This is a genomic window from Qipengyuania qiaonensis, from assembly GCF_019711515.1.
Classification (GTDB): domain Bacteria; phylum Pseudomonadota; class Alphaproteobacteria; order Sphingomonadales; family Sphingomonadaceae; genus Qipengyuania; species Qipengyuania qiaonensis.
Genome location: NZ_JAIGNO010000010.1, coordinates 1 through 99,686, shown reverse-complemented (window position 1 = coordinate 99,686; position 99,686 = coordinate 1). Strand labels below are relative to the sequence as shown.

The 99,686-nt window shown below is 61.3% G+C and carries 85 protein-coding genes and 1 tRNA gene; 33 read left to right on the top strand and 53 right to left on the bottom strand.

Annotation, left to right across the window (positions count from 1 at the left end; all coding sequences use genetic code 11):
* Positions 1-235: 235 nt before the first annotated feature.
* Positions 236-1,180, top strand: a complete 945-nt coding sequence (locus K3174_RS13730) for an alpha/beta hydrolase family protein (protein ID WP_221559520.1) — start codon at positions 236-238, stop codon at positions 1,178-1,180.
* 20 nt (positions 1,181-1,200) lie between these two features.
* Here the strand turns inward: K3174_RS13730 and K3174_RS13725 are convergent, their stop codons facing one another.
* Positions 1,201-1,701 (bottom strand): TetR/AcrR family transcriptional regulator, encoded by a 501-nt coding sequence (locus K3174_RS13725; RefSeq protein WP_221559518.1) that lies wholly within the window; start codon positions 1,699-1,701, stop codon positions 1,201-1,203.
* A 377-nt stretch (positions 1,702-2,078) separates the two neighbouring features.
* Positions 2,079-2,969, bottom strand: coding sequence for a LysR family transcriptional regulator (locus K3174_RS13720; protein WP_221559516.1), 891 nt, complete (start codon positions 2,967-2,969; stop codon positions 2,079-2,081).
* 96 nt (positions 2,970-3,065) lie between these two features.
* On the opposite strand from K3174_RS13720, the gene K3174_RS13715 reads away from it, so the two are divergent.
* The 3 genes from K3174_RS13715 to K3174_RS17020 all read left to right on the top strand — a co-directional run bounded on the left by K3174_RS13715 (position 3,066) and on the right by K3174_RS17020 (position 4,966).
* Entirely contained in the window at positions 3,066-4,187 is a 1,122-nt protein-coding gene (locus K3174_RS13715; RefSeq protein ID WP_221559514.1) for an aldo/keto reductase, read from the top strand.
* A gap of 66 nt (positions 4,188-4,253) precedes the next feature.
* Complete coding sequence (locus tag K3174_RS13710) at positions 4,254-4,625, top strand: hypothetical protein (RefSeq protein ID WP_221559512.1); 372 nt, start codon at positions 4,254-4,256, stop codon at positions 4,623-4,625.
* 218 nt (positions 4,626-4,843) lie between these two features.
* Positions 4,844-4,966 carry a hypothetical protein gene (locus K3174_RS17020; protein WP_282099722.1) on the top strand — a complete coding sequence of 41 codons (123 nt, stop codon included), beginning with the start codon at positions 4,844-4,846 and terminating at the stop codon, positions 4,964-4,966.
* A gap of 4 nt (positions 4,967-4,970) precedes the next feature.
* Here the strand turns inward: K3174_RS17020 and K3174_RS13705 are convergent, their stop codons facing one another.
* Positions 4,971-6,980: a TonB-dependent receptor gene (locus tag K3174_RS13705; RefSeq protein ID WP_221559510.1), complete on the bottom strand. Its 2,010-nt coding sequence runs from the start codon at positions 6,978-6,980 to the stop codon at positions 4,971-4,973.
* Positions 6,981-7,088: 108 nt separating this feature from the next.
* On the opposite strand from K3174_RS13705, the gene acs reads away from it, so the two are divergent.
* The 4 genes from acs to K3174_RS13685 all read left to right on the top strand — a co-directional run bounded on the left by acs (position 7,089) and on the right by K3174_RS13685 (position 11,609).
* Complete coding sequence (acs, locus tag K3174_RS13700; protein WP_221559508.1) at positions 7,089-9,038, top strand: acetate--CoA ligase; 1,950 nt, start codon at positions 7,089-7,091, stop codon at positions 9,036-9,038.
* 65 nt (positions 9,039-9,103) lie between these two features.
* The gene (locus K3174_RS13695; protein ID WP_221559506.1) at positions 9,104-10,303 is read left to right on the top strand and encodes a GGDEF domain-containing protein; all 1,200 of its coding nucleotides are present in this window, start codon (positions 9,104-9,106) and stop codon (positions 10,301-10,303) included.
* 39 nt (positions 10,304-10,342) lie between these two features.
* The gene (locus K3174_RS13690; protein ID WP_221559504.1) at positions 10,343-10,816 is read left to right on the top strand and encodes a low molecular weight protein-tyrosine-phosphatase; all 474 of its coding nucleotides are present in this window, start codon (positions 10,343-10,345) and stop codon (positions 10,814-10,816) included.
* A complete protein-coding gene (locus K3174_RS13685; protein ID WP_221559502.1) occupies positions 10,803-11,609 on the top strand; it encodes a fructosamine kinase family protein in 807 nt (268 codons plus the stop codon). Before K3174_RS13690 ends, K3174_RS13685 begins: the two co-directional genes overlap by 14 nt.
* Here the strand turns inward: K3174_RS13685 and recG are convergent.
* The gene (recG, locus tag K3174_RS13680) at positions 11,606-13,669 is read right to left on the bottom strand and encodes an ATP-dependent DNA helicase RecG (RefSeq protein WP_221559500.1); all 2,064 of its coding nucleotides are present in this window, start codon (positions 13,667-13,669) and stop codon (positions 11,606-11,608) included. The two genes, K3174_RS13685 and recG, sit on opposite strands and share 4 nt — an antisense overlap.
* 163 nt (positions 13,670-13,832) lie before the next feature.
* Between recG and K3174_RS13675 the strand changes: the two genes are divergently transcribed.
* Positions 13,833-14,111: an FAD assembly factor SdhE gene (locus K3174_RS13675; RefSeq protein ID WP_221559498.1), complete on the top strand. Its 279-nt coding sequence runs from the start codon at positions 13,833-13,835 to the stop codon at positions 14,109-14,111.
* Between the two features lie 116 nt (positions 14,112-14,227).
* Positions 14,228-17,719, top strand: coding sequence for a transcription-repair coupling factor (mfd, locus tag K3174_RS13670; RefSeq protein ID WP_221559495.1), 3,492 nt, complete (start codon positions 14,228-14,230; stop codon positions 17,717-17,719).
* 2 nt (positions 17,720-17,721) lie between these two features.
* Here the strand turns inward: mfd and K3174_RS13665 are convergent, their stop codons facing one another.
* Complete coding sequence (locus K3174_RS13665; protein ID WP_221559493.1) at positions 17,722-19,038, bottom strand: GGDEF domain-containing phosphodiesterase; 1,317 nt, start codon at positions 19,036-19,038, stop codon at positions 17,722-17,724.
* A gap of 131 nt (positions 19,039-19,169) precedes the next feature.
* Here K3174_RS13665 and K3174_RS13660 point away from each other — a divergent pair, with 131 nt between their 5' ends.
* On the top strand, positions 19,170-19,952 hold the full coding sequence (locus K3174_RS13660; protein ID WP_221559491.1) for an NAD kinase: 783 nt from the start codon (positions 19,170-19,172) through the stop codon (positions 19,950-19,952).
* 97 nt (positions 19,953-20,049) lie between these two features.
* A tRNA-Asn gene (locus K3174_RS13655) sits at positions 20,050-20,124 on the top strand.
* A gap of 6 nt (positions 20,125-20,130) precedes the next feature.
* Here the strand turns inward: K3174_RS13655 and K3174_RS13650 are convergent.
* The 3 genes from K3174_RS13650 to K3174_RS13640 all read right to left on the bottom strand — a co-directional run bounded on the left by K3174_RS13650 (position 20,131) and on the right by K3174_RS13640 (position 24,149).
* Positions 20,131-20,871, bottom strand: coding sequence for a sulfite exporter TauE/SafE family protein (locus K3174_RS13650; protein WP_221559490.1), 741 nt, complete (start codon positions 20,869-20,871; stop codon positions 20,131-20,133).
* Between the two features lie 109 nt (positions 20,872-20,980).
* A complete protein-coding gene (gene secA / locus K3174_RS13645) occupies positions 20,981-23,746 on the bottom strand; it encodes a preprotein translocase subunit SecA (RefSeq protein ID WP_221559488.1) in 2,766 nt (921 codons plus the stop codon).
* Between the two features lie 94 nt (positions 23,747-23,840).
* A complete protein-coding gene (locus tag K3174_RS13640) occupies positions 23,841-24,149 on the bottom strand; it encodes a hypothetical protein (RefSeq protein ID WP_221559486.1) in 309 nt (102 codons plus the stop codon).
* A 49-nt stretch (positions 24,150-24,198) separates the two neighbouring features.
* On the opposite strand from K3174_RS13640, the gene argJ reads away from it, so the two are divergent.
* Together argJ and K3174_RS13630 are read left to right on the top strand one after the other, a co-directional pair.
* Complete coding sequence (argJ, locus tag K3174_RS13635) at positions 24,199-25,425, top strand: bifunctional glutamate N-acetyltransferase/amino-acid acetyltransferase ArgJ (RefSeq protein WP_221559484.1); 1,227 nt, start codon at positions 24,199-24,201, stop codon at positions 25,423-25,425.
* Positions 25,422-26,252 carry an inositol monophosphatase family protein gene (locus tag K3174_RS13630; RefSeq protein WP_345719661.1) on the top strand — a complete coding sequence of 277 codons (831 nt, stop codon included), beginning with the start codon at positions 25,422-25,424 and terminating at the stop codon, positions 26,250-26,252. Before argJ ends, K3174_RS13630 begins: the two co-directional genes overlap by 4 nt.
* Here the strand turns inward: K3174_RS13630 and trxA are convergent.
* From trxA to K3174_RS13585, 9 genes are all read right to left on the bottom strand, one after another.
* Complete coding sequence (gene trxA, locus K3174_RS13625; protein WP_221559482.1) at positions 26,219-26,539, bottom strand: thioredoxin; 321 nt, start codon at positions 26,537-26,539, stop codon at positions 26,219-26,221. The two genes, K3174_RS13630 and trxA, sit on opposite strands and share 34 nt — an antisense overlap.
* Before the next feature lie 50 nt (positions 26,540-26,589).
* Positions 26,590-30,069 carry a double-strand break repair helicase AddA gene (gene addA / locus K3174_RS13620; protein WP_221559480.1) on the bottom strand — a complete coding sequence of 1,160 codons (3,480 nt, stop codon included), beginning with the start codon at positions 30,067-30,069 and terminating at the stop codon, positions 26,590-26,592.
* On the bottom strand, positions 30,066-33,074 hold the full coding sequence (gene addB, locus K3174_RS13615) for a double-strand break repair protein AddB (protein WP_345719660.1): 3,009 nt from the start codon (positions 33,072-33,074) through the stop codon (positions 30,066-30,068). The genes addA and addB overlap by 4 nt, the downstream gene beginning before the upstream one ends.
* A complete protein-coding gene (locus K3174_RS13610) occupies positions 33,067-33,762 on the bottom strand; it encodes a nucleotidyltransferase family protein (RefSeq protein ID WP_247712192.1) in 696 nt (231 codons plus the stop codon). Before K3174_RS13610 ends, addB begins: the two co-directional genes overlap by 8 nt.
* A gap of 23 nt (positions 33,763-33,785) precedes the next feature.
* The gene (locus K3174_RS13605; RefSeq protein ID WP_221559474.1) at positions 33,786-34,775 is read right to left on the bottom strand and encodes an aminoglycoside phosphotransferase family protein; all 990 of its coding nucleotides are present in this window, start codon (positions 34,773-34,775) and stop codon (positions 33,786-33,788) included.
* Positions 34,772-35,209, bottom strand: coding sequence for a tRNA (adenosine(37)-N6)-threonylcarbamoyltransferase complex ATPase subunit type 1 TsaE (tsaE, locus tag K3174_RS13600; RefSeq protein ID WP_221559471.1), 438 nt, complete (start codon positions 35,207-35,209; stop codon positions 34,772-34,774). The genes K3174_RS13605 and tsaE overlap by 4 nt, the downstream gene beginning before the upstream one ends.
* A complete protein-coding gene (locus tag K3174_RS13595) occupies positions 35,206-37,551 on the bottom strand; it encodes a sensor histidine kinase (protein ID WP_221559469.1) in 2,346 nt (781 codons plus the stop codon). Before K3174_RS13595 ends, tsaE begins: the two co-directional genes overlap by 4 nt.
* A gap of 83 nt (positions 37,552-37,634) precedes the next feature.
* Entirely contained in the window at positions 37,635-39,041 is a 1,407-nt protein-coding gene (ahcY, locus tag K3174_RS13590; RefSeq protein ID WP_221559467.1) for an adenosylhomocysteinase, read from the bottom strand.
* A 125-nt stretch (positions 39,042-39,166) separates the two neighbouring features.
* The gene (locus K3174_RS13585; RefSeq protein WP_221559465.1) at positions 39,167-39,631 is read right to left on the bottom strand and encodes an S-adenosyl-L-homocysteine hydrolase; all 465 of its coding nucleotides are present in this window, start codon (positions 39,629-39,631) and stop codon (positions 39,167-39,169) included.
* A 176-nt stretch (positions 39,632-39,807) separates the two neighbouring features.
* Here K3174_RS13585 and K3174_RS13580 point away from each other — a divergent pair, with 176 nt between their 5' ends.
* A complete protein-coding gene (locus K3174_RS13580) occupies positions 39,808-40,287 on the top strand; it encodes a peroxiredoxin (RefSeq protein ID WP_221559463.1) in 480 nt (159 codons plus the stop codon).
* Between the two features lie 65 nt (positions 40,288-40,352).
* On the opposite strand, the gene K3174_RS13575 is transcribed toward K3174_RS13580, so the two are convergent.
* Positions 40,353-40,808, bottom strand: a complete 456-nt coding sequence (locus K3174_RS13575) for a hypothetical protein (RefSeq protein WP_221559461.1) — start codon at positions 40,806-40,808, stop codon at positions 40,353-40,355.
* A gap of 123 nt (positions 40,809-40,931) precedes the next feature.
* Between K3174_RS13575 and K3174_RS13570 the strand changes: the two genes are divergently transcribed.
* The 3 genes from K3174_RS13570 (at position 40,932) to K3174_RS13560 (ending at position 44,809) form a co-directional block, all read left to right on the top strand.
* Positions 40,932-41,366, top strand: coding sequence for a DUF2946 family protein (locus K3174_RS13570; protein WP_221559459.1), 435 nt, complete (start codon positions 40,932-40,934; stop codon positions 41,364-41,366).
* A gap of 67 nt (positions 41,367-41,433) precedes the next feature.
* Positions 41,434-43,434, top strand: a complete 2,001-nt coding sequence (locus K3174_RS13565; protein WP_221559457.1) for a TonB-dependent receptor family protein — start codon at positions 41,434-41,436, stop codon at positions 43,432-43,434.
* Between the two features lie 13 nt (positions 43,435-43,447).
* Complete coding sequence (locus K3174_RS13560; RefSeq protein ID WP_221559455.1) at positions 43,448-44,809, top strand: PepSY-associated TM helix domain-containing protein; 1,362 nt, start codon at positions 43,448-43,450, stop codon at positions 44,807-44,809.
* A 137-nt stretch (positions 44,810-44,946) separates the two neighbouring features.
* Here the strand turns inward: K3174_RS13560 and folE are convergent, their stop codons facing one another.
* Both folE and K3174_RS13550 read right to left on the bottom strand, forming a co-directional pair.
* On the bottom strand, positions 44,947-45,558 hold the full coding sequence (gene folE / locus K3174_RS13555) for a GTP cyclohydrolase I FolE (protein ID WP_221559452.1): 612 nt from the start codon (positions 45,556-45,558) through the stop codon (positions 44,947-44,949).
* Entirely contained in the window at positions 45,555-47,096 is a 1,542-nt protein-coding gene (locus K3174_RS13550) for a phospholipase D-like domain-containing protein (RefSeq protein WP_221559450.1), read from the bottom strand. The genes folE and K3174_RS13550 overlap by 4 nt, the downstream gene beginning before the upstream one ends.
* Positions 47,097-47,341: 245 nt before the next feature.
* Here K3174_RS13550 and K3174_RS13545 point away from each other — a divergent pair, with 245 nt between their 5' ends.
* The 4 genes from K3174_RS13545 (at position 47,342) to K3174_RS13530 (ending at position 49,228) form a co-directional block, all read left to right on the top strand.
* Positions 47,342-47,737, top strand: coding sequence for a metallopeptidase family protein (locus K3174_RS13545; RefSeq protein ID WP_221559448.1), 396 nt, complete (start codon positions 47,342-47,344; stop codon positions 47,735-47,737).
* Positions 47,738-48,031: 294 nt separating this feature from the next.
* Positions 48,032-48,484 carry a hypothetical protein gene (locus K3174_RS13540; protein ID WP_221559446.1) on the top strand — a complete coding sequence of 151 codons (453 nt, stop codon included), beginning with the start codon at positions 48,032-48,034 and terminating at the stop codon, positions 48,482-48,484.
* A complete protein-coding gene (locus tag K3174_RS13535) occupies positions 48,481-48,873 on the top strand; it encodes a hypothetical protein (protein WP_221559444.1) in 393 nt (130 codons plus the stop codon). The genes K3174_RS13540 and K3174_RS13535 overlap by 4 nt, the downstream gene beginning before the upstream one ends.
* Positions 48,824-49,228, top strand: a complete 405-nt coding sequence (locus tag K3174_RS13530) for a hypothetical protein (protein ID WP_221559442.1) — start codon at positions 48,824-48,826, stop codon at positions 49,226-49,228. The genes K3174_RS13535 and K3174_RS13530 overlap by 50 nt, the downstream gene beginning before the upstream one ends.
* Before the next feature lie 158 nt (positions 49,229-49,386).
* On the opposite strand, the gene K3174_RS13525 is transcribed toward K3174_RS13530, so the two are convergent.
* From K3174_RS13525 to K3174_RS13500, 6 genes are all read right to left on the bottom strand, one after another.
* A complete protein-coding gene (locus K3174_RS13525; protein WP_221559440.1) occupies positions 49,387-50,775 on the bottom strand; it encodes an efflux transporter outer membrane subunit in 1,389 nt (462 codons plus the stop codon).
* The gene (locus tag K3174_RS13520; RefSeq protein WP_221559439.1) at positions 50,772-53,876 is read right to left on the bottom strand and encodes an efflux RND transporter permease subunit; all 3,105 of its coding nucleotides are present in this window, start codon (positions 53,874-53,876) and stop codon (positions 50,772-50,774) included. Before K3174_RS13520 ends, K3174_RS13525 begins: the two co-directional genes overlap by 4 nt.
* Positions 53,866-54,945 carry an efflux RND transporter periplasmic adaptor subunit gene (locus K3174_RS13515; RefSeq protein WP_221559437.1) on the bottom strand — a complete coding sequence of 360 codons (1,080 nt, stop codon included), beginning with the start codon at positions 54,943-54,945 and terminating at the stop codon, positions 53,866-53,868. Before K3174_RS13515 ends, K3174_RS13520 begins: the two co-directional genes overlap by 11 nt.
* 80 nt (positions 54,946-55,025) lie before the next feature.
* The gene (locus K3174_RS13510; protein WP_221559435.1) at positions 55,026-58,289 is read right to left on the bottom strand and encodes an error-prone DNA polymerase; all 3,264 of its coding nucleotides are present in this window, start codon (positions 58,287-58,289) and stop codon (positions 55,026-55,028) included.
* Complete coding sequence (locus tag K3174_RS13505; RefSeq protein ID WP_247712185.1) at positions 58,289-59,707, bottom strand: Y-family DNA polymerase; 1,419 nt, start codon at positions 59,705-59,707, stop codon at positions 58,289-58,291. Before K3174_RS13505 ends, K3174_RS13510 begins: the two co-directional genes overlap by 1 nt.
* A gap of 37 nt (positions 59,708-59,744) precedes the next feature.
* Positions 59,745-60,572, bottom strand: a complete 828-nt coding sequence (locus tag K3174_RS13500) for an ImuA family protein (RefSeq protein ID WP_221559433.1) — start codon at positions 60,570-60,572, stop codon at positions 59,745-59,747.
* A gap of 61 nt (positions 60,573-60,633) precedes the next feature.
* Between K3174_RS13500 and K3174_RS13495 the strand changes: the two genes are divergently transcribed.
* Positions 60,634-62,022 (top strand): DUF3422 domain-containing protein, encoded by a 1,389-nt coding sequence (locus K3174_RS13495; protein WP_221559431.1) that lies wholly within the window; start codon positions 60,634-60,636, stop codon positions 62,020-62,022.
* Between the two features lie 79 nt (positions 62,023-62,101).
* On the top strand, positions 62,102-62,578 hold the full coding sequence (locus tag K3174_RS13490; RefSeq protein ID WP_221559429.1) for a c-type cytochrome: 477 nt from the start codon (positions 62,102-62,104) through the stop codon (positions 62,576-62,578).
* A 124-nt stretch (positions 62,579-62,702) separates the two neighbouring features.
* Here the strand turns inward: K3174_RS13490 and hemA are convergent, their stop codons facing one another.
* The 14 genes from hemA to bchF are packed head-to-tail and all read right to left on the bottom strand — an operon-like array spanning position 62,703 to position 77,910.
* Positions 62,703-63,923: a 5-aminolevulinate synthase gene (gene hemA, locus K3174_RS13485; protein WP_221559427.1), complete on the bottom strand. Its 1,221-nt coding sequence runs from the start codon at positions 63,921-63,923 to the stop codon at positions 62,703-62,705.
* 2 nt (positions 63,924-63,925) lie between these two features.
* The gene (gene puhE / locus K3174_RS13480; protein WP_221559425.1) at positions 63,926-64,732 is read right to left on the bottom strand and encodes a putative photosynthetic complex assembly protein PuhE; all 807 of its coding nucleotides are present in this window, start codon (positions 64,730-64,732) and stop codon (positions 63,926-63,928) included.
* Positions 64,726-65,814, bottom strand: coding sequence for a magnesium-protoporphyrin IX monomethyl ester (oxidative) cyclase (gene acsF, locus K3174_RS13475; RefSeq protein ID WP_221559423.1), 1,089 nt, complete (start codon positions 65,812-65,814; stop codon positions 64,726-64,728). Before acsF ends, puhE begins: the two co-directional genes overlap by 7 nt.
* Positions 65,811-66,101 (bottom strand): hypothetical protein, encoded by a 291-nt coding sequence (locus K3174_RS13470; RefSeq protein ID WP_425594437.1) that lies wholly within the window; start codon positions 66,099-66,101, stop codon positions 65,811-65,813. The genes acsF and K3174_RS13470 overlap by 4 nt, the downstream gene beginning before the upstream one ends.
* Positions 66,098-66,571, bottom strand: coding sequence for a photosynthetic complex assembly protein PuhC (gene puhC, locus K3174_RS13465; RefSeq protein ID WP_221559421.1), 474 nt, complete (start codon positions 66,569-66,571; stop codon positions 66,098-66,100). Before puhC ends, K3174_RS13470 begins: the two co-directional genes overlap by 4 nt.
* Positions 66,568-67,194 (bottom strand): photosynthetic complex putative assembly protein PuhB, encoded by a 627-nt coding sequence (gene puhB / locus K3174_RS13460; protein ID WP_221559419.1) that lies wholly within the window; start codon positions 67,192-67,194, stop codon positions 66,568-66,570. Before puhB ends, puhC begins: the two co-directional genes overlap by 4 nt.
* Entirely contained in the window at positions 67,191-67,961 is a 771-nt protein-coding gene (gene puhA / locus K3174_RS13455) for a photosynthetic reaction center subunit H (protein ID WP_221559417.1), read from the bottom strand. The genes puhB and puhA overlap by 4 nt, the downstream gene beginning before the upstream one ends.
* 21 nt (positions 67,962-67,982) lie before the next feature.
* A complete protein-coding gene (locus tag K3174_RS13450; protein ID WP_221559415.1) occupies positions 67,983-69,407 on the bottom strand; it encodes a BCD family MFS transporter in 1,425 nt (474 codons plus the stop codon).
* Positions 69,404-70,108 (bottom strand): magnesium protoporphyrin IX methyltransferase, encoded by a 705-nt coding sequence (gene bchM, locus K3174_RS13445; RefSeq protein WP_221559545.1) that lies wholly within the window; start codon positions 70,106-70,108, stop codon positions 69,404-69,406. The genes K3174_RS13450 and bchM overlap by 4 nt, the downstream gene beginning before the upstream one ends.
* A complete protein-coding gene (bchL, locus tag K3174_RS13440) occupies positions 70,108-71,007 on the bottom strand; it encodes a ferredoxin:protochlorophyllide reductase (ATP-dependent) iron-sulfur ATP-binding protein (protein ID WP_221559413.1) in 900 nt (299 codons plus the stop codon). The genes bchM and bchL overlap by 1 nt, the downstream gene beginning before the upstream one ends.
* A 10-nt stretch (positions 71,008-71,017) precedes the next feature.
* On the bottom strand, positions 71,018-74,575 hold the full coding sequence (locus tag K3174_RS13435; protein ID WP_221559404.1) for a magnesium chelatase subunit H: 3,558 nt from the start codon (positions 74,573-74,575) through the stop codon (positions 71,018-71,020).
* Positions 74,565-76,100, bottom strand: a complete 1,536-nt coding sequence (gene bchB, locus K3174_RS13430) for a ferredoxin:protochlorophyllide reductase (ATP-dependent) subunit B (RefSeq protein ID WP_221559402.1) — start codon at positions 76,098-76,100, stop codon at positions 74,565-74,567. Before bchB ends, K3174_RS13435 begins: the two co-directional genes overlap by 11 nt.
* A gap of 2 nt (positions 76,101-76,102) precedes the next feature.
* Positions 76,103-77,383, bottom strand: coding sequence for a ferredoxin:protochlorophyllide reductase (ATP-dependent) subunit N (locus K3174_RS13425; protein WP_221559401.1), 1,281 nt, complete (start codon positions 77,381-77,383; stop codon positions 76,103-76,105).
* Complete coding sequence (gene bchF / locus K3174_RS13420) at positions 77,380-77,910, bottom strand: 2-vinyl bacteriochlorophyllide hydratase (RefSeq protein WP_221559399.1); 531 nt, start codon at positions 77,908-77,910, stop codon at positions 77,380-77,382. Before bchF ends, K3174_RS13425 begins: the two co-directional genes overlap by 4 nt.
* Before the next feature lie 213 nt (positions 77,911-78,123).
* Between bchF and K3174_RS13415 the strand changes: the two genes are divergently transcribed.
* The 7 genes from K3174_RS13415 (at position 78,124) to K3174_RS13385 (ending at position 84,720) form a co-directional block, all read left to right on the top strand.
* Entirely contained in the window at positions 78,124-79,005 is an 882-nt protein-coding gene (locus tag K3174_RS13415; protein ID WP_221559397.1) for a cobalamin B12-binding domain-containing protein, read from the top strand.
* Positions 79,006-79,087: 82 nt separating this feature from the next.
* The gene (ppsR, locus tag K3174_RS13410) at positions 79,088-80,452 is read left to right on the top strand and encodes a transcriptional regulator PpsR (protein WP_345719659.1); all 1,365 of its coding nucleotides are present in this window, start codon (positions 79,088-79,090) and stop codon (positions 80,450-80,452) included.
* Positions 80,453-80,521: 69 nt separating this feature from the next.
* The gene (gene chlG, locus K3174_RS13405; protein ID WP_221559395.1) at positions 80,522-81,424 is read left to right on the top strand and encodes a chlorophyll synthase ChlG; all 903 of its coding nucleotides are present in this window, start codon (positions 80,522-80,524) and stop codon (positions 81,422-81,424) included.
* The gene (locus K3174_RS13400) at positions 81,424-82,743 is read left to right on the top strand and encodes a BCD family MFS transporter (RefSeq protein ID WP_221559394.1); all 1,320 of its coding nucleotides are present in this window, start codon (positions 81,424-81,426) and stop codon (positions 82,741-82,743) included. Before chlG ends, K3174_RS13400 begins: the two co-directional genes overlap by 1 nt.
* Positions 82,740-83,930 (top strand): geranylgeranyl diphosphate reductase, encoded by a 1,191-nt coding sequence (locus K3174_RS13395; protein ID WP_221559392.1) that lies wholly within the window; start codon positions 82,740-82,742, stop codon positions 83,928-83,930. Before K3174_RS13400 ends, K3174_RS13395 begins: the two co-directional genes overlap by 4 nt.
* Positions 83,930-84,412 (top strand): TspO/MBR family protein, encoded by a 483-nt coding sequence (locus K3174_RS13390; protein WP_221559390.1) that lies wholly within the window; start codon positions 83,930-83,932, stop codon positions 84,410-84,412. The genes K3174_RS13395 and K3174_RS13390 overlap by 1 nt, the downstream gene beginning before the upstream one ends.
* The gene (locus K3174_RS13385) at positions 84,412-84,720 is read left to right on the top strand and encodes a hypothetical protein (protein ID WP_221559388.1); all 309 of its coding nucleotides are present in this window, start codon (positions 84,412-84,414) and stop codon (positions 84,718-84,720) included. The genes K3174_RS13390 and K3174_RS13385 overlap by 1 nt, the downstream gene beginning before the upstream one ends.
* A gap of 16 nt (positions 84,721-84,736) precedes the next feature.
* On the opposite strand, the gene pufM is transcribed toward K3174_RS13385, so the two are convergent.
* The 9 genes from pufM to K3174_RS13340 all read right to left on the bottom strand — a co-directional run bounded on the left by pufM (position 84,737) and on the right by K3174_RS13340 (position 93,303).
* Positions 84,737-85,663 (bottom strand): photosynthetic reaction center subunit M, encoded by a 927-nt coding sequence (gene pufM / locus K3174_RS13380; protein ID WP_221559386.1) that lies wholly within the window; start codon positions 85,661-85,663, stop codon positions 84,737-84,739.
* Positions 85,664-85,678: 15 nt separating this feature from the next.
* On the bottom strand, positions 85,679-86,503 hold the full coding sequence (gene pufL, locus K3174_RS13375) for a photosynthetic reaction center subunit L (protein WP_221559384.1): 825 nt from the start codon (positions 86,501-86,503) through the stop codon (positions 85,679-85,681).
* A gap of 103 nt (positions 86,504-86,606) precedes the next feature.
* Positions 86,607-86,792 (bottom strand): light-harvesting antenna LH1, alpha subunit, encoded by a 186-nt coding sequence (gene pufA, locus K3174_RS13370; protein WP_221559382.1) that lies wholly within the window; start codon positions 86,790-86,792, stop codon positions 86,607-86,609.
* A 74-nt stretch (positions 86,793-86,866) separates the two neighbouring features.
* Complete coding sequence (gene pufB / locus K3174_RS13365; protein ID WP_221559380.1) at positions 86,867-87,031, bottom strand: light-harvesting antenna LH1, beta subunit; 165 nt, start codon at positions 87,029-87,031, stop codon at positions 86,867-86,869.
* Positions 87,032-87,148: 117 nt separating this feature from the next.
* On the bottom strand, positions 87,149-88,609 hold the full coding sequence (gene bchZ, locus K3174_RS13360; protein ID WP_221559378.1) for a chlorophyllide a reductase subunit Z: 1,461 nt from the start codon (positions 88,607-88,609) through the stop codon (positions 87,149-87,151).
* Positions 88,606-90,042 (bottom strand): chlorophyllide a reductase subunit Y, encoded by a 1,437-nt coding sequence (gene bchY / locus K3174_RS13355; RefSeq protein WP_221559533.1) that lies wholly within the window; start codon positions 90,040-90,042, stop codon positions 88,606-88,608. The genes bchZ and bchY overlap by 4 nt, the downstream gene beginning before the upstream one ends.
* Positions 90,043-90,132: 90 nt before the next feature.
* The gene (locus K3174_RS13350) at positions 90,133-91,116 is read right to left on the bottom strand and encodes a chlorophyllide a reductase iron protein subunit X (protein WP_221559376.1); all 984 of its coding nucleotides are present in this window, start codon (positions 91,114-91,116) and stop codon (positions 90,133-90,135) included.
* Positions 91,113-92,048 carry a chlorophyll synthesis pathway protein BchC gene (bchC, locus tag K3174_RS13345; RefSeq protein ID WP_221559373.1) on the bottom strand — a complete coding sequence of 312 codons (936 nt, stop codon included), beginning with the start codon at positions 92,046-92,048 and terminating at the stop codon, positions 91,113-91,115. The genes K3174_RS13350 and bchC overlap by 4 nt, the downstream gene beginning before the upstream one ends.
* Before the next feature lie 118 nt (positions 92,049-92,166).
* Positions 92,167-93,303: a methyltransferase gene (locus tag K3174_RS13340; protein WP_247712184.1), complete on the bottom strand. Its 1,137-nt coding sequence runs from the start codon at positions 93,301-93,303 to the stop codon at positions 92,167-92,169.
* Positions 93,304-93,363: 60 nt separating this feature from the next.
* On the opposite strand from K3174_RS13340, the gene crtD reads away from it, so the two are divergent.
* Complete coding sequence (gene crtD, locus K3174_RS13335) at positions 93,364-94,926, top strand: 1-hydroxycarotenoid 3,4-desaturase CrtD (RefSeq protein ID WP_221559371.1); 1,563 nt, start codon at positions 93,364-93,366, stop codon at positions 94,924-94,926.
* A 23-nt stretch (positions 94,927-94,949) separates the two neighbouring features.
* Positions 94,950-95,765, top strand: coding sequence for a hydroxyneurosporene dehydrogenase (locus K3174_RS13330; protein WP_345719658.1), 816 nt, complete (start codon positions 94,950-94,952; stop codon positions 95,763-95,765).
* On the opposite strand, the gene K3174_RS13325 is transcribed toward K3174_RS13330, so the two are convergent.
* Genes K3174_RS13325 through bchI form a run of 4 tightly spaced genes read right to left on the bottom strand, consistent with a single transcriptional unit; the run spans position 95,712 to position 99,483 of the window.
* Positions 95,712-95,903: a hypothetical protein gene (locus tag K3174_RS13325; protein WP_221559370.1), complete on the bottom strand. Its 192-nt coding sequence runs from the start codon at positions 95,901-95,903 to the stop codon at positions 95,712-95,714. The two genes, K3174_RS13330 and K3174_RS13325, sit on opposite strands and share 54 nt — an antisense overlap.
* A gap of 12 nt (positions 95,904-95,915) precedes the next feature.
* Positions 95,916-96,797 carry an alpha/beta fold hydrolase BchO gene (gene bchO, locus K3174_RS13320; protein WP_221559368.1) on the bottom strand — a complete coding sequence of 294 codons (882 nt, stop codon included), beginning with the start codon at positions 96,795-96,797 and terminating at the stop codon, positions 95,916-95,918.
* A complete protein-coding gene (locus K3174_RS13315) occupies positions 96,794-98,485 on the bottom strand; it encodes a magnesium chelatase subunit D (protein WP_221559366.1) in 1,692 nt (563 codons plus the stop codon). Before K3174_RS13315 ends, bchO begins: the two co-directional genes overlap by 4 nt.
* A complete protein-coding gene (bchI, locus tag K3174_RS13310; RefSeq protein ID WP_221559357.1) occupies positions 98,482-99,483 on the bottom strand; it encodes a magnesium chelatase ATPase subunit I in 1,002 nt (333 codons plus the stop codon). The genes K3174_RS13315 and bchI overlap by 4 nt, the downstream gene beginning before the upstream one ends.
* Positions 99,484-99,686: the final 203 nt, after the last annotated feature.

Here is a 99,686-nt window from a genome sequence, read left to right as displayed (position 1 = left end):
GCCAAACGCCGCGCAGCAGGCAAAGCCTCGAAAGCCAGAAAATCACGCTGACAAGGCGGCCTCCACGCCACGCTTACCTTGTAAGCCGTCATTCATCGTAGCTCACAGCGATCATCTCGAAGAGCACGTGAGCAAAAGGCTGTGCCCCACCAGGTAAGATAATCATTGAAAACGGAACAATGTTCCGTATCTACGACTCGGTGCCAAGAATCATCGCTAGGCTTATGGAGAATCAATGCCCGCACACACTACCCCCACCGTCCGCTCGACAGCCATGGACCTCGCGCCTGCGCTGTCCATGGGTCCGCTATCGCTACCGATCGAAGGTCGCGGCGAAGTTCTGACCTACCGCGTCACCGCGCCCGCCGAAGGCGACAGATTGCCCGTCATCCTGTTTTCGCACGGAAATGGCCAGTCGCTCTATACCTACGGTCCACTCGTGAACTACTGGGCATCGAACGGCTTCGTGGTCATCAATCCGACCCATCTCGATTCCCGAATGCTGGCGCTCGCCGGCGACGATCCGCGCCGTTCTCAGCTCTGGCGGCATCGCGAGCAGGACATACTAGCGCTGCTCGACAATTTCGACGCGATCGAGGAAGCGGCGCCATTCATTAAAGGTCGGATCGATCGCAGTCGCATTGCGGTGGCAGGCCATTCCTGGGGCGCACAGACTGCCACCATGTTCCTCGGCGCAACGCATCCCGATCCCGACGATGGCTCGACTGTCTCGCTGCGCGATGCGCGGGTGAAGGCAGGAGTGCTATTCGCGGTGCCTGGCACCGGCGGCGACAATCTAAGTGAATTCGCCGCACAGAATTTCCCGTTTATGCACCCGGACTTCTCCGGTCTCGAGACCCCGACGCTCGTGGTTGCGGGCGACAACGACAACGGCGCGATGACCGTGCGCGGGCCCGAATGGTGGCGCGAGGCCTACGACCTTAGCCCCGGCGCCAAAGCGCTGTTCAAGGTCAAGGGAGGCGAACACTCGCTTGGCGGCATTCCCAACTACGAAGCGCGCGAGACCACCGATGAGGATCCGGCGCGTGTCGCCGCTGTCCAGCAACTGTCGATGGCCTTCCTGCTCAGCGCTTTGTCGTGCTCGGACATCGATTGGAAGACTGCGGTGAGTGATGTTCGCGGTGCTGCGGTCTCACAAGGAACGATCGAAGAAAAATGACGCAGGCGTGCTGCGGGCGATCAGTCGGCCCGCAGCCCGTCGATCAGCACTTCCAGCATTCGTTCGCCAAGCCCCGTATCCTGTGGAGAGACGAGCCGTGCAACGGTCTTGACCAAGTCGTCAGCGGTTAATCCGTCCCGGATCACGCCCGCTTCTCGCGCGGTCTTGAGCAGTCCGTCCAAGGCCGGATAGAACCGGTCCTCAAAATGCCTGGGCAATCCCGCATAGGCCGGATCGCCCGAATGCAGAGCGGCGGAGAAGCCGCGCTTGGTAGCTATGAATGCTGCGAAGCGGCGAAGCCATTCGGCCAGCGCTTCAAAGGGAGAATGGGTTGCGGCAAGGTCCTCTGTTGCGGCCGCGCAAGCGTCGATTTCCTGCCGAAACACCGCCGCAATCAGATCAGCGCGCGTCGGGAAGCGCCGGTAAAGCGTGCCGATGCCCACACCAGCGGCATTCGCAATGCTGCGGTTAGGCACGTCGACTCCTTCGGCGGCGAAAAGCGCGCGTGCGGCGTCAATCACAGCTTCTTCGCTACGTCGTGCGTCAATCCGTAACCGGTTCGCCTGGGCCATCTGCTCGTAAGTCCTTGCGCTATTCTAGCTCACATATTGATGCGGACGAGTAACGTGGACCTGACACAATGCCAACGTGACGTAGTCCGTCTTGCCGCCACAATGCGCATAACGAAGCCATTGCTGTCGCATGGCAGTTGAATTGAGGTAGGACGACGGGGCCTGTGACCGTCCATTCCGAGGGAAGTCCTCCCACAAACGCTGCGGCTGTCCTTTGGCCGGAAACCGAATGTCGGCTCTGCCCGCCGTTTGCATTGAAAGCCCCAGTTCCGCAATCAGCCCAATTTCTGTCAGTGTCACATCGAGCTTTGGCATCGAAGTGACAATCATGACGAACGCATCGCATCCACGAAAGCCGTGAAGGCGGCCGTTGGCTGTCGCTTGCTCGGATAGTATAAGTGGCATGGCGGCAATGATGGTGCAAACCCCTGCATCACTTCCACGAGGGCGCCCGATTGCAGGTGTTCGGCTGCCTGCTGCATCAGCAGGCAGCAAACTCCATAGCCACTTATTGCAGCGTCCCGCATCATTTCGATATCGTTGGTCACGAAGTTGGCCGGCACGGCTTGCTGCTTGCGCTCCCCGTCGCATTCGAATTCCCAGCGGTGGATCGCGCCGGACGTCGCGTGTCGGTAGCTAATGCATTTGTGGGCGGCGAGATCGTTGGGGCTATCCGGGCTTCCATGATGGTCAAGATAGTCGGGCGCAGCTACAAAGACGAGCGTTAGAGGATCGCTGATCCGCACTGAGATCATGTCGGCCTGCAGCGCTTTGTCGTGCCGTACGCCGCAGTCAAAGCGCTCGGCGACGATATCAACCAGGCCGTCGTTTACGGTGAGTTCGATCAATACGTCGGGATTGCCGCGCAGAAATCTGGATAGTTTTGGCATGATCACATAGGCGGCGGCGGGCTTGTGGGTATTGACGCGGATGCGCCCGATTGGCGTGGTGCGGAGGTTTTCCATCTCGCCGAGCACATCCTCGACCGAAGCCAGCGCTGGCTGAAGCCGAGCAAGCAAAATCTGCCCAGCATCGGTTGGGGCAAGCGAGCGGGTGGTACGGTTGAGCAGACGAATATCGAGGCGTGCTTCGAGAGACCGCATGGCATGGCTCAGCGCCGAGGCGGATATACCCAGTCGCTTGGCTGCTCCGGCAAAGCTGCCTGCCTCAACGATTTGCGCAAACGCCGCGAGCCCGGACCAGATATCGCGATCCATTCATGAAATTCCTTCAGCAACCTATTCAATGATCGTGGTCTAATCACTGCACAGCGCCATCTCTAGCTTCTTTGTGAAATACATCGGAGATATTCTATGGACCTCGCTACACTTCGCTCGCTCGGATCGTCAGGTTTGCTTGTCAGCCCCCTTGCACTTGGCACGATGACATTCGGCACACCGCGTTGGGGCATGGACGAGGCAGCTAGCCGGTCCGTCTTCGAGCGTTATGTCGACCTAGGCGGGAATTTCATCGATACGGCTGATGTCTATTCCGGCGGCGCGTCGGAAGAGATGGTCGGAAAATTCGTTAACGAAAGCGGACTGCGCCAACGCCTGGTGCTGGCGACAAAATCCGGCTTCAACACCGGCAACGGTTCGCATGAGGGAGGGCAAGGCAGACGACACATCGAAGCGTCGGTGAACCGCTCGCTCAAGCGGATGCAGACCGACTTTATCGATCTCTACTGGGTTCATGTCTGGGACGGCATCACCCCGGCGCTGGAATTGCTGCAAACGATGTGCGGCCTCGTGGCTAGAGGCAAAATCCGGTACTGGGGCCTGTCGAACAGCCCTGCGTGGTTCGTCGCCCAGCTAGCAACCCTTGCGCATGTGCACGGCCTCCCGGCGCCGATCGGGCTGCAATATTTCTATTCGCTCGTCGAGCGCGGCGTAGAGGATGAGCACGTGTCTCTGGCGAGGGAATTCGGAATGGGCCTGATACCATGGAGCCCGCTCGCCTACGGCCTTCTGACCGGCAAGTATGACCGCTCAACGGTCGAAGCTGGTCCATCGCGCGCTGGCGGTGTTCCCAGCAAGGGGGGCACGGCCGGTAGCAGATCGGCTGATGACAAACGCCTCGACGGCGACAATCCCTTTGGCGACACGCTCTTCACCGATCGTAACTGGCGTATAGTCGATACCGTCAAAAATGTGGCGGAGAAGATCGGCGAAACCCCTGCCCGTGTCGCGCTCGCATGGGTCGCCGGACGTCCCGGCGTTGTATCCACCCTTATGGGGGTCAGCCGTGCGGATCAGGTGACCGACAATGTTGGCGCTCTGCAAATCGCATTGCCGCCAGAAGCAAGAGACGCCCTAGATAGTGAAAGCGGTGAAGGCACGAGGTTCCTATATGGCCTGTTCCAACCGGCAGCGCGCAACCAGATGGTGTTCGGCGGAGCCACAGTGGTCGCTCGATCTGACGAAACGACTGGCTGACGGGGGACACTCAGCTCTCTCCCTCGCATGTAGACGCTCACCTTCTTGACGGACCGTTACTTCGCGATGTTCCAAGTACTGTTCTCCAATTGCGAAATGCCGGCGGATTGTCTCTGCGAGCTTGCCGATATTGATCCAACCTGCCAGCGTGAAATCTGGGTGGCCGCCGTCGAAAACGGTGCCACTGGCGAAGGCGTTACCGGTAACTTCTTGGTGGGAATTTTCTACGACGAAGCTGAAGTTCGCCGTGCACTTGCGGCGCATCTCGACCGATGCCTCGCCAACGCTGCGAGAGTCTCCACCAGATCAGATCCTCCAGCCTCGCTCGAATTTTGGACGCCCACGTCACTGGTGGACACATTTGAGAGGATGTTAGGTGAGAAAGAAGGCCCTGGCCGCGCAGTTTTCCGCACCCAATTTCACCAAGCCTACTCCTGACACTAGACCGGTACACAAAAGCGTAGCACAAACGCCCTTGGGGTTCTCATAAACCGCGAAAAACCGTCACTTTTTTCCGTCGATAAAGTGGGTTCGAATCCTCCCTCCCCGACCATACTCGATTTGCGTCACACCTTCATCGCGCAGCAGGCTTGCATGCGCGATGAAATTAGTGTCACCTCTTGGCTAGGTAACGCCAATCATCCCGGATTATTTTCATGCGCCGCGCCACTATTGCCGCCCTGTTCATCGCCACATTCGTACTCAGTGGGTGCAACACCGTCCGTGGAGTGGGCGACGACCTGAAATCGGTTGCCAACACGGTCGACGACGCGACCTGATACGCTAGAAACCGTAGTGTAGTCCGCCCCACACCGTTCGCGGGGCGCCCAAGTCGATCGAACCACCCTGATTACGCGTGACGATCGTTTCTCCGAGGAGATTTTCTCCACGCAGGATCAGCGCCAGCTTGCCGGTTATCGGGACCCTGGCGAAAGCATCGAGCGTGGTGGCGGACGGCAGAACGTCTGTTTCCAGGTCGTCTTCGAACTGCGCACCGATATAGCGCAGCGTGGTGGACAGGAGCCAGTTCCGCGCTGGCCGATAAGAAAGCGTCGCGCCGCCGATAAAGCGCGGGGTCTGCGAAGGGCGCTTTCCATCGAGCATCGCCGCCAGCCCGGAACCCCGAGCTTCGGCATCGGTCCACGAAGCGGAGGCATCCATGCTGAAATCGCCGATATCGGCCTTCGCGGATGCCTCCACCCCGCGCGAATGAATAGAGTCGATATTCCGGCGCTGGCGTAAGTTCGTATCGATCGTGACATTTGCAATGGCATTCTGCACCCGATTGTCGAAGGCTGTGAACGACAGGGATACGCCCTCGACAGGCGTGAGGTCGATGCCAGCCTCAAAGCCTTCGAGCCGCTCGTTCTCCAGGTCCGCGTTCGCCTGTGTTTCCACCGGGAAGACCACGAAGGGCCTGTACAGTTCGTTGAGCGTGGGCAAACGCAAGCTGGAATAGGCGGCAGCACGAATCGCAACCGTCTCGTTCGCTCGGAAGAGCAAACCGCCCCTGAAAGAAACGTCCCACCCGGCCCTGTCCGGATAGGTAGTGGCCTTGCTAGGCAAACCAGCCTGGTCCCGCTCGCTGAAGAAACCGGCGCGGATCGTCCAGCGGTCGAGACGGGCGCCTGCTGTCATTGTGAGCGCACCTAGGGTCCAGTCGTCCTCCAGAAACAGTCCGAAATCGGTGTTGATTCCGCCGGCATTCCGACGCGCGGTTACGTTGCCGGAGAATGCGCTTATTGCGGTTTCGAACAGTTCACCGTCCGAAAGGCGATAATCTGCACCGAAGCGCAGAACGTGATCGCCGCCCACCGGTGGCCGGAGTTCCAGCTTGCCGCCGAGCCCGGTAGATGGCGTGTTTCGTTGGTCCAGCACAGGGGTGAAGAGAGTCGAGGAAATGACAACATTGGTAAAATTGCGCGATTGAACATAGGCGATGGCGTCGAATTGCCACTCTCCCCGTCCTACCAGGCGGATACTGGCGTCCTGACCTTCGATGCTGCTGTCCGCACCTTCGAAACGCAATGTGCGCGTGCCGCGATAGGCGAGGCCGCGAAACTGCAGCTCGACATCGCTGGCAATCGGCGCGGCTCCGCGGAGCTGGGCGGACCAGCCATCGAAAGATGCCCGCGCCGAGGCCGGCACCCGATCGGCAACCGGTGTCGTATAAAAGCCCTCGCCCCGATCCCACCGGCCTGATGCGACAACGAACCCGCTGCCCAGCTGTACGCCGGCGCTGGCCGAGGCTTCGGTCTCGCCCCGATCGTTAGCGAGTAGCTGACCTGCGAAACCCTGCAACGCGTTGATGCCTGCGCTTTCCAACTCGATCGTGCCCGCAAGTGCGCCGGCCCCGAACGGACCCGCCCCCCCGCCCCGCGTCACCCGAATCTGCGACAGGCGCTCCGGAGCAAGCGCGCTGAATGGAACATAGCCGAAAAATGGATCGCTCATCGGCACACCGTCGAGCAGCACAAGAGCCCGACTGCTCGCGTTTCCGCCAAGTGCGCGCAAAGTCGCCCCCTGCGCCGATGCGTTGGCCGAGCGACTGTCGGAGCGACGGAACTGCTGGAACCCGGCCACGGATGAGAGGGCATCCTCGATCCGTCCCGAAGACGTGGAACGAAGCTGCTCTTCGTCGACCACCTGCACATCGTATGCCGGGGCTGCCGGGGTTTCCTGAAGCCCCTCTCCGGTCACGACGATCACGGGCTCATCGGACTGAGCAAGCGCAGAGTGAGCAGCGGCCAAGGCGATTATGCTGCCGGCGGTCAGGTATCGGAAAATAGCCATCGGTTCGGGCCTTAACTTGAGATCGCGCCGAATGCGAGCGCCAGCTAAGCGTTTGCACCGGAGCGTTGAATGCCTAGAGATGATCTCGTGCGAGAGGAGATGAGACGCATGACGCAAGCAGCTGATCGATCGGACTGGATAGAGCGCCCTGCGGCAGCCACGGACCGTACCAATTGCTCCCTGGACGATTATCAGGCGCTTTATGCCCGCAGCATCGAAGACGCGGATTCATTCTGGGCGGGACAGGCCCAACGGCTCGAATGGTTCACCCCGCCAAGCCGGATTGCCAACTGGTCCTACGATCCGGTTTCGATCAAATGGTTCGAGGATGGGGCGCTCAACATCTGTCACAATGCGGTGGACCGTCATGTAATCGCCGGGAATGGCAATCGTACCGCCCTGATCTTCGAACCCGACGATCCGGGAGGCGACCCCCGCCATATCAGCTATGCCGAGCTTCAGGCCGAAGTGATCCGCATGGCCAACACCTTGAAGAAATTGGGTGTTTCCAAGGGTGACCGGGTCACGATCTACATGCCAATGGTCCCCGAGGGTGCCTATGCAATGCTGGCCTGCGCACGGGTCGGAGCGATTCATTCGGTGATTTTCGGCGGGTTCAGCCCCGATGCGATCGCCGGCCGGGTCAAGGATTGCGCCAGCGACTGGATTGTCACCGCCGACGAAGGGCTGCGCGGCGGCAAGCCGATTCCGCTGAAAAACAATGTCGATCAAGCGCTTGAAAAAGTGCCGAACAAGGGTGTTCTGGTCATCAGACACACGGACGGTTCGGTGACCATGACAGAAGGCCGCGATCACTGGTATCACGAGTTGTCTGCGGACGTTCCGGGTGACTGCGCATGCGAGCCGATGAACGCGGAAGACCCGCTCTTCATTCTGTACACTTCCGGTTCGACGGGAACCCCGAAGGGCGTGCTCCACACCACTGGCGGCTATGCCGTGTGGACCGAAACCACCTTCCGCTACATCTTCGATTACCGTGAAGGCGAGGTCTTCTGGTGCACTGCCGATATCGGTTGGGTGACCGGGCACAGCTATATCGTCTACGGCCCGCTGCTGAACGGCGCCACCGCCCTGATGTTCGAAGGCGTGCCCAATTATCCCGATCACGACCGGTTCTGGGCGGTTTGCGAAAAACACAAGGTCAATATCTTCTACACGGCCCCCACCGCCATCCGCGCCCTGATGCGCGAGGGCGAGGCGCATGTGAAAAAGCATGATCTCTCCTCGCTCCGCCTGCTTGGCAGCGTGGGCGAACCCATCAATCCCGAAGCCTGGCGCTGGTATTACGATACGGTCGGCAAGGGGCAGTTGCCGATCATCGACACCTGGTGGCAGACCGAAACCGGCGGCTGCATGATCACCACCCTGCCCGGCGCACACGACATGAAACCGGGCAGCGCGGGCCGCCCCTTTTTCGGTGTGTGTCCGCAACTGGTCGACAATGACGGAAATGTCCTCGACGGCGCGACCGAGGGCAATCTGTGCATCACCCGTAGCTGGCCCGGACAGGCGCGCACCGTCTACGGCGATCACGACCGTTTCGTGCAAACCTATTTCAGCACCTACAAGGGCAAATACTTCACCGGCGACGGCTGCCGCCGCGACGAGGACGGGTATTACTGGATCACCGGGCGGGTCGACGATGTGATCAACGTATCGGGTCACCGTATGGGCACTGCCGAAGTCGAGAGCGCACTCGTACTCCACTCCAAGGTCAGCGAAGCGGCGGTCGTCGGCTTCCCGCACGATATCAAGGGCCAGGGGATCTACTGCTACGTCACGCTGAATGCCGGCGAAAAGCCAAGCGACGATCTCAGCGGCGAACTGCGCGCGCACGTCCGCAAGGAAATCGGCCCTATCGCCACTCCGGACCATTTGCATTTCACGCCCGCCCTGCCCAAGACCCGGAGCGGGAAGATCATGCGCCGCATCCTGCGCAAGATCGCAGAAAACGATTTCGAATCGCTGGGCGATACGTCGACGCTAGCCGATCCGGGCGTTGTCGATGCGCTCATAGACGGAAGGCAGCATCGCTAGCGAATTTAGCCGTCCGTTAACCACGGTCGTGGCATGGGAGGGGAAGACAAAAGGGACCCCGCCCGATGTGGATCGCAAAACAGCTCGTCCGGCGCACAAATCGGTCGGATTGGCGGAGCTATTTCCTGATTGCCTGTGTGGCCCTGCTCGCCCTGCTCCTGGCCGGTGCGAGTTGGAGCGCATTTCGCTCCTCGCAGGAGCGCAGCGCCGCACGAGAATGGCAAGTGCATACGCTCGAAGTTCTGCTCGAGGCGGACCAGTTGCGCACCGCCTCTCTTCAGCAATTGCGCGGAGAACGCGGCTTTCTGCTGACGAACGACGAAGAATTTCTGGAGCCCTATTATGACGGCCGGGCAAACACGACCAACAGCTATGCCCGCCTGCTGGAACTGACCGCCGACAATCCCGAGCAGCAACAGCGGCTCGCGAACATGCGCAACGAATTCCACACTCTCAATACCGTTCTCGAAGCCATGATCGAGCACCAACAAACCGGGCGACACGAAGAAGCGATCTTTTATATCCGGCGTCGCAACGACAAGGATGCGATCGAGGCAATCCTGCGCGAAATCGAAGGCCTGATGACGGTCGAACGTCAACTGCTCCAGGAACGCAACCATCTCGCGCACGTGAGGGCCACGTCGAACGAACGCTATCAGTACATTCTTGCCGCGGTGGGCCTTCTCCTTCTGGCGCTTTCGATATTTGCGACATTCTTCGTTCGGCGCGCGCTGGCGGCGGAAAATGCTGCACGACGCGAACTTCAGCGCGTCGCGTCGACGGACATGCTCACCGCCCTGCCCAATCGCCGGAGTTTCATGGAAGCGCTCGAACGATCGATCGCCCGCGCCGAAGCAGATCCCACACGAACCCTGAGCGTCGCAATTTTCGATATCGATCATTTCAAGCGCATCAACGACCGGTTCGGCCATCCGGCCGGAGACGCCGTGATAAGGGAGGTCGGAGTTCGAGCGCTTTCCGCCCTGCGCAAACGCGATCTCGTCGGCCGGATCGGAGGAGAGGAATTCGCCGTCATCCTGCCGCGCGCGGATATGGAAACCGCCCGCATCGTTTGCGAACGATTGCGTGAGGCGATAGCCGGCAGTCCGGTCGTCGCGTGCGATTCGATCATTCCCTTCACCGCCAGCATCGGGATTGCCGAATTTCAGGCAGGAGACGAGATCGACCATCTCATGGCTCGGGCGGATGCCGCTCTTTACGATGCAAAAACCGGGGGCCGGAACCAGGTACGCCTCGCCGCGTGATGCTTGCGCCCAGCGGCAATTGCCGCCTAGGCGCATCTCATGGAAAAACACCGCGTCCTGTTCGTATGTCTCGGCAATATCTGCCGCTCACCCTTGGCCGAAGCCGCATTTCGCAAGGCGGCCGAGGAAGCGGGGCTCGACATCGAAGTCGATAGCGCGGGAACGGCCAATTACCATGTTGGCGAACCACCCGATCCCCGGAGCATCGAAGAAGCCCAGCGACACGGGATCGACATTTCGAGCTATCGCGGCCGGCAACTGAGTTCCGATGATTTTCACCGGTTCGACCGGATTCTGGGAATGGACCGATCGAACATGGCCAATATGTCCCGCGTCGACCCTGGCGACGGCAATGCCAAGGTGTCGCTGCTGATGGATATCGTCCCCGGACAGGAGGGGCGCGAAGTTGCGGACCCGTGGTATGGCGGCGAGGACAATTTTCGCGACACGTGGGACGATGTGTCGATGGCCGCCGAGGCACTGATCGCGATACTCCGCGATGACGACGGTTGACGAAGCTGCGAAGGCACTGATCGGCTTGCGACCTGCGGCTGTCGAACCGCTGGCAGGCGGGGACATATCCGGTGCGAGCAGGCTGCGTTTTCCCGACGGCTTCACCTGCATCGCTAAAAGTGGCCCGCTGATCGAGCGCGAAGCCCGAATGCTCGGGGCCATTCGCAAGTCCGGCGCCCCCGCACCGGAGGTAATGGCAACAGGCGATAATTGGCTTTTCCTTCAGGACATCGGCCCGTCATTCCCGTTCGACGAAGCAGCCTGGCTGGCCATTGCAGACGCTCTTGTACCCCTTTCCCGTGTATCGTCCGATCGGCTATATGGTTGGGCCGAGGACTATGGATTTCACCACGTTAAAGTCCCGAACGCCTACAGCGCGAGCTGGGTCGATTTCTGGCGCGAGAACCGCCTTCTCTGCCATGTTTTCGACCTCGATCCGGAGCTTGCCCGCCGAGTGGCGGCGCTTGCCGATAAGCTGGGAGATATCATTCCCGATCAACCGCCGGTTTCGCTCGTCCATGGTGATCTTTGGGGCGGTAATATCGTCTGGGACGGGGTCACTGCCTGGCTGATCGATCCGTGCGCCTACCATGGCGATCGCGAGGTCGATGCCGCCGCAATGACGGTCTTCGACAGTCCGCCAGAACGTTTGTTCGACCGGCTAGGCCTCACGCCAGGCTGGCGGAAGAGGCTTCCGGTCTATCGTCTGTGGATGTGGCTCGTCCATATACGCCTGTTCGGCCCAAGTTATCGCGCAGCGGCGGAGCGGGATCTGAAGCGGCTGGGTTTCTAGCCCCCTCGTAGCGTCTTTACTCCGAAATCGCGTTCGAACAGATACAGCAGCACCCGTGCCGCTTCGCCGCGCTTTCCTTCCAGGCCGCCATCACGTTCCATCAGCAGGCGGGCGTCGTCATGGGCTTTGGGCAATAGCTCGGTAATCTGCTCGAGGCTGGCAACGGTGAAAGGGGTATCGCCCGACTGCCGCGTGCCGAGCAGTTCACCACCACCGCGCAGGCGCAAATCCTCCTCGGCGAGGAAGAAGCCATCCTGCGATTCGCGCATCAGGGCCAGACGTTTCTGGGCGGTTTCGGATAGCATGTCGCCGTGGAGGAGGACGCAGAACGACTTCTCGCTCCCGCGTCCGACACGCCCGCGCAGCTGGTGAAGCTGGGCAAGCCCGAACCGTTCGGCCTGTTCGATCACCATCAAGGTCGCATTGGGCACGTCGACACCGACCTCGATCACGGTCGTCGCCACAAGCAGCTTCGCATCGCCGCGCGCGAAGCGGTCCATCGCCGCGTCCTTGGTGTCGGGCGCGAGTTGCCCGTGGACCATCACGACGTCGTTTCCAAAGCGCTCTTTCAGCGCCGCATAACGAGCTTCGGCGGCAGCGATTTCCTCGGCCCCATCCATCTCGCGGACCATGGGGCACACCCAATAGGCCTGCCGTCCCTCGGCAATCTGGGCGGCCAGCCGCTCGACCAGGGCACCGATCCTGCCCTGTCCCATCACGACCGTGTCGATCGCCTGCCTTCCGGGCGGCAATTCGTCGAGCTTGCTGACATCGAGCTCGCCATATTGTGCCAGCGTCAACGTGCGCGGGATCGGGGTCGCCGTCATCGCCAGTACATGCGGCGCGCGCTTGCCCTTACTCGCTAGCATGAGTCGCTGCCCGACACCGAACCGATGCTGCTCGTCGATCACCACCATGGCGAGATTGCGGTAGGCTACCGCGTCCTGGAAAATCGCATGCGTCCCGATGACTATGTCGATGCCGCCATCGATGAGGCCCATCAGCGTCGCCTCGCGTGCCCGACCCTTGTCACGCCCTGTCAGGAGCGCGACCCGTGCGCCGGTCGGCTCGGCCATGCGGCGCAGGCTGTCGTAATGCTGGCGAGCCAATATCTCGGTCGGCGCCAGCAGGGCAGCCTGAGCCCCGGCCTCCACCGCGATCAGCATCGCTTCGAGCGCGACGACCGTCTTGCCCGCGCCCACATCGCCTTGCAGCAGGCGGAGCATCGGCGCTTCCTGGGCCAGATCGCCCTCGATCTCGGCGATCGACCGCTTCTGCACCCCCGTCAGCGGAAACGGCAGATCGAGCTTGCTCCGGTAGACACCATCGCCATGAAGCGGCTGACCCTTGCGCTTGCGGTTGTCCGCGCGGACGAGCATCAGCGCGAGACTGTTGGCAAGCAGTTCGTCATAGGCCAGCCGGTCGCGTGCTTTCGCGTTCTCGCTCTTGTGGGCCAGCGCCAGGGCGTCGCGCCAGCCGGGCCAACCTTCCCTGTCGAGTTGCGAGCCATCGATCCATTCGGGCAGCTCGGGCGAACGGACGAGCGCCTGTTCTACCAGGCCCGCAACCTTTGGTTGGGTCAGCCCTTCCGACAGCCGATAAACCGGCTCGCACAGCCGCTGCAGCGTCTCTTCCCCCTCCTGGACGACATGATCGGGGTGAACGATCTGCAACATGTCCCCGAAGCGTTCCAGCTTGCCCGCTACCCAGCGCGTTTCGCCCGCCGGTAGCTGCTTCTTCGCCGTGTAGGAGGCGCGCCCGAAATAGGTCAGCGCCAGCACATTGCCGATGCCGTCCTGCGCCAGCACGCGGTAGGGCGCGCGCGGGGAACGACCGCTACGATGCTCGGTGATGGTGAGCTTGACGACGATCTGCTCGCCCTCGCCCGCCTCGTCGACATTCTGCACCGCGCGACGCGTCACGAAGCGTTCTGGCAGGTGATAGTCGAGGTCGCGCACCCGCGTCAGCCCCAACCGGTCGAGCGGCTTCTTCAGCTTTGGCCCTACACCTTCCAGCGTTTCCGTCTCGGCGAACAGCGGATTGAGGATTTCGGGGCGCATGATTGCATGCGCTAGCAACTTCCGTCCCTCATTGCGAGGAGCCGGGAGCGACGCGGCAATCCATGACGAGCGATCTCCACAATCTCATCGCCACTTCATGGATTGCTTCGCGTCGGTCGCAATGACTGTTGATGGGCGGGCACAACTGCCTTACTCGCTTCCCATGCCCGATCTCCTCACCTTCGAAGGCCGCAAGCAGCGCGCCAAATTTCGTGCCTGGCACCGCGGCACGCGCGAAGCGGATTACATGATCGGCGGCTTCTTCGATCGCTACCATGAAAGCTGGGGCGAGGAAGAACTCGCCTGGTTCGAAGCCCTGCTCGAGGAAGACGACGTCGATGTCATGGCCTGGGCCCTGAAGACCCAGCCGACCCCGCCGCGCTTCCAGGGAGCATTGATCGAAGCCATGCAACAGCTCGACTACGTCGATATTCCGCGTTGACCGGCGGGCGCTAGCGCCTATCTCGTCACCACCATTGCCGTACCCCCTTCCCGTTCGGGCAGGGGGCAATCGTACGTGTGCGGAACGCTGCGCGCGAAGGAACGCTAAGGAACACGATGCCCGACCTGTCCCGTATTCTGAAATCGAAACACCCGCTTACGCTAGCACAGGTCGCTCGCGGTGCGCAGCCGCTGGTGATGGCGGACCTCACCCGGGCGAGCACCGGTCGCGCCGTATTCATCGCACCCGACGATGCGGCGATGCGCGGGATTGTCGATGCCGCCGCCTTTTTCGCGCCTGAACTCGAAGTCATCGAATTTCCCGCCTGGGATTCGCTCCCCTACGACCGGGCGAGCCCCGCGCTGTCGATCAGCGCAAGGCGGCTGGCCGCACTACATCGCCTGCAAGCGGGCAAGGCCAAGGCTCAACTCGTCGTAACTACGGCCAATGCAGTGCTGCAGCGTGTCCTCACACCCTTTCGCATACGCGAGAGTGTGCGGGAATTCAGGGCGGGGATTGAGATCGGACGCGAAAGTCTCTCCGCCCTGTTCCAGCGCCAGGGATACAGCCGCACCGATACCGTGATCGACAAGGGCGAATATGCCGTGCGCGGCTCTATCGTCGATATCTTCCCCAGCGGCATGGACGAGGCGCTGCGCCTCGATTTCTTCGGGGACGAGCTGGAAAGCCTTCGGACCTTCGATCCCAACACGCAGATGAGCACCGGCAAGCTACAGTCGCATCTGCTCCTGCCCGCCAGCGAAGCGCTGCTCGACGAGGACAGCATCAAGCGCTTCCGTAGTCGTTACCGCGAGATGTTCGGCGCCAATGCGACGCAGGACCCGCTCTACGAGGCTGTGAGCGACGGACGGCGCCTCGCCGGGATGGAGCACTGGTTGCCGCTCTTCGAGGAGAAGCTGGCGACGCTGTTCGACCATATCGGCAAGGATGACCTTGTGGTCGTGGATCAGGCTGCGCTCGCTGCAGCCGACGAACGCGTCAAGGACATCTCCGACTACTTTGAGCAACGCACAGCCATTACCGGTCAGGCCAAAGGCAACTATCGTCCTCTGAAGCCGGAGGCGCTCTATTTGACGGGCGATGAGTTCAAACGAGCCCTTGCCGATGCACCCACCCACCGCGCGACGCCTTTCGACGAGCCCGAAAGCGACACGGTGATCGACTTCGGCTTCCGCTCGGGCCGCGATTTCGCTCCCGAACGTGCCCGCGGCGATAATGTCTATCCGATCCTGGCGGAGCATCTGAAATCGTTGTCGAAGTCCGGCAAACGCCCGCTTCTGGCCGCCTATTCCAAGGGCAGCCGCTCGCGCATTGCATCAATCCTCGATGAAGCCGGCACGCCGGTACAGATGGCCGAAACTTGGCAGGAAGCGCTGGGTCTGTCGGCCAAAGGCAAGCCTGCGGCTCTGATTCTGCCAATCGAGGCAAGTTTCGCCAATGACGAGATGGAACTGCTGACCGAGCAGGACATTCTAGGCGACCGGCTGGTGCGCCGCAAAAGGAAGCGCAAGGATGCCGATGCCTTCCTCGCCGAATTGCAGGCACTCAGCGTCGGCGATCTCATCGTCCATACCGAACACGGCATCGGCAAATATCTCGGCCTCGAAGCCATCGCGGTTGGCAAGTCGAAGCACGATTGCGTCCAGCTGGAATACAGGGGCGGCGACAAGCTCTTCATTCCGGTAGAGAATATCGATGTGCTCAGCCGCTATGGCAGCAGCGAGGAAGCCGTCATGCTCGACCGGCTGGGCGGCGAAGCCTGGCAGAAGCGTCGCGCGCGGCTCAAGGAACGGATCACCGAGATTGCCGGAGAATTGATGCATGTCGCCGCCGCACGCGCTCTGAAGAAGGCGCCGGTGCTGGAGATTGAAGACGGACCTTACAACCAGTTCCTCGACCGTTTCCAGTATGAGGAGACCGACGATCAGGATCGGGCCATCGCCGACGTTCTTTCCGATCTCGAAAGCGGCAAGCCAATGGATCGCCTGGTGTGCGGCGATGTCGGCTTCGGCAAGACCGAGGTCGCGCTGCGCGCTGCCTTTGTCGCAGCAATGAACGGTCAACAGGTTGCGGTAGTGGCGCCCACCACTCTGCTTGCGCGTCAGCATTTCGAGAATTTCGCTAACCGCTTCAATGGCTTTCCGCTCAAAATTGGCAGGCTTTCACGCCTCGTCCCCGCACGCGAAATGAAGGAAACCCGGGAGGGACTCGACAATGGTCAGGTCGATATCGTCGTCGGCACCCATGCAATCCTGTCGAAGCAGACGAAGTTCAAGAACCTCGGCCTTGTCATCGTCGATGAGGAGCAGCGCTTTGGTGTTGCGCACAAGGAAAAGCTCAAGCAATTGCGCGCCGACGTGCATATGCTGACGCTCACCGCTACGCCCATCCCACGCACGTTACAGATGGCGATGACCGGCCTGCGCGAACTCTCGACCATCCAGACGCCGCCGGTCGACCGTCTCGCTGTGCGCACCTATGTGATGGAATGGGATGACATGGTCATGCGCGAGGCGCTGCTACGCGAACATCATCGTGGCGGGCAGAGCTTCATCGTGGTGCCCCGCATTTCCGACATGGAGCAGATTTCCGACTGGCTGCATGATAACGTTCCGGAAGTGAAATTCGTCGCCGCGCACGGCCAGATGGGTGCGGGCGAAATCGAAGAGCGAATGAGCGCCTTCTACGAGGGCAAATACGATGTGCTTCTCGCCACGACGATTGTCGAAAGCGGGCTCGATCTGCCCAGCGCGAACACCATTATAATCCACCGCGCCGATATCTTCGGTCTTGCCCAGCTATATCAACTGCGCGGGCGTGTCGGCCGTTCGAAACTGCGCGCGTACGCCTACCTTACTTACGCGCAGGACACGCAGCTGTCCGAAGTGGCGGAAAAGCGGCTGAAGGTACTGGGCGACCTCGACAGCCTCGGCGCAGGTTTCCAGCTGGCAAGCCACGATCTCGATATTCGCGGTGCAGGCAATCTGCTGGGCGACGAACAGTCGGGCCATATCCGCGAAGTCGGTTTCGAACTCTACCAGTCGATGCTGGAAGACGCGATCCTGGCCGCCAAGGCGGGCGAATTGGGACTGGCGAACAAGCCGGAAAAAATCAGCCCTCAGATCACCGTCGATGCACCGATCATGATCCCTGAAGACTACGTCCCCGACCTCGCCGTGCGCATGGCGCTATACCGTCGCCTCAACGATGCCCCGGACAAGGCCGAGATCGAGGCGCTCGCGGCCGAAATGATCGACCGCTTCGGAGATCTGCCGCCCGCCACCGCCAACCTCGTCCGCCTGATCGAAATAAAGCACCAGGCGATCAAAGCGAATATAGCCAAGATCGATGTCGGCGCGCAGGGTACGCTCGTTACCTTCCACAACGACGATTTCCCCGATCCCGTCGGCCTCCTCGCCTATGTGGACAGGCTGCAGGGCACCGCGAAACTGCGGCCCGACATGAAGTTGGTCATAGGCCGCGCCTGGGGCTCTCCGGAAAGCCGCCTCAATGGATTGTTCCAGCTGACAAAGGGCCTTTCAGGCATCGTCAAGAAATCGCGACAGTATGAAAAGGTTGCAGCTTAAGCTCATGTAAGCTTGAGGAACTCACCCGGAGCTATTGGTTTGGCCCGGAAGAAGCCCTGGTAGGATTCGCATCCTTCAGCGCGAGCCAGATCACGCTGCGCCTCGTTCTCTACACCCTCAACGAGTACTTTGAGGTCGAGCGCGTCGGCCATAGCCATGATCGCGCGAAAGACGGCGAGGTCGCGCTCGTCATCGAGCACCCCATCGAGCATGGACCGGTCGAGCTTTATACAGTCGATCGGCAGCACTTTCAGATATCGAAAATTGCAGAACCCAGCACCGAAATCGTCGAGCGCAATCCGTATGCCGAAGAGCTTCAATTGATCGAGGACGCGGCTGACGCGATCGAGATCGGCGAGCAGAACCTGTTCGATGATCTCGAGCGTGATGCGTCCGAGCGAAAAGCCCGTCCTTTCCGCCATGCGCGCGAAATCGATCGCGAAGTTTTCGGCAGCAAGATCGACAGGCGTGATGTTGAGTGAAAGCCGCAGAGACTCTGGCCATTTCAACGCCTCCTCAAGGGCGCGCCTGGCAATATGCCGCGAAAGATGGGCGACGTGATCGGCGCGCTCCGCGATCTGGAACAGCGTTCCTGCTCCGATCCTTCCTATGACCGGATGTTCCCAGCGGGCCAGTGCTTCCGCGCCGATCAGCCGATCGTCATCGAGGGCATATTGCGGCTGAAACAGGATCTCGATCTCATCCCGATCGATCGCGGCCAGCAAATCCGCCTCTAGCTGCTGGTTCGAGCGCCCCGACCGTGCTACTTCACCGGCGGACCAGTCGATGCGCCGCCGATTGCTATCGCGCATGCGGGCGGCAACCTCAGATAGACGATCAAGCACGCTGTCCGCATCGTCGTTTTCCGTAACCCTCATCAATGCCAGTCGCGGCCACAAGCGCAGGCTTGCCCCACCTTCGGGATTGGCAATCGGCATAGCGATTGCATCGGCCAGCGCCTCGGCCAGCCATTGCCAGCGCTCGCGACTGCATTCCTGGCGCGCCGCCAGCAGGAAGCTGCCACCGCCCAACCTCGCGGCAATCCACGCGCTGCTGCTTTCGAGTTCGTCTGCTGCGAAATGCTTGATCCGCTGCGCGATCTCTACCAGTGCGCCGTCGCCGGCGCTTTCGCCGAAGGCGACGTTCACCGTGTCGATCCGGCCCAGCGTGATGAGCATGGCGTGCATGGGGCATGGGATGGTGCTGTGCGGCCAATCGCGTTGCCACTGCGCGATTGCTTCGCGAGCCTGTGCCTGATCGGCAAGGCTAGTAAGCGGATCGCGCGTTCCGCCAATGATTTCGTAGGGCATGCTGGCCATCCGGCTGTCCTTATCGCGCCCCGCGGGACCCTATGACACTTTTTCCGCTGTGTTGCCAAATGGGACGCGCATACATAGGTACGCCTCGTGCCCGGTCGCATTTCATCCGGGATAGGAGGATGCCGGGGACCATGCCCGAATACAACCGCTTGGCCCTGCTCGTTTCCGACGCTCCGCGTGCGCTGGAGGCTGCGGACGGAGATTTTCGCACCATCGCCGACTGGGTACCGTTGCAGGATGCAGAGGCAGTGGTCGTTCTCGGCGGTGACGGCTTCATGCTTCAGACGCTTCACGCGATGCTGGATGTCGGGCGGATCATCCCGGCCTATGGGCTCAATCTCGGTACGGTCGGGTTCCTCATGAACCGGAATCGCAATCCCGAAACGCTCCTCAAACGCATCGGCAAGGCCAAACCCCATCACATCGCTCCCTTGCGCATGGTGGCGCGAACGCAGGACGGTGCGCAGCACACATTTTGTGCAATCAATGAGGTCAGCCTGCTGCGTGAAACGCGCCAGACGGCAAAGCTCGAAGTGACCGTTGACGACAAGGTGCGCATTCCCGAACTGGTTTGCGATGGCGTGCTCTTGGCCACTCCCGCGGGATCGACGGCCTACAACCTGTCGGCCGACGGTCCGATCCTGCCGCTCGACTCCAGCCTTATCGCGCTCACGCCGATCAGCCCCTTCCGCCCGCGAAGATGGCATGGCGCCATACTTCCGGATCGCAGCCGGGTCGGCCTCCGTGTGCTGGAAGCAGAGAAGCGCCCGGTCTCGGTTGTGGCCGATCAACGCGAGTTGCGCGACGTCGCTCAAGTGGATCTCGAAATCGCTCGCGACAGCGAACTCACGCTGCTGTTCGACCCCGGTCACGCGCTCGATGAGCGCATCGTCGCCGAGCAGTTCGTGGTTTGAACCGCACATCTGCGCAACCGCGCGTAATTTTTGCCATTTGCCCGCTTGCCAAACGGAAATCGCACCCATATAGGCGCACCCCTGCCCAGCGGGCTGCTCCCCGATAGCTCAGCGGTAGAGTAGGTGACTGTTAATCACTTGGTCGTTGGTTCGAATCCAACTCGGGGAGCCATTTTGCTCAAAAATTCAACAGCAAGCGCACGCCCACCCAACCGGTGAGCGCGGCTGTACCGAGCCTTATCCAGCGCTGCGGCAGATATTTCAGAGCGAGAAAGCTGCCGATCTGACCACCGACTGCAACCGCAATCAGCAGCGGAAGACCGAGTTCGACTGCCGCCCCCAACCTTCCCGCGCCGCCTTTCAGCAATTGCCCAGCTATTCCGAACAGCGAGTTCACAAGTATGAATAGGCTCGCTGTGGCCGCAATGGCGCGCGCGCTATTCCATTTCGTAAGATGCAGGAAAGGCGCAAGGAAGATACCGCCGCCAATGCCGACCAAGCCCGCCAGATAGCCAAGCGGAACCGCGAGAAAGGGCATGGCGCGCGCGAAACGCGTCGGCCCCGAAACGGGACCATCGCCCGTTGGCAGGATCAGCGTGATCGCGGTCAGAACGAGGCTGCCACCGAGGATGGTCAGAAATGCGGACTCGCCAATCGGTGTCAATCCGCCCAGAAAAGCCGCCGGTGCGGCTGTCGCCGTCAATAACAACGCTCCGCGCCATGGCGTGACTCTTGCGCGGGCAAACCGCACCGAACTGCCTGCGACGACCACGATGTTGCACGCCAAAGAGAGCAATGGGAGGATTCGATAATCCACCTCGGAAAGTGCCAACAGCGCCGTATAGGTCGATCCGCCACCGAAGCCGACGCTGGCATAGAGCAGCGCCGTCAGGAAAAATCCGACGATCAGGGCTGCCACGTTTATTTGATCCGAGCGGGCTGTGTAGATCGGCTAAGCGTGGGCGGAAACTCGCCGACCCCACTCAAAACATCTGCGCCAGCAGCCATGCCCGCACCAAAATAGAGAATCAGGCCTTAGCGCCGGCGCTGATCGCACCGTGACAATGTTTGTACTTGTTGCCAGAGCCACACGGACAGGGCGAATTGCGACTTATGTCCATCCCCGCATACGGGTTCTCGCTTGCCGAACCGCCTGGGCCGACGGCGGCGCGGGGACTACCCGCCAGCGCACCGAACAAAGCCTCGCGATTCGCGGACCCGTCACCGTCGTTCGAATTCTCCAGACCGGATAGCGGATCGATATGACCGGTCAGGAAATCGGGAAGATCGGGCAGGTCTATCTGCGGCAAAGGTGCAGGCTCGACCAGTTCGAGGCGGATGAGCTTGTTGGTCACGGTCTCGCGCAGCTTGTCGAGCATGGTTTCGAATAGGCTGAACGCTTCCTGCTTGTATTCGTTGAGGGGCTGTTTCTGTGCATGGGCGCGCAAACCGACTACTTGGCGCAAGGCATCCAGCGTGGCGAGGTGATCCTTCCATTGCCCGTCGAGTTCTTGCAGCAGCACGCTCTTCTCGATCCGGCGCCACAAAGCGGGATCCGCGGCGGCGATCTTGTTGTCCATGATCGTGTCGGCTTCGGCAGCAAGGCGTTCCTCGATGATTTCGGGTTCGACCTGGTCTTCCTCGACCCATTGCTCGATCGGTACATCGATGCCGAGCACGTCGCCGACCCGCTCTTTGAGGCCGTCGATGTCCCACTGTTCGGGATAGGAACCCGGTGGGCAGGCTTCGCCGACCAGCGAATTGATCGCGTCGTGGCGCATATCGACCACCACATCGTCAACCGCTTCGCTGTCCATGATTTCGGCGCGCTGTTCGTAGATGACCTTGCGCTGATCGTTCATCACGTCGTCGTACTGCACGACCTGTTTGCGGATTTCGTAGTTACGCGCCTCGACCTTCTTCTGCGCGGTCTCGATTGCCTTGGAAAGCCACTTGGAGCCGATCGCCTCGCCGTCTTCCAGGTTCGAGTTCATCATTTTTGCAAACAGAGTATCCGGCCCGAAAATACGGAGAAGATCGTCTTCAAGGCACAGATAGAAACGGCTGAGGCCTGGGTCTCCCTGACGGCCGGAACGACCGCGCAGCTGGTTGTCGATCCGTCGGCTCTCGTGACGCTCGGTGCCCAGCACGAACAGGCCGCCCGCATCCAGAACCCTCTGACGCTCAGTCGCTATCTCCGCCTTGATGCGATCCCGTTCGAGATCCTTCTTTGCTCCATCTTCCATGTCGCCGAGTTCATCTTCGATCCGGAAATCGACATTGCCGCCAAGCTGGATATCGGTGCCGCGACCGGCCATGTTGGTGGCAATCGTCACCGCACCGATACGGCCGGCCTGCGCCACGATATGCGCCTCCCGCTCATGCTGACGAGCATTGAGAACCTCGTGCTCGACACCTTCCTGTCGGAGGAATTCGCTGAGCATTTCGGACTTTTCGATCGACACGGTGCCGACAAGCACGGGCTGACCGATCGCGTTCTTCTCGGCAATCGCCTTGGCGATGGCTTTGAACTTGTCCTGGGTATTCTTATAGAACTCGTCATCCTCGTCGATGCGCGCGACGGGGACATTGGTCGGGATCTCGACCACGTTCATCTTGTAGATGTCCCAGAATTCCGCCGCTTCTGTCGCCGCGGTGCCGGTCATGCCCGACAGTTTGGGATACATGCGGAAATAGTTCTGGAAGGTGATCGAGGCGAGCGTCTGGTTCTCCGGCTCGATCTTGACTCCTTCTTTGGCCTCCACCGCCTGGTGCAGGCCGTTCGACCAACGACGCCCTTCCATCATGCGTCCGGTGAATTCGTCGATGATGACGACCTTGTCGTCCTTGACGATATAGTCGGTGTCCTTCTTGAACATGTGCACCGCGCGTAGTGCCTGGTCGAGATGGTGGACGACCTGCGTGTTCTCCACGTCGTACAGATTCTCGGTCTCCAGCAGGCCCTTTTCGATCAGCAGCTTTTCGACTTCCTCCGTACCCTCTTCGGTTAGCTGGATGCTGCGCTGCTTCTCGTCCTTCTCGTACCAATCGTCGGGGAAGGTCTTCACCACTTCGTCGATCGAAATGTAGAGATCGGACTTGTCTTCCGTAGGACCCGAGATGATCAGCGGCGTCCGCGCTTCGTCGATCAGGATCGAGTCCACCTCGTCAACGATGGCGAAATTGAAGGGGCGCTGCACCATCTGGCTGCGCTCGTGCTTCATGTTGTCGCGCAGGTAGTCGAAGCCGAGCTCGTTATTGGTCGAATAAGTGATATCCGAATTGTAGGCCTCGCGGCGCTGATGCTCGCCGAGATTCGGTACGATCACGCCGACGGTCAGGCCGAGAAACTTGTGCAGACGACCCATCCACTCGGCGTCACGGGCAGCCAGGTAGTCGTTGACCGTAACCACGTGGACGCCCTTGCCCTCGATCGCATTGAGATAGGTCGCCAGAGTCGCGACCAGCGTCTTGCCTTCACCCGTGCGCATCTCGGCGATTTCGCCACGGTGAAGGACGATACCGCCCACCATCTGCACATCGAAATGACGCATCCCCAGCACGCGGACCGATGCCTCGCGAACGGTGGCGAACGCTTCGGGAAGAATGTCGTCCAGCGTCTTGCCATCGGCCAGCTGCGCGCGGAACTTGTCGGTCTGTGCAGCCAGTTCCTCGTCCGAGAGCGCCTGTATCTGCGGTTCGAGCGCGTTGATCTGGGCCACGATCTTGCCGAGCGATTTGACATAGCGGTCGTTCGACGAGCCGAACATCGACTTCATGATGGAATTGAGCATGTGAGGGGCCCTGAGCCTTCTGAATGAATTCTATGGTGTGAACGCCCGTGCACGCTGCTCGTGCCGGGAGGAAATCTTGAGCTGCCGCTGCGAGCTATTCGTAAGAGCGGTCGACGCCGAACTGCACTGTCGGAATGACAACAGTAATGACGGGAGCCGGCTTGCACGGCTTCTTCGCCCGAATTGTGTCGAAAGACTGCCGGTTGACGCGGCTGCATTCGCAGGCGTCGCCCTTACGCGCTTTTTCGGCCTTTGCCGCCAATTCGACACCCGATGCCTCATTGTAGATGACTGCATGAGCAGGCGCGCCCGCGGCGGCGAGGCCGGTGAGGAGCGCAAGCAGAGTGATCAAACGACGAAGCATTGCATCGTTCAGATAGGGCGTGTCGCCGCGCGCGTCCACCCCGCTTCACAGTTTACCCCGTGGCTCTCCGGCACTATTCGGGGCAGCGATGGAACTCGAACGCTCACCCCTTGCCCGCCCCTTCCCCCACTTGCCCAAAATCGACGGTGTCACGCTTCGCGTGGCGCGCGCGCAATACAAAAGCTGGGACCGCTGCGACCTTACGCTGGCAGAGCTGGCGCCCGAGACCGCGGTTGCAGGAGTTTTCACCAGAAGCGCTTGTGCTTCGCGAGAGGTCGAAATTGGCCGCGAGCAGGTCAAACTCGGGCGTGCGCGGGCGCTGGTGGTCAACGCGGGCAATTCGAACGCCTTTACCGGATATCGCGGGCGCGAAGCGGTCGAAGCGATCATGGCGCAGGTCGCGGGCGCGTTCGATTGTCAGCCGAGCGAGGTTTTCGTTTCCTCCACGGGCGTGATCGGAGTCCCGCTGCCGAAAGACAAAGCGAAGGCCGGGATCGAAGCCGCACTGATTGCAGAACCGTGCGGCTGGGAAGACGCCGCAAGAGCGATCGGCACAACCGACACCTTCACCAAAGGCAAGACCGCTTCCGCCTTGCTGGGAGCGACGCGAACCGAACTTGCCGGCTTTATCAAAGGCAGCGGTATGATCGCGCCCGACATGGCGACAATGCTCGGCTACATCTTCACCGATGCACTGATCGAACCGGGCTTTCTCCAGGAAATGCTGTCCAAGGCGAGCGAGGCGAGCTTTTCGTGCATCACGGTCGACAGCGATACGTCGACGAGTGACACGGTGCTGCTGTTCGCTACCGGCAAGGCGGAGAATGCACCTCTCGCATCGTGGGGCGATGCTGGAGCGGATGCTTTCTACGCCGCGCTGCTCGAAGTTTGTCGAGAGCTTGCGCACCTGGTGGTTCGCGATGGAGAAGGGGCTCAGAAATTCATCGAGATTGCGGTCGCTGGCGCCGACAGTGATTCAAGTGCTCGCCGCGTTGGTCTCGCCATCGCCAATTCCCCTTTGGTAAAGACGGCCATAGCCGGCGGCGATGCAAACTGGGGCCGAGTGGTCATGGCGGTCGGCAAGGCCGGCGAACCGGCCGATCGCGACAAACTTTCGATCGGCTTCGGGGGCACTTGGGCGGCGAAGGACGGCCAGCCCCTGCCCGACTATGACGAGGCTCCGATTGCCAGGCATCTCGAAGGTCGTGACATTCGTATCGACGTCGATCTTGGTGTGGGCGATGGCTGCGCGACTGTGTGGACCTGCGACCTGACCCACGGATACATCTCGATCAACGCGGACTATCGCTCGTGAGGACGCTCGACGCGGAAATCCTCGCACTCATGAAACGTGTGACCGAGCAAGCAATCTTGCCGCGCTATCGCAATCTGTCCGGTAACGAAATCATCGAAAAAGCCGAAGACGATCTTGTGACCATAGCCGACCGCCAGGCCGAGATCAGGCTGGCAGAAGGTCTGGCACGGATCGACGACTCTCTTGCCATAGTTGGCGAGGAGGCGGCGCACGCGGACAAATCCGTTCTCGATGATCTGTCCGGCGATTGCTGGATCATCGATCCGATCGACGGGACACACAACTTCGCGCATGGCAACGCACCCTTCGGGATCCTGTTGGCACTCGCCTCGGGGGGGTACACGCAATCAGGCTGGATCTATGACTGCGTTTCGGGCCGTTTTTGCAGTGCCCATCGCGGCGGCGGTGCATTTGTCGATGGTCAACAAACCGCTTCACGTACGACGGGCGAGACCCCGCCGGTTGCCGCAATTTCCGTCATTTTCCTTGACCCTCAACGGCGCAAACAGGTCACAGAGCACATAGCGCCATTCTACCGCACGGTCGAAACGCCACGCTGCGCGGCGGAGCAATACCCCAGGCTTGTCCTCGGCCAGAACGATGTATCTTTTTTCGAACGCACGCTCGCATGGGACCATGCGGCCGGTGCTTTGTGGCTAAACGAGGCGGGCGGAAAAGCAGCGAGGCCCGACGGCTCACCCTATCGCGTGGACGAGGTCGGCCGCACGGGTCTTTTGGGCGCAGCGAGCCCGACCCTGTGGGACGGACTCGCCGAACTATACGCGAGAATGGATTACAGTTCGCCCTCAAGCCACTGCTTGAGCTGACCTTTTGGAGCCGCCCCGCGCATTTGAGCGGCGGGTTCGCCATTCTTGAACAGCACCAGATAGGGGATGGACTGGACCCCCATCGAACCTGGAACATCGGGATTTTCCATGATGTCCATCTTGGCGATCGTGACCTTGTCGCCCAGCTCTTCGCTCAGTTCCTCGAGCGCAGGCGCGATCATCTTGCATGGGCCGCACCAGTCGGCCCAGAAATCGACCAATACGGGCTTATCGCTTTCGAGCACGTCGGATTTGAAACTGGCATCGGTGACGGCGGTGGTAGCCATGGGATATCTCCTGGAATTCGGGTTGCCACCGATGTGGGCGGCGCGCGCAATTACTCAACGGGTGGCAGTGCAAAACTTTCCTGCAGTCCCGCAAACGCGCTCTTGTAAGAAGCGAGCCGCTCTGAGGGCAAGGCGAAGAGTTGCGGGGTCTGGGTATAGAGAACGGCGGCCTCGACCGTGCGTACAGGATAGATTACCTCGAGGGCAGCGACATATGCAGCCATCTGCTTCATTGCGCCGTCCGGAATTTCGTCCACCGATGCGGGCGGCCGTCGGGCGGTCTTGAAATCGACCACAGTAATTTTCTTGGGCGTAACGAGGAGCCTGTCGATGGTTCCCATGACCACTTGCCCATCAACGGTCGCCGCTAGCGGTACTTCTGTCAGCGCATCAGCGCCGAAAACTTCGGCAAAATCCGGATCGGCGATCACGGCAAGCGCCCGATCGACAATCTCGTCTCGTGCGGCATCGGAAAGATCGCTCGCCTGCCGAGCCAGCCACGCCTGCGCGCGGTCGGCGCGATCGTGCTCCGCAATTTGCGGCAACCGTTCGAGCAGAGCGTGGATCAAAACCCCCCGCCGCGCGGCCTCGACGGCTTGCGCCGGTGGAAGCGGGGGATCACTCCCCTCCACTTCCCCTAGTCCCGAGGGCGAAAGCGGGCGCGGTGGGCGCGGCTCGGGGCCCACCGGTCGCGTCGCCCAGTCCGGCAGGTCGATCGCAGCTTCATCTTCCCCAGGAACCTCTACCGGTTCTTCATCGGTCAGCTCGCCCCATTCCCAGCGAGAGCCCCAGAGATCGTCAGCCTGCGCATCGCCACCAAACAGCGATTGCAGGCGTGCGTACCAGCTATCTTCATGCGGCACCCCACGTTTCACTTCCCGGGGACCGAGGGAGCCCCCTATGAACAACGCTTCCTCAGCACGCGTCATGGCAACGTAGAGAAGGCGCCAGTGCTCTTCCATCTCCGCTGCGGCTGCGATGTCCTCAGCTGCGCGCAAGGGACCGACCTTTTGCTCCTGATTTAGCCCGGGAAGCGGTATTCTGCTTATCTCATCCGTGCCTGAAAATTTGTCCTCAAGCTCCAGATTGCGTGCACCGTCGGGTCCGATCGCCGCATCGGCCAAAATCACGATAGGTGCCTGCAAACCCTTCGAGCCGTGCACCGTCATAACCCGCACCTGATCGCGACTTTCGCCTGCCTCGCGCTTGATCTCGCCCTCACCGGCATCAAACCATTGGATGAAGCCTTGCAGGCTGGCAACATGGCTGGCCGCGTAGGCGCTGGCCGCATTGAGCAATTCGTCGATCGGATCGTTGGCCTCGCGCCCCAACCGCGCCACCAGTCGGCGGCGACCGTCCATGGGACCGATCAGTATCCAGTGCAGCAATTGTTGCGGAGCATCGAAATCTGCCCGCCGCAGGATTTCGCGCAAGGTCATCATGGTTTCGGTAACGTATGGGTGCTCGCTGCCGCGCAGGTGCTCCCACAGCCGGATGTTCTTTTCGCGATATCCGTATTCGAGGAGGTCCTCCTGGCTCCAACCGATCAATGGCGAGACAAGCAGGCAGGCAAGCGTCAGATCGTCGAGCGGTTGGGCAGCAAAGCGGATCGCTGCCATAAGGTCTTTTACGGCCAGCGGATTACCGAGCCGGAGCCTGTCCACCCCGGCCACCGGCACACCGTGACGGTACAATCGAGCGACAATTAGCGAGGCCAGATCGCGACGCTTCCTTACGAGTACCATGACATCGCCTGGTCCGGCGCGGCGCGGAGGTTCTTCTTTCCTTCGATCCTTCACGAGTGGGAAGCCCTGGTCCATCCAGCGCCTGACCTGCAAGGCGATGCGATCGGCCAGCTTGCGATCGTGTCGACCCAGCCAGCCTTCGTCCACCTCTCCCTCTTCGATCCCGCTATCGGCGTGGATCAGGTTCCATAGCGTCACCATACCCGGACGGGCCTGCCCGTCGTGTTCCTCGGCATCGCGGTCGAGACCCAGTTGCTCGCTGCCGATGGCTCCAATCGCCCTATCCACAAAATCGAGTACGGTATCGGCCGTGCGGAAACTCTGGCCCAGGCCGTATTCCTGAAGGTAGCGTGGGCGCGCACCGCTGCGTACCTCACCGGCTGCGTCCGCCGTCAGCCGCATGCGCTTGGCAAACCGGTCTCGCGCCTCGCTGAAATTGCGCGGGCTCGTACCTTGGAAACCGAAGATGGCCTGCTTGAAATCGCCCACGGTGAAGATCGTCCGAACGATATCGCCTCTTGCCCCTTCGCCGCTGAAGAAATCGTCGGCGAGCGCTTCCACGATCTCCCACTGCGCTCGATTGGTATCCTGCGCCTCGTCGACGAGGATGTGATCGAAGCTGCGGTCGAGCTTGTAGCGGATCCAGTCAGCCATGAGGTTGCCAGAAAGCAAATGCGCTGCGCGAATGATAAGGTCGTCGAAATCGACGAGCCCCTCGCGCGCCTTGGCCTCCTCCCACCTAAGCGCAAAAGCGCGTCCCGCCACAAGCTGCGGGACAAGGAAGTCTGCGAGATCGAGCAAAGCGCGACGTTCCGCGATTGCGGCAATACCCTCGACAACTTCGGCAATGTGCAGACCGTAAGAGGGATCGATCTTTTCGAGGTTGGCCAGCCTGCTCGGCTCGCCTTTTTGCGTCAGCAGTGAGCCGAAAAAGCCGTCAAGCGTTTCAAGGCGCTTCGCAGGACTTGCTGCCAGCCAGTCAGCGGCGAAATCGGCATTCTTCAGGCCTGTCGCCGTATTCCATTCGGCATTCACCCGGCCACAGGCCTGAAGGGCAGCGATGGGAAAGTGAATGTCGGCACATGCTTCCTCGACCCACTCACGATCGGCGCCGGACGGTATGCCAAGCGCGCGACATACCGGAACGGCTAGATCGCCCTGCCATCCCGGTTGGCGCCACAGATCGAGATAGCCTGTACATTTCATGAGCCATTCGCGCACGGCATCGGCGCCCTTGCGACGGCTCATCTCGGCTACAGCTTCGCGAAAGGCTGGATCGCCGGTTTCGAGCAGCTCGGCGAGAACGTCCAGGCTCAAGAGTTCGCGGTCGCGATCCTCCATCGGTTGGCTTCCCGGCAGAATTTGTGCCTCATTCGGGAAAGCGGCGAGCAAATATTGCGCGAAGGCATGGATCGTATCGATCCGTAGACCACCGCCGGGACAATCCAGCACCCGCGCGAAGAGCGAGCGCGCTCGCGCCCGTGCGTCGGGGTCGGTCGCGGCGCCCAGATTGCCAAGCTCCTCCGCCAGCGCTGTGTCGGACAGCCGTACCCAACGAGCCAGCACTTCGTTGACGCGCACGGCCATTTCGGCGGCGCCTGCTTTGGTGAAAGTGAGGCACAGTATCTGCGAGGGATCCGCACTGGGTTCGAGCAAGAGCCGCAGTACACGCGCTGAGAGCACCTGTGTCTTGCCAGTACCGGCGCTGGCCGACAACCATACGCTTTCGTGCGGATCGACGGCATCGCGCTGGTGTCCGACGAGAGGGTAAACCTTACCGCTCATTGCGTATCGCCCTCGACATCCAGGTGGGGGAGCCACTCGTCGAGCCGCATCAGCTGATCGTAGGTGTCGTAGGCGGGATAGTCGGGATTGAGCCGCGCGGTGAACGGTTCGTCACCCTTGATCCAGGCAGCGATGGCACCTTCCAGAAACCTAGCGGTCGTCGGCAGGAAATCCTCTGGTGGCAAGCCACTGCGCTTGTTCCCGATCCTCAGCGGGGTTTCAATATATCCAAAGCCGACAGGGTTGGTTTCGCTTTTCGCCTTGGCCAGCGACCAGTATTCGAACGCGCTCGGCACGCCGGCTCCTGCCTTGAAACCGCCCCGCTCTGCTATCATGCCGAGCAGGCCGAGTTGCAGAGCAAATCCCTGCTCAACCATTTTCGAGGACGGGGGCGATCCAGTCTTGTAATCGACGATGCCGAAGCTTCCATCCGCAAACCGGTCTAGCCTGTCGATCTTGCCGTGGATGCGTACTCCATCGACCTCCATCTCACCCCAGGCCTCGACCGCGACGACCTGGCGTTCTGTGTAGCCTGCGATCTCCTGCTCGACCCATTGAAGCGCCCGTTTCAGGCGCGGCTGCCAAAGCCCGCGCATGAGCGGATGGACATTGCGCTTCTCGAATATGCGCTCCATTATTTCGACAATGGGTGTTTGCGGTTCAGCCTTGTGCCACTCTTCAAGGATCTCGTGCGCGACCTCGCCCTGCCATGCCGGACGCGGCACGGCATCCAGCGTGTCGAGATCCTGCAACTGCATGATCTTGCCTGCAAAGAACTGGTAAGGATCGCCGCGCAACCGATCGAGCGCGGTTGCCGAGATATCCACCCGCCTCTGCTCGGCGCTGGGCATGGGGCGCGGCCTTGGATAGACTGGCGCTTCGGGAGCACGAACCATCGCTCGCGCGTATTCGATGGCGCTGTTTTCGGCATGCTTGGGTAGCATATCCCCAAGCAATGCCTGCACGCGGAGCAGAAACCGCGAGGGAATGGCCGGACCGCCATCACCCCGTGCGGCGCGGGTGAGCACGACTTCCGGCGCGCCGAGTGCCCCGGCAAGATCGTGCGCCGAGAGTCCAATGCGAAAATCGCTTCCAGGAACGCCAAGCGCCCGCAAAACCGGTGGAGCAAGCAGTGCATCGACACCGCTTCTAGCTGGCCACACACCCTCGTTGAGGCCCGCACAGATCACCAGATCCGCCCGGTTCATCCTCGCTTCGAGCAAGCCGAGTATCTGCAAGCGGGCATGACCTCCATATGGTGGCCGAACGGCAATGCCCTCCATTGCGTCTGCCAGCACGCGGGACACATCGCGCGGTCGCACCTCGAAGGCGGCCTCACGTGCGCGGAGACGAAAGTCTTCGACAAACTGTGCGAGGCTGCGGCCGTCCTCCCTCGCCCACATTTTTTCACCACATAATGCTTCGGCAGATGCGGCGATGATGTCGATCTGATCGCTCATACTAGCTGGCCTTGCGGGATCGGTGTCGACTAGAGGAACGATCGCCGCTTCGGCCAACTCCCACCAGTCCAAGATCCGCTCGCCCGTGTGAGCGAGCTTGGCAACCGCGTCACGGATCGGGCCCAATCCGGCCTCAAGCCTCGGGCCGCGCAATTCGCGCTCGACCTTGCGGAGCTGTCGTAACCAAGCGCCGCGCTCCATCCCCCCATCGGCCAGTGGGTGTCCCAACAGAGCCATCAGCGTAACGGCCTTGGCATTCTCTGCCATGACCTCTGCGGCGAGCAGAAAAGCGCGTCCTGCGGCGGTTTGCGACAGAGGGCGGCCGCCGGAATCGTCGGCCAGGATGTTCCAGCGAGCGAGGTGATGGACGACCCTGCGTGCAAGTGGACGATCGGGCGTGACCACGGCCACACGCTTTTCAGGCTCAGCGAGCGCCTTCCGCACCAAAAGCGCGATTGCCTGCGCCTCTTCCTCCGGCGTTGCCGCCTGCATGACCCGCACACCCGAAAGGCGACGCTTTTCGGCAGGCAGGTCGACCCAGCTCTTGCTTGCTTCGGGCGGCAGAAAGAGCAAGCCGATAGCATGGCTACGTTCGGGTGGAGAGGCCGCCATACCCTTGCGAGGCCAAGGCTGCACTTCCTCTCGCGCCACCCCCATCCGATTGAGTAGCAGTTTCAGGTGATACTGCGGATGGGTGACCGCATCCTCGCGGGCGAACGGCGTATCTTCCGGCTTGGACGGCGCACCCGCTCTCCCAAGCTCGTCCCAGACACCCTGGGGCATCGTCAGGTCGAAATCGGGCAGCACCACCGCACAGTTTTCGAGATCGGCGACGACACGGAGCAGTTTGGCAAGCGACGGAGCGGCGCTGGTCACTCCGGCGGCGACAATTGGCGTAGCGGGAGGCGTGACCCTCCACCTCTGCGCTGCCCAATCGAACAACCGATTGCGCCGTGTCGCAGCGTCCAGTGCGTTCCATTTTTGCAATTGAGACAGCCACTTGGCCTGAACATTTGCAAAGACGCGCAAGCTATCTTGCCAATGTCCCGACAGGGATCCGAACAAATCCAGCACTGCGTTGCCAACCAGTTCCTCAGGGCCGATCCCCTCGACCAAGAGCCGATCCATCGTCGCACCGGTTTCGCGCGCGAGACGCAGCAACGTCGCACCGGTGGGAGCATCGTCGCCCATGGTTTCGGCAATCATTCGCGCGAGGGCGAAGAGCCGGCGCTGAGGGTCGATAGCCGGGGGAATTTCGCCGGCACCGAGCGGATCTAGAAGCGGGCCGAGCGTCTCGTCTAGGTCGAGATCGCCGACTACGGCCATGCGCGGCATGAGCAAACCCGGAGCCCGCTTGTCACCCGCTTGGCGGATGAATGCTTCGGAAACGGTCCGACGCGCACGGCTGCTCGGCAGAAGGAGTGTCAGACGAGCAAGTCCGAACTCGGGTTCTGCGTAGCGTGGGACAAGTCCCGCGACTAGCGCATCGGCCAAGCCGCGGTGTGCAGCAATCGAATAGACTTTCGGCCGAGACCGCTCAGCCACCTGTAAGCGCCATCTCGGTCGGGCGGATATGCGCAGGTGTACCGACCTCGTACCAATGACCGGTGAAGGCGATCCCAAACAGCCGCCCTTCATCGATCGACCGGTCCCACAGGATGTTGGTGGAAAACTTGCCCTCGGGCGAATCGTGCAGAAGGCGGTGCGACACCAGCTGGATGCCGGTATAGATGAAGGGGGCGATCCTGCCGGGCAGCTTGCGCTTCAACCGCCCGGCACCGTCCATGTAGAAATCGCCTATACCGTCGAAATTATAGGCCCGGGCATGGGTGACCAGCATCAGTAGCGCGTCCATCTGATCGGGGTTCCAAGCGGCGGACAACTCTGCAAAGGCGTTGCGCGGTCCGTCGAGCCAGATGCTGTCGGCGTTGCAGGCGAAGAAAGGGTCTGGCAGCAATCCGGCGTTCAGCGCCTTCACCATGCCGCCACCTGTTTCCAGGAGTTGGTCGCGCTCGTCTGAAAACGTCACTTTGGGTGCCTGACGCGACCCGATATGCGCCTCGATCGCATCGGCCAGATAGTGAACATTGACGATCGCCCTCGCCACGCCGGCTTCATCAAGTCGGTCCAGTGCACGATCGATCAGCGGCTTGCCGGCGACCCGCACCAAGGGTTTGGGGGTAGTGGCCGTCAGGGGGCGCATGCGTTTTCCCAAGCCTGCAGCCATGAGCATGGCGGTATCTGTTACGAGATCGGTCACTGGATTTCCCCGCCGAATGTGTCGCGGATTTCCTGCGGAACATTGGATTCGAACCATTCCGCAACCGGCTTCATAGCCTCATGTGCCAGATCACGCTCCATGGCGGCCCAAACGCGCGGGATCATGGCAAGATATCGGGCCTTGCCGTCCCGTTTCCACAAACGGGTGAATATACCCACAATCTTGGCGTTCCGTTGCGCACCGAGCCGAGCGTAATCCGCTTCAAAATTCTCGTTCGGGTTTGCGGCTGCTCGATAACGATCGAGCATCTCGGCCTCAAGCTCCTCCGAAACGTCGCGCCGTGCATCCTGCAACAGGCTGACCATATCGTAGGCTGGGTGGCCGACGAGAGCATCCTGGAAATCGATCAGTCCTTGTTGGCCGGCGAGCTTGCCTGGTTCCAGCAGCATGATGTTCTCGGCATGGTAGTCGCGCAGCACCGTTACGGCTGGATCTTGCCGTTCAAGTAACGGTGCAAGCGCTGATTGCCACGCCTCGATCCACCCTGACCGGTCCACTTCCAGCCCCATTGTCGGACAGTACCACTCGACAAACAGGTCCACTTCACGCTGGTAAACCGCCATGTCGTAGGCTGCGAAAGGTCCTGCCGGCAGGGCATGCAGCTGGATCAGCGCATCGACCGCCCTGGCATAGACCTCCCGTTCATCACCCGGGTGCCGATCGACCCATTCTCGCATCCGCTGGTCCCCGAAATCCTCTGTCAGTACCCAGCCGACGGCTGCATCTTCCGCCAAGATATGCGGCGCACGCATGCCATTGGTATCGAGCCAATGTGCCACATGAAGGAAAGGTCTCGGATCTTCGTGCGGTGGCGGGGCGTGCATCAGCATGGCACTTCGGTCCCCTAGACGCAGACGAAAATAGCGGCGGAAGCTTGCATCGCCGACGAGCGGGGCGATCTCTGCCCCTTCCCATTCGGTTTCGCCAAGGAAGCTGTGGATGCCACTGGGCAGCGCGTCACTCATGGGCAGCGGCTTTGCCAAGATGTACCGGGAGAGACAACGGCTTCACGACCGTCACCCACTTTTTCGAGCGCAATGGACAGGCAGCCCGCCTCATGCGCGAAGCCCCCTGCATGATCGGGCCATTCCGCAAGCAGGACGGCCTCTTCGCGATAATCGTCAAGACCAAGCTCGTCGGCCTCCGATGGATCTTGGAGGCGGTAGAAATCGGCATGAACCAGCGGCACCCTCAGACCGTCATAAGTTTCGATAATGGTATAGGTGGGCGATGGCACCTCGCCTTCATGTCCGAGCGCGGCTATAACCGCCCGAGCCAATGTCGTCTTGCCGGTACCGAGCGTGCCTGACAGCGCCACGACATCGCCCGGCTCGACCCGCATTGCAATCCGCCGACCGAAGGCTTCCATCGCTGACAAATCTGGCAGCTCAACCCTCATGGCAGAGTGATCGATGCAGCGGTGCCACCGTTTTTGCGGCTATGGATTTCCAAGCTTCCGCCATGTGCTTCGATAAGCTGGCGGGCGAGAGGAATGCCCAGACCCTGGCGCCGCTCGATACCCTTGCCATCGGCGGACATGCGAATCCCTTCCAGCGCACGGGCAAGTTCGTGCTGGCTCATACCGCGGCCATTGTCGGATATGACCACCTTGGTTTCGCCGCGCTTGCGTCCGATATCGATCAGAATCCGCCCGCCACGCGGCGTTCCGTTGATGGCGTTATCCAACAATTGGGAGATCGCACGCCGCAATTGCTGAGGATCGGCAGTAATCGTCTTTCCCGGATCCCCCCTGAGATCAAGCGTCAGGCCGCTGTCGACGATCCGCTGTTCCTGCTGGCGCACGATCTGGGTGACGAATGGCATGAGTTCCACCTTGCTTTTGCGCAGTGGCATCAGGCCGGCTTCGGACTGCGAAAGGTCGAGAACGTTTTCGACCTGCTCCGTCAGCTTGCCGACGGAAAGCGAAATGGCCTGCGCATATTCTTTAGCCTGCGGACTTAGCTCTCCGGCGATCCCGCCTACCAACAATTCGGCAAAGCCACCGATCGACGTCAGCGGTGTGCGGAATTCATAGCTCATATTCGCCAGGAAGCGTGTCATAACCGCGTCCGCCTCTTCCAGCGCGCGATTGCGTTCGCGCAAAGCTTCTTCCGCTTGCCGCGATGCGGTGACATCGAGCACGGTCAGCATGCCATTGCCATCGGGCAACGGCACACCGCTGAAGTCGAGGGTACGACCGTCGGCCAGTTCGATCCGACCATCGCTTTTCTTGCGATCCAGCGTCGCTGCTCGGATGACCTGATTGAGCCGCGATACGCTCGCCGAATCGACCAGGTTATTGGCGATTGCGCCCAACAGGTCCTCGGCCTGGGGGTGACCATCGAGGACCTCTGGATCGATACCCCATGCGCCTGGAAAACCGCGATTCCAGAGCTCCAGATGACCGTCGGGCGCGAAGACCGCCAACGCTTCGAACAAGCTGTCGAAAGTTGCCGTCCGCGTTCGCAGCAATGTGTCGCGTGTAGCCGAGAGCGCCAGTTGCTCGGTCCGGTCTTCGGCAATCATAACGAGGCCGCCATCTGGTAATGGCTGGGCAACGATTCGCAGATGCGTGCTGTCGGATAGCGACCAGGCTTCCTCATGGGGCTCGTCATGCTGAAACCATTCGGCCATCTCATTTCGCCAGGCCGGGAAGTCACGCACTTCGGGGATGCGCCCATTCTCTCGCGCGATCAGCAGCATGTGGTGGAACGTCGTCCGGTCGTTCACCACTCCCGGCGGCAGGGCGAATACGCGGTGGAACGGCTGATTGGCGAAAGTCATGCGATGTGCCGCGTCGAACTGGGCGACGCCGATGGAAAGCTGATCGAGCATCGAGCGCTGCGCTTCGCGGAATGCGCGGAACTCGCGGGCTTGTTCCTCCATCTCCTCGATATCGACGGCGTAACCGGCGATACCTTCGCCCATGAGCGGCAGATCGGTCACTCGAATGGCGCGCCGCGAGCGGTCGATGGTCGCGCTTACGATTCTCTCGATCGGCTGCCTCCGGTCGGCAGCTTGCTGTGCGACCTGAGCCGCCGTACGCCCGTTGACCGTTTCGACAAGCTCGATCTGATCGGCAACGACTTGATCGGCACTCTCGGCACCCACAGCGGCGACATAGGCTTTATTGACCAAGCGCAAATGCATATCAGCACCCCGAAACCACATGGGCATGGGGGCCGCCTCGATCAGACCCACAAGCGCGCCAAAGTCTTCCCTTGCACGCCCCGCTTCTTCGCGCAGTTGGGTTAGCTCGGCCTCACTCTCACTGAAGTCGAAGACCCATATGAGAGCCGCCCCACCCGGCGAAACCGCGGAGTCGGCCAGTGATCCCTGCATGGCCAACGATTTGCCCGATCCCGGAGAAACGGTGATGGCCATCCGGAAGGGCCGGGCAGTTTTCTGTGTCCGGCGGACGTGATGGGTGAGCTCTTCGACCTGCTCTTCACTCAGACCGCGACCATCGGCACCAGCCAGTTCGCTCAAATATTCCGGAACCCTTTCGAGCCCTATCCAGCGCGCCAGGCGGTCCGGTGCTTCGATCCGCCCATCGGCGCGTACCAGCAGCGGTATGGCCGGGCCTTCTTCGATCATGCGCGACAGCCGCTGGGCGGCGCGGCGACTGGCAACCGATTTCTGCTCGCGCCCCGTAGCGCGCAACATCACCCACACGGCACCCGCGGTCCACAGCGCCAGCAGGAGGCCGAGAATGGCCAGCAATGCGGGAGAGGTTTCCATCACTTGCCAGCTATGCGGACGCGCGCGGGGATGCAATGCCCCCGCGCGCGTTCGTGCGATGGTACTGCCGCAACTTGCGGCAATCAGTAGCGATAATGCTCCGGTTTGAACGGACCTTCGACCGGTACGCCAATATAGTCTGCCTGCTTCTGGCTGAGCTGGGTCAGTTTGACGCCCAGCTTGTCGAGATGCAGCGCTGCGACCTTTTCGTCGAGATGCTTGGGCAGGACATAAACGTCGTTCTTGTATTCCTCGCCCTTGGTCCACAGCTCGATCTGCGCGAGCGTCTGGTTGGTGAAACTAAAGCTCATCACGAAGCTCGGATGACCCGTTGCGCATGCGAGGTTTACGAGACGCCCCTTGCCGAGCACAATGATTTCCTTCCCGTCCGGGAACTTCACCAGATCGGTGCCGGGCTTCAGCTCGTTCCACTCGTAATTGTCGAGCGCGGAAATCTGAATCTCGCTGTCGAAATGGCCGATATTGCAAACGATGGCCTTGTCCTTCATCGCCTTCATGTGTTCGGCGGTGATGACGTGTTCGTTGCCGGTTGCGGTAACGAAGATGTCGGCCACGCCGACTGCATCCTCCATGGTCACGACTTCGAAGCCGTCCATCGCCGCCTGTAGCGCGCAGATCGGATCGATTTCGGTCACGAGAACGCGGGCACCGCCGTTGCGCAGCGACTGGGCCGAGCCCTTGCCGACATCGCCGAAGCCCGCGACGCATGCGACCTTGCCCGACAGCATCACATCGGTCGCGCGGCGGATCGCATCGACCAGCGATTCGCGACAACCGTAGAGGTTGTCGAACTTGGACTTGGTGACGCTGTCATTCACGTTGATCGCCGGGAATGGCAGCTTGCCCTGCTTGGCGAGGTGATAAAGGCGATGCACGCCGGTCGTGGTTTCTTCCGAGACGCCAACGATGTTCTTCACCGACTTCGTCAGATAACCGGGCTTCGCGGCGACAAAGGCCTTGAGCGCGCGCTGGAATTCGATTTCCTCCGCATTCTGTGGCTCGGGCAATTCCTCGCCCGCCTCGATCCGAGCGCCCCACAGCGCGAACATGGTGGCATCGCCGCCATCGTCGAGAATGATGTTCGCCGTGCGATCGGCATCGTCATCGGTCGACCAGTCGAAGATCTTGCCGACATAGTCCCAATAGTCCGCAAGGCTCTCGCCCTTGATGGCGAACACGGAGATGTCCTGCGCGGCAATCGCGGCCGCGGCGTGGTCCTGGGTGGAGAAGATGTTACAGGTTGCCCAGCGGACATCGGCACCGAGCGCCACCAGCGTTTCGATCAGGACCGCGGTCTGGATCGTCATATGCAGCGATCCGGTGATGCGCGCGCCGGTCAGCGGCTTCCGCGCGTATTCCTCTCGCAATGCCATCAGGCCCGGCATTTCGGTTTCGGCAATGGCGATTTCGGCGCGGCCGTATTCGGCGAGCGCGATGTCTTTGACGACGTAGTCGGTAAATTCGGTCACGAAGATCCTCGGCTTTCAGCTTGGTGACCGCAAGGGAAACGGGGCGGCCGCCGTATCGGCGCCGCCCCTAGCCCCTCCCGATAGCGAGAGCAACCGCCCTCGCTCGCCCCCGATCGGAAAGGGCTTCAGCGCGCCGCGAAACGGCCCCCGATCCGCGGCGACGCGGCAAGCAGTTCGGTTGCCGCAAATCCGACTGCGGCAGGATCGCGCGATACTGCCAGATCAGAGGTGATCTGCTTCAGCTCGCCGCAACCGAGCCACGGATGTCCCTGCCCGTATTCGTTGGCCATGCGGACGCTGATTTGGTCGAGCGCGCGCTTGGCCCCCCTGGCACCGTGCTGGGCGACCAGCCCCGCTTCCAGGCTGCGCGCCGCCGTGTTCAAGGTTGAGAGGTGATTGGCCGAAAATTCACGATAGTGCGGCTGGAAATCGTCGGCCCCCATACGACAGCGCAGCGAAGTCACCATCAACATGATGTCGAGGCGACGAATATTCTCGGCTTCGCTCGATCCCGTGGCCAGTACCGGCGCAGGTGTCAGCACAATGGCCGCGGCGCTGGCGGCAGTGGCGAAAATCTTGGCAAAGTTCATGTCCCCGGTCTCCCTGGCGGGCGCGTCCCGTCGCCCGCATGAGACCAAGATCGACCAAGGAGTTTACGACAATTTAAAGTAGCGAGGTAAAGCGAAATTAACCGGTTGGCAGAGCTTGCACGGGACCGGATACGGCCTTAACTCGCGGCACGGATGGGATAGACGGAGTTTCTGACATGACGATTTCGGTGGGCGATAAACTGCCCGATATAACTCTGGTCAAGGCGACCGAGAACGGTCCCGAACAGGTGAGCTCGGCCGACTATTTCAAGGGCAAGAAAGTGGCCCTGTTCTCGGTCCCCGGCGCGTTCACTCCGACCTGCTCTGCCCGCCATCTTCCCGGCTATGTCGAGAAGGCGGAAGAGCTCAAAACCAAGGGTGTCGACGAGATCGTAGCGACTGCCGTCAACGATGCCTTCGTAATGGGTGCCTGGAAGAGCGCGGCAGGATCGGACGACATTACCATGCTGGCCGATGGCAATGGCGATTTCGCCGAAGCGGTCGGACTGACGATGGACGGTTCGGGCTTCGGCATGGGCAAGCGCGGGCAGCGCTACTCGATGGTCGTCGAAGACGGCGTCGTCACCCAGCTCAATGTCGAGGCACCCGGCGATTTCTCGGTCTCCAGCGCAGAGCATATGCTCGGCCAGCTCTAGGCTCTCAAACCCGCCCCGGCTGACACCGACGGGGGCTGTTTTTAAAATTCGCGAAGGGGCGGGACTTACGGTCCCGCCCCGTCGTATATCGGCAACACAGCAGCCCTGCGCATCAGCCGCAAAGCCGCGGAAATGTCGGGCTTTCGGCGAATGCCGACCATCCGCCCACGATAGACGACCGGCTGCACCAGCCCGTATTCGGCACGCCGGATCAGGTCCTCAACTGTCACCTTCCGCCAGTCCGGCTTCGGACGCCTGACATGGCCCGTTCCCGGCGGTGTCAGCACATGGTCCCAGGCGAAGGCGAATCCTTCTGCATCGGTCCGCTCGCGCAGGCGATAGGCCGTCGCCCGCGACATCCCGACATGCCGCGCCGCCGCACTGACCGATCCGGTAACATAGAGCTGGGCGAGGAACCCGCATTGCCGCACGACGCTCCGCCCGTCACAGCGTCCGCGCAGGGGCACGGAATGGAAGAATGGCGGGCGACGACGGACACGATGGGCGGGGCGCTTCGGCATCCGCCAGTTTGGAGCAGAATTCGCCCGTGTAGGAAAGTTTTCGGCGCGGTGGCCAGCGGGTTGAGGCCAAACCTCCACGGTCAGTGCCTTGGCGATCAATTGGGTTAGTGACATCGACAGTCGGTGGCTCTAACGGGCGCGGCAATGGGAAAGCTTCGCGCCTTTGCCCGGCAACACGCCTTTGTGGGGACGCTGTTCCTCATGGCCGTGCTATTGCTGAAGGCGGCGGTGCCGGCAGGATATATGGTTTCGGCCTCGTCCGAGAAGCTAATCGAAGTGTCGATCTGCCACGGCACGACGGGCGAGCGTTCCGCGGCCTTCATCTCGATCCCCTTCGAAGAGGATCGGACTGGCAAGGACTCTTCCCAGGACAAAAAAGAACCGAAGTGCGCGTTCTCCGCGCTTGCGCAGCACGCCACCGGCGGGGCTTCGGCCGAACTTCTTGCGACGGCACTCGCGGCAATTCTGGTCCTTGGCCTCGCCCCGCTCGCAGTTCTCAGTTCCGCTCCTGCAAGATTTCTCCGGCCTCCGCTTCGCGGGCCACCTTCGGCAATCTGAAAAACCAAGCATTTTCAGATCAATAGCGCTGTGCCCGGATTGCGGGCACGGCGCCCGGAGAATAACCGTGAAAATTTCATACCTCTCACTCGGCGTGGCCATCTTGGCCAGCGCCACTCCCGTTTTTGCCGAGACCGATGGCGGAACACTGGAGGACAAGGACCCCACCATTATCGTCACGGGCCGCAGCTCTTCCGACGAGGCCGAGAAACGTGCCGCCAGTACCCCGGGCGGAACCGACATCGTCACGCATGAAGAATACGCCGACAAATCCCCGGTCAGCCTGCGTGATGCGCTCGCCTTTTCTCCAGGCGTTTATCTCCAGCCGCGCTACGGACAGGAAGTGCGCATCTCGATCCGCGGATCGGGCCTGTCGCGCGGCTTTCACATGCGCGGAATTACTTTGCTGCAGGACGGTATCCCGATCAATCTCGCCGATGACAATGGAGACTTTCAAGAACTTGAACCGATTTTCTTCGACTATCTCGAAGTCTATCGCGGAGCCAATGCGCTTCGCTTCGGATCGGGCACGCTGGGCGGAGCGGTCAACGGCGTAACACCGACTGGCAAGACGGCCGAGGGCCTTTACCTGCGTGGCGATGTCGGCAGCTTCGATACCTATCGCGGTCTCGTATCCTACGGGGCGCAGAGCGGACCGGGCGATGTGTGGGCAGCGCTGAGCTACGACAGTTCGGACGGCGACCGCGACCATGCCAAGCGCAACAGCCTGCGTTTTCACGGAAACGTCGGGCTGCAACTTGCGGACACCATCGAAAACCGCACCTATGCCAGCATCAACAACATAAACCAGGAGATACCGGGCGCGCTCGATCTGGAAACGGTGGCGAGCGAACCGAAGACGGGGAACTTCGTCAACGATCAGGCACGCGATATCGATTCGCTCCGGCTCCAGAACCGCACCCGCTTCAGCTTCGCCAATGGCCAGCTCGACACAGGCGTTTTCCTCAATGCCAAGTCGCTATACCACCCGATCTTTCAGGTCGTCGATCAGGAATCGATAGATCGCGGCTTCTATGCCCGTTTCGACTATGCCAGCGGTCCGTTCGAATTCAGGCTCGGCGGGGAGGCGCGCTTCGGCGACACCCATTCCAAGCGGTTCGTGAACATCGATGGCGAACGCGGCGCGCGGACTTTCGATGCCAAACAGGATGCGCGAACCGCGAACGTCTATGGCGAGCTTCGCTATCGCCCGGTCGAACAGCTCCAGCTGATCGCCGGCGGCATCTATGCCGATGGCGTGCGTGAGCAGCACCAGACCTTCAACAGCTTCATGGGCGGAGCCACCGACATCACCGGCCGCGCCGAGTTCGACGCCTTCTCACCCAAATTCGGCGTGCTGTTCGAGCCTTCGCAGGATATCCAGCTCTTCGCCAATTACAGCCGCTCGGTCGAGTTTCCCGGCTTCATCGAACTGGCGCAGGTGGCGAGCTTCGTGAACCTCGATCCGCAGCGTGCCTGGACGTTCGAGATCGGCACACGCGGTCAAGCCGGAATCGTCGAATGGGATCTTGCCGCCTATCGCGCCGATATCGACGGTGAATTGCTGCAATTCGATGTCGGGCCCGACATTCCCGCATCGACCTTCAATGCCGATGAGACGCTGCACCAGGGTGTCGAGGCGGCACTGGCGCTGAACTTCACAGAATGGCTGAAACTGCGACAGGTATATCAATACAGCGACTTCCGCTTCCGCGATGATGCGCAATATGGCGACAACCGCCTGCCGGTCGTGCCCGAGCATGTCTATCGCGCGGAACTGCGGCTCGGCACCGACGCTCTGCATGTCGCGCCCAATGTTGAATGGGTGCCAGAAGGAGCGTGGGCGGATTACAACAACACGCTCGAGACCGATGGATATGCGCTGGTAGGCCTCACCGCCGGAGCGACGGTCACCGACCGTATCGACCTCTTCCTTGATGCGAGAAACCTGTTCGATGAGAAAGCGGTAGGCGACATCAGCGCGGCCATCACTGCGACTCCGACCTCGGCAATCTTCTATCCGGTCGAACGCCGCGCCGTCTTCGGCGGCGTACGCGCGCGGTTCTGACAGGAGGACGATCATGGCCGATACCGCAACCTACCGCACATTCTGGCGCTGGCATTTCTATGCCGGTCTATTCGTTCTCCCTTTCATCCTGATCCTCTCGGCGACGGGCGCCATCTATCTGTTCAAGCCGCAGATCGATCGTTGGGAAGAACGTGATTATCGCGGGCTTTCTGCGGAGGGCGCGGTATCGCCCGATCGCCAGCTCGACGCTGCCTTGGCGGCATACCCGCAGGGCAGGTTCAATCACTATCGATTGCCCGAAAATCGTGGTGATGCCGCCATGATCCAGCTTGGGATGCCCGATGATCGCCTGACGGAAGTGTTCGTATCGCCCCAGGGCCAAGTGCTGGGCACGCTCGTGCCCGACGACCGGATCTCGAACGTGATTGCTACCTTTCACGGATCGCTGATGTTGGGCGAATGGGGGGATCGATTGGTCGAACTGGCGGCGAGCTGGACCATCGTCATGATCCTGACGGGCCTTTACCTCTGGTGGCCGCGCCCGTTCAAGGCAGCCGGCACCTTCTGGCCGCGGCTCTCGCTGAAGGGACGACCGCTGCTCAAGGACCTACACCGCGTTACGGGCTTCTGGATCGCCGGCCTGGTCCTGGTGATGCTTGCCAGCGGCCTGCCCTGGGCGGGGACATGGGGCAGCGCGTTCAAATGGGCCCGGACCGAACTTGGACTGGTGCAAGGACCGCAAGAGTGGAAAATCGGCGCAGGCGCGACCGTATCGAGAAACGAGCATGCTGGAAACTGGCTCGTCCCGGCAGCACAGGCCCATGGCGGGCATAACCATGACGAGATGACAGACCCTCCCGCAACCGCATCGACAACGGCTTCTGTAGGCAAACCGCTGCCATTGGCCCTGATCGTTGCATTCGCGGAGGCGGAGAACATGGCCTTTCCGGTACTGGTGCTGCCGCCCAATGCGCCGCAGCGCTTCGGGCCACCTACCGGAAACGTCTGGACGGTGAAATCGGAAGCGCAGAACCGCCCCCTCATTCGCAGCGTCACCTTCGATCCGCGTAGTGGTAACGAGCTGTCGAGAAGCAATTTTTTCGACAAGCACCCGATTGACCGCGCAATCAATTACGGCATCGCCTGGCACGAAGGCCAGCTGTTTGGACTTGCCAACCAGTTGCTCGGTCTTGTTACCGCTCTGGCGCTTGTCGGTCTGTCGATCCTGGGCGTGACAATGTGGCTGAAACGGCGGCCATCGGGAGCCGTTGGTGCGCCTTTGGTAAATGAGCGACGGCTTGGCGGCGCGATAATTTTTGCCATCGCCGTTCTCGCGCTTATGCTGCCGTTATTCGGGCTGTCCCTGATTGCGCTCTGGCTGATTGATCGCATCGTCGCCTTGATCAAGCGCTAGCAGCCTGCTTGGGCGGGCTTGGCCGAGATCGACAATCGTTGGCATTGCAGCGTCTGCCTTCAAGCAGACCTGCATCTATTTCTCGTCCTGTTGGGGTACGTCGAACGTTCGCATCGGATCGCCGGCTGCGATAGGGACTAGCCGTACCCCATCAGCTTGAGCACTTCCTCGCGGCTGCGGTGGTCTTCGAGGAACGTTCCCATCATCCGGCTGGTCACCATGCCCACGCCGGGGGTGCGGACGCCGCGTGCCGTCATGCAACTGTGCTGGGCATCGATGACCACGGCAACGCCCTGCGGTTGGAGGTTCTCCCAGATGCAGTCGGCCACTTCGGCGGTCAGCCGTTCCTGGACCTGCAACCGGCGCGCGAAGCCGTGCAGGACCCGGGCCAGCTTGGAGATGCCGACCACCCGGTCGTTCGGGAGATAGGCGATCGCCGCCTTGCCGATGATTGGCGCCATGTGGTGTTCGCAATGCGACTGGAACGGAATATCCTTCAGCAGCACAATTTCGTTGTAGCCGCCCACCTCCTCGAACACGCGGTCGAGATGTTGCGCCGGATCTTCCTCGTAACCGATGCAATATTCCTTCCACGCCCTGGCCACGCGCTTGGGCGTATCGAGCAAGCCTTCCCGCGACGGGTCGTCACCGGTCCACTCGATCAGGGTGCGAATTGCATTCTGGACGTGTTCGGGCACCGGTGGCTTGCCCCGCGGATCGTCCTCGTCCGGTCCAACTAGACTGCTCACTTTCCTCGATACCTCCTGACTTTCTCGCGAAACCGCGCAAGCCTGCTCCCCTTGCGGAAAAGCCCGCCCTTTGCAAACGGCTCGAACATGTCCTCGGGATCCTCGGGATCGAGCAAGGCGCTTTGGGCAAGCGTTTCTTCCACGCCATTGAGATCGGGCGGATGGTAGCGACGCAGGGTGCGTTCCTTGTCGTTCTGCGTGTGGTCGATCAGCCCCGCCATCGATCCGTAGCGGGAGAGCAGTTCGCCAACCCTTTCTTCCTCTACGCCGCAATGTTCGCCGAGAAGCGAATAGCGCATCGCCGATATCGCATCGCACGCATGCGCATTGCCCGGCCGATCGCAATCGATGAAGACATCGCACTCGCTATCGAGCCCCATCGAACGATTGTTGAGATTGGCCGAACCGATGCGCAGTATCCGGTCATCGACGATCATCAGCTTGGAATGGACATAGATCGGAGTGTTTCCGACGTAAGGCGACCAAAGCGAAAAACGTCCCCTGGTGTCCGCCTGCTCTATCGCCCGCACCAGTTCCGCCCTGGCATGATCCATGGCCTGCTGCTCGAGCCAACCGTCCGCATTGCACGGATGTACGATCACGATTTCGGGAGGATCGTCTTCCTGCAACCGCGCGATGATCGCCTCGGCAATCGAGCGCGAGGCGAAATACTGGCTTTCGGCATAGATGAACCGTTTTGCCCCACCGATATGCTGGAGATAGAGTTGTTCGATCTCGTCAACCGCATCCCAGTCGCGATAGGCGGCGCGCGTTCTCGCAATGCCGATCTCCACATCTTCGAACTGTGCGGAGAGGGCATCCGGCCAAGGGCTGCCTGGGCCGTCTGCGATCTTCGGCAGTTCGCCGCCCCCGGCACAGGTCCAGCGATCGCATCCCAGATCGGCCAAAGCGGCTGCTATGTCACCCTCCATCATCATGGTGGCATCGTGCCACGGGCCGTAGGATTGCCCGCGTGGGGTCTTGCGGCGCGGCTCGTCCTCCTTGTGTTCGCGCGTGTCCCACCGCTTGTCGGTCATGTCGATCCCGCCGCACACGGCGACGATGTTGTCCAGCACGGCGATTTTCTGGTGATGGGTGCATCCGATCGGGTGCGCGGTGTCGAACCTGAACGTGATGCGGCGATGCCGTACCCAGCGCGCAAGATCCCACCACATTGACGCACGACCGACAGTGGACAGTGCGCCGACACTCCATTTCAGCAGCCGGATATCGAGTTGCTTGCGATGCCGCGCCAGCCAGGCAATGAAACTGCCGAGCCGCGAAGGATAGCCCCGCTTCCATGTTCGTTGCCACCAGCGACGCCCTCGTTCCAGATGAATGCGGGTGTCGAAGTCCCAACCGATCAGCAGAATACGCCGCCGCGACCTGAGCATCGCGTCCTGCATGAAGGCGAAATAATCCGCGGCATCGACGATCACGCTGGCACGCGTAGCCCGGGCATAGCGCCACACCCCGGGTTCGACCGAATCATCGAGCCGCGACACGCGGCTCGGATCGGGCTTTTCGTTCCTGCTCATGGCCCTCCCGGCGCGCTCTATTCCTTGGCCTCTTCCTTCTTTGCCGGCGTCACCTCGGCTCCGGCCTTTTGCCTTTTTCTAAGGAATTTGAGTACACTGTCCATTTGTCGTGATCCTGCTTCAGTCGTCCGAAAATCTCGGTGGTGTCGGGCATGGAAATCTGTCTCCTTCGCCAATTGAACAGGCCACGAGCAGCAGGGTTCCGGCCTTGTGCGCGCCACAACCTGCGCCATATCGAAACTACCATGCACGCTCCACCGACCCCGACGAAAGCACAGATGCAGATGATGGCGGAAGCGGCGTTCGCGGCGCTCCCGGACCAGTTCCGCGAAAGGATGGGGGACGTGGTCTTGCAGGTAGAAGATTTCGCCACGCCAGAGCAGCTCGCCTCGGTCAATATGGACGACCGCTGGCAATTGTCCGGCCTATACGAAGGCGAACCCTTGCCCGACCAGTCCATCTGGCAAAGCGGCCGCCTGCCCCCGCGCATCTGGCTATTTCGCGAGCCGCTTATTGCCGAATGGCGGGAGACCGGTGTGGGGATGGAAGATCTGGTACGGCATGTGGTCGTGCACGAGGCCGGTCATCACTTCGGCTTCAGCGATGACGACATGCATTGGCTTGAAGATCAGGCCGACTAGCGCAGAACAACCAATCGCGCCTCTCGAATAGAACGATTTTTTAATAACGCATGTGCGACATGACAGCCGTTCGCTTCAAAATCATTGGTGAATTTCAGCACACTAAAAAATTTCACCTGAATTGAGCGACAGGACCTGTGACCTTATATGCCCTTAAGTGTATGTAAAACTGGTGTTTTATTTTCATATTTGATCGACAACATAGGTATGTTTCTCGGGTAGGCCGTCCAGCCGAATTTTACGCTCTCTCCACTACATCCGCGTTTCGACAATGATTTCTTGGGGAATCTTGAGATGCGACATGCAGTGAAGGCCGGATTCGGACTTGGCATTCTGGCTCTGGCCGGAGCGCCGGCGAACGCGGCAACCGTTACGATCGGCGGAACAATCGTGAACCTGTGCACGCTGACGCCAACCGGCGGGAGCATGGTCGTCGACAGTGCCGGAACGACGATGACGACCGAAAGCGGAGTAGGCGCCCTGCCGGCATCGCTGGCGGTAATCGCCACAGGTTCCGCACCGACGCTGACATTCTCGGCGCCGACGCTGACTGGCCCGGTATCGGGCGCGACAACGCGCATCCGATATTCCGGAGCAGGCGCGAACCAGACCTACACATCGGGCGGGTCGACGGCGTCCGCATCGCTGGTCGACGTTTTCACGATCCATGCGCAGGTGCAGAGCGCGACGGGCTTTCCTTCGGGCAGCTATGCGGTGACGACGATCGTCACCTGTGGTCAATCGTGACCTGTCGCTGGATCTGGGCGGCGGTATTGGGAGCCGTTGCCGTCCCCGCCCTCGCCGTCGGCATGGGGCCACTGGAAAAAAGCGGGATCACAGACGGCCCGGCCAAGGGGTTCTACCTGACCGTTCTGAACCCGTATGGAAAGGCTGAGACATTCCGCACCTTCCCCGCCGTAATCGGGGGCGAAGCGGAACCGTATGGGGTAACGATCCGCCCGGCGCGCTTTGTGTTGGCTGCAGGACGACAACGCCGAGTGCTGGTTGTGGTCGAAGGTCTCGATCCGGGCGAAACGCGAACTTTTCGCGTCTGCGCCGAAAAGGATCGCGAAGAGGGGATGATTCATGCGCGCGTTTGTTCGAAACTTAGCGCTCGCCGCATTAGCGCTCGCTAGTACGGCGGCTCATGCCGGCGACGGGGTCTACCTGCCGCCCGCGCCGCAAGGTCCGGGCGGAGAGGACTCGATCGAGACGGCCGATGGCACGCGGTGTCGCCAGTCCATAAACTCGAACGGGCCGTATCTCGATATGGGCGCAACCGGCCAAGCGGCTAGTCCATTGCCGCGCAACGAGATTGGGGGGAATTTGCTCTTCTACCAACAGGACCGCGACCGCGAAGCGCTGGTTTATCTCAGGGTGACGATTCCGCTCGGCGCGAAGCCCACACGGATCGATTGCTCCCGGCTCTACGAGCTGGAAATCGCTAGGCTGAAACGCGAGGTCGAGTTGCTGAGGATGGCAGCGGAATAGCCGCCGGGGAGCAAAACAGGGTGTAAAGGGCAGTTCGTCAACCTCTGCCGTCGCACATGATAAATCGCTGTTCGAACTCTACGGACGACAACATCTCTACGTGACAAAACAAGCTGACTCGGACCCCTACGGTCACCGAAGTCCCGTTGCCGAATCTGTCAGGATTCAAGCAGACTCAAATCCTGATCGCTACCATCCGAACTGGCCGCAGCCGAGTGCAGGCCGATAAAGGCATTGGCGAGATCGGCCCTGCTGTCGAGCTGCGACTGGCGGCTCGAGATAAGCTGCCGCTGTGCATCCAGTACGTCGAACAGCGAGGCGAGACCTTCGCGGTAAAGTGCGTTGGACTGGCCCAGCGCGGCTTCGCTCTGCTCGATAGCTTCGGCCAAGGACTCTCCACGTTCCCGATAGGCCCGGATACCGACCAGCGCATTCTCCGCCACGGCCAGTGCAACGAGAAAGGTCTGGCGATACTCGGCCAGACTGGCGTCCAATTCCGCCTCGGCAGCGGCCACCTCGGCGCGTCGACGACCACCATCGAACAGCGGAAGGTCGAGCGCCGCGCCCAGCGTAGCAAGGAAGGTCGAAAACAGGCCGTCGACCGAGCCGTCGCCCAAAAGAATCGACCCGGGAATGACCAGTGACGGACGCAGATCCGCCTTCTCGATCCCGACTTGCGCGGCCGCTTGCGTCAACCGTGCCTCGGCTGCCAACACATCTGCGCGTCGGCGAAGCAGATTTGCGGGCGTACCGATTGGCGGACCGAGACCATATTGCGGGATTGTCGCAGCACCCACGGGCGGGGCGATGGACAGTCTACCCGGCGCGGCACCCATCAGGACCGCCAGGGCATGTTCGGCCTCGGCCCGGGCAATTTCTATAAGCCCCAGCCCGGCTTGGGTTTGCGCGAGATCCGCTGCCGCGCGCCTCACATCCAGATTGGCCGCGAGCCCCGCTTCAAAGCGCAGAGTGACGATGCGCAGAGTCTGTTGCTGGAGATCGGTCGACTGGGCCAGCAATTCGAGTTGCGCTCCGGTGCGGCGATATTCGACATATTGCGCGGCAATGGCAGCCGCCACCAGTCTACGCTGGTCTGCGCGCAAGTAATCTGCTTCGGCGTATTGCGCAGCGGCGGCGCGAACTTCGGCGCCCAGCCGCCCGGAAATATCGGGGTCGAATGATCCGAATAGACCGCCGATGGCCGTAGTCGAAGCGCCATTGTCGTCCGCTTCGACCCCGCCCTCGATACTTGCATCGACGCGTGGCAGGCGATCGGCACGTTCCGCCCGCAGCAGCGCCTCCGCTGCGTTCAAGCGTTCGGTCGCCGCCGCTATATCGAGATTTGCAGCCAGCCCCCGCTCGATCAGATCATCGAGAACCGGATCGGAAAACGCTTTCCACCAGGGATCGTCGAGACCGGCAGGCGGGAGTTCGGCCGCATATTGTTCGGGCGCATCGAAGCCGGACTCAGGCACGTCGGCAGAACTGATGGCGCATCCCCCCAGAACCGAACTCGCGAAGAGAACTGCGAAGGCAAACCGGATCATGCGGGCGCCATCGCCATGTCTTCGTCGACCTCTGCAATTTCTTCCTGCAGCTTGGCTAGATCGACGCTGCGAGGACGGCCGAAGCGCGCCAGGCCGAGATATATCACGGGGGTCAGGAAAAGGGTGAAGACACCTGCGATTCCCAGGCCGCCAAAAATCACCCAACCAATCGACTGGCGAGCCTCTGCGCCCGCGCCGCTGGCAAGGATCAGCGGCACCGCCCCGATCACCGTCGAAATCAGCGTCATAGCAATCGGACGCAGGCGGATCGCGGCAGCCTCCTCTATCGCGTGCCTGATATCGCGCCCCTGATGACGCAGCTGGTCGGCAAACTCGACGATGAGTATTCCGTTCTTCGCCATGAGGCCGATCAACATCACGAGGCCTATCTGCGAATAGATGTTGAGCGATACGCCCGACAGAACCATTGCCAGTATTGCGGCTGCCAGAGCGAACGGCACGGTCAGCAAGACAACCAACGCGCTGGTTACGCTTTCGAACTGCGCAACAAGGACGAGAAACACGATCACCAAGGCGAACATGTAGGTAAGCAACACGTCATTAGAGGTTTCGGCGAGACTTTCGGCCTCACCCTGAAGCAACACATCGATATCCTCGGCAACCACTTCGGCGGCCAGGCGTTCGATTTCGTCCACGGCATCCTGCAGCGGCACGCCGGATTCGATGTTGGCTTCGAGCTCGATTGCCCGACGCTGCTCGGTGCGATCAAGTTCCGCCGCAACTCCCTGCTCGACGACCTCCGTGATACTCGACATGGGAACAAGTCCGCCGCTTTCGCTGCGGACATAGAGGTTTCGCAGATCGGATGGATTGGTGACTGCCAGCGCTTCGGAAGTCAGGAATATCGGCACGGCCTGATCGCCGACATTGAGATCGACCAGGTCTTCTCCGCCGACCATCGCCCGCAAGGTCTGCGCCACATCGTCGAGATCGACGCCCAGATCCGACACGCGCTGGCGGTCGATCCTGATCGAGAGCTGCGGTTGGGTGGGTTGGTACGATATGTCCGGATTGGAAAGGATATCGGACCGGGTGTCGATCGCTTCGCCCAGGGCGAGCGCAGAAGCGTAGATATTCTCGTACTCGCCGCCCGTCAGAGCCACTTCGATGCCGCCCCCGCCCCCACCGCCGAAGCTCAGCGTTCCGCGGCCCCGTGCATTTGTGCGCGACCCGGGAATTTCCTGAAGGGGCCGGTTCAGTTCTTCGACGATTTCGGTCTGACTACGGTCACGCTCGCCCCAGTCCGCGAGCTGAGCCGTCACGCGCACGCGATTGGGATCGTATCGACCGACGATGGAGAACGTACTCCTGATCTCACCGCTGTCGAGATAAGGCCGCAACACCGTCTCTACCTCGTCCAGTTCGCGGTCCATGAAATCGAGCCCGACGCCATCGGGGCCGGTGGCATCCACCTCGATGACTCCGCGGTCCTCGTCGGGAACAAGCTCGTTGTTGAGCTGCGTATAAAGCAGGCCCGTAAGCGCCGCGACCAGCACGGCGCTGCAGATCACCAAACGGCCACGATCGAGACACCAGTTCAGCGCGGTCGAATAGCGCTTCCGGACCCGGCCGCCCCATTCGGACAATCGATCCGAACCCTGCCCACCCGTCGTCAAATCGAACTTTGCAGCCAGCGCCGGTACGAGCGATAGCGCCACGAAGGACGATATGATCACCGCGACGGACAGGACGAAACCGAATTCCCGGAACAGTCGCCCGGCTTCCGAAGGCAGAAAGCTGATCGGGACAAAAACCGACACCAGTACTGCCGTTGTCGCCACGACGGCGAAAAAGACCTGGCGCGTGCCGACCACAGCCGCTGCCCGCCGCCCCAACCCCTTGTTCTGCAATCGCTGGGTGTTTTCGAGAACCACGATCGCGTCATCGACGATCAAACCCGTGGCGAGAACCAAAGCCAGCAACGTCAACAGGTTAATCGAGAATCCCATGAGCCAGATACCAGCAAGCACGCCGATCAGCGCCACCGGAATCGTGGCGCTCGGAATCACCGTGGGCCGCCATGCCTGGAAGAACAGCAGCATAGTTCCGACCACTACGAGAATGGTGAAGCCCAGCGTTATCAGCACCTCGCGCACCGAAATCGAGATGAAGTCGGCATCGTCGGACACGACGGCAATCGCGACGCCATCGTACCGTGCATTGACGCGTTCTACCGCGGCCCGGATCGCCTCGGATATTTCAATGGTGTTCGAGCTAGCCTGCCGCACCACACCGAGACCGACGATCGGCCGCCCATCCAGCCGGACGAAATTGGTCGCATCGGCGGGTGCGAGAGAAACTTCCGCGATATCGCCGATACGAACCGTGCCCGATACGATGACATCGCGCACCAAGGCGGGATCGGTGGCGCTGGCGTCGGCCCGCACCACCAGTTCCTGCGCATTGGAACGGAAAGAACCGACCGGGACATCGTAAGGTGCACGCTCGAGAGCAGCGGCGACATCGCTCATGGTCAGGCCAAACCGATTGAGCCGTGCGGGATCGACCGAGACGCGCATTTGCAGGGCGCGCGTGCCGAACTGATCGATACTTGCGACACCGTCGGCAGTTAGCAGTTCGGGAACGACATCGTTCTCAACCACCTGCGTCAGTTCCGCCTCATCGTAACGATCGCTCGACACAGCCAGGATCATGATCGGTTGCGCGTCGGCATCGGCCTTGACGATATTGACCTGTTCGACGCGTTCCGGAAGATCGCGCGTCACCCGGCTCACCGCTTCTCTGACATCGGACGCAGCGGTGTCGAGATCGACACCGGGATTGAACTCGGCGCGAATGCGCGAATTGTTTTCCTCGCTCGAGGAGTTGATCTGACGCACGCCGGTGACGCGGGCCACCGCATCCTCGAGAATGCTGGTAACTTCGCTGTCCATCGTCTCGGGTGCGGCGCCTGGAAGCGATGCCGAAACCGAGACGATCGGACGGTCGACATTGGGCAGTTCGCGTACCTCCACGCCCGAGAAAGCCGCCAGTCCCGCGATCACGATCAGCAGGTTGAGCACGCCCACGAGGAGCGGTCGCTTGACCGCCAGCATGGGGAGGTCGGCCCTATCGGCCATTCCCGTTCTCCGATGACCGCAATTCCACGTCGGCTTTCGGCGCAGCCACTGGCCGGACAAGCCGAATGTCCTGCCCGTCGCGAACCTTCTGCACGCCTTCCACGATCACCCTGTCGTTTCGCCCTAGTTGACCATCTACCAGCACCAATCCATCGCGCCTGGACGTGATGGTCACCGGTATACGGCGAGCCTTTCCGTCACGTACGAGAAACAAATGCGATCCCTCGCTGCCCCAGACAATCGCCTCTTCAGGCACCGCTGCCCGGTTGGTCTCGGTGCGGGTGAAGTTCACCCGAAAGCTCATACCTGGACGATATCGGTCGCCGGAATTGGCGATCACTGCCCGAGCGACGAAGTTGCGGCTCTCCTGAGATATGCTGCTGTCGGTCGTAACGATCTCCGCATCGATACGGGTGTCGGGAGCGGAAAAGGCGGAAACTTCGACGACCTGGCCTGGTCGGAGACTGGCAAAAACTTCTTCCGGCGCGGGAAAGTCGACGAACAGCCTGCTTCGCTGATCGATCTGGGCAATCGGCGTACTGTCATTGACGCGGTCGCCCGGGTCGATTTCGGTCAGTCCGATATGACCTGAGAATGGCGCGCGTATCGTGCGATCCGCGAGATTTGCCTGAGCCTGACGCAGGGCGACCTGGGCCGAGGCGAGAGCTGTTTCTCCAGCTTCGATCTGACTTTCCGACAGTGCTCCGGTATCTTCAATTCTACGATAGCGACCAAGAAGTTGTTCCGCCTCGCGCACCTGCACTCGCGCAGCCTCGACGGCAAGGCGTTCCTGCCTGGCGTCGAGTTCGACCAATGGCTGTCCACTGCGTACGTAATCGCCGGCAGAGAACAACACCTGGGTCGCGCGTCCGGCACTTTCAGGAAAAATCTCGGCTGAAACGATGGCCCGCGCCGATCCGATGGCTTCGACCGCCACCTGTTCCGGAATAAATCGAAGCGTTTCGGCGACAACGGGAATGGCTTCACTCGCACGCTCTTGTCCGCTCTGGGAACAGCCGGCCAAAAGCATAGCGCCGAAAAGGCCAAGCGAGCGTTTTTGGAAAGCCATTCGAATTGACTAGCCAACTGGCCAGCCAAGCAAAAGACCCATTTTCAAAGCCAAACGATCGACCGGCCGACGCCGGTGATTCAGTGAAAATCGCGCGATTTCGGCAGAATGCGGACATTGCGAGGATGTCGGTGACTGGGCAAAGGGTGCCGGTCTGCCGCCTTGTCGCCGCTACTCGTTTCGACCTTCGCACAATGTGTTTCGGATAAGGTATCGAGATCGCCGGTCCGGTCGATGACATTGGTGGCCATCAGGTGAACGACGCCTTCCTTGCTGCGCTGCACCTCGCCTTCGATCAGCATCAGGCGCGAGGCCATGACCGGCCGGCGCAAATGCTCCAGATGCCGGGCCCATAGCAGGGCATTCACGATTCCCGTTTCGTCTTCGATGGTGATGAATATGGCATTCCCCTTGCCCGGGCGTTGACGGGTCAGCACGACGCCCGCGGTTCTTACCCGCGCGCCATTTTGCGCGGCATTGGTTGCTGCACAGCTGAACACATTTTCCTTGCGAAAACTCTCGCGCAGGAATGCCATCGGGTGCCCTTTCAAAGACAGGCGCGTGGTCTGGTAATCCGCCACGACATGATCGGCGAGCGGCATTTCGGGAAGCGGCAAGTCCTCCTCTTCGCGCAACTCACGTGTCCGAGCCGCGGCAAATAACGGTAACTCGCCCTTGGGCATGCGCCGCACGTCCCACAGCGCCTGTCTGCGATCCTGCCCAAGCGAACGGAATGCATCGGCATCGGCGAGCAGGCGTAACGCGCGCCGCGGCAAGTTGGCGCGGCGCGCAAGATCTTCGATGCTTTTAAAGGCATCTTCGTGGCGCGCATTTTCGAGGCTATCGGCCCAGTCTTCCCGAAACCCGTCGATCTGCCGCAATCCGATCCGCAGCACGAGCCTATCATCTGTCGCGCGTTCCAGCGTGTTGTCCCACACGCTGGCATTGACATCGGCCGCGCACACTTCCCCGCCATGCTCGCGCAGATCGCGCACCAGTTGCGCCGGGGCGTAAAAGCCCATCGGCTGCGAATTGAGCAGCGCACAGGTGAACACGGCGGGATGGTGACATTTGATCCAGCTCGAAACATATACGAGCCGCGCGAAGGACAATGCATGGCTTTCGGGAAAGCCATAGCTGCCGAAGCCATGGATCTGCTGATAGCAGCGCTGCGCGAATTCACGCTCATATCCGCGCGAAACCATGCCATCGATCATCTTTCTCTCGAACTGGTCGATCGTCCCGACATTGCGAAAAGTAGCCATTGCCCGGCGTAGCCGGTTGGCATCTTCGGGCGAAAAATCTGCGGCCACGATGGCGAGTTTCATGGCCTGTTCCTGGAATAGCGGCACACCCTTGGTCCTGCCCAGAACAGCCTTAAGCTCATCCGGATCGTACGGGGCCTTGGGTGATGGGTAATTCACCTTCTCCTCGCCGGCGCGGCGCCGCAGATAGGGGTGAACCATGTCGCCTTCGATCGGACCGGGCCGAACGATCGCCACCTGAATTACGAGATCGTAGAATTCCCTGGGTTTCAAGCGGGGAAGCATGTTGATCTGGGCGCGGCTTTCGACCTGGAACACGCCGATACTGTCGCCCCTTTGCAGCATCTCGTAGACTGCCGGATCTTCGTGCTGGATAGTGTCCAACTCATAATCGCCGAGCCCGTGTTGGCGCATCAGGTCGAAGCTCTTCTGGATGCAGGTGAGCATTCCCAGGGCCAGCACATCGACCTTCATCAGACGGAGCGCATCGATGTCATCCTTGTCCCATTCGATGAAGGTGCGATCCTCCATCGCGGCATTGTGGATCGGGACGATCTCATCGAGCCTGCCCTGTGTCAGGACATAGCCGCCGACATGCTGCGAGAGATGCCGGGGAAACTGGAGGATGCGGTCGACCAGCAGCTTCAGTCGTGCGATCTCCGGATTGTCCAGGCTGAAGCCGTTTTCCTCGACCCGGGCATCGTTCATCGTCCCCGAATAACTGCCCCACACGGTGCTCACCATGCGGTTCGTAATATCTTCGGACAGCCCCAGCGCCTTGCCGACTTCGCGGACTGCGCTTCGTGGCCGATAGTGGATGACGGTGGCGCAAATACCCGCCCGATCGCGACCGTAGCGGCGATAGATGTACTGCATCACCTCTTCGCGCCGCTCATGCTCGAAGTCCACATCGATATCGGGCGGTTCGCAGCGTTCTTCGGACATGAAACGCGAAAACAGCAAATTATGCTCGACCGGATCGACCGAAGTCACCTTGAGCAAATAGCAAACGATGGAATTGGCGGCAGAACCGCGGCCCTGGCACAGGATCGGCGGATCTTGGCTACGCGCGAATTTCACCAGATCGTGGACGGTCAGGAAATAATAAGCGTAATCGGCCTTGCGGATCAGTGCGAATTCTTCCTCCACCATCGCTTGTGCCCGGGGAGGAATACCCTCTGGCCAACGTTCTTGCGCCGCTTCGAGCACAAGATGTTCGAGCCAGTCCTGCGGTTCCCATCCATCGGGAACGGGTTCGTGCGGATATTCGTAGCGCAAATCATCCAGCGTGAAGTCGATCCGCGCAAGGATATCCGCACTGGAGGCAATCGCTTCGGGACGATCCCTGAACAGTCGCGCCATCTCCTCGGGTGCCTTGAGATGGCGTTCCGCATTGGCGGCAAGCAATGTGCCTGCTTCGGCGATGGTCGCTCCTTCGCGGATGCAGGTGACGATATCGTGCAGCTGGCGATCCTCAGGCCCGGCATAAAGCGCATCGTTGGTTGCGAGCAGAGGAATGTCGACCTTGTCGGAAAATGCGACAAGGTGCGCCAATTGCCGATGGTCACGCCCCGAACGCAGCATTACCGCGCCGAGCCAGAGATTTTCCGGGTTTGCTTCTCTCAGTTTGTGCAAGGCAGCTTCGTGCAGCGTATTTTGGGGATCCGCCATCGCGATAAGGATCATGTCCTGGCAATGCCGCAGCAGGTCTTTCAGTTGGAGTAAACAATTGCCCTTGGTCGTGCGCAAATTGCCGGCCGTAAGCAGCCGGGTAAGGCGCCCCCAGCCGTAACGCGTCGTGGGATAAGCGATGATATCGGGCGTACCATCGGTGAAGCACAGTCTTGAACCGACCACGAGCCGGAACCGAAAAGCGCCGCGTTCTTCTTCCGGCAGCGTCTCAAGACCATCCCGCAAGGCGGCATGCGCGCGAACCACACCCGCAACGGTATTGCAATCGGCGATACCGATTCCCGACATCCCCAGTTCGATGGCGCGCGCAACCATATCGGAGGGCTGCGACGCACCGCGCAGGAATGAATAGGTCGTCGCCGCGACCAGTTCGGCAAAAGCAGGCATCAGGCGAACAGCCCATGCATATACCAATTGGGATTATCGGTTTCGCGACCATGGAGGCCATGGCGAAATACCCAATACCGCCGCCCGTCGGTGTCCTCGATGCGATAATAGTCGCGCGTCAGCTGGTCGCGGCCGAGCGGATCGCCTGCGCTCTTCCACCATTCTGCCGCAATCCGCTCAGGGCCTTCATAGCGGGCTGCATCGCGTAGTTTGCCTTGCCAGCGAAACCGCCTTGGCGGACCGTCGGGCACCTCTGCGATCACCGCGATAGGTCGGGGCGGATCGAACAATTGCAGCGGCCTGGAAGGTGGCTCGCCTGCTTTCGCGCGCGCCCAGCTAAAGGAGCGCGTCGTGTCGACTGCAAACAGGGCGGTCTGCGCATCTTCGGGGATGTGCGTATCGTGCGGGCGAAAGCGAAGCAGGCGGTTGCGACCAAGGCGAATACCGAGAATATCGAGCGTTTCAGCGAGTGAATTGCCTTGGCCGGTTTCCTTCTCGAGATCGTCCTGTTCGGGCTTCAAGAGTTCGGTTCGCGATATGGCAAGCTCGATACTATCGAAACCGAAGCCTGGATCGAGTGGATCCGCCAAGCCATCGAGACGCTCATCGAACAAGCGCGCGATCGCGGCGGAATCGCGTGTCGGGAGGCTGGTTTCGACATACAGGCGCTGGGTCAATCCATCGACGCGGCAGAACCGGGCCTCGAAAGCCCTGGCTCCGAGATCCTCCTCGAAGAGACTGGCATGGGCTTTATCGAGCAGTTCGCGCAGCACTCCCATCGCATAATCCTTGTTAGCGATCGGTTCGGCGAACAGCCGGCGGAATGTGCGAGAAGGACGGTGCCTGCGTGGATTGACCGGTTTGCTCAGCGCTCCGACCAGTCGCTCGAGATGATAGATGATCGCTGCTCCGAAACGCGCAGCGATCACATTGCGGGGGCGGTCCAGCACATCGCCAATCGTTCTAAACCCTGCGCGGCGCAGCCCCAGATCGGACTCGGAGTCAAGTTCCAGGGCCGCAACGGGCAAGGCGCGGATTGCAGCCCTTTCTTCCACGACATCACCTTGGTGAAAGCGTGCAAGCGCATGCGCGGCTTCGGCGGAAGATCCGCGCGCAAGACGGGCCTCGACCTGTCCGGAATCGAGCCAGTCCTGCACTTCACACGCAAGCTCCCGCTCGCCTCCAAAGATGTGTGCGCCACCGGTAATGTCGAGCATGATGCCGTCGGCCCCATCGAGGGCAATCATCGGGGTGAAGCGCATACAGCCATCGGCGATCCGGCCAAGCAGATCGGCGTCGGCTACTGGATCGCAATCATGTACCGCGAGGCCGGGCACAATCGCCAAAGCATCGGCCAGGCTTGTGCCTGCAGCCAGCCCGCACGCGATAGCTTTGCGGTTCAGGGCGACGAGTCGCATCGCGCCTGTTTGCTTCCCGACAAAAGCAAGCGGCGTTTCAGGCGATGTGTCGGGCGCTTTTTCCAGCTGCAGCCTGTTCCACGCCAGGAAAGGAAACCATAGTGCCAGAAACCGCCGCCCTCCTGCGGATTCCGGGAGACTCGGCTGGTCGAGCAGGTTCGCGGAAGCTAGCTTTGTCACGGTCCCACTCCACTCGCCAGCTTTTGCCGGACGGACCAGAGCGCCTTCGCGACAATGTCAGATCGAATGTCGGATAGCCCGGCGCATTCGCTTCGAGCGGGACCGAGGGAGCTGATCGTACTACCCAGCGCGTGCTCGCGGTGCTCGGTTGCTCGCGCGCATCGAGCCTCAGCAATATCGCAGTCACACCGCCGCGGTCCGCCGCGAGGGTCAGGCGGCGCGAGGCAGTCAGGTCCAGTATGGCAGGTGTACCCCAGCATTCGATTACGACCACGCCGAAGGCATCGCTGCGCAGGGCTTCGGACGCAGACCGAAGCAGCACGGTCTCATCGCCCGCGACACCCATGAACAAAGTCGCAGGATCGCCGCCCAGCTCGCTGAAACCTGCCGGGTTGAAGCGTCCACCCTTGCGGATTGCCGCCAATGTACGCAGCCACAGCATGCTCTTGCCCGTCTGCAAACCGAGCAGGCCCAGCATACCGGCAAAGGCCGCCGAGCTGGCATTATCCTGGGCGCTCTCTGCAAAGATCTCATGCAGTTGTCCACGTTGGAAACCTCCGTCGAGGTAGGCATCGAGAGATGCGTGACCCGATGGGAAAACGCCATGGCATGAACTTCCGCCGGATACGCCAGCCTGCGACGTTAGCTCACGCAAGGACGAGAGAAGTTCTGCCGAATCACGCATTGTTCTTATTTTGTTCCAAATACGGGCTTTGTCAAATTTTGCAACATCGCGCTTTTGCAGCATGAAGTCTGCCCTTCCCGCCGCGAGTTTGCCTATTGAATTCGGTACACAGCCACAGCGACCATCTGCCACCCGACTTCCCGCATGGCCGCTGCTGATGTATGTCTTCCTCGTGAACTTGACCGAGCATCCCCTGCGGCGCGAGTTGGTCCGCGAAATGCACCTGCGGCAATTTGCGCCGGTGTCTGCGCCAGCATCGATCGTTCAAACGGTTCTGCTCGTTGCCGATGGGGAAAGGGATGCCGAATTCCGGTACCTCGATCGCCTGGCACAAAAGAAGGACCTGCGCCTTCATCCCCAAGCGCGGCACGCCATTATTGCCCTCGATGACGGACGCTACCTGTTGTGGGAACGGCATACGGAAGCAACCACTCTCACGGTCATCATGGAGGCACACCCAAAGGATGACTTCAGTTCGGCCGCCGAATTACTGGAAGGCTGGCCAGGGACCGTCGTGCGGGCCACCAAGCTTTTCGTCGAGAAAGACGAAGCAACCGCGGCAGGCCGGATCGCGGAGATAGGGTTCGAAGAAGGCGAACTTGTCTGCTGCAAGGTCAATGCCGGCGTCACTATCTGGTCCGACTTTCGCATTCGGGACGATGGTTTCGGCCGATTGCTGCTCACCGCCGGCCATGCCGGACCGGGCGAGCTCGGCCGTATCGTCCAGCGTCTTCAGGAGCTGGGAAATTATCGCAACCTGGCTCTGCTGGGCCTGCCCGAGGTCCGACGTCTCACACCGACACTTACGAAGCTGGAAGAACAACTGGCACGCTATTCGAACGAGCTTGGCGAAGAAGGCGGCGAGAGCGACGAGAAATTGATGCAGCAGCTTTCTGTCCTGTCGGCCGAACTGGCCCGCCTGAGGGTCGAGAGCAGTTACCGGCTCAGCGCCAGCCGCGCCTACGCGCAAATTGCCATGGACCGGCTGGACGCGCTGTCGATCGAAGGCCGCAAGGGCTACCAGGACCTGGCCGAATTTACCGAACGCCGCCTTATTCCCGGGATGCGGACCTGCGAATCCTTCGTCGAACGAATGCGCCGATTGTCGGAGCGGACGGGTGATGCGATTGCGCTGCTGAACACCCGCATAGATACGCGGATCAAGGCACAGAACCTCGATTTGCTGCGGTCGATGGAAAGCAGCTTCAATCTGCAACTCAGGCTGCAACACCTGGTGGAGGCTTTGTCGGTAATCGCGGCCGGCTACTACGCCGTCGGCCTCATCGCTTTCGTTCTCAAGGGAACCGCAGCGTTCCCCATCCGAAGCAGGGTCGATATCGCCCTCGCGGTTCTCACTCCGCTGGTCCTTCTGGCGATCTTTTTCTTGGTTTCGCGAATGCGCAAACGCTATCTCGGAGAAAGCAAGGAAGAGCCCAGAAAGATGGACTAACCGCTGGAATTGACAGGAAAATGTGTCTATAGAGCTGGACGATAAGGATGGGTAAAGAGCGAACCGAGGAGAGGACTACATGAATAAATTCAATGCCTTGCAAGGAAGCATTGTTGCGGTGAGTCTGTTTGCGCTCTCGGCATGCGGCAGTCGCGCAGATGAAGAAACTGCCTCACCGCCGACCGAGGCCGCTCCTGTAGAAACAACGGCGGCTACGACGGAAGAGCCTGCTGCCGATGTAGACTTCGCCAGTCTGACGGGCGATGCCGCAGCCGGGAAAACCGTCTTTGCAGTCTGCATGAGCTGTCATAGCCGTGACGAGGGCGTGAACAATGTCGGTCCCTCGCTTTACAACATCGTGGACCGCCAGGCCGGCACAATCGAAGGCTTCAACTATTCGGATGCGAACAAGAACAGCGGCATAACCTGGACCGAGGAAGAACTATTCGTCTACCTCAAAGACCCACAAGCCAAGATTCCCGGCACGAAGATGGTTTTCCCAGGCCTTCCCGATCCGCAAAAGCGGGCCGATCTCATCGCTTTCCTGAAAAGCTGACGGCAGAAGAACTGCATCAAAGCGGGCGCTGGAGCTTTGGCTCCGGCGCCCGTTTTCTATGACCAGGTATTGCAGGCAACTAACCTAAGTTCGCTCCGGCGTTTTGCCGAACACCCTTTTGCGATCAGGCTGCTGTCGCCATCCGCGCGAGTTCGCATTGCGACCAGATTTCGCTCAACGCGTTAATCAGCCGCTCGATATCACCATCGTCATGCACCGGCGAGGGTGTAAGGCGCAAGCGTTCGGTCCCGACCGGCACGGTTGGATAATTGATCGGCTGCACATAGATGCCGTGATTGTCCATCAACCAGTCGCTGATGCGTTTGCACTTGTGCGCATCGCCCACCATCACCGGAATGATATGGCTGGGATTGTCGAGATGGGGAATGCCTATCGCATCCAGTCTACGGCGGACCTTGGCAACCCGGTCGCGCTGCAGCAGGCGTTCGGCATCGCTGGTCTTGAGATGCTTGATGCTGGCGCATGCGCCGGCTGCCACGGCGGGCGGTAGTGCTGTGCTGAAGATGAAACCGCTGGCGAAGGTGCGCACGAAATCGACGAGATCGGCAGAGGCGGCGATATAGCCGCCCACTACGCCGAAAGCCTTGCCCAATGTACCTTCGATAACGGTGATGCGGTCCATCAAGCCTTCGCGCTCGGCCACCCCGCCGCCGCGCGGACCATACAGGCCGACAGCGTGAACCTCGTCGATATAGCTCATCGCGCCATGCGCTTCGCACACGTCGAGAATTTCCGCTATCGGAGCGATATCGCCATCCATCGAATACACGCTCTCGAAGGCGACGAGCTTGGGAATTTCGGGACCGAAATCCGAAAGCTTACGATCCAGATCTTCCGGATCGTTGTGCTGCCAGATCTTGTAAGGTGCACGGGAGTGACGAATGCCCTCGATCATGGACGCGTGGTTGAGCGCATCGGAAAAAACGACACAATCGGGAATGCGCGAGGCAAGCGTTCCCAGACCCGCCCAGTTCGATACATAGCCCGATGTGAACAGCAGCGCCGATTCCTTGCCGTGCAGATCGGCCAGTTCGCGTTCGAGCAGCACGTGATGGTGGTTGGTGCCCGAGATATTGCGCGTGCCCCCCGCTCCCGCGCCACATTCGTCGAGCGCGTCATGCATGGCCTCGATTACGATCGGATGCTGGCCCATGCCCAGATAGTCGTTCGAACACCACACGGTGACCGCTTGCGTTTCGTCGCCGATAAAGCGCGTGGCTTGCGGGAAGGACCCGCGATGCCGCTTGATGTCGGTAAAGACGCGATAGCGACCTTCCTCGCGAACGCCGTCGAGTTGCTGCTCGAAAAAGGCTTCGAAATCCATGGTCAGGTCACTCCCTCTTCAATCATGCTTTTTCGGCCCACCATTCGTGCCGGCAAGGCCCAGCCCCACAAGGCTCCATCGCGAAACGGCAGAGCGAAAAAAAGATGCTCGATGACGCCGAGCGCAGCCAGCGCAAACAGCAGGCTTGCCCCGACCATCTCGGCGCTTCCTTCCTGAGACCCAAGGGCCAGCGCACCGAGCCAAGAGGCCAATGCGATGCTCGAAATCAGTGTTGCCCCCAACAACCAGGTGAACCGGTTCGGTCCGAAGTAGCTCTTCAGATATTCAAGGTGCGGCGGCAGAATATCGGTGCTCATATTGGGCACGCCGGCGAACATGTTGAGTTTGGCACTCAAGCGCAGGACGAAGAGCAACAAGAAAGCGATCGTGCCGATTTGGTTGGGTGCGTTCCATGTGATGGCCAGAAGCAACAGCGCGGTGACGGCGAGCGCAATCTCGTGGTGGATTACGGCAGCGCTGGCGTGCGAGAACCGCTTGAGGCCCGACGACCCAACGGGACAAGTTTCACGCCTTGGGCCTGCGACAGCTCCGGTGAGGAAGGCCAGTTCGTGCCACGACCAAACCAGCAGCGCTCCGGCAAACGAGAGATACACTGCCCAGACCGAAACCGTCTGCGCCGACTGCAATATCAGCAGCAACCCCGCCACTCCGGCAATACCCCCAAGGACCAGACTGCGCGGGAAGGTCGACCGGTCGCGATTGTCGAGCCAGGCAATCAGGCCCGTTGCGAAAAACCAGACCGCAATGGTGACGATCACCGGGACGATATGGCCGCTCCAGCTTACCATGCAGGTTGCAACCTTACGGTCTGGGGTAGTTCGTTCTTGCGGGCACGGTGGAAATACATCTTCGCAAAGTTCCAGCCCGCACCGGCCATGCCGCTGACGCGCTTGAACAGGCCGCCGATGCCGCCCTGTTCCTTGCCGTCTTCAATGCGCAGCACGGCCTGCCGGAGCGCTTCCATGCTGACGCGGAATTTCGGGCTGTCGATATCGAGTTCGACCGGATAGACTTGACGGCTGATCCGGTTGCAGATTTCGAACACCTTGTAATCGTATTCGGTCGGATCGACACCCAGCGCTTGGTGAAAGACCGGTCGCGCATGGTCGCGCACATACATGGTGGCGTAGACCGACAGCAGGAAAAACCGGATCCACAGCTTGTTGTGACCCTTCAGCAGCTTGGGATCGGCGCGCATCAGCATGGCAAATGCCTCGCCGTGGCGGAACTCGTCATTGCACCACTCTTCGAACCAGTCGAAAATCGGGTGGAACTTGTTCTGCGGATTCGCCTGCAAGTGACGGTAGATCGTTATATAGCGCGCATATCCGATCTTTTCGGAAAGATAGACTGCGTACCAGATGAATTTCGGCTTGAAGTAGGTGTATTTCTTCGTCTTCGTCAGGAAGCCGAGATCGACGCCGATGCCGGCATCCTTGAGACTTTCGTTGATAAAGCCGGCGTGACGGCTCTCATCTCGCGCGAGCAGTTTGAATAGCTGCTTCACGTCCGGATTCTTCGTGCGCCGGGCGATTTCGGCATAGAGTACGCAGCCCGAGAATTCGGAGGTCATCGAACTGACCATGAAATCGGTGAACTCGGCGCGAAGTTTGGGTTCGAGGTTCTCTATGATCCCGGCGAAACTGCCCTTGTCGCGAAAGTGCTTCTTGTTGGGATCGCCTAGCATGTCCGAGATCAGCCGATCCCACTCCTCGCGCACGAGCGAAACATCGATCGCATCGAGTGCGTCAAAATCCGTCGTGTAGAAGCGCGGGGTGAGCATCGTGTCCTGCGTAGCGAGAGCCATCGCTTCGTCGCTGGTCATGATCCGGCCGCCGTGAGCGGGCGTAATCTTCGCGGGCGCGTTCATTTGATCCTCCCGGGATTGAAGCTGACCTCGTAAAGCTCCTTGAGGTCGAAATAGGCTGCGAGACGGGTGATCGTCCGCTCGATCGGGCCGGCACGGGTGACCGTGGCGCTACGCTCGAAAGTTGCGCTGTGGCCGAAAGGGATCTGGATCGGCGCGCCGTGCACCTGCACGCTGTCGCCCGGAAAAATGGGGACATCGCCCGCCAGTTCGACATGTGCGTGGAAGTGTTCCTCGCTCTGTTCGACCGAAATGACGCAAGGCGTATCGAAGCGAGTGCGGCGCATCATGCCTCCGCTCCTTCCAGCAGAACCGCGAAGGCCTGGCGATTGTCCGGACCGAACGAACCGAGTTCGATGCTCTTGCCGGTTTCGCTGTCGCTCAGGGAAAGCGTGCCGTTATCCCACTCCGTAAGCAGAAAAGGCGTTTCAGGACCGATCCCTTTGCTGCGCCGGACATGGACGAGGCTGCGCATGGTAGTACGAATGAAGCCGCCGGTGCCGGGCTGGATGAGGGCAACGACAGCACCGCTCGACGCATCTTCGATCCGTACCCCGCCATCGTGCTCGTCATGGAAATAAAGGTGGCGTTCGGAGGTCGCGACGGCACCTGTTTCGGCGCGGGCCTCGCTGGGTACGGCATCGCGGGCGATCAGCCCCGCGCTGGTAGCCGAGGCGAAAGCGAACGAGAGCAGCGCCAGGCCGGCGATCATCACGAGCGGCCCTTTGGGGATCTCCTCGTTGTGATGATGGTCGCTCATGCCAACGCCTCCTTCAGTCCGTCGGCCGGGACAGTCGCTGCATTGTCCCGCAAGACACTGGTCAGGGCGATATCCTCATGCTCGGCGGTCGCAGCAGCTAGCTTGGCGGCTACCTCCGCCACACCCGGAATGGCTCGCAGCATGGGTTGCGGCTTCGAGAAGCGCAGCGGCCGGGCGTGCGGCCAGAGCATGGCGTAGCCCAGCCCATGGCCCTTCAGCGGTTCGATTGCGATATCGCCCGTCCCCGATCCACGGTCCGTCAGGTGCGCGGCACCGATCAACTTCAAGGGCAGGTTGACCGACTTTTCGACGGCCATGCCGATATTGAGGATCAGGCGGCGATCGGTGAGAATGTAGCTCGTGGTGCGCGCTGCCAGCCAGGCGAAGCTGTACAGAAGGCCGAGCGTAACGAGCGCCACGCCAAGAGTGATAATGGCACCGCCGATACTGCCCAGAGCGACAGCTGTCACGATCAGCACCAGGAAATAGACCGCCACTGTGCGGGTGTGAAAGGCTGTACGCGCAAGGGTCTGCAGATCGGGCTTCCCTTCCCACAAAATCCGCTCATCGCCTTGCGGCGTGCCGAGCGACCTGATCTGGGCCATGGAACGCAGCTTGGTCATAGCACCGGCTCCTGACGGCGGGGATCGGCGTAGAGGTAACCGCCGCCGAAATACGCGACCACGCGCTCTTCTTCGTTGAGCGTGATCTGTCCCGCAGTTGCCGGTTTGGGCACATCGGCGAACTGATCGGCCCTGATGGCGTCGATCACGATAACGCCTTTGCGCCCATGGACCTTCGCCATCGCCATGGGCGCCAGCACATTGCCACCGGTCGTCGCGACTTCGAGATAGCGGATATGGTGCTCGGACATATCGACCCAGACATCGGCCACCTTGCCCGCCTCCTTGCCGTCGGCCCCGATGACGGACATGCCGACCGGGTCGGCATCGCGCCCTGCGACAGTGACGTGATCGGTGCTGCTCAGCGGGACGATGCGCGGAGCACCCGCAGCGGTGAGGTCCGGCGTGTGCATGCGCTCCGCCCACGAAGCCGGACCGAGGCGATCGGCGAAGGGATTGCCGGTAGGGACAAATGCCGCACCGTTCGATCCGAATGCGCGTTTCGCTGCGATATCGACCGGTTCGCGGCGGTTGCGGTCGGGTGTCACGCTGCCCTGGCCGTGCGGCAGTACGAAGGTCTTGGGCGAGGCGGTGCTCAGCGGTCCGCCAGGCGTTTCGACGCGGCCGGTGGCCTCGTCCTCGAGCGGATAGCCTTCGCGTCGGTCCTCACGGCGCAGGTAGAATATCAGCGCGATGAAAAACAGGACGAACGCGTAGAAAACCAACTGCGTCACGTCCAGCGTGCCTACGATCTTGACGTCATCCATGAGGCTCTCCTTGCAGGGCAATCATGTCGGGAACTCGCGAAGGCCCAAGGGCCCCGAAGCGATGAAGGCGCGCTCGCGGTTCTGGCTTACCAGCGGACCGAGCGCGACGAGGCTCGCCAGCAGAATGAGGATTTCGAGGCAGTAAACCGCAGCATAGCCGGTGACTGGATCGCCAAGCGCGCCGCCGAACGTGCCTTGCGCAGCCTGTGCGGAAATGATGTCGCGGAAGCCCCCTCCGATGGCAATGGCAAGCCCGGCGCACCCGGCCTGCACCGCGCCCCAGGCACCAAGCACGAGGCCAGCGCCTTCGTCCTTGGCGAGGCCCATCGCCTCGATCAGAGTGCCGACCGAGAACAGTCCGAGACCGAGGCCGATGGCACAAGCTCCGGCAAACAACATCGGGATCGAAGCGAACGGTGCTGCAAACAGGATCATGAGGAAAGCCGTCACCCCGATCACCAGCCCGTTGCCCGCAAGACGCAGCGGATCGCCGCCATGCGAGAGCATCCGACCGGACAGAGCAAAGCCGGCCAGGGCACCGGCAGCCCAAGCTCCCGTAAGCGCCGTCGTCGCACCGACCGAGAGGCCCAGAATTTCGCCGCCATAAGGTTCGAGCAGTGCATCCTGCATCGCGAAGCCCGCCGCACCGATGCCGATGGTAGCCAGCAGGCGCGACACGCGCCCGCGGGAAATGAACGCGTTCCAAAGCTCGCCGAATGCCGGTGGTCGTTCGGCTGTTTCCGACAGAACCGCACGGCGCGTTTCCTGCTTCCACAATGCGACAACATTGAGAAAAAAGGTCAGCACTGCTGCGCCTTGGATGACCTGCACGAGGCGGGTCGGCGTAAAGTTCAGCAGAAGCGCGCCCATGGATAGCGCCGCGACCATGGTCCCGGCCAACAGCATGACGTAAAGCAGTGCGACGGCGCGAGGCCGCTTGTCGTCGGGTGCGAGATCGGTCGCCAGTGCAAGACCGGCCGTCTGCGTCATATGCATCCCCAACCCGGTCAGCAGGAATGCCAGCATGCTCGCGAACACACCAAGCGCCTCGTCGCCCGAACGCCCGAGCAACAGCAGGGCGAAAGGCATGATAGCGAGGCCGCCGAACTGCATCAGCGTGCCGAACCAGATGTAAGGTACGCGCCGCCAGCCGAGGATCGAGCGATGCGTGTCCGATCGGTGGCCGATCAGCGCGCGCAGCGGGGCGACCAGCAACGGGATCGCGATCATCAGTGCCACCAGCCACGCCGGTATCGACAACTCGACAATCATCACCCGGTTGAGCGTGCCGTTGAGCAGCACCGCCGCCATGCCGACGCTGACCTGAAACAACGCGAGGCGCAGCAGGCGTAGCAAGGGTAAATCCGCGCTTGCCACATCGGCGAAGGGCAGCCAGGCCATGGCCACCTTCGTCCAGCGTGAGGCAAGGCGAGTTTGATCGGTCATCGGCGGCGAACAAGCTCCATGGCTTGCGAAGTGTAGAAGCCGCTAGAAATTCGTTCGGTGCGAGCGACGCGCCAATTCGACAGGCGGGCGAGCTTGCGGCGCAGTTGGGCTTCGCTCACCGGCACGATCGCTGGCGACCGATTGCCGCGCGGAAACAGCTTGCCGACTCCGTGCATCGCACCCAGCAACGGGGTGTACGGCGCAAAAGTGAAAACGATGGAGGTGCGACAGCGGCGGCCCACTGCCTCCAGCGTATCGACAATGTCCTCGCCGCGGTAGTGGATCAGCGAATCCATTGCGACGACATGGTCGAATTCTCCCAGCGCCGTGTCGAGCATATCGCCCACGAGCCAGTCGATCTTTCCGTGACCGAGAAAACTCGGCGAACGCTCGCGAGCTATATCGACCAGCCCCGCAGCAATATCGACCGCCGTTACATGAGCGCCCCGGCACGCCGCATCGATGCTCAGCGCACCAGTACCGCAGCCCGCGTCGAGCAGGCGCTTGCGCCGCAGGTCGGCCGGAAGCCACTCCATCAATTGCGCGCGCATCGCCTCGCGGCCTGCGCGTACCGTGGCGCGAATTCCGCTGACCTTGACGTCGGAAGTAAGGTCGATCCAGGCCTTGCGCGCCGTGCCGTCGAAATAGGCGGCGAGCTTTTCGCGCTGAACGTCATAGCCTGTGGGAGCATGTGTAGCCATCATTCAAACCCCAGAAAATCGAAGATATCGCGGTCTTTCATTGGATTGGCCTCCAGCGGATCGACGCCGTCCCAGAGCATCTGCGCAAGGCGGAGATATTCTGCCTGTGCCTCGCGCACGCCCTCGTCCGTCTCGTCCATCTCGAACAGGGTGCACTTCTTGAGACGACTGCGGCGGATCGCATCGACGTCGCGGAAATGGGCCAGACGCTTGAGGCCGGTCGCTTCGGCAAAGCGGTCGATCTCGTCGGTTTCGCGACTGCGATTGGCAATCACACCTGCAAGGCGGACGTCGTAGTTCTTGGCCTTGGCGTTGATGGCAGCGGCGATGCGGTTCATCGCGAAGATGGAATCGAAATCGTTGGCCGCGACCACCAGCGCGCGCTCGGCATGTTGCAGCGGCGCGGCGAACCCGCCGCACACCACATCGCCCAGCACGTCGAAGATCACCACGTCGGTGTCTTCCAGCAGGTGATGCTGCTTGAGCAGCTTGACGGTCTGCCCCACGACATAGCCGCCGCAGCCCGTACCTGCCGGCGGACCGCCCGCCTCCACGCACATCACGCCATTATAGCCTTCGAACATATAGTCTTCCGGTCGCAGTTCCTCGCTGTGAAACTCGACCGTTTCGAGCACGTCGATCACGGTCGGCATCAGCTTCTTGGTCAGCGTGAAGGTGCTATCGTGCTTGGGATCGCAGCCGATCTGCAGCACGCGGTGGCCAAGCTTGCTGAAGGCTGCGGAAAGGTTCGAAGAAGTGGTCGACTTACCGATCCCGCCCTTGCCGTAGACTGCAAAGACCTTGGCTCCCTTGATCGCATCGCGCGGATCGAGCTGGACCTGCACGCTGCCCTCCCCATCGGGCGGGGAGAATTTCGCTTTGGGATCGATGACGTTCATGTCGCTCTCCTCATTCCGCCGCAATCACGCCTTCGAGCCGATCTTCCAGATCATTGCTCGCGGCTTGCAGCGCGTTCAGGGTTTCGTTGTCGGGTTGCCACAGCTCGCGATCGCATGCCTCGAGCAGACGATTGGCAACGCGGGCGGACGATTTCGGATTCAGGTGCGAAAGGCGCTCGCGCATTTCCGGGTCGAGCACGAAGGTCTCGCTGATTTGCTGATAGACCCACGGTGCAACCTGGCCGGTAGTCGCGGACCAGCCCATGGTGTTGGTCACATGCCCTTCGATATGCCGTACGCCCTCGAAGCCGTGCTTCAACATTCCCTCGTACCATTTAGGGTTGAGCGTGCGGGTGCGGGTTTCAAGATCGATCTGTTCCGCCAGCGTGCGGACCTTGGCGCTCCCGCGGGTTGCATCGAGAATATAGACGGGGGCTTCCTTGCCACCCTTGGCCCGGGCGATCGAACGGCTGATCCCGCCGAGCCCGTCCACGTACTGGTCGAGATCGGTAATTCCGACCTCGACGCTTTCGAGGTTCTGATACGCAAAATCTACGCCTGCGAGTGCGCTCTGCATCAATTCGCGGCGCTGCACCGGCGCCCCCTTCACGCCATAGGCGAAACCCTTGTGCGTCTCGAACGCGTTGGCCAGTTCGTCAGGATCGGTCCAGACACCGCCATCGATCAGCTGGTTTACGTTGGCACCATAGGCACCCTCGGCATTGGAGAATACACGCAGGCTCGCGGTTTCAAGGTCGCAGCCCTGCGCCTCCGCATGGGCGAGACTGTGCTTGCGTACAAAGTTCCGATCGACGGGCTCGTCCGCGCTGCTGGCGAGCCAGGCGGCCTCGGCCAGCATGCGGGTCTGGAGCGGCAGCAGGTCGCGGAAAATTCCGGAGAGAGTGGCCACCACGTCGATCCGCGGACGGCCCAGTTCTTCGAGCGAGATCAGCTCCGCGCCGGCCAGCCGCCCGTAGCCGTCGAGCCTGGGCCGCGCACCGATCAGCGCCATTGCCTGGGCGAGTTGCACCCCTTCGCTCTTCATGTTGTCGGTGCCCCAGAGCACCATGGCCAAAGATTCGGGATAGAGGCTTTCGGAGTAGTCCACGCCGTCCGCACGGTGGCGCGCCAGCAACTGCTCCGCCTGCCGCGCGCCTTCGGCCACGGCGAAGGTGCTGGGGATGCGGAACGGGTCGAAGCCGTGGATGTTTCGACCGGTCGGAAGTATCGCGGGATTGCGCAAGACATCGCCGCCGGGAGCCGGCCGCACGTAACCGCCATCGAGCGCGTGGACGAGTGCGCCTAGCTCGTCGCACGTGTCAATCGCGCGTTCGATTTCCTCCCGAACGGCCCCCTGTTCGGCATCAAGCATGGCGTTCACGAGTTCGTCTCGCTCTTCGCCGTCCGGTGCTTGGCCGAAAACGTGCAATCCATGCGGGATCAGCGTGCGCTCCAGCTCGTAGAGCCGTCCGGCCAGATCGCCGATCTCGCCCATATCGATATCGAGCGCGTCGCACTGCTCCGCGATCATCGTTTCGAGCGCGGCCCGCTCGTCACCCTCTTCGCATCCCCGCCAGCGCTCGACCAGCGCCTTGAGATCGGCGAAACCCTTGTAGAGACCGGCTTCGGCCAGCGGCGGCGTAAGATAGCTGATCAGCGTCGCCGAGGCCCTGCGCTTGGCGAGCATGCCTTCCGAGGGATTGTTGGCCGCATAAAGGTTGAAGTTGGGCAGATCGCCCAGCAACCGCTCCGGCCAGCACTCGCCCGAAAGCCCGGTCTGCTTGCCCGGCATGAATTCGAGCGCGCCGTGAGTACCGAAATGCAGCACCGCATCGGCCCCGAAATCCTGCCGGATCCAGCGATAGAAGGCGGCGAAGGCGTGGGTCGGCGCGAAATCGCCATCGAACAGCAGCCGCATCGGATCGCCCTCGTAACCGAAAGCGGGCTGCACGCCGACGAACACATTGCCGAACTCGGCGCCGTAGATATGGATGGTCGATCCGTCCGACTGGACCTTGCCCGGCGCGGGGCCCCATTGCGCTTCGATCGCCTTCAGATTCGGCTCCGCGCGGACATGCGCATCGGCGGAAATCCGCGCAGCGACGTTCGCGTCCGCGCCGAAGCGCTCCGCATTGCCGGCCAGAATCGCATCGCGCAAAGCCTCGACGCTTTCGGGCGGCTCGACAGCATACCCTTCGGCAGCGAGCCGGGTCAGCGTGGCATGAAGCGACTCGTAAACTGCGAGATGCGCCGCCGTGCCCGTCGCCCCGGCATTGGGCGGGAAGTTGAAGATCACGACGGCCAGCTTGCGTTCGCGCCGCTCCGCCTTGCGCAAGGCGATGAGTTTCGCGGTCTTGGCCGCGAGCGCCGCCGCGCGCTCGGAATGGCTCCGCATGGCACGCACCGGCCCTTCGGCCTCCTCGCTACGCCCGCCAAAGACACTCGGGCAGATGGCGCCATCGAGCTCGGGAATCGCGACCATCATCGTCGTTTCGATCGGCAGGAGGCCCAGCCTGCCTTCCTGCCACTGCTCGAGCGATTGGAACTCGATCGGATGCGCAGCGATATAGGGCAGATCGAGCTGGCCCAGCACCTCGACCGCGGCTTCGGTGTCGTTGTAAGCCGGACCGCCGACCAGCGAGAAGCCGGTGAGGTTGACCACGGCATCGACCGTCGGCCTGCCGTCACGCAGGAAGAATTTCTCGATCGCAGGTCGCGCATCGAGGCCGCTGGCGAAAGCCGGGATCACCCGCAAGCCCTGCGTTTCCATTGCGGCGATCACGCCGTCATAGTGACCGGCGTCGCGGCCCAGAACATAGGAGCGCAACAGGATCAACCCGACGGTCCCGTTCTCGCCGCCGGAGCGCGGCAGCAGGCGCAGGCTTTCGGACATGAGCTGACGAGCGCGAGGGTGGTAGACGCCAAGCTCGGGATATTCTTGCGGCGCCTCGGCAGGCGTAGCTCCGCGCCGCGTAGCACGCGGTCCGGCAGCATAGCGATCAACCAGTGCACGAACCATCTGGACGACATTCTCGTCCGATCCGGCCAGCCAGTATTGCAGCGTAAGGAAATAGGCGCGCACGTCCTGCGCGGTACCGGGAATGAATTTCAGGATCTTGGGCAGGCGGCGCAGCATGCGCATCTGCCCTGCCCCGGAACTTGCGCCCGCTTTCTTCGACCCGCGCAGTTTCTTGAGCAGGGCCAGCGGACCCTTGGCGGGCGCATCCATGCGATACCCGCCCATCCGCGTCAGCTTCACGATCTCGCCCGCCGACATCAGGCCGAGCATTGCGTCGCATTGCTCGCGCCGTTCTTCCAGCACGGGCCGGATCGCCCTTACATGATCGTCGAGGAACAGCATCGTCGCGATCACGATGTCGCCCTTCTGGACATCTGCCTTGGCCCGTTCGAGCGAGGCGGGATCGCGATCCCAGTCCGCTGCAGCGTGCAGCGTCAGATGGATGTTGCCGGCTGCCAGTATCTCGCCCGCGCGCTCGGCCGCACCCTTGAGGTGGTTGTCCAGCGTCACGACGACGACGCGGACCTTGGGGAGCGCACTACCGGGCATAATGCGCCTTGGCGTCGTAAAGCGTTTCGAGATCGATCTGCGCGCGGCCTTCATTGGCAGCGAACAGCTCGGTGTTGCGTCGGGCCTTCCCACGCACGAAAAACGGGATTTTCTTCAGCTCCGCTTCTGCCTCGTCGGTCCAGAGCGAGCCGCCCATCACCGGTTCCAGAGCGATCGGCTGCGCCAGCGTCCGCTTCGGAGCATGCGCGTGCAAATGGCTGGCCCCCGCATCGTCCGAAAACTCGAAGTCATCGCGGAACATGGTGAGGAGGTGTTCCTCCAGCCCCATCACCAGCGGATGAACCCAGGTATCGAAGATCACGTTTGCGCCTTCGAAGCCCATTTGCGGGCTGTGGCGCGCCGGGAAATCCTGCACGTGGACGGGCGAGGATATGACCGCGCACGGCAGGCCGAGCCGCTTGGCGATATGGCGTTCCATCTGCGTGCCCAGCACCAGTTCGGGCTGCGCGGCGGCGATCGCCTCCTCGACCTCGAGATGGTCGTCGGTGATCAGCGGATCGACACCGTATTGCTGCGCCGCGGCGCGCACGTCACGGGCGAATTCCCGGTTGTAGCAACCGAGCCCGCAGACTTCGAAACCCAGCTCCTCATGCGCGATCCGCGCCGCGGCGACGGCGTGCGTGGCATCGCCGAAGATGAAGACCCGCTTGCCGGTGAGGTAGGTTGAATCGACCGAACGGCTCCACCAGGGCATACGCGACTGGTCGTCCGCGAGTGCCGGTTCGGGATCGACGCCCGCGAGAGCAGCCACGCCGCGAATAAATTCCTCCGTCGCGCCGATGCCGATCGGCACGGTGCGGATGGCCGGCTGATGGAATGTCCGCTCGAGCCAGCGCGCCGCCTCGTCACCCGTTTCGGGATAGAGCACCACGTTGAAATCCGCCGCGCCGATGCGCGCGATATCGGCAGGCGATGCCCCGAGCGGAGCGACCAGATTTACCTCGATCCCGAGCGTTTCCAGAATTGCGCGCACTTCGCGCACATCGTCGCGATGGCGGAAACCGAGCGCGGTAGGGCCGAGAATATTGGCGAGCGCAACGCTGTCGCCACGCGGAGTAATGTCCCTGTCCGCCAGCGTCCGGACGATCTGGTAGAAGGTTTCGCTGGCACCCCAGCATTCCTTGCGCTGATAGCTAGGCAGTTCCAGCGGTACGACCGGGACCGGCAGGCGCATCGCTTCCGCCAGGCCTGCCGGATCGTCCTGAATCAGTTCGGCGGTGCAGGACGCGCCGACCAGCAGCGCCTGCGGCTCGAACCGCTCCAGCGCATGCCGAGCGGCGTCCTGAAACAGTTGCGCCGTATCCTTGCCCAGGTCGCGCGCCTGAAATGTCGTGTAGGTTACGGGCGGTCGTTTGCCGCGCCGTTCTATCATGGTGAACAGCAGGTCAGCATAGGTGTCGCCCTGCGGAGCGTGGAGCACGTAATGCATGCCCTCCATCGCGGTCGCGACCCTCATGGCGCCGACATGCGGCGGCCCTTCATAGGTCCAGACCGACAGCTGCACCGCTACACCTGCAACACGTCGCGCCGCCGCAGCGGGCGCGCAAAGAGTTCGGCGAGATCGCCGGCCTGGTCGAAGCCGTGGATCGGGGAGAAAACGAGTTCGATCGCCCATTTGGTCGACAGCCCTTCGGCCTCCAGCGGATTGGCGAGGCCAAGGCCGCAAACAGTGAGGTCGGGCTGGTCGGCCCGGACCCGATCGAGTTGTTTGTCGACGTCCTGGCCTTCGCTGATACGCGTGCCCCGGGGCAATTGCGGCAATTCGTCTGCGAGTATGCTGCGATGGAGGTAGGGTGTGCCGACCTCCACCGGCACCATGCCGCATTCGGTCGCGAGAAACCGCGCAAGAGGAATTTCAAGCTGCGAGTCGGGCAGGAACGAGATGCGTTTGCCGTCGAGCCTCTCGCGCTGGCGCTCGAGCGCACGCTTGGCCCGCTCTCGCCCCGGAGCGATCACGCGATTGAACTGCATGTCGTCCAAGCCGAAGGCATCGGCAGCCGCCTTGAGCCAGCCGGTGGTGCCTTCCGCCCCGAACGGAAATGGCGCTGGAAGATGAACCGCCCCGCGCCCAGTCAGTGCGCTCAGAGTTTCGCCCAGGAATGGTTGTGCGAGAAGGATACGGGTGTTGGTCCCGACCGCCGGCAAGTCCGCCACGGCACGTGCCGGGAGGCAGCCGATGTTCTCGATGCCCAGCTCGGCAAACAGGCGAAGGAATTGGTCCTCTACGATATCGGGCAGCGACCCGACCAAGAGCAGCGACGGCCCCTCACCGCTCGCCGCAACCGGCATCTCCGGCACCAGCGACGCGAGACAGGCGTCTTCGCCCTCGGTGAACGTCGTTTCGATTCCGCTGCCCGAGTAATTCAGGATGCGAGTGCGCCCGGCATGTTTCGTACCCAACCGTTCGGCCGCCTTGGAAAGATCGAGCTTGATGACTTCCGACGGGCAGGAGCCGACGAGAAACAGCGTGCGGATTTCCGGGCGACGCGCCAGCAACCGATCCACCACGCGGTCGAGTTCCTCGTGGCAGTCGGCCATTCCGGCAAGATCGCGCTCCTCGATGATCGCAGTGGCGAAGCGCGGCTCGGCGAAGATCATTACTCCGGCGGCCGACTGGAGAAGGTGCGCGCAAGTCCGCGAGCCGACAACGAGGAAGAAGGCGTCCTGCACCTTGCGGTGAAGCCAGACGATCCCGGTCAGTCCGCAAAACACCTCGCGTTGCCCACGCTCGCGCAGGACGGGAGCGCAGTCCGCGCCGGGCGCTTCGAGAATGCCGACCCCGCTCATCCGGCAACCACCGCATTGCGCGGATCGTCCAGCCGCGCTGCGCGCAGCTTGAGGAGGAATTGCCCGGCATTGACGACATAGGTGGCATAAGCGGCCAAGGCGACGAGCATACGCTGTTCGACTGTGCCAAGCCCGCTCAGCAGCAAAGCCAGGTAAAGCGTGTGCAGCGCAATCACGACCATCGAGAAGACGTCTTCCCAAAAGAAGGGCCGGGCGAAGAGCCACTTGCCGAATACCTGCTTCTCCCAAATCGATCCGGTGATCATGATCGCGTAGAGCGCCATCGTCTTGGCGACGATCGAGATATCGGCAGCAAACGCGCCCTCCCCCGTCGAAAGATAGCGGAGGACAAGTGCCAGGCTGATGAGGAATATCAGGAACTGGAGCGGCGCGAGAAGACCTTGCACAAACGTCCAAGGCGACTCGTCGCGGCGAATTCGCTCCTCCGGCGAGTACAATGCACCGCCCCGTTTATGCCCGTCGTCCTCGACGTGACCGTTGGGGAATTTGCGAAGCAGCCTCTCCATTCTTTCGCATAGCCTCCGATCTCTAACGGGAGACTACGCCTCGACAGGTGATTGTGTCAATCTATCTGGACGACAAGTATGTTAGACACTTGCTGATTCGACACATTGGATAATTGCGCCTACGTTCCGATTCCCTGTCGGAGTCGGCACGATAAGATCGACACGTCGGGACTGACGCGATCCGCGCCGCTACCAGACTGGGAGAGTCTGAAAATGGCATCGGCTATCGGCATGGGCTCCGCAGCCCTGCTAAAAGCGATTTCCAGCCCGCTGAAAGGCTGGATGCGAACACAGGACGTCCAGGCCGATCGCCTGGAGGGGAACTCGGGCCAGCAGCTCGGCACCGTCATTGAGGGTGACTTCATTCCTCGCCTGATGATGCGGTACTCGCACGGCACGAGCTCGCCGACGACCGATCGACAGCCTGTCGTCGAAAGCGAGGAAGCAAACCGGTTCGCGCTCCTGCCCTTGCAGCTCGAGGCCGACGAACTGCTCGTCGAAGTCGAGACATTCCTGCATCGCGGTGTCAGCGTGGAAGCGATCTTCCTCAACCTGCTCGCCCCCTCTGCCAGGCAGATCGGGCGCCTGTGGGAAGATGACGAATGCGATTTCGTCGACGTCACCATGGGGCTTTGGCGCCTTCAAGAGGTCATGCGCGAAATCGCCGCGCGCTCACCGCCGATCGTGCGCTCGATCGGCAAGCCGCGCTCTGCCCTGTTCGCACCTCTGCCCGGTGACCAGCATTCGTTCGGCGCGCTGATCGTCGACGAGATATTCGCCCGGTCGGGCTGGGACAGCGAAGCACTTATCGATCCAGAACGCCGCGAATTGTTGCGTCTTATTTCGGAAAAACCGTACGACCTGGTGGGATTGACCATAACTTCCGATTGTAATAGCGGCGCGCTTTCGAAATTGATCAGTGCCATTCGCACTGTCTCAGCGAATCCCCAGACGCGCGTTCTTATCGGAGGGCGGGCGGTCAACGAAAACCCCGGCCTCCTGGCCGAGGCAGGTGCCGATGGAACTGCCGTCGACGCCGAAGCGGCGCTCAAGCTCGCAAATCGCCTGGTGGAAAGTGCGAGACTGAGCGCATAGTACGCATCCCGTGTGCGAGAACCAGATGCTGACACGAAAGCACAGCGTTGACGAAAAGCGACCCTTCGCCGATTCCGGCGAAGTGTTCGGATCCATCGGCGCGGATGCTGCAAGAAAGCTGGCAATGGTCGCCGGTGATGTCGTGCTGGTACTCGATACGAGCGGCAAGATTCTCGATGCATCTTTCGAAGAGGAGGCGTTTCCCGGCTTCGCCAATTGGGTCGGGGAAAACTGGCTCGACATGGTCACGGTCGAGAGCCGCCCTAAGGTCATGGAAATGCTCGCCGGCGCACGCAAGGGCGAAACCCAGCATTGGCGCCAGGTCAACCATCCATCGAAGGATGGGGACATACCTGTCAAATATGCCGTAGTCAGTGTGAACGGCGGCGAGCGGGCCATGGCTTTCGGCCGGGATCTGCGGGAATTCGGCAGGATTCAGCAGCGCCTCCTGCAGGTTCAGCAATCACTCGAGCGCGACTATCTCAAGATGCGGCACGTCGAAGCGCGCTATCGCCTGCTGTTCGAGCGTTCGCGCGAACCCGTCCTGATCGTCGAAGCGAACGATTATCGGATCCGCGAAGCCAATCCGGCGGCGCATGCCCTGGTCGGAGCGCGGGCAGGAACGCTGGTCGACAAGAAGCTGCCCGGCCTGTTCTCACGCAAGTCCGCCCCGGTACTTACCGCGCATCTTGGCTCGGCACTCGCATCCAGTTCCGTCTCTCCGGTTTCGGTGACGCTCGACAAGGGTTCGAAAGACGTCGAAATTGCTGCGTCGGGTTTCCGCCAGGACCGGCGCCAGTTCCTGCTCGTCAGGCTGAACGACGGGGAATGGCCCGCAGAGTCGGACGATTCAAGGCTCCTCGACATCATCGAGGACATGCCCGACGCATTCGTCCTCGCCGATGCGCAGATGCAGATCGTCAGCGCCAATGCGGCATTCGTCGAAATGGTCCGCGCGGCGGGGATCGACCAGTTACGCGGTGCCGATCTGTCCACCTTCATCGGACGGCCTGGGATCGATCTCGATCTCATCGTGGGACAGATCGAGAAAGAGGGCGAAGCGCGCAACGTCGCGACCGTGCTGCGCGCCATGAATGGCGAAGACGACGAGCCGATCGAGATTTCGGCAGTCACGAACCGTGGCGAAGAACCGCATTTCGGGTTCGTTATCCGTTCGATCGCAAGGCGCATGCGCGACCTGCCGCCGGGCTCGGAAGATTTGCCGCGCTCGGTGGAACAGCTCACCGACCTCGTCGGGCGCATGCCGCTGAAGGATATCGTTCGCGAAAGCACCGATTTGATCGAGCGACTGTGTATCGAAGCGGCGCTGCTCTACACATCCGATAATCGCGCCTCGGCGGCCGAGATTCTCGGCCTGAGTCGGCAGAGTCTCTATTCGAAGCTGCATCGCTACGGCCTGGGAAATTTGCCGGCGGAGGCCGAATAACCCGCTTTAGCCGACAATCTGCTGTCAAAGGGAATTGACGCATAGATGCGTCAGGCATAGCCTTTCCCCATGCTACGTTCGGCAACTTCGACTCGAACGGTGCCGGTTCCATCGGCATCCGCCGTCTTGGAGCTTCTCAAACCGATCACCTGGTTTCCTCCGATGTGGGCCTTCGGGTGCGGCGTCGTCTCTTCGGGTGCCGCATTCGACCAGCGCTGGCTGTTCGTACTCGGCGGCATTGCGTTGGCGGGTCCGTTCGTCTGCGGCACCAGCCAGGCGGTGAACGACTGGTTCGACCGCCATGTCGATGCAATTAACGAGCCGGACCGGCCGATCCCATCCGGCAGGATACCGGGCCGTTGGGGGCTGGGCGTCGCGCTGGCCGGGACGCTGCTTTCGCTCGCCCTCGCCGCCATGCTCGGCATCTGGGTTCTTGCAGCGGCGGTGGTCGGACTGGCACTCGCTTGGGCCTATAGCGCCCCGCCCTTCCGCCTCAAGACCAGCGGCTGGGCCGGACCGGCCGCAGTCGGACTGACCTACGAGGGATTGAGCTGGTTTACCGGCGCGAGCGTTATGGCGGGCGGCCTGCCTCCCGCTCAAGTCATGGCGATCCTGCTGCTCTACAGCACCGGTGCTTTCGGGATCATGGTGCTCAACGATTTCAAGGCCATCGAAGGCGACCGGATAACGGGGCTGAAATCGCTTCCGGTAACCTTGGGCGTTGGTCGTGCGGCACGGCTGGCGTGCCTGGTCATGGCCGGGGCGCAGGTGGTCGTGATCGGATTGCTCGGGGTTTGGGGTCACGGCTTGTCGGCGCTCATCGTTTGCGGCCTGCTGCTTGGGCAGCTTCTCCTGATGGCGCGGCTTCTCAAGGATCCCGCGCGCTTTGCACCCTGGTACAATGCTACCGGCGTGACGCTGTTCGTCCTCGGAATGCTCGCGTCCGCCCTCGGCTTGGGAGGGCACATCTGATGCCCCGGGCGACATTGGGCCTCGGCTGGTTCGCGATCGTTCGCCTCGGTCTCGTCCAGGCCTCGATCGGCGCGATCGTGATGCTCGCCACCTCGCTGCTGAACCGCGTGATGATGGTCGAATACGCCCTCGCCGCGGCGATCCCCGCCGGACTGGTCGCGTGGCATTATGCCGTGCAACTGACCCGTCCGCTCTGGGGGCACGGTTCGGATCGCGGAAGGAAACGCACCCCCTGGATCATCGGCGGGATGGCGACGCTGGCGTTTGGCGCATTGATGGCAGTCAACGCCACAACCCTGATGGCGCAAAACCCTGTTTCCGGCGCGGCAGTGGCAATCATGGCCTTCACGCTGATCGGCATCGGCGTCGGAGCCAGCGGAACCTCAATGCTGGCATTGCTGGCCTCCGGAGTGGCGCCCGAGCGCCGCGCGGCCGCTGCGGCGGTCACCTGGATCATGATGGTTGCGGGGATCGTGAGTTCCGCCGGCATATCCGGCGCGCTGCTCGATCCTTTTTCCGAGCAGCGACTGGCCTTCGTGGCGAGCGGCGTGGTGATCGCGGCGCTCTTCGTGACAGCATTGGCAGTGTTCCGGCTGGAACCCAGCACCCCCTTCGGCGTCGATGCGGCGGCTCGCGGCCAGGTCCCTTCTTTTCCCGAAGCCTTGCGCGAAATCCTCGCAGAGACCGCCGCCCGGCGCTTTACCCTCTTCATCTTCGTTTCGATGCTCGCCTACAGCATGCAGGATCTGATCCTCGAGCCCTTCGCCGGGCTGGTGTTCGATATGACCCCGGGGGAATCGACCCAGCTTGCAGGGGTGCAGCATGCCGGCGTGCTGATCGGCATGATCGTCGCCGGGATCGGGGGCAGCGCCTTTGCGGGACGCCTGCCGGTCGATTTGCGCTTCTGGATCGTGGCAGGCTGCAGCGGATCGGCGCTGGCGCTGGCGGGACTTGCCGCCGGGGCGATTGTCGGACCCGGTTGGCCGCTGACGGCGAACGTCTTCGTCCTCGGCCTGTGCAACGGGCTGTTCGCGGTTGCCGCCATCGGTGCGATGATGGGTCTCGCTGGGGCCGGACGCAAAACGCGCGAAGGCGTGCGTATGGGCGTATGGGGAGCGGCGCAGGCGATCGCATTCGGACTTGGTGGTTTTGCCGGAGCATTGGGCGTGGACATCGCGCGGCGGATGCAAGGCCAGGACGGCAGCGCCTTTCAGCTGATCTTCGCGATCGAGGCGTGCCTGTTCGTCATAGCGGCAGGCCTTGCCGTGCATGCAACGCGCAAAGCGCCTTCGCGAAAGGGTGAGGTAGTAGCGGTATGAGCGAGAGGATTTATGACGCCATCGTCGTCGGCGGCGGACCTTCGGGAGCAACGGCGGCAGCCGATCTTGCCGCAGCCGGAAGGACGGTCTTGCTGCTCGATCGCGCGGGACGGATCAAACCCTGCGGCGGCGCCGTTCCCCCGCGGCTTATGCAGGATTTCGACATCCCACAAAGCCTGCTTGTGGCACGCGCACGCTCGGCGCGGATGATCTCGCCGTCGGACCGAAAAGTCGACATGCCGGTCGGGGATATCGGCTATGTCGGCATGGTCGACCGCGACGTGTTCGACGAATGGCTGAGGAAGCGTGCCGCAGAAGCAGGGGCCGAGCGACTTACCGGCACTTTCGAACAGATAGAGCGCGACGAGCGCGGTACTATTGTTTGCTATCGACGCGAACGGGGTGGAGAGACCGAGCGTGTCCGCACCAGGCTGGTCATCGGCGCTGATGGCGCGCGCTCGGCGGTTGCCCGGCAGAACATCGCCAATGCCGAACGCATGCCTTGCGTTTTTGCGTATCATGAAATCATCCGCTCGCCGGAAACGGATAGCGACGTGTTCGACGGATCGCGCTGCGACGTTTTCTACCAGGGAAAGCTTTCTCCCGATTTCTACGCCTGGGTTTTCCCGCACGGCGAGACTGCCAGCATCGGCCTTGGCAGCGCGAACAAAGGCTTTCCATTGCGCGAAACGGTCGCAACAATGCGCGGCGAGCTCGGCCTAGAGGAGTGCGAGACAATCCGTAAAGAAGGTGCACCAATCCCGCTTAAACCGCTGAAGCGCTGGGACAATGGCGTCGACGTTATCGTTGCTGGCGATGCAGCTGGCGTGGTCGCACCGGCTTCGGGCGAAGGGATCTATTACGCAATGACCGGCGGCCGCTATGTCGCCCAGGCTGCCGAGGAATTCCTGAGCACCGCCAAGCCCAAGGCGCTGCGACTGGCGAGGAAGCGCTTCATGCACGAACACGGCAAGGTGTTCTGGGTGCTGGGGATGATGCAATATTTCTGGTATTCGAGCGACAAGCGGCGCGAACGCTTCGTGACCATGTGCGCCGACAAGGATGTGCAGCAGCTCACCTGGCAGGCCTATATGAACAAGCGCCTCGTGCGCACAAAACCGCTTGCCCATGCGCGGATATTCCTCAAGGATTGCGCCCATCTTCTCGGATTGAGGGCCGCCGCCTGATGCATGGAAATTGGGTGTTGCCGATAATCGTGGCGGGCCTCGCCGCGATCGGGGTGGCGGTGCTGGGGGCCACGATCACCGATTTGGGCCCATGGTATCAGTCACTCGAAAAGCCCGGCTGGACCCCCGCCGATCCGGTGTTCGGCATCGCTTGGACGCTCATTTTCACCCTTGCCGCGGTCGCCGCAGTAAGCACTTGGCGCGCTGCGCCGAGCACTCGGGTATCGGACACAATCATCGGCCTGTTCGCGCTGAACGGATTTCTCAATGTCCTGTGGAGCTTGATCTTCTTTCGAATGCAGCGCCCCGATTGGGCATTTGCCGAGTTACTCCTGCTTTGGCTCTCGGTGGGCGCATTGGTTGTTTTCTGCGGCCGCTATTCGCGCCTCGCCAGCGTTGCGCTGGTGCCCTATCTGATCTGGGTGACGATTGCTGGCGCGCTGAACTGGCAGGTGATCGAGCTTAACGGTCCATTCGGCTGATGGAGCAATTGTTCAGTAGCGGCCACGCAGCGGATATCGTCCTCGCTGTGCTGCTGGCTGAGGCCATCTGGCTCAAGATCCGCGAGAATAACTGGCAAACACTGCTCGGCCTGCTCGGCCCGGCGGCGCTTCTGGTTCTCGGCTTGCGAGCTGCGCTCGTTGGGAGCCCCTGGTACTGGATCGCACTCCCGGTTGCATTGGCTTTCCCCTTGCACCTGCTCGACCTCAAGAACCGGTCACAGAAGCGAGGTTATTACCGATGCAAAAGAACCCGGCCACAAGGACCGGGTTCTCTCCCCCTGCCGTGAAAGAACAGGAAGCCTGTCAGCCGCCGGGCGCGTACTGGTGTTGCTGTGCCCACAAATACCAGTTCTCGACTACCGTGCCCGATAGCAGAATGCCGATCCCGCCGGTCAGTGTGGTCAGTACCGCGAACCACCAGGCCCACCGATGGATCGATTCCATCGTCGCGTTAAAGCCCATCGTCCAGCGCCAGAACAGCCCAGCCCGTTCCGAAGCGGTGCCGCGGTCGGTGATCTGCTCGATCTCACGCTCGCCCCCATAGCGACTGACCGCGAGGATCGTCGCCCCATGCATCGCAAACAGCAGGGCCGACCCATAAAGGAAGGCGATCGATAGCGCGTGGAACGGGTTGTAGAACAGATTGCCGTGGATCAGCGAAAAGTTATTGGTCCAGTCGAGATGCGGGAAGATGCCGAAAGGAACGCTTTCCGACCAACTGCCCATCAGGAACGGGCGGATGAAGCCGATCACCAGATAGAGCCATATCGCGCTGGCAAAGGCCCAGCATACATGCAGCCCCATGCCGAGCGACTTCGCACGGCGATAGCTGCGCACCCACCACAGCAGGATCGAGAGCGTCAGGAAGAAGCCGGCGAGAATCCACCAGCCGCCTTGAGCCAGCGGGACGAAGGGACTGAATCCCCACTCAGGACCCGGCGGATCAAGCGACAACCAAAAAAATTCGCGTACGAATGCAATCGGGCTCCAATTGACCGAGGCCAGCATGTTCAGCCCGATAATCTCGATTGCGAGAAAACCGAACAGCAGCGAAGCGACACCCAGCCAACCCAGGTAAATCGGGCCGATCTGTGCCTGGCCGAGCTTGCCGAACCAGTAATTGTAGCCGGTCAACCGGTAGCGTTCCTCGTCACCTGGCGGCAGCGGGACGCCCATTTCGGGAGCGGTCTGTAGCTGCACCTGAGTGAAGATGTTGTAATAGCGTGCCATTGCTCAGAGCCCTCCTCAGGACCAGATCGGGATGCTGCGCCACCAATCCCACCATTCGATGAAACTGCCTTGGTAGAGCGGTCCGGCAAGTATCATGCAGGCAGCACTCCAGAAGCCGGCGTTGAGCGCCAGCAACAGGCCGAGGCGATGGATGCCGAGGGTGCCGATCGAATAGCCGATGAAGTCGCGGAAATACGTGTCTTCATGTTCCGGCGTCTTAACTGCCTCGCCCTTCGGAACGTTGACGGCCGAAAGGATCAGCGATCCGTGCAGAGCCAGCGCCAGGCAGGTGGTAAAGAAGAACGATATCGCCACCATATGCAGCGGGTTGTAGTGGAAGTTGACGTAGGAATAGCCGGTGTTCGACACCCAATCGAGATGGGTGAAGATACCGTATGGGAAGGCGTGTCCCCAAGCTCCCAACCAAAGGGGCCGGATCACCACCAGCGTCGCATAAGCGAAAATCGCGAAGCTGAAAGCGATCGGCACGTGATAGCCGATGCCCAGCTTGCGACTGATCTCCACCTGTCTCAGCGCCCATGACGAAAAGGCGATGAGCGCACAGATCGTGATGATCTGCCAATAACCGCCTTGATTGAGCGGCGCTGCGGCAAGCCCCGCTTCGATCGGTGGAGGATCGATCGATATGAGCCAGGGATTCCATGTCGGACCCTGCGACGCGGAGGCGAAGATCAGCAAGGTGCCCAAAAGAGCGCTGATCGCCGTCGTAACGCCGAAGAAGCCGACATAGAATGGACCGACCCAAAAATCGAACAGGTCGCCGCCTATCAGCGTACCACCCCGCACGCGGTATTTCCGCTCGAAACTCAGCAGCGCCATAGCTCAATCCTTCCTACCTTCACGGGCAGGCTCATCGGGTTCCAACTCGATGGCCGGAGAGTCAGGCAGGCGGATCCCGCCCGCTCCCTTGTCGACCGGGCGGTCAGCCTGTTTGTGTTGTGTTTTCCACGGCCGCCGTCGTGGCCGGGGCAGCGCTAGCGCCATCCAGCCAGTTGTAGCGGTTGGTGCTGAGCAGGATGAAATGGATCAGCAGCGCGAGGACGAACAGGAAGACGAACAATGCGACCAGCGCTCTGCGCGGATCGAAAATCAGCCAAATTCTCCACATAGTCTTACTCCTTCAATGAGTCGTTCGGGCCGTCCGTCGCGCGATACCCTGCAACGGACCAGCGAAGCTCGCGGTCAGAGCCACGGCCTCCAGGCCCAGACGAGGATGTGAGCGACGACGGCTATCGCAGTGAAGCCGAGGAAGCTGCCCATAAAGATCTTGTGGAATTCCTTGGCCTCTTCAGGCGTCAGGTAGGTCCTCAAGCCAAAGCGATCGTCACCGGGTGTCGGATCGTTCATTGGATTTTCTCCCAATCAGTTGCGAGGTGGTGGAGGTCGAATGCCTCCGGCGGTATCCACGCAGGAAATCCCGCGGGATCTGGTGGCCCGTTGCCGGGCGGATGGGAGCGACCCCGTTCATACGCGCGATCCTTCGAGCAAGACGTCGGCGAGGCAGTCGGCCGATACCGACGCATGGCCCTGACCGCGGGCCGCGCGTTCTGCGGCATCTCGCAGGCGCTTGGCGGCGGAAATGCGCACCAATACGGGTTGTGCCTCAACAAGAGCATCGAGTTTAGCCTTGGCGTCTTCGTCCCAAGGCAGTTCTTCATGCTGCTTCGCCGGAGTCGCCTCAACCTTGTCGAGATCGGAGCCGAGAGGGAGGATGTGAAACAGCGCGTCGAACAACGCATTGCACACTTCCTGCACGAGATATGTCGCGCCGGAATAGCCCATGAAAGGCGTGCCGGTATGACGCCGGATGGCGGCACCGGGGAAACTCGCGGGAATAAACTGCCCCGACGGCCCGTGACCTTTGCCCGCCACCTCGGCGAGATACATCCGTTCGTTGTAAGAGCCGAAGACCACCAGCGGCGGGTTGGCATGGATAGCCGCGCGCACATCCTCGTTCTTGGGTTTCACCCCGGCCGAGCGGCTAAAGGCGAAATTGCACGGCAGGCCCATATCGTCTTCGAGAAAGTACCGGATGCCGCGCGCGTAAGTCTCGTTCGCGCAAATACCGAAGTTGGCGGTGCCGAAGAAATCCTGAGTGACCGAACGCCACAAATCCCATAGCGGCTTGATAGTCGTGTGTTTCTCGCGCTCGATGAAGGGTTCGGGATCGAGGCCGAGTTCCTCGCCGAGGGAGCGAAGAAACCGGGTGGTCGATGTCAGCCCGACCGGAGCCTGAAAATAGGGCCGCTCGAGCAGTTCGCATAAATTGCGACCATACTCCCGGTAGAGGCACACATTGGCCTGCGCATTCGCCAACTGGCCGACATCAGCGAGATGGCTGCCAAGCGGAAAGGCCATGTTGACCTCAGCGCCGATGCCTTCCACCAGACGGCGGATTTCCGCGAGATCGCTGGCCATGTTGAACATGCCATAGGCTGGACCGATGATGTTTACCCTGGGCCTCTCGCCTTCCTTCACCGGTTTCACGGCGGGCATCTTTTTCGGCCCGAACTCGGTCCACAACCAGCTCAGCGCGCGATCGGCACTCTGCCACTGGTCTTCATCTATAGTGCGCGGCAGGAAGCGCTTGATAGTCGTTCCCTCGGGCGTCACCCCACCGCCGATCATTTCTGCGATCGAACCGGTGACCACCACCGAAGGCAGTTCCGGATCGAGCGTCTCCCAAGCGCGCTTCATCGCGCCTTCGGTGCCGGTCTTGCCGAGTTCTTCCTCGCCTAGCCCGGTCACCACGATCGGCAATTCGTGCGGGGGCAATCCGTCGGTGTAGTGCAAAACCGAAGTCACCGGGAGATTCTCGCAACCGACCGGCCCGTCGATAACGACTTGCAACCCCTTGACCGCCGTAAAGACGTAGACGGCGCCCCAATATCCACCCGCGCGATCGTGATCGAGGACGAGCGTCATGTCCCCACCGCTTCGGCCGCCTTGATGGCCGCCGCCGTCTGGGCCGCGAACTTCTTCTTGAACTTGGGTCGGTCGACCGGCGTATCTTCCCAGATGCCAGCCGCATCGCCCTTCCCAGCCTCGCCGAAGAATTCGGCCATGCGATTGAAGCGGTCCTTATTGGCAAGGGCAGCATTGACCACTTGGGCGAGGCTGCCCGCTCCTGCCGGGCCCATCAGTGGGCGCGCGGATATCAGATTGGTGAAATAAAGCGCTGGAATCGCGTTTTGTTTTGCATGCTGAACAACCGGGGTTGTGCCTATGGCAAGGTCAGGACCGAATTCCTCGACCGCGGCAATATCGTCTTCCAGGCTGGCCCGGTAGTTCACTCTGACGCCTTTGGCCTCGAGCCATTCGCGATCGGGGTCGGACCATGGTGTGCGAGGGCACGCAGTGCCGACAAAGGGCACTTCCGCGCCGCTTTCGATCAGCAGGCGCGCGACCAGCAATTCGGAGCCTTCGTACCCAGAGACAGTGATGCGACCGGTGACCGGCATGGCCGACAGTGCTCCGCGGATCGCACCGACCATTGCATCCTTTGCCGCGTCCACTTTGGCACGTTCGATACCGCACGCCATACCGATGGCCTCGAGCCAGGCTGCGGTACCTTCCGCGCCGACCGGGGCGGAACCGATTATCGTGCGGCCGGCCTTATCGAATTCGCGGACGCTTGCCGTGTAGAAGGGATGGATCGCCGCAACGGCCGCGCAGTCGAGCGCGGAATAGAGTTCGCGCCATTCGCGAGTCGGGACGACGGGACCGGCAGCGAGACCGAGCGGCTGCAGCATCATGCCGATACCGACCGGGTCTGCCGGAAACATCTCTCCTAGAAGAGTGATGGTAGGTCTATCAGACCGTTCCTTCGGCGCAGCGACAGGGCCGTGTTCCGCCTCTTGGCGCGCATAGGCGAGCATTGCCCCCGCCAGCACATCTTTCGCCTCGGCATGGGTCGGGATACCGAATCCGGGTACGTCTATTCCGATGATCCGCACACCGTTGATCTGCTTGGGCAGCAGGCGTAGCGGTACGCCGCTGGCGGTTGGCACGCATAGGTTCGTGACCACGATGGTGTCGTAGTGTTCTGGATCGGCCAGATCTTCGACAGCTTCCTTGATGTCTTCGAACAGCTTGCCGGTAACAAGCGTTTCCGAGCTGAAGGGGACATAACCGACCGTGCGGCGCGCGCCGTAGAAATGACTGGTAAATGTCAGACCGTAGACACAGCAAGCGCTGCCGGAAAGCACCGTCGCCGTGCGCCGCATCCTCAATCCAACCCGTAACGACCCGAAAGCTGGGCACATGCTCTGCGGCTGATCGTGCGGGCCTTTCGGATAGTCCTTTTCGTAGCGGTCGAGCAATTCGTGCTGCCCCGCTTTGCGCGCAGCTTCGCGCATAGTGTCCGTGCTTGCACAGCCACCTTCCTCGGCCGAACCGAGATCGAGCCTGTCGCGCTCGCGGACGGAAGTGCTCAGATCGGTCAAGCGCTAAACCTCGTCATAAATCACCTCGAGGGAGGGCTTTTCTTCGTAGGTACCCCCACGCATATCGGCCTGGGTGGCGGGCACGAGCTCGACATTGCCGCCGGTATCTTCCGGGCTGAACAGATCGAGTAGACCTTCCTGTTCCAGCGGCGTGGGTTGATGCGGTGGCGCTTGAGCCACGTTCTCCGCCAGTTGTTCGAAGAGACCAGCCCATTCCCCGCCGGGCTTCCCAACGATCTGGTAATTGGCCGACTTGCGACGGATGTCCTCGTCGGCCGGAATGGCTGTCAGCACGGGAATACCGACTGCGTCGGCAAAGGCCTGCGCCTCGCCCGTGCCGTCGTCCTTATTCACGATCATACCGGCTACGCCGACATTGCCGCCCATCTTCCGAAAATATTCGACCGCCTTGCAGACATTGTTGGCCACATAGAGCGATTGCAGGTCGTTAGAGCCGACAACGATCACCTTCTGGCACATGTCCCGTGCGATCGGCAGGCCGAAGCCGCCGCATACAACGTCGCCAAGAAAATCGAGCAGGACGTAATCGAAGCCCCATTCGTGAAACCCCAGCTTCTCCATCAATTCGAAACCGTGGATGATGCCGCGCCCGCCGCAACCGCGGCCAACTTCAGGCCCGCCGAGCTCCATCGCGAAGACACCGTCGCGCTGGAAGCAGACGTCTTCGATGCTCACTTCTTCGCCGGCGAGCTTCTTCTTGGAACTGGTTTCGATGATCGTCGGGCAGTTCTTGCCGCCGAACAGCAGGCTTGTCGTGTCCGACTTCGGATCACAGCCGATCAGCAGCACCCGCTTGCCTTGCTGTGCCATCATATAGCTGAGATTGGACAGGGCGAAGCTCTTGCCCGAACCGCCCTTGCCGTAAATCGCTATGATTTGCGTCTCTTTCTTGATCTCGCCAGTGTGCACGGGATCGGGCTCGATGGCCGCCTCTTCGCGCAGGGTTTCAGTGTCGAGCATCGTCATGCGTATTCGCTCCAATCGAGAACCATCTTGAGGCAGTCCTGAGCTTGAAAGGCAGTTGGGTAGGCAGCCTCGGCACGGGACGCGGGTTCGACGTCCGAGATCAAACCTGAGAGGTCGAGTTCGCCGGCCTCGATCATCGCCCGGGTCGAAGCGAGATCGTCCGGCTGCCATTCTGCAGCGACTCTGATGCGCGCTTCACTCTGAAAGGCCGGCGGGAAAGCGAAACTGATTCTGTTGGCGTAAAAGCCCGCAAGGACAATTTCGCCCTTGCGGCCCAACCTGCTCATCAGGATGTCCATGACATCGCTACTGCCGCTGGCGTCGATGATCGTGCGGTAGTCTCTCCGATCGTCGTCTTTCGGTGCGACGACCTCATAGCCACGCCCGCCAGTCCGGCGATGCGCCCTGTTGTCCCACACGACTGGGGCCGATCCACCCGAGGCGATGGTCATTCGGGCTAACAATCGACCCAGGACACCGTGGCCCACGATAAGTTCGGGAAGCTCCCCGCCCTTAAGAGCATGAAGAGCTGTCGCGGCGAGCGCATAAAGCACGCCCTGTTCACCGAGCTCTTCGGAAACCGGTAGAGCGCGAGCCGAAGGAACGATAACTCGTTGCGCCGTTCCGCCAAACAGCCCGCGGGCCTCAGTGTAGCAATCGGCACCAGGAACGAAGACCCAATCGCCGACGCGTCCCCTTGCCTCGTCTCCGGCATCCACGATCCGGCCAATCGATTCATAGCCGGGTACAAGCGGGTAACCCATTCCGGGAAACGACGGCATCTCACCCGACCATAGGAGCTTTTCGGTGCCGCTACTGATACCGCTCCAGCGTATTTCAACCAGTACATCAGAAGGGCCGAGGGGGCGCAGATCGAGCGTCTTCAGCGCCAGGCGCCGAGGTGCTTCGAGTGTGACTGCTATCGACTCCATCGTCGCCAGCTCTCCCTTGCACGCTTTCGACCAAATGGATGTTCCAAATGGAAATGTGTGCAGGTTGTAAACTAGTCTTAACGCTTCTTACTGTCAAATAACAATGACACTCAGACTGTCATGCAGTGGCGATGATGATCGAGGTGACGATGGGCTGATGGGTTTGAACCGCCTGCGACGAACGGAAACCAGCGGCTCCGAGCATAGCCTGTATTTCGCTTGCACTGCGCGGCCTGCCCGAGCCCATTGCCCAGAGGTACAGCCCGAAATAGGCGTCTCCCATAGCCTCAGCTCCACGCGCCTTCGCCATCGGCTCTACGATCATAAGCCGCGCGCCAGACGTCATCGATCTGTGGATATTTTCCAACAACCGCAATGCCGGAACATCGTCGTGATCATGCAAAATTCTTACCAATGAGATCAAATCGTAACCCCGCGGGATCGAGTCGTCGAAGAAGTTGCCCGCATGAAAAGTCGGTAGCTTCGAGGTATCTTCTCGAGCGAATGCCGTTTGGGCGAGCGCCACAACATCCGGCAGATCGAATAGGGCAACGCGCAGCTGCGGATGTGCTTTGCCTATGCGACGAAGGAACGTTCCGTTGCCACCGCCGACATCGAGCAGCGATCCACAATCTGAGAAAGGAAAAACAGCAAGCGCCTCGTCGGCAACCGCTTGCTGAGAGATGGCCATAAGTTGAGAATATTCGGCTGCGACTTCATCTGCGCCCTCCCCGGCTCCATACTTCCAGAACCGCGCAAGTCGGGTTGAATCGCGACACTCGTCTGCCAACAGCGCCAGCGGATCGACCAGATCGGCATAAAGCAAGCGGTGATGGCGGATCATTGCGATCGCGCCATCGTTTCCACACAGCGCCGCACCATGTCGCCCGAGCACCCACCACCGGCCCTCAACTTCTTCGACCAAATCTAGCGCTGCTGCGGCGCGCAAAAGCCGCTGTGCCGCAGCTGCATCGAGTTTCGTGACGGTTTCGATCTGACCCAGCAATGCCGGACCCGCTTCGAGTCTTTCCAGTAACCCCGATTCCACTACAGCGAACAAAGTCTGGGAGTAGGTGAACCCCGCCACAAGGTCGAAGAGCGCGGCCGCACGGCGTCGTGCAATCGGCCTCAGCACCGGATTTCGTGCTGCGAACCGCTGGAAACCGCGACTCGCCAGGACGCAATTGCGCCACCCGAGAAATCGCATCCTCAGGCTTTGAGGGGGCACTTGCGTCGAGGCTAGATCCTGCTCCATTTGTCTGATTAGGTGGACAGATGATATGTAAACGTCAATCACCTACTCTGGAGACGAACTGTGTCGGGTGAACGAGTCGTAGTGATTGGCGCAGGAATTGGCGGGCTGGTGAGCGCCGCACTACTTTCCGCGTCCGGCCACGACGTGACCGTCGTCGAAAAGGAAGTCACGGTAGGCGGCAAGGCCCGCCGCGTGCCGGTAGACGGCGCGCAAATCGACGCAGGGCCGACCGTCTTCACCCTCCGCGAAGTCTTTGAGGAAATATTCCGCGAATGCGGGAGTGAACTGGAGCGCTGCATTGCCACACGGCGAGCGCATGTCATCGCACGCCACGCCTGGAGCGATACCGAGCGGCTCGATCTGTTCGCCGACCCCCAGCGCAGCGAAGAGGCGATCGGCGATTTCGCCGGAGCCGATGCCGCCAGGAGCTATCGCAACTTCCGTACCGAAGCGCGGCGGATCTACGATATCCTAAACAAGAGCCTGCTACGAAGATCCAAGGTCGGTTGGCCGCTGCCGCTGATGTGGCGCATCGGCTTGTGGCGGGTCGGCGATCTGGCCGCGATCCGGCCCTACGAAAGTCTCTGGAAAGTCCTTGGCGACCATTTCGCTGACCGGAGGCTGCAGCAATTGTTCGCGCGCTACAGCACTTATTGCGGGTCCTCTCCCTTTGATGCCCCTGCGACGCTGATGCTGATCGCCCACGTCGAAGCGCAGGGGGTGTGGCTCATCGAAGGCGGGATAAGCGCGCTGGCCGAAGCACTCAGGCAGCTGGCCGAGCGCAACGGAGCACGGTTCAAGATGGGCGAGAGCGTTGCGCGGATCGAAATTGGAAGATCCGGTGTGACCGGCGTCGTTCTCCTTTCCGGAGACAGGCTGGAAGCCAATGCCGTGATCTGCAATGCCGACCCTGCCGCGCTGGCCTCCGGCAGGTTGGGCGATGCGGCCAGCTGTGCAGTTGGTGGGTTCGCGCCAAAGCGGCGCTCGCTCTCCGCCTTCGTCTGGCTCGCCCATGCAGAAACCAACGGCTTTCCTCTAACGCGTCACAACGTCTTCTTCTCCCCCGACTACGCACGCGAATTCAGTGAGTTGAAGATCGGAACGCAGATCGTCGATCCCTCGGTCTACGTCTGCGCGCAGGATCGCGATACCCGCAGCGCCGCATCAATTGATGGCCGCGAGCGCCTGCAAATTATCGTCAATGCCGCCGCCAATGGCGATACCCATCAAACGACCGAAGAGGAGCTTGATCGATGCACCCAAGCCATGACGCGCAGTCTCACGCGATGTGGGCTGCGACTAGAAACGGACATGCCGCATTCGCTGGTGACGCCGCGGGATTTCGAGAAGCTGTTCCCCTCGACGGGTGGAGCCCTTTATGGACGGGACTCGCACGGATGGGCGGCGTCCTTCCTGCGCCAAGGCGCGCGGACGCGGATCCCTGGTCTCTATTGCGCGGGGGGAAGCACCCATCCGGGCTCGGGCGTGCCGATGGCCGGCTTGTCCGGGCAGCTGGCGGCTCGCACGCTAATGGCAGACCACGCTTCGACGCGCCCGTTGCTCCCGGGGGCTACGGCTGGTGGTATGTCGATGCAATCAGCGAAGACGGAAAGCACGGCCTAACGATCATCGCCTTCTTGGGGAGCGTGTTTTCTCCCTACTACAAGGCCAGCGGTAGGGGCGACCCTGTAGATCACGCCTCGCTAAACGTCGCGCTCTATGGACCGCACAGCCGCTGGACAATGACCGAGCGTCCGCGCGGTGCCGTGGTGCAAGAGCGCGACACGCTCGCCATTAGCCCAAGCGCGGTTCGCTGGATCGGCGATGCACTCGAGATCGACATTCAAGAGCGCGACAAGCGGGTGGGCATTCCCTGGCGGCGGCGCGTTCGTGGTAAGGTGCGGGTCCTTCCAGAGGCGCTCAATCCGATAAGCTATGCACTCGATCCAAGTGCGCAACATATCTGGCACTGCCTCGCCCCGCGCGCGCGTATCGAAGTTGTGTTCGATGAGCCTAGTCTGTCCTGGACCGGTCGGGCATATCTCGATTCGAACCACGGCAGCGAGTCGCTGGAGGAAGGGTTCAATGTATGGCACTGGTCGCGCGCGCATCTGCACGAAGGGGCGGTCGTCTGTTACGAAGGCACACGCCGTGACGGATCGCATTTCGCAAGCGCGATCCGGTTCGATCGGTTTGGCCTACCCGAAAGTGCTCCTCTCGCCCTCGCCGCGCCGCTGCCGAACACGCTGTGGCAGATGGAACGCAAGACCCGAGCGGATAGGGGCCACGCGAGCTTGATCAAAACTTGGGAGGATGCGCCGTTCTACGCACGCTCAACGCTGTCCTCCAAGCTCTATGGCGAACAGGTCGTGGCTGTGCAGGAAAGCCTCGATATGCGTCGTTTCACTTCACCGATCGTCCAGTTCATGCTCCCCTATCGTATGCCTCGCGCCGCCGGTTGATTTTGCCTCGTCTTTTGCCTGCTTGTCGCGCTCGATTTCGCGGCTTACCGACCAGTATTGCCATCCGCCGAAGCCGAAGGCCACGAGTGCGGTAAACAGAATTTCGATCCAGCCAAAATTTTCACTCAAGGCTTCCATGGACAAGCCCCCTCAATTGCCGGCGCAAAAACGCTTGATCATCGCCGCAGCTTGCTCCGGTCGTTCCTCGTGCGCAAGATGGCCAAGACCCGACATGACTTTGAGCTGTGCATTCGGCAGACGGCTTGCTGCCTTCCGGACCGAAGATAGCGGGATCGCCACATCGCCGTCAGAATGAATCAGCATCACAGGGCTTTCGATTAGCGGAAGGAGCCGCTCGAGCGCATCGAGATCCCAATTGGCCATCATTGCCAGCGCACCCCTGCAATGGGTGCTGTTGCCCAACAGCGTTTCGTAGCAGCGCAGTCCGGCTGCATCGACCAGCGAGTTGGTCGAGCGGATGAGAAAACGTTCGGTCCCGTTCCCCGTGCGCGCCATGCCGGCAAACAGGCGTGGAACGAGCGGGTTCACGAAGAGCAGCTTGGCCATCAACGGGAATAGCTGCGCCGCGAGGCCTGGAAATGGGCTTAGCGCAGGATTGAAACCGACTATGGGCAACTTGACGTCGCGCTCGCGCAGCATCTGCAATGCGATTGCCGCTCCGGCAGAATGGCCCGCGATCAAATCCGGGGCCTGTTCCATCGTATCGAGCAAATCCCACAATGCCCGTGCGATGGCTGGCAGCGTCATCTGAATATGTCGCGCCCGCGTAAAGGCATGGCCAGGCAGATCCGGCGCAATAACGCGGAAACCTTCCATAAGTCCGGGCACGACACCGCGCCAGGAATGGGATGACGCGCCCGTTCCATGAAGTAGCAAAATCCTTGGCGCAGATGCGCCTGCCAGCCCCATTTGCTGGACATGCCAGCGAATACCATCGCTTTCGACGAAGCAACTATTTTGGCGATGTGGCCAGAGCTGGCCTTCACGATCCCATTCGAGAGGGCGGCTCATGCCACCCGTGGCAGTGCAGTTGCAACGACGGCGTGATGCAGCTTGCGCGCATCGGCCATGGGCAAGGCGAGAAAGCAGGCCTGCATCGACTGCGCAAGGCGAGGTCCGTCTTGTCCTGCGCGTGCCGAGATATCGACAACAAGCGTTTCGATATCGCGTGCGGCGATAGCCTTGGCTGTTGCCTCGACGTCGGCGGCGGCGCGGCTACGGCTGGAGCTGCCATCACAAGCCATGTTTCCGCGCCCGTCGGTTAGGATCACAAGATGCGGCGTGCTCCCGCGCATCTCTACCGCTTCGGCCAATTCGCGCGCCGCCTTCAGGCCGGCCGCGAGCGGGGTACCACCACCGCCAGGCAGCTCTGCCAAGGCGCGGCGAGCACGTGTCAACGACCGTGTGGGTGGCAGCAGCAGCTCGGCCGACGTCCCGCGGAAAGCTATCAGCGCCACCTCGCTGCGTGTGGCATAGGCTTGCGCCAGCATCAGTTCGACCGCGCCCTTCGCCTCGGCCAACCGCGCCGCCGCCGCCGAGCCCGATGCATCGACGCAGAAGATCGTAACCTTGGTCGCATGCTGCTCGAACCGACGGATACGAAGATCGCCCTTGTGCAAGATTAACGGTCTATCGCTCCCGCTTTCGCGTCGTCGAAGGTCTTGCCACGGCACCGCTGCGCGCAAACTGTCGATAAGCGCCAGGCGCGCACCCCCACCCGGAAAACCTGGTCGTGCACCGAGGGGTTTGCCACGGGACATCGACCTGCGGCGCCGACCGTAACCGCTACCTTTTGCGCTACGTCCAGCCTTGCCCAATGACAGCTTGACCAGCAAATCCGGCGGGATCGCCGCCAGAGCAGCTTGGAGCACCACGTCCTCGAGCTGCTGGCGTCCCTGCGCAGAACCATTATCGTCGGGCGGGGATGACGACTGTTCTTCGGGATCTGACGCTTCAAGTTCGTCATCAATCGGCGGCAATCGCCTCGCGCGCGGGGCCAGCACAAGCCGCACCGCTGCTTCAAGGTCGGCGGCGTTCGCCTGCTTCCGCCCATGAAGAGTGGCGTGCAAGCGGGCCGTTTCAGCCGCGAAAAGCATCGGCCGTGCCGAGACAATCCCAAGCGCCGCAGCGGTAGCCGCGATGCTCATGAGAGCGGTATCTTCGAGAGGCGCCACATAGTCGCGGACAAACGACTGTTTCTCTAAATCGTCAGCAAGAGCGAGACTGTCCACTTGCGAGAGATTGCAAATAAAGGCCACCCGTTCCAGCAGACAGGCGGGGGGTGTGTCGTCCGCCTCGATCCCATCGTCGAGCAAAACTAGGCCGAACCGATCTTCCGGCGCGCCGCAGTCGATAGACTGTGCCAGCCGTCCAGCAACGCCACCAGGCATACGCTCTGCTAAAGGCACCAACAGCACTGCACCCGCAATATCTTCCAGCAAACCACGCTGATAGATCGTGCGCCCTACTGCGAGGCTGGCGGCGATATCGACACCGCCAATCAGCCTTTCGTCGTCGATATGGATTGGCATGCGTCGAACATTCACTGCAGCATTTTGTAGCCGCTCGAGCACCAGTTCGCGCGCCGGACCGCCGCCTCGCAGACATATACCGCCGAGCCGGGCGGGGGCCATGAGGAACAATCGCAAGGCCAGCAGCGCGTCGTCCAGAGGGCGGGCAGGCGCTGCGTGTTCGGTCATCCGAACAATTCATTCACGGCCCGTTCTATCCGGGCGGTGGAACCGGTCTCGTCGAGCACGTCGCGTCGCAACCGATGCCGTAGAGCTGACGGCGCGATAGCAATTACATGCTCGCGCCGGACCGATCTGGAACCGTTCAAGGCGGCCAAGGCCTTGGCCCCGCGCATCAGAGTCAGCTCGCCGCGTAGCCCATCCGCGCCGACAGCGACACACAGCTCTGCGCAATCGGCCAGAACCTCTTCGGGTACGGTAAGGTTCTCGACCTTCTTTTTTCCACGCGCGATCTTGCGCAGGATTTTCTGATCTTCGTCCGCCCAGTCCTTGGCAAACCCGTCCGGGTCGCGTTCTTGCGCCGCGCAACGCCGCATAATTTCTATGCGATCCGTGATATTGTCCGGTGTGCGCACTTCCACTGACAGGCCAAACCGATCGAGCAATTGCGGACGCAGTTCTCCCTCCTCGGGATTGCCGCTGCCTATCAGAACAAACCGCGCTGGATGACGAACCGAAAGTCCTTCGCGCTCGACCACATTCTCTCCCGACGCTGCCACATCGAGCAGCAAGTCGACCAGGTGATCCTCGAGCAGGTTGATTTCATCGATGTAGAGAAAGCCACGATGCGCCTTGGCCAGCAGCCCGGGCTCAAAAACCTTCTCGCCGGAACGCAATGCGCGTTCAAGATCGAGCGCGCCCAGCACCCGATCCTCGGTCGCCCCAAGTGGCAGATCGACGAAGGGAACGGCACGTTTTCTCAGCGGACCCGTTCCACAAATCTTGCCATAGCGCGCCTGGTCTTTTTTTGAACAGCCGAAGGGGCAATCTTTGATTGTAGATATTGGCGGTAGCAGTGAAGCGAGCGCTCTTGCGGCGGTGGATTTCCCGGTTCCCCGGTCGCCGAACACCATCACCCCACCAATTGCGGGGTCGATAGCGCTCACCAACAATGCCTGCTTCATCTCGTCTTGAGCGACGATCGCGGAAAAGGGAAAGCGCGCCATATGCTAAAGCTATTTGGACCAGCAATTCTATGGCGGCAAGAGTTTCGATGAGACAGGCAGTGTCATGACTGCCCTGCCGGCAGGTTGGATCAACCCTTCGGACTTTCCAGCTGGTTCGCGTTCAATTGTTCCCCGTCAGCGCCTATGGCACAGATTTGGGGTTGTGATTTAAGGAGGATTTGGGCTTCGTCGTAGTGACGAAG

Excerpts from the sequence above, each read along its gene's own strand:
- K3174_RS13525 (WP_221559440.1), bottom strand. The coding sequence starts at position 50,775 with ATGATCCGGTTTGCCTTCGCAGTTCTCTTCGCGAGTTCGGTTCTGGGG.
- puhB (WP_221559419.1), bottom strand. The coding sequence starts at position 67,194 with ATGACCAAGCTGCGTTCCATGGCCCAGATCAGGTCGCTCGGCACGCCG.
- K3174_RS13575 (WP_221559461.1), bottom strand. The coding sequence starts at position 40,808 with ATGCCGAAGCGCCCCGCCCATCGTGTCCGTCGTCGCCCGCCATTCTTC.
- bchO (WP_221559368.1), bottom strand. The coding sequence starts at position 96,797 with ATGAGCCGCCCTCTCGAATGGGATCGTGAAGGCCAGCTCTGGCCACAT.
- K3174_RS13435 (WP_221559404.1), bottom strand. The coding sequence starts at position 74,575 with ATGCCCGGTAGTGCGCTCCCCAAGGTCCGCGTCGTCGTCGTGACGCTG.
- K3174_RS13730 (WP_221559520.1), top strand. The coding sequence starts at position 236 with ATGCCCGCACACACTACCCCCACCGTCCGCTCGACAGCCATGGACCTC.
- addA (WP_221559480.1), bottom strand. The coding sequence starts at position 30,069 with ATGAGCGGTAAGGTTTACCCTCTCGTCGGACACCAGCGCGATGCCGTC.
- acs (WP_221559508.1), top strand. The coding sequence starts at position 7,089 with ATGACGCAAGCAGCTGATCGATCGGACTGGATAGAGCGCCCTGCGGCA.
- K3174_RS13340 (WP_247712184.1), bottom strand. The coding sequence starts at position 93,303 with ATGGAGCAGGATCTAGCCTCGACGCAAGTGCCCCCTCAAAGCCTGAGG.
- K3174_RS13325 (WP_221559370.1), bottom strand. The coding sequence starts at position 95,903 with ATGGAAGCCTTGAGTGAAAATTTTGGCTGGATCGAAATTCTGTTTACC.
- K3174_RS13400 (WP_221559394.1), top strand. The coding sequence starts at position 81,424 with ATGCCCCGGGCGACATTGGGCCTCGGCTGGTTCGCGATCGTTCGCCTC.
- K3174_RS13660 (WP_221559491.1), top strand. The coding sequence starts at position 19,170 with ATGCCCGAATACAACCGCTTGGCCCTGCTCGTTTCCGACGCTCCGCGT.
- K3174_RS13545 (WP_221559448.1), top strand. The coding sequence starts at position 47,342 with ATGCACGCTCCACCGACCCCGACGAAAGCACAGATGCAGATGATGGCG.
- chlG (WP_221559395.1), top strand. The coding sequence starts at position 80,522 with ATGCTACGTTCGGCAACTTCGACTCGAACGGTGCCGGTTCCATCGGCA.
- pufL (WP_221559384.1), bottom strand. The coding sequence starts at position 86,503 with ATGGCGCTGCTGAGTTTCGAGCGGAAATACCGCGTGCGGGGTGGTACG.
- bchY (WP_221559533.1), bottom strand. The coding sequence starts at position 90,042 with ATGCGCGAAGCTGCGCGCAAAGCGGGGCAGCACGAATTGCTCGACCGC.
- K3174_RS13585 (WP_221559465.1), bottom strand. The coding sequence starts at position 39,631 with ATGAACTTTGCCAAGATTTTCGCCACTGCCGCCAGCGCCGCGGCCATT.
- tsaE (WP_221559471.1), bottom strand. The coding sequence starts at position 35,209 with ATGAGGGTTGAGCTGCCAGATTTGTCAGCGATGGAAGCCTTCGGTCGG.
- K3174_RS13520 (WP_221559439.1), bottom strand. The coding sequence starts at position 53,876 with ATGGCCGATAGGGCCGACCTCCCCATGCTGGCGGTCAAGCGACCGCTC.
- bchM (WP_221559545.1), bottom strand. The coding sequence starts at position 70,108 with ATGGCTACACATGCTCCCACAGGCTATGACGTTCAGCGCGAAAAGCTC.
- hemA (WP_221559427.1), bottom strand. The coding sequence starts at position 63,923 with ATGGATTTCGAAGCCTTTTTCGAGCAGCAACTCGACGGCGTTCGCGAG.
- K3174_RS13605 (WP_221559474.1), bottom strand. The coding sequence starts at position 34,775 with ATGAGTGACGCGCTGCCCAGTGGCATCCACAGCTTCCTTGGCGAAACC.
- secA (WP_221559488.1), bottom strand. The coding sequence starts at position 23,746 with ATGCTCAATTCCATCATGAAGTCGATGTTCGGCTCGTCGAACGACCGC.
- bchL (WP_221559413.1), bottom strand. The coding sequence starts at position 71,007 with ATGAACGTCATCGATCCCAAAGCGAAATTCTCCCCGCCCGATGGGGAG.
- K3174_RS13315 (WP_221559366.1), bottom strand. The coding sequence starts at position 98,485 with ATGACCGAACACGCAGCGCCTGCCCGCCCTCTGGACGACGCGCTGCTG.
- K3174_RS13395 (WP_221559392.1), top strand. The coding sequence starts at position 82,740 with ATGAGCGAGAGGATTTATGACGCCATCGTCGTCGGCGGCGGACCTTCG.
- bchI (WP_221559357.1), bottom strand. The coding sequence starts at position 99,483 with ATGGCGCGCTTTCCCTTTTCCGCGATCGTCGCTCAAGACGAGATGAAG.
- K3174_RS13450 (WP_221559415.1), bottom strand. The coding sequence starts at position 69,407 with ATGACCGATCAAACTCGCCTTGCCTCACGCTGGACGAAGGTGGCCATG.
- K3174_RS13560 (WP_221559455.1), top strand. The coding sequence starts at position 43,448 with ATGGCCGATACCGCAACCTACCGCACATTCTGGCGCTGGCATTTCTAT.
- K3174_RS13505 (WP_247712185.1), bottom strand. The coding sequence starts at position 59,707 with ATGCGACTCGTCGCCCTGAACCGCAAAGCTATCGCGTGCGGGCTGGCT.
- K3174_RS13550 (WP_221559450.1), bottom strand. The coding sequence starts at position 47,096 with ATGAGCAGGAACGAAAAGCCCGATCCGAGCCGCGTGTCGCGGCTCGAT.
- K3174_RS13470 (WP_425594437.1), bottom strand. The coding sequence starts at position 66,101 with ATGATGCGCCGCACTCGCTTCGATACGCCTTGCGTCATTTCGGTCGAA.
- K3174_RS13720 (WP_221559516.1), bottom strand. The coding sequence starts at position 2,969 with ATGGATCGCGATATCTGGTCCGGGCTCGCGGCGTTTGCGCAAATCGTT.
- K3174_RS13695 (WP_221559506.1), top strand. The coding sequence starts at position 9,104 with ATGTGGATCGCAAAACAGCTCGTCCGGCGCACAAATCGGTCGGATTGG.
- bchF (WP_221559399.1), bottom strand. The coding sequence starts at position 77,910 with ATGGAGAGGCTGCTTCGCAAATTCCCCAACGGTCACGTCGAGGACGAC.
- K3174_RS13540 (WP_221559446.1), top strand. The coding sequence starts at position 48,032 with ATGCGACATGCAGTGAAGGCCGGATTCGGACTTGGCATTCTGGCTCTG.
- K3174_RS13415 (WP_221559397.1), top strand. The coding sequence starts at position 78,124 with ATGGCATCGGCTATCGGCATGGGCTCCGCAGCCCTGCTAAAAGCGATT.
- pufM (WP_221559386.1), bottom strand. The coding sequence starts at position 85,663 with ATGGCACGCTATTACAACATCTTCACTCAGGTGCAGCTACAGACCGCT.
- acsF (WP_221559423.1), bottom strand. The coding sequence starts at position 65,814 with ATGAACGCGCCCGCGAAGATTACGCCCGCTCACGGCGGCCGGATCATG.
- pufA (WP_221559382.1), bottom strand. The coding sequence starts at position 86,792 with ATGTGGAGAATTTGGCTGATTTTCGATCCGCGCAGAGCGCTGGTCGCA.
- K3174_RS13425 (WP_221559401.1), bottom strand. The coding sequence starts at position 77,383 with ATGAGCGGGGTCGGCATTCTCGAAGCGCCCGGCGCGGACTGCGCTCCC.
- recG (WP_221559500.1), bottom strand. The coding sequence starts at position 13,669 with ATGCGCCCCGAAATCCTCAATCCGCTGTTCGCCGAGACGGAAACGCTG.
- K3174_RS13350 (WP_221559376.1), bottom strand. The coding sequence starts at position 91,116 with ATGACGATGCTCGACACTGAAACCCTGCGCGAAGAGGCGGCCATCGAG.
- K3174_RS13675 (WP_221559498.1), top strand. The coding sequence starts at position 13,833 with ATGCCCGATCTCCTCACCTTCGAAGGCCGCAAGCAGCGCGCCAAATTT.
- puhC (WP_221559421.1), bottom strand. The coding sequence starts at position 66,571 with ATGAGCGACCATCATCACAACGAGGAGATCCCCAAAGGGCCGCTCGTG.
- K3174_RS13665 (WP_221559493.1), bottom strand. The coding sequence starts at position 19,038 with ATGGCCAGCATGCCCTACGAAATCATTGGCGGAACGCGCGATCCGCTT.
- K3174_RS13685 (WP_221559502.1), top strand. The coding sequence starts at position 10,803 with ATGACGACGGTTGACGAAGCTGCGAAGGCACTGATCGGCTTGCGACCT.
- K3174_RS13515 (WP_221559437.1), bottom strand. The coding sequence starts at position 54,945 with ATGGCTTTCCAAAAACGCTCGCTTGGCCTTTTCGGCGCTATGCTTTTG.
- puhE (WP_221559425.1), bottom strand. The coding sequence starts at position 64,732 with ATGGTAAGCTGGAGCGGCCATATCGTCCCGGTGATCGTCACCATTGCG.
- mfd (WP_221559495.1), top strand. The coding sequence starts at position 14,228 with ATGCCCGACCTGTCCCGTATTCTGAAATCGAAACACCCGCTTACGCTA.
- bchC (WP_221559373.1), bottom strand. The coding sequence starts at position 92,048 with ATGGAGTCGATAGCAGTCACACTCGAAGCACCTCGGCGCCTGGCGCTG.
- K3174_RS13530 (WP_221559442.1), top strand. The coding sequence starts at position 48,824 with ATGCGCGCGTTTGTTCGAAACTTAGCGCTCGCCGCATTAGCGCTCGCT.
- puhA (WP_221559417.1), bottom strand. The coding sequence starts at position 67,961 with ATGGATGACGTCAAGATCGTAGGCACGCTGGACGTGACGCAGTTGGTT.
- K3174_RS13510 (WP_221559435.1), bottom strand. The coding sequence starts at position 58,289 with ATGCCTGCTTTTGCCGAACTGGTCGCGGCGACGACCTATTCATTCCTG.
- K3174_RS13390 (WP_221559390.1), top strand. The coding sequence starts at position 83,930 with ATGCATGGAAATTGGGTGTTGCCGATAATCGTGGCGGGCCTCGCCGCG.
- K3174_RS13710 (WP_221559512.1), top strand. The coding sequence starts at position 4,254 with ATGTTCCAAGTACTGTTCTCCAATTGCGAAATGCCGGCGGATTGTCTC.
- K3174_RS13500 (WP_221559433.1), bottom strand. The coding sequence starts at position 60,572 with ATGCGTGATTCGGCAGAACTTCTCTCGTCCTTGCGTGAGCTAACGTCG.
- K3174_RS13580 (WP_221559463.1), top strand. The coding sequence starts at position 39,808 with ATGACGATTTCGGTGGGCGATAAACTGCCCGATATAACTCTGGTCAAG.
- trxA (WP_221559482.1), bottom strand. The coding sequence starts at position 26,539 with ATGGCTACCACCGCCGTCACCGATGCCAGTTTCAAATCCGACGTGCTC.
- bchZ (WP_221559378.1), bottom strand. The coding sequence starts at position 88,609 with ATGACGCTCGTCCTCGATCACGATCGCGCGGGTGGATATTGGGGCGCC.
- K3174_RS13595 (WP_221559469.1), bottom strand. The coding sequence starts at position 37,551 with ATGGAAACCTCTCCCGCATTGCTGGCCATTCTCGGCCTCCTGCTGGCG.
- K3174_RS13690 (WP_221559504.1), top strand. The coding sequence starts at position 10,343 with ATGGAAAAACACCGCGTCCTGTTCGTATGTCTCGGCAATATCTGCCGC.
- K3174_RS13385 (WP_221559388.1), top strand. The coding sequence starts at position 84,412 with ATGGAGCAATTGTTCAGTAGCGGCCACGCAGCGGATATCGTCCTCGCT.
- argJ (WP_221559484.1), top strand. The coding sequence starts at position 24,199 with ATGGAACTCGAACGCTCACCCCTTGCCCGCCCCTTCCCCCACTTGCCC.
- K3174_RS13610 (WP_247712192.1), bottom strand. The coding sequence starts at position 33,762 with ATGCTCATGGCTGCAGGCTTGGGAAAACGCATGCGCCCCCTGACGGCC.
- K3174_RS13705 (WP_221559510.1), bottom strand. The coding sequence starts at position 6,980 with ATGGCTATTTTCCGATACCTGACCGCCGGCAGCATAATCGCCTTGGCC.
- K3174_RS13495 (WP_221559431.1), top strand. The coding sequence starts at position 60,634 with ATGAAGTCTGCCCTTCCCGCCGCGAGTTTGCCTATTGAATTCGGTACA.
- pufB (WP_221559380.1), bottom strand. The coding sequence starts at position 87,031 with ATGAACGATCCGACACCCGGTGACGATCGCTTTGGCTTGAGGACCTAC.
- K3174_RS13490 (WP_221559429.1), top strand. The coding sequence starts at position 62,102 with ATGAATAAATTCAATGCCTTGCAAGGAAGCATTGTTGCGGTGAGTCTG.
- K3174_RS17020 (WP_282099722.1), top strand. The coding sequence starts at position 4,844 with ATGCGCCGCGCCACTATTGCCGCCCTGTTCATCGCCACATTCGTACTC.
- K3174_RS13715 (WP_221559514.1), top strand. The coding sequence starts at position 3,066 with ATGGACCTCGCTACACTTCGCTCGCTCGGATCGTCAGGTTTGCTTGTC.